Source organism: Saccharopolyspora erythraea NRRL 2338, assembly GCF_000062885.1.
GTDB lineage: Bacteria > Actinomycetota > Actinomycetes > Mycobacteriales > Pseudonocardiaceae > Saccharopolyspora_D > Saccharopolyspora_D erythraea.
In genome coordinates this window covers 286267-399673 of record NC_009142.1, presented here as the reverse complement: position 1 = coordinate 399673, position 113407 = coordinate 286267, and the positions used below count along the sequence as shown (strand labels likewise).

Below are 113407 nucleotides of genomic sequence, written 5' to 3'. Positions count from 1 at the left end.
GGCGGCCGGGCAGAACGACCTGACCGTGGTGCTGACCAACGCCGCGTGGAACGAGGCCAACGCGTCGCAGCGCGACCTGGTGCGCGCATTGCAGCGAAGCGGTAAACCGGTGGTGGCGGTCGCGGTCCGCGACCCCTACGACGCCGCCCACGTGGACGAGGTCCCGACCTGGCTGACGACCTACTCGGACAAGGCGGTGGCGATGGAGTCGCTGGCCAGGACGCTGTTCGGGGAGATCGCGCCGGTCGGCAAGCTGCCGGTCCCGGTGCCCGACCCGACCAGGCCGGGAACCGACCGCTACCCGTTCGGGCACGGTCTGAGCTGGTAACCCCACCAACCACGAGAGGCCCGCGAGACATGGATCGCCGCAGCTTCCTCACCACCTCCGCGCTGTCGGCGTCGATGCTCGGGCTCACCACCGGCGCCGCCTGCGCCGCGCCACCGACCCCGGCGCCGAACCGCTCCGGGGTGCTGACCGGCGCCGACGTGCTGGCCGCCGAGAACTGGCGGCCGATCACCGGCCGCCGCATCGGCGTGGTGACCAACCCGACCGGCGTGCTGGGCTCGATGCAGCACGTCGTCGACGCCATGCACGCCGGCGGTGACGTCGACGTCGTCGCGGTGTTCGGCCCCGAGCACGGCTTCCGCGGCACGTCGCAGGCCGGCGGGTCAGAGGGCGACTACGCCGACCCCCGCACCGGCCTGCCGGTGTACGACGCCTACGGCGCCGACGCCGACAAGCTGGCCGGGATGTTCCGCAAGGCCGGGGTCGAGCAGGTGGTGTTCGACATCGCCGACGTCGGGGTGCGCTTCTACACCTACATCTGGTCGATGTACATCGCGATGCAGGCCGCCGCGAAGGTCGGGGCGTCGTTCCTGGTCCTGGACCGGCCGAACCCGATCGGCGGCACGCAGGTCGCCGGTCCGCAGCTCGACCCGCGCTTCGCCTCTGGCGTCGGGCTCCTGCCGATCGTGCTCCAGCACGGCATGACCGTCGGCGAGCTGGCCAGGATGTTCGCCAGGGAGCACCTGCCCGGAACGCCGGAGCCCGAGGTCGTGAAGGTGCAGCGCTGGCACGGCCGCAGTCCCGGAACCGGGCTGCCGTGGATTCCGCCGAGCCCGAACATGCCGACTCCGGACACGGCCATGGTCTACCCCGGCACCGGCCTGTTCGAGGGCACGACGTGGTCCGAGGGTCGCGGCACGACGCGGCCGTTCGAGATCATCGGGGCTCCCGGCGTGGACTGGCGGTGGGCCGACGAGCTCAACGCCGCGGGCATCCCGGGCGTGCGGTTCCGCGAGACCTACTTCGTGCCGACGTTCTCCAAGCACACCGGGGTGACGTGCGGAGGTGTGCAGATCTACCGCGACGGCGAGATCGACTCGATCCTCGTCGCCGTGACCATGATCGTCACCGCCAGGAAGCTCTACCCGTTCGCCTGGCGCGAGGACGGGATGATCGACAAGTTGTTCGGATCCGACCGGTTGCGCACGATGGTGGACGCGGGTGCGGACGTGCGCGAGATCGTCGGGTCGTGGCAGGACGAGCTGGCGGAGTTCCGCCGCCGGCGCGAGGCTTATCTCCTCTACAGCTGAGGTGGCGGATGGGGAAGACGGTACTGGCGATCGCGGTGTTGTCGGTCGCCGCGCTGACCGCGGGCTCGGCTTCGGCTTCCCCGGTGGGTGGTGGTCGCTTCGACCGGCCGTGGGAGGGGTTCGCCCCGGCGAGCACCGAGCTGCGCGACGGCGACCCCTCCGACGCGGGCCTGCGGTCCAAGCCCATCGACCAGGCGGTCGGCCAGATCGAGGCGTGGACCGAGACCGTGCCCGGGCGGGAGCACCCGATGTACGCGGGCGCGGTCGGCCTGGTGGTGCACAACGGTGTCGTGGTGAGCCGCTCGGAGGCCGGGTACGAGGTGCGCTACGCCGACGGGCAGGGCACCGAGCTGCCGGCCGACCAGTGGGAACCGGTGGACCGCGACACGATCTTCGACGTCGCCTCGATCTCGAAGCTGTTCACCTCCATCGCGGTGTTGCAGCAGGTGGAGGCGGGGGCGGTCGACCTGGACTCGCCGGTGGCCCGGTACCTGCCGGAGTTCGGCGCCAACGGCAAGCAGACGATCACCGTCCGCCAGCTGCTCACCCACACCTCGGGCCTGCCCGCCGAGGTCAAGCTGTGGACGCTGCCGCCCCAGGACCGCATTCCGACGGTCATGGCGCTCCAGCCCAAGAGCCCGCCCGGGACCGCCTACACCTACTCCGACCCGAACATGATCACGCTCGGCGTGCTGGTCGAGCGGGTCACCGGTGACCGGCTGGACGAGGTGGTGGCCGAGGGCATCACCGAACCGCTCGGCATGCGCGACACCGGGTACAACCCGGATCGCGGCGAGCTGCGCCGGATCGCCGCGACCGAGTTCCAGGCAGATCCGCCGCGCGGGATGGTGCGCGGCCAGGCGCACGACGAGAACGCGTGGTCGCTCGGCGGCGTCGCCGGTCAGGCCGGGGTGTTCTCCACCGCCGACGACCTGGCGATCCTCGGGCAGACCCTGCTCAACGGGGGCGCCTACGCCGGTGAGCGCATCCTCGGCGAGCACAGCGTCGAGCAGATGCTCACCAACTTCAACAGCGCGTTCCCCGGCAACTCGCACGGCCTCGGCTTCGAGCTGGACCAGCGCTGGTACATGGCCGGGCTCAGCGGCCCGCACACCGCCGGGCACACCGGCTACACCGGGACGTCGCTGGTGATCGACCCCGCTTCGCGCTCGATCGTCGTCCTGCTGACCAACCGGGTGCACCCGTCGCGGTCCTGGGGCTCCAACAACCCGGCCCGCCAGGCGCTCGCGCAGGGGCTCGCCGAGGCCATGTCGGTCCGCCCGGTCCGGGGGTCGAAGTCGTGGTTCGCCCCGCCGCAGGGCCCGGCGACGCTGACGACCGACTCGCTGGGCTCGGTCACCGGGGCGGCCCAGGTGACCTTCGACGCGTTCGTCGACACCCAGATGGACGGCGACGGCGTGGACGCGCTGGCGGTCGAGGCCAGCGGCGACGAGGGCGCGACGTGGCAGCCGGTGCCGCTCACCGCCACCGGCCCGGGAGCGCCCGAGGGCCCGCAGCAGTCGCTGGCGGGGGCCGGCCACCGGTCGTGGTGGCGGGTGCAGGGCTCGGTGCCGGAGTCGTCCAAGCCGCTGCGGCTGCGCTGGCGCTACGCGCCGGACGACCAGTACGTCGGGCGCGGGGTCAACATCGACGGCATCTCGGTGGCCGACCGCGCCGGTGTGCTGCTCGACGGCGAACGCGACGACGAGCGGCTGACGCCCGAGGGCTGGTTCCAGACGCCGCGCTAGACCGTCGGGGGCCCGCGAGATGATGTCGGTGCCACCACGACGGAAATGAGGTGTCCGATGCCGACCCTAGTGCGCGCAGTCGCCGACGACCGCGACGGTCTGATCGCGTTCCTGGAAGAGCAACGCGCGTCGCTGCGCCGTGCCGTGCACGGTCTCGACGACGAGCAGGCTGCCGCCCGTCCGGTGCCGAGCAGCGAACTGTGCCTGGGCGGCCTGGTCAAGCACGTCGCCAACGCCGAGCGCAACTGGGTGGACGTCGTCGCCGGCCGCCCCTCCCCCGCGCGGGACTGGAGCAGCGAGTTCGGCATGGCCCCGGAGGAGACGCTGGCCGACCTGCTGACCAGGTACCGGAAGATCTCCGACGAGACCGCGGCCGTGTTCGCCGGTATCTCCGACCTGGACCGGCCGCTGGACATCGGCCCGCTCAGCGCCCTGATCCCCTCGGGTACCGAGCGGACTCCGCGCTGGGTGCTCTCGCACCTGATCCAGGAGACCGCGCGGCACGCCGGGCACGCCGACATCCTGCGCGAAGCGCTGGACGGCTCGACGGCGGCGGACCTGCTTCAGGCGACCGGTACGCCGTTGTTCGGCTGAGCCAGCGCCGTCGGGTAACGGCGGCGTTGACGCGCCGGACGTCCGGACCTCGGCGACCAGTGGCCCGCCTGGTGCGGGCGCAGGCTGGCGGCTGGCGACCGGCGCGCCCGTCTCGTCGAGGTACTGCGGCAGGGCCTCCCAGTCGTCGGCGGTGCTCCGCGTCGAACGTGACCTTCGTCGTCGACCGGCTGGAGGAGTTCGGACTGGCCGACCGCCGCCCGCACCCCCCGCGAGGGCGACCGCCGGACCAACGACTCCATCCTGCGCAAAGCACTGCGAGCCCGTTGAATCGTTGGCGACAGGCCGCGCCGACGAGGAGGAGACGACATGGCCGTGATCCCGCAGGACCGCGAGGACATCCTCAACAAGCGGGCGTTCGCCCACGTGGCCACGATCGGGCCGCGCGGCGAACCGCAGTCCAGTCCGGTGTGGATCGGGTGGGACGGCACCCACATCAAGTTCAGCCAGACCAAGACCCGGCAGAAGTACCGCAACCTGCAGCGGGACGCCCGGATCTCGATGTCCTTGCACGACCCCGACCAGCCCTACCGCTACCTGGAGGTGCGCGGTGAGGTCGTCCGGGTCGAGGACGACCAGGACGACGCGTTCATCAACAGCATGGCCAAGAAGTACCTCGGCGAGGACACCTACCCCTGGGCCCGGCCCGGCGAGGAGCGCATCGTCCTCTACGTCGAGCCGCGGCACTGCACCAAGCAGTGACGTGACGCGCCGCGCCGCCCCGGCCGGTGAGCTGGGGCGGCACCGACGCCGTCAGAAGGTCCAGCGGGTCTGGCTGTACTCGCCCTTGCGGAACCCGAACGCCGTCGTCGGCGCCACCTCGAACACCAGCACCTCACCGCCGGTCGGGTGCCGGAACGCGCCGTCGCGCCCGTCGAAGTGCCATTCGGCGCCGTACTTCGACTCGTACGCGTCGGCGAGGCGGCGCAGCCGGGCGTCGTCGACGACTCGCACCGCGTCGCCTTCGACGACGACGTCGAGCCCTTCCCAAAGGGAGTTGCGGCCAGTGGTGAGCACGCAGTGGGCGTTGCGCTCCAGGTTGCGCGCCTTGCGCTCCTCCGGACCGGTGCAGAAGTGCAGCGCGGCGTCCAGCCACACCGCCAGCAGCGGCGTGACGTGCGGACGGCCGTCGGGCCGCACCGTCGACAACCAGTACACCTCCGCGTCCTCCAGGACCTGGCGTGCTCGCGCCCAACTCGTCGGCGCAGCCCCCTCGACGCTGTAGCGGGTGTCGAGCCGGGCCGCGGGTTCTTCTACCGCCATCGCCGTCTCCTCTGGCATGCTTGTTAAAAGCAAGCTTGCTCTTCTTAATTGCAACCAACAAGGGGGAGCAGTGGATCCCGCACCCTTCCGCACCGACGTGAGCCTGCACCGCAACGGCACCGGGCGCCCGACGCTGCGCTTCGAACGCCACTACCGCCACCCGAAGGAGCAGGTGTGGCGGGCGCTCACCGAGGAAGCCGAGCTCGCCGCCTGGTTCCCCTGCGCCGCGCGCATCGACGCGACGCCGGGTGGCACCGCGACGTTCACCTTCCCGGGTGCCCCGCCCCAGTCCGGCGAGGTGCTGGCGGCGGAGCCGCCGCGCTCGCTGGACTTCACCTGGCACGGCGAAACGCTGCGGTGGCGGCTGGCCGACGCTCCGGGCGGATGCCTGCTGCGGCTGGACATCGAGAACCAGGACCCCGCCCACGCCGCCCAGTCGGCCGCCGGGTACGACCTGTGCCTCGACCAGCTCGCCACGCTGCTCGACGCGGGGTCGGTCCGGCGCGTCGAGATGCCCCCGCCGCGGGAAATCGTCCAGCACTACGCGGACGCGTTCTCCGTGCCGGATGCCTGATTCGACTGCACCGCAACGGATTCGGGCGATAGGCTGACGGAGTCATGACGACTGATCATGACAACCGCACGGCGCCTTTCCGCGCCGACGATCCCGCCCAGCACGCCGCGGCCTACGTCGCGGCTTTCAACAGCGGCGACCGCGAAGCACTCGACCAGGTCTACGAGGACGCGGCGGTGCTCGTGCCGGTGCCGGGCCATCCCGTGACCGGCGCGGAACGGGCTGCCGCCGCCGAACACCTGCTCGGGCTCGGACTGCCCATCCAGGCCGCGCCCCGGCACGTCTACGTGGCGGGCGACATCGCCCTGCTCATCGTCGACTGGTCGATCCGCGGCACCGCGCCGGACGGCACCGAGGTCGACATGGCGGGCACCGCCACCGACGTCGCCCGCAGGGGCGCGGACGGCCGGTGGCGCTACGTCATCGACAACCCGCACGGCACCGCGTGGCGGACGTTCGCGAGGTCGGCGATCCCGGAGCCGGAAGGCTCCTTCAGTTGCTCTCCGGGCTGGGGAGGTGGGGGCCGAGGTAGCCGATGTGGACCTCGCCGGTCGGGCCGCGGGTGTCGTCGAAGTAGTGCAGCCGCGGGGCGACCCCACCGCCCCGGTCGATCTTGACGTGGGCGCCGAAGAACTCCCAGCCCGAGCGGTGGACCTCCGGCGGGACCGCGAAGGTGCGGGCGTTGCGGAAGCGCGGCGTGTTGGCCACCATTTCGCTCTCGCCGGAGGCCACCAGGCTCGGGCTGATCCCGCGCGTCCCCCCGAACTCCCGCACGTAGTAGGAGAACCCGCGCAGGCAGGGTTCGCCGCCGTCGGCCGCGCGGCGGCGCAGGGCGTAGGCGGAGAGCAGTTCGAGCACGTCCCAGGTGCGGCGCCGCCACAGCGCCGACCGCAGGTGGCCGTCCAGCTCGACCGCCACCGCGGTCTGCGGCCCGAGCCGCAGCCCGGCGAGCTCCCGCTCCGCCGCCGCCAGCAGCTCGCCGAAGCCGGTGAAGCTCGGCGCGCTCCGCGCCGCCCGCGCTCCACCGCCGTCCGGCTCCGCCGGCTCGGCGCCGCGCGCCGCCCCGCCTCCGGCGGCGGCCCGCGCCCTGGACCGCTGCGCGACGACTTCGTCGTCGACGCGGTCCAGCTCCTCGGCGTAGAGCTCCGCTTCGAGTTCCGCCTCGCGCGCTTCGCGCCACGCCGCCGCGACCGAGCCCGTCCGCAGCGCGGCCTCCGCGCTGTCGCGCTCCTGCCGCAGCCGCAGCGTGAGTTCGGCCAGCCGCCGCCTCGACCGCCGGGCGAGCGCGACCTGGGCGGTCAGGGCGTCCAGGGTGGCGCGGCGGCGGGCCACCGACTCGGCGGCGCTGTCGGCCTCATCCCGGGCCGTCCTGGCCTGTTCGGTGACGGCGTCGAGGCGTCTGCGCAGGATGCGCTTGCCGCTGTCGTCGGGGGCCGGGAGCCAGCGAACGTCGCCGCCGCGCGTGGCGGGCACGATCCGCACGTCGTTCATGGGGTCGTCCAGCAGCGCCGACCACTCCCGCGCGGTGGCGCGGATCTTGCCGCCACCGCGCCACGAGCTCACCCGGATCACGGTGTCGACGATCCGCCGCCACACGCCCGGGCGGTCGAGCCGGGACACTTCGACCGTGATGTCCTCCTCGTGGCCGGCCCACCACGGCGGCACGTAGAGGCGCACAGCGCGGTGCGGGATGCGCCGGTCGGCGGGCACCAGGTCGTTGACGCGCTCGCGGACCGCGTCGTCCACCGGCAGCAGCCCGCACATGCCCCTGGTCGCGTTGCGGAAGCGCCGCATCTCCTGGCTCGGCCGGGCGCCCGGTTCGTCGTGGTAGACCAGCACGGGCGAGTCGCGCATGTCGCGGCTGAAGGTGTGTTCGAGGAACCCGACCTCCCGCAGGCCGAACAGCGGGTTCTGCTGGGTGAGCGAGTAGGCCGAGCTCGGGTCCTTCAGGCCGTGGTCGAGCAGGCCCATGCGTTCGACCGGGTTGCGCTGGTCGCGGATCGACCACGGGCGCCTGGCCTCGGCGTGGACCCAGAAGGTGACCTCGCCGTCGTCGGTGGCGCTCTCCCGCACGCCGACCATCGCCCGCACGGCCGACGAGCCGTGGCCCCAGGACATCCGCCAGCGGCGGCCTGAGCCCTCGCGGCCGCCGTCGATGAGCCGGAGCGCACCGGACTCGTGCAGCGCGACGAGCGTCCGCTCGTGTTCGAGCAGCGACGCCGAGGCGTGGCCCGCGGCGCAGAAGGACGTCGGCGGGAGCGGTTCGGGAGTCACAGCGCGGGCCCCACGTACCCGACGTGCACGACGTCGCCGTCCCGGCGGTAGTGCAGCACGTGGTGTCCACTGTGGTCGAGCAGCACGTGGTGGGCGAAGGGCCGCCAGTCGCCGTCGGCGGTCCGGAAGGTCAGCGCGGCGCCGGGGTCGGCCGTGGTGCCCAGCCGCAGCGGGGACACACCCGCATCGCGCAGGTGCCGCGCGACGTCGCCCCCGGCGGAGCCGAGCAGGTGCAGCACCCGGCGGCAGCGCCGGCGGCGGGCGTCGTCGAGGCGCTCGACCTCGTCTTCGACACCGGGCGCGAGCACCACGGTCGCGACGGGTGGAGCGGCGGCGACCCGGCGGGCAGGCTGCTCGTCGAGGTCACCCCGGACAACGTCTCCGGTGTCGTGACCAGAACTTTCGGCGTGGTCGCCGAGAGCCTCGGCTGAGGCGTCGGCCCCGTCGGCCGGGCGGTGCAGGTCCGCGAGCATTTCCTCGCGCCGGTGCAGTTCCGCCGAGCGGGCTCGCACTAGTCGTTGCGCGGCCTTGGTGCGGCGCAGCGCCGCGCCAAGCGACGTCCCGTCGAGCTCCGCCCGTGCAGCGTCGCGCTCCGCACGCAGACGCAGCACGCCGCGCGCCAACGCCGTGCGCGAACGCGTGAGCGCACGCAACTCCTCCCGATGCCGTTCGATGTCGCTCTCCAGTTCGGCGAGGGCGCTTTCGCGGCGAGTCCGCGCGCTGCGCAGCTCCGCGACGCTGTCACCGACGCCCTGGATGCGCTGGCGCAGCTGCGCCTTGTCGGCGCCGTCCCGGACCGCGTACCAGCGCGCGCCACCGCTGCCGGAGGGGGCGGCCACCCGCTCGTCGTTCCACGCGCCCTCGAACAACGCACGCCACCACTCGTCGTCCACTGGCATCGGTCCGTCCGGACGCCAGCGGGCCGCGCGCAATGCCGCGTCGGCCAGCGCCCGCCACGCCGCGTCGTCGTCGATCTCGTCGGCAGGCACGCAGATGTCCGGCTGGTGCGGCTCCCACCAGCTCGGGAGGACCAGCCGGGCGCCGCGTTCGGGAATCCGGCGCTCGGCGGGCAGTTCCGCGGCGAGCCTGCGGGCGGCGTCGTCGTCGAGGCCGACCATGCCGACCGCGCCGAGCGTCGCGCCGCGGAAGGTGCGCGCCCGGTGGGCGCCGGCCTCGCGGCCGTGGCGGAACAGCACCGGCATCCGGGTGGCGCGGTCGCGGATGACCGCCAGCGGCTGCTCCAGCGCGTCCTCGCCGCTGAACATCGACGATCCGGTGGCGGCCAGCGCGTTCGCGGGGTCGACGAGCACCTGCTGCCCGAGTCCGGGGCGGATCAACGGCGACGGCGCGTCCCACCCCCAGCCGAGCTCGCAGTGCGCGCCGAACCAGACCTTCGCCGCGTCGTCGTGGCCTGGGATGTCGATGGTGGCGAGGACGGCGTGGACGGTCGCGCCGTCGCGCGGCCAGCTCATCCGCCAGCGCCGCAGCGGCGGCCCCGCGCCGCCCAGCTCACCGCGGTCGTGCAGGCGCAGCGCGCCCGCCTCGTGCTGCTGGAGCAGGAACTCCTCGTGCTCCAGCACCCGCTTCGGGGACCAGCCCGCGGCGCAGAACAGCTCCGGCGGCACCGGTGCCGGCTCGCGCTCGGTGCTCGCCTCCCCCGTCGGACTCATCATTTCGAGCGTAGCCGCAGAAGTGTGCAACCCTGGTATGGCTGCGCACCGTCTTCGACGAGGGTTGAGACGCAGCCGTTACCATCGCCCGATGGAAGCGCATTGACCTGCACATATACCGGTTAGTAAGTTTCCCACATGGTCACCGACGACACCCTTCCCGAGTCCGGCGAAGCCAGCCCGCTGATCCGGATCCGCTCGCTGCTCCCCGGCCTGGCCCGCGCCGAGCAGCGGGTGGCCAACATCGTGCTGGCCGACCCGGCGTCGGTCGCCCGCCGCAGCATCACCGAGGTGGCCGAAGCCGCGGGCACCAGTGAGACCACGGTCACCCGCTTCTGCAAGGCAATCGGGGTGGGCGGCTACCCCGACCTGCGCATCGCGCTGGCCGCCGACACCGCCCGCACCTCCAGCCGCGACCGCGACCTCGGCAGCGACATCGGGCCGGAGGACGACGTCCGCAAGATCATCGAGAAGGTGTCCTACGCCGACGCCAAGGCCGTCGAGGAGACCGCCGACCAGCTCGACGCCGAGACGCTGCGCAGCCTCGTCGACGCCGTCGCCCGGGCGCGGCGCATCGACGTCTACGGCGTGGGCGCCAGCGCCTTCGTCGCGCTGGACCTCCAGCAGAAGCTGCACCGCATCGGGCTGACCTGCTTCGCGTGGTCGGACACCCACAACGCGCTGACCTCGGCGGCCGTGCTGCGCGAGGGCGACGTCGCGATCGGCATCTCGCACACCGGTGCGACCACCGAGACCGTCGAGGCGCTGCAGGAGGCCGGCAAGCGCGGTGCCACCACGGCCGCGCTGACCAACTTCGCCCGCTCGCCCATCACGGAGGTGGCCGACCACGTGCTGACCACCGCCGTGCGGGAGACGACCTACCGCTCCGGCGCGATGGCCAGCCGGATCGGGCAGCTCACCGTGATCGACTGCCTGTTCATCGGGGTCGCCCAGCGCCACCTCGACCAGACCAAGGCAGCGCTGGAAGCCACCTACGAAGCGGTCGGCGCACATCGCCTCGGCGCCCGCCCTGACCGTCGCCGGCAGAAGGAGGATGGTCGATGAGGGACACCGAGCGCGCGGTGCGGGTCGAATCCCCGACCGAACGGTCCAACCCCAGGACCAAGGACATCGACCTGCTGCCCACGCTCGACATCCTGCACCTGCTGAACTCCGAGGACCGCACCGTCCCGGCGGCCGTGGGCCGGGCGCTGCCGGAGCTGGCGCGCGCCGTCGACATGGCCGTCAGCGCGCTGCGCGGCGGCGGGCGCGTGCACTACGTCGGCGCGGGCACCTCCGGGCGGCTGGCGGTCCTCGACGCCGCCGAGCTCATCCCCACCTTCAACGTGCCGCCGAACTGGTTCGTCGCGCACCAGGCAGGCGGTGCCGGCGCGTTCCAGCGGGCAGTAGAGAACGCCGAGGACAACGCCGACGCGGGCGCCGCGACGATCGAGGCCGAGGCCACCGGCGCCGACTTCGTGCTCGGCCTGGCGGCCTCGGGCCGCACCCCGTTCGTCATGGGCGCGCTCGACGCGGCGCGGCGGATGGGCGCGGGCACCGGTCTGGTCTCGGCCAACCCCGAGTCCGCAGCGAGCTCCCCGGCCGAGGTGGTGATCGCCGTCGACACCGGCCCGGAACCGATCACCGGCTCGACCAGGATGAAGGCGGGCACCGCGCAGAAGCTGGTGCTCACGTCGTTCTCGACCTCGGTGATGATCCGGCTCGGCCGCACCTACTCCAACCTGATGGTGAGCATGCTCGCCACGAACGCGAAGCTGCGCGGGCGCACGATCAGCATCCTGCGGGAGGCCACCAACGCCCCGGAAGCCGACTGCGAGGCGGCGCTGACCGCCGCCGACGGCGACCTCAAGACCGCGCTGGTGCACCTGCTGACGGGGGTCGACGTCGAGCGCGCCTCGGCCGCGCTCGCGGTCTCCGACGGTCACGTGCGCGAGGCGATGAGGTCGCTCAACGCGTGAAAACCGGGCTCGCGGGCCGGGCAGGCGGTGGATGATGTCCGGGTGAGCCACACCTTCGTGCTCGTGCACGGTTCCAACTGCAACTCGTTCACCTGGGCCCCGATGCAGCGGGAGCTGGCCCTGCTCGGACATCGCAGCCTCGCCGTCGACCTGCCCGGCCACGGCTTCGCGGCGGGCTGGCACCCGTCCTACCAGGCACCGCAGGATCCGGCCGCGCTGGCGAGCGCACCGTCGGGGCAGGCGGGCCGGACTGTGGCCGAGTGCGTCGAGCACGTAGTCGAGGTCGTGCGCCGGGCGGCGGCGCACGGGCCGGTGACGCTGGTCGGGCACAGCCGCGGCGGACTGACGCTCACCGGCGTCGGCAACGCCGTCCCGGAACTCGTCGACCGGCTCGTCTACGTCTCGGCCTGGTGCTGCGTGGACAGCACGGTGGCCGAGTACGTGGCGTCGCCGGAGAACGCCGACAGCGTCCTCGGCGAAGCCGCGGGCGTGATGGTCGGCGACATCGCCGCGCTCGGCGCCATCCGGATGAACTGGCGCACCGCGGACGCGGGGCTCCTGGCTACGCTGAAGACGGCGATGCTCGCCGACGGCACCGACGAGGAGTTCCTGGCTTTTCTCAACACCCTGGAACCCGACGAGTCCCTCGACGCGGGCGGCATCGGCGTCCAGGCCGACGCCGCGACCTGGGGCCGGGTCCCGCGCAGCTACGTCAGGCTCACCCGGGACCGGTCGCTCCCGGTCGCGCTCCAGGACCGCTTCATCGCCGAAGCCGACGCGCTGACCCCCGGCAACCCGTTCGACGTGCACTCGGTCGAGGGCAGCCACGTCGGGTTCCTCGTGCACCCGCAGGAGGTGGCGGGCATCCTCGCCGAGCTCGCGGCGTAGGCGCGGGGCCGGGTCTCCCTCGGTCCGGAACCTACTTGTGGGCCTTCCGGGTGATTCGCGTGAAAGTTTCACAAAAGCGCTCCCGGGCGGCGCGGGCACGCTTGTAACCTCGCCGGGCGGTGATCAACAGGGGGTCGATCACCGCTGGTCGCGGCGGCCGTGACGGCCATTGTGGACATCGGTTCGCGTCGCGCCGACAGGGGGTTTTCGTTCACATCCGGGGGGAAGTGTGTCCGAGCGATGGCGCCTGCCACCGCTGTGGTTCGAACTGTGCTGGGAGGTCGGCGGATTCGGCGACCGCCCGATCCCGGTCGGCGGCTCCACCGACGAGTGGACGCCGCAGGAGCGGGTGGTGCTCCGGCAGCGTGCGCTGGCCGGGATGCGCGCCGCCGGTCTGCTGTCGGGGGACGTGCTGGCGCCCGCCCTGGCACAGGCACTCGCGCAGATCGCCAGGCCGTGCCTGTGGATCGACGGCGCGTGGCTGCCCGTCGCGGGCAGTCCGCCCGCCAGGCTGCTGTCGGTCGTCGCGGGCAGCGGAACGGTCCTGCTGGTGAGCGGCGGGGCCGACGCGCAGGATGTCGACATCTCCGTGCACCCGCGCACGTCGATCTCTGCCGCCGCGGCGCGGGGCATCCCGCAGGCGCCGCCAGGACTGCGCGCGTTCGTGTCCGTCCCGGCGAGCGCTTTCGAGCCGTGGGAGGAGGACTCGGAGAGCGTTGGTGGTGGTCCAGGCGATGCCGGCGGTGGCGGTCCCGGCTCGGAGCCGACGCTGCGGGAGATGATCGACGCGCCGCACTTCCGCGAGGGCCGGTTCACCGCGAACCTGCGCGCCCGCAGCGGCCGAACGCACCGCTCGCAGCCGCTCAACTGGTTCGACGCCTTCCAGCCCGACGGCCGCTACCGCCTGCGGCACGGACTCGGCCGCCGCAACGAACTCGGGCTCACACCGCTGAGCCCGGCCGACATCACCCACGCCCTCGACCGGCGCATCGCCGCCGTCGTCCGGGCGGGCGGCTAGACATCCCTAGACCGCCGCCCGGACGGGCAGGTCGTAGGTGCGCCGGACGCTGGTGCCGAGGGTGCCGATGTCGGCGCCGTAGACGTGCAGGGAGATGGCCTTGGTGGTGCAGGCGTTGCGCACCAGGTGGATGTCGCCGGGCGGGGCGAAGCCGCAGACGTCGCCCGCGGGGTTGGTCACCTGCTGGGTCGGCACCAGCGAGCTGCCGTCGTGCACGGTGAAGCGCTGCTCGTGCTCGACGCCCTCGTAGACGCCGGTGACGCACCAGGCGACGTGGTCGTGCACCGGGGTCCGCTGGCCGGGGAGCCAGACCAGCGCGACGACGGAGAACGATCCGTCGGGTTCGACGTGCAGGACGTGCTGCGTGTAGCTGCCGGGGTCGCCGGTGCGCTGGTCCTCGCGCAGCAGGTCCGGCACCGCGAGGAACGGCCGCAGTGCCTCGGCGACCAGTTCCGCCGTCCGCTCCGCGCGCTCCTCGCGCCGGACGACGTCGCGGATGGCCTGCACCAGGTGGATCTGCTGCGGAGTCATGGGCACAACCGTGCCCAGCAGCGGCAGGAGCGTCGACCACCGGAATGTTGGCCACCCCCAACGCCCCGGTTATGGCTCACACGCCGGTCATGGCTCGCGTCGCATCTGCTCTCCCACGCGGCGGAAGGTCTCCAGCATCAGCGCCGTCGCCGGGATGCGGCGGTGGTCGCGCAGCACGTAGGCCGAGATGCTGCGGTGGTGCACGCGCCGTACCCGCCGCCCGACGATCCGCGGGTGCTTCAGGAACGACAGCACGAGCCGCGGCATCAGCGCGATCCCCGTCCCCGCCGCGACCAGGCTCTGCACGGCCAGGTTGTCGTCGGTGGTGAAGGCGATGTCGGGTTCGAAACCCGCCGCCGCGCACGCCCGCACGAAGTGGTCGCGGCAGCGCGGGCAGCCCGCGATCCAGCGCTCGCCGCGCAGCTCGGCCAGGTCCAGCGACCGGCGCCGCGACAGCCGGTGCCCGGTGGGCAGCACCGCGACCACCGGGTCCTCCAGCACCTCGATGCCGATGACGTCGTCGCAGGGCCGTTCGCCGAAACCCGGGTAGGTGAAGGCCAGCGCGATGTCGCACTCGCCGCGCCGCAGGGTCTCCAGTGAACCCGGCGGCTCGTCCTCGACCAGCCGGATCCGCAGCCCGGGGTGCGCGCGGGTGGCCGACGCGGTGGCGGCGGGCACGATCGTCGCGCTGGCGCTGGGGAACGCGCAGATCCGGATCGTCCCGGCGCGCAGGTCGGCGATGGCCGAGATCTGGTTCTGCGCCGCCGCCAGGTCGGCCGTCACCGACTCGGCGTGGCGCGCCAGGACCTCGCCCGCCTCCGTCAGCCGCATCGCGCGGCCGACGCGGACGAACAGCGGCGTGCCGACGCAGCGTTCCAGCGCCCGCATCTGCCTGCTCACCGCCGGCTGGCTGTAGCCGAGACTGCGGGCGGCGGCCGAGTAGGAACCGGTCGCCACGACCTCGTGGAACATCCTGATGTAGCGCGGATCGACCATCCCGGAAATCTCCCACGGAAACGCGTTCACACGTCTCTGTGAAGATTCCCAGCGGCCGCTAGGCCAAGGTAAGCAGCAGGTGCGGGCGGGACCACGTGATGCTGCCGCGCGGCGGCACCTCGCCCACGCGGCGGGCGCCACGCGCGCGGTAGAACTCCTCCGCGGGTGGGTGCGAGACGATGTGGACGGCGCGGAGGCCGCGCCGGACCGCCTGCGCGCGCATGTCTTCGAACAGCAGCCTTCCCAGGCCGCGGCCCTGCTGGTCGTCGCCGACGAAGAGGTAGTCGAGCTCGCCCTCGCCGGGCTCTCCGCGACCGGGCGTCAGCATCGCGTAGAAGCCGCGCGCCGCGCCGTCGCCGCCCCTGGCCACCCGAACCAGGTTGGCGTCGAGGTAGTCCGTCGTGATCGTGTCACCGACGACCATCGCCTGGTACTCGCCCGCGTATGCGGCGCTGGCGCGCACCAGGGCGGTGAGCTGGCCGGCGTCGTCGTGGCGGGCGTCGTCCACGACGACGGGTGCTTCGTCGCGAGGCAGTTCGGTCATGCCCGCCAGTCAACCTCACGGGTCCGTCACCACGCGCCGGCCGTGGTCGCGCCGAACGAGGCTACCTCGCGGGAGCGCGGATCAGAGCAGGTCGAGCAGGGCGTGCAACGCCGGGTTGTCGTTGGCCCGCCGCCACATCAGGTGCAGCTCGACGGGTTCCGGGTCGGGAAGGTCGACCTCCCGGAACTCCACGCCCTCCACCCGCAGGCGCGCGGCGGTCGAAGGCACCAGCGCGATCCCCAGCCCGACCTGCACCAGGGCGAGGACCGTGTGGACCTGGCTGACGTGCTGGACGTAGTGCGGGCGCACCCCGGCCGCGCGGAAGACGCTGATGAGCAGGTCGTAGAAGTAGGTGGCGTCGGTCGGCGAGTAGGTCACCACGTCCGCGCCGTCGAGCCGGGCGAGCTCCAGCGGTCCCTCGCCGCGGGCGAGCGGATGCTCCTGCGGCACGGCGGCCAGCAGCGGCTCGGAGCGGATCCGCCGCGACTGGATTCCCGGTCCCGCGGCCGTCGGCCGGGCCAGCCCGAGGTCCAGGGCGCCCGAGGAGAGCTGCTCCACCTGGTCGCGGGTGACCAGTTCCCGCAGCACGACGTCGACGTGCGGCAGCCGGTCGCGGGCCGTGCCGAGCAGGCCGCCGAGCACGCCGTAGGCGGAGGTGGCGGTGAAGCCGATCCGCACGATGCCGGCCTGGCCGCTGTTGGTGCGCCGCACCGAGAGCGTCGCGTTCTCGGCCTCGTGCAGCAGCCGCCGGGCGTCGGCCAGGAACGCCCGTCCGGCCGGGGTGAGGCGGACCGCGCGGCCCGCGCGGTCGAACAGCCGGACCTTGAGCTCCTTCTCCAGTTGCTGGATCTGGCGGCTCAGCGGCGGCTGGGTCATCCGGAGGCGCTGCGCGGCACGGCCGAAGTGCAGTTCTTCGGCGACCGCGACGAATCCGGCGAGCTGGTTCAACGTGAACATCGATGCCGTTCGGGTATCAGTGCATGCCTTATCGGAGTTGGACGCGCATTGAAGACCAACCCTAGTGTCGTTCGCAACCGGCGCCAGTGACCAGCACCACGTGGCCGCGATCCGGCCACCTCGCCCCGGCCCTCAAGCTTCGAAAGAGTGACCGATGACGTTCACCCCCGCGAGACCCGACGCGCTGTCCAGCGCGATCGGCAAGATCTTCCGGCGGGTCGTCCCGCTGTTCGTCGTCATGCTGGTCTGCAACCAGCTCAACCGCTCCAACATCGGCTACGCCGAGACCTACCTGGAGGCCGACGTCGGCATCGGCGCCACGGCCTACGGCTTCGGCGCCGGCCTGTTCTTCATCGCCTACGCGCTGTTCGAGCTGCCCAGCAACGTGATGATGGAGAAGTTCGGCGCCCGCGTCTGGCTCACCAGGATCATGGTGAGCTGGGGCCTGGTGTCGGCCGCGATGGCCTTCGTCAACAGCCCCGAGATGTTCTACGTCCTGCGCTTCCTGCTCGGCGCCGCCGAAGCCGGGTTCTTCCCGGCGGTGATCTTCTACTTCACCCGCTGGCTGCCCGACTCCCACCGCGGCCGGGCGACCGCGCTGTTCGTCGCCGGTTCGTCCATCGCCGCGGCGATCTCCGGACCGCTGTCGGGCCCGCTGCTGTCGATGCACGGGTTCCTCGGCGTGCGGGGCTGGCAGTGGCTGTTCGGCCTGGAGGGCGCGCTTTCGGTGGTGGTGGGCGTCGTCGCCTACTTCTTCCTGGACTCGAAGATCCGCGACGCGAAGTGGCTGACCGAGGACGAGAAGACCGCGCTGATCTCGCGCATCGACGAGGAGGACGCCGCCAAGACGGCCGAAACCCGGGGCGGGTCGCGTTGGCGGCTGCTGCTCGACGGCAAGCTGCTGCTGTTCTGCTGGATCTACTTCGCCATCCAGCTCTCCATCTACGCCAACACCTTCTGGCTGCCGTCGATCGTCCGGCGCATCGAGGGCACGAACGACATCACCGTGGGCCTGCTGTCGTCGCTGCCGTGGATCTGCGCGGTGGTCGCGATGTACGTGTCCGGGCGCGCCGGGGACCGCGCGGGCGACCGCCGCCCGCTGCTGGTCGCCGCCCTGATCACCGCCGCCGTGGGGACCTGGCTGGCCGCGGTCGTCTCGCCGTGGCCCGCGCTGGCCTTCCTGTGCGTGGCCGCGATGGGCTTCAAGAGCGCCAGCCCGCTGTTCTGGTCGATCCCGCAGCGCAGCCTGAGCCCGGTGGTCGTGGCCCCCGCCATCGCGGTGATCAACTCGCTGGGCAACCTGGGCGGGTTCGTCGCCCCGTTCGGGTTCGGCTTCGTCAAGGAGCAGACCGGCGAGGTCACCTACGGCCTGTACGCCCTGGCGCTGGCCTCCCTGCTGGCCGCCGCCTCGGTGCTGCTGATCCGGCAGCGGCGGGCCGGCACCCCTGTCGCCGGCGAAACCGCCGGGCAGCGCGATGAACCCCGAGCAAGCGCGATGAACGAGGAGAATCACCGCTGATGTCCAGCTATCCGCCCCACGAGGTCGCCCAGCGGCTGGCCTCCGGGCTGCTGTCCTTCCCGGTCACCCACTTCCGGGCCGACCTGACCTTCGACGAACCCGCCTACCGCGAGCACATCGGGTGGCTCGGCCAGTTCGGCGCGGCCGGGCTGTTCGCGGCCGGGGGCACCGGCGAGTTCTTCTCGCTCACCCCGGCCGAGGTCGAGACCGTCGTGTCCGCCGCCGTGCGGGAGGTGCCCGACGGGCTCCCGGTGATCGCTCCCGCCGGGTACGGCACCGCGATGGCCGTCGAGCTGGCGCGGGCCGCCGAGCGCGCCGGAGCGCACGGCATCCTGCTGCTGCCGCCGTACCTGACCGAGGCCGACCAGGAGGGGCTGGCCGCGCACGTCCGCGCGGTGTGCGCGGCGACCGGGCTCGGCGTGATCCTCTACAGCCGCGCCAACGCGGTCTACACCGAGACCACCGTCGCGCGGCTGGCCGAGGACTGCCCGAACCTCGTCGGGTTCAAGGACGGCGTGGGCGACATCGAGCGCATGACGCGGCTGTACGCGCGGCTGGGCGACCGGCTCACCTACGTCGGCGGCCTGCCCACCGCGGAGACCTTCGCCCTGCCCTACCTGGAGCTGGGCGTGACCACCTACTCCTCGGCGATGTTCAACTTCGTCCCGCGGTTCGCGCTGGACTTCTACGACGCGGTGCGCCGCCGCGACCACGCCGAGGTGCGCCGGCGGCTGAACGACTTCGTGCTGCCCTACTGCGACATCCGCAACCGGCGCGCCGGGTACGCGGTGAGCATCGTCAAGGCCGGGATGAAGGTCATCGGCCGTCCGGCCGGGCCGGTCCGCAGCCCGCTGACCGACCTGGACGATGCGGAGCTCGCCATGCTCGCCGACCTCGTCAAGTCGATGCCGGCCACCGGGGAGGCGTGAGATGCCCACCGGGAACATGATCATCGCGGGTACGCCGGTCTTCGGCGGCGGCAAGCGGGTGCGTGCCGTGGACCCGAGCACCGGCGCCGAGCTGGAGCCGGAGTTCGGGCACGGCGGCGCGGCGGAGGTCGAGCAGGCCTGCGCGGCGGCGCACGAGGCGTTCGCCGTCTACCGCGAGACCGGCGGCGAGCAGCGGGCGCGGCTGCTGGAGGCCATCGCCGACGGGATCGAGGCGATCGGCCCGGCGCTGGTCGACCGGGCGCACGCCGAGACCGGGCTGCCGACGGCCCGGCTGACCGGCGAGCGGGCGCGCACCACCGGGCAGTTGCGGCTGTTCGCCGAGGTCGCGCGGGAAGGCAGCTGGGCGGGCGCGCGCATCGACCCGGCGCTGCCGGACCGCACTCCCCTGCCGCGCGCGGACATCCGGCAGCGCAAGGTCGCGCTCGGACCGGTCGCGGTGTTCGGGTCGAGCAACTTCCCGCTGGCGTTCTCGGTCGCAGGCGGCGACACCGCCTCCGCGCTGGCTGCCGGATGCCCGGTGGTGGTCAAGGCGCACGACGCGCATCCCGGCACCTCCGAAATGGTCGGGCGGGCCGTCGCCCAGGCCGTCGCCGCCTGCGGCCTTCCCGCCGGGACCTTCTCGCTGCTCTTCGGCTCCGGACCCGGACTGGGCACGGCACTGGTGACCGATCCCCGCATCCAGGCGGTCGGCTTCACCGGCTCGCGCTCCGGCGGGCTCGCGCTGGCCGCCGCCGCGGCGGCCAGGCCGAGGCCGATCCCGGTGCACGCGGAGATGAGCAGCGTCAACCCGGTCTTCCTGCTCCCGGGGGCGCTGGCCGAGCGCGCGGGGCAGCTCGGCGCGGAGTTCGCCGGCTCGCTGACGCTGGGATCGGGGCAGTTCTGCACCAACCCGGGCCTGGTCATCGCCGTCGACGGACCCGGCCTCGACGCCTTCCTGGAATCCGCCGCCGAAGCCGTGGCGCGGACCGAACCGACGACGATGCTCACGCCAGGCATCGCGAGCGCCTACGACGAGGGCGTTTCCGCGCTGGCGGCGCAGGAGCCGGTGTCCGTGCTGGCCCGCGGTCGCGAGTCCGCTCAGCCCAACGGCTGCCGTGCGGCGCTGCTGTCGACCAGCGCCAAGAGCTTCCTCGACAGCGATGCCCTCCAGCAGGAGGTCTTCGGGTCGTGCTCCCTGGTGGTCCGGTGCGCCGACGTCGCGCAGGTGCTCGCGGTGGCCGAAGCGCTGGAGGGACAGCTCACGGCCACCGTGCACGCGACCGAGCAGGACCACGAGCAGGTCGCCGACCTGCTGCCCGTCCTGGAGCAGCGCGCGGGACGCATCCTGTTCAACGGCTGGCCGACCGGCGTCGAGGTCGGCCACGCGATGGTCCACGGCGGGCCGTTCCCGTCCACATCGGACTCCCGGACCACGTCGGTGGGCACGCTGGCCATCGAGCGGTTCCTGCGTCCGGTCGCCTACCAGGACGTTCCTCCGGCGCTGCTGCCGCGCGCGGTCGCCGACGGCAACCCGGACGGCATCTGGCGCCGCGTCGACGGCGAGCTCGGCAAGCACTGACCCCACCCGGAGGAACGCCAGCATGAACACCACGACCACCCAGCAGAGCCCGGTGGTGACCGGCATGCGCGTGGTGCCCGTCGCCGGGCGGGACAGCATGTTGCTCAACCTCAGCGGAGCGCACGCCCCGCACTTCACCCGCAACCTGCTGATCCTCACCGACTCGGCGGGCAACACCGGCGTCGGCGAGGTACCCGGTGGCGAGGGCATCCGCGCCACCCTCACCGACGCCACCGACCTGGTGGTGGGCGCACCCATCGCCCGCTACCACTCGGTGCTGACCCACGTGCACCGGCGCTTCGCCGACCGCGACTCCGGCGGCCGGGGCGCGCAGACCTTCGACCTGCGCGTCGCGGTCCACGCGGTCACCGCGGTCGAGGCCGCCATGCTCGACCTGCTCGGCAAGCACCTCGGCGTGCCGGTGGCCGAACTGCTCGGCGACGGGCAGCAGCGCGAGTCGGTGCCGGTGCTCGGGTACCTGTTCTTCGTCGGCGACCGCAACCGCACCGACCTCGGCTACCGCTCGGGCGCCGAGGAGTCCGACGACTGGCTGCGGCTGCGCGACGAGGAGGCGCTCACGTCCGATGCCGTCGTGCGGCTGGCCGAGGCCGCGCAGGCGCGCTACGGCTTCCACGACTTCAAGCTCAAGGGCGGGGTGCTGCCGGGCCGGGAGGAGGCCGAGGTCGTCACCGCGCTCGCCGAGCGGTTCCCGGAAGCGCGGATCACCCTCGACCCCAACGGCGGCTGGCTGCTGTCCGACGCGATCGAGCTGGGCCGCGACCTGTACGGGGTGCTCGCCTACGCCGAGGACCCGTGCGGACCGGAGGGCGGCTACTCCGGGCGCGAGACGATGGCGGAGTTCAGGCGGGCGACCGGGCTGCCCACGGCGACGAACATGATCGCCACCGACTGGCGCCAGCTCGGACACGCCGTGCGCACCGACGCCGTCGACATCCCGCTGGCCGACCCGCACTTCTGGACGATGGGCGGCTCGGTGCGCGTGGCCCAGCTCTGCGACGCGTGGGGGCTGACCTGGGGCTCGCACTCCAACAACCACTTCGACGTGTCGCTGGCGATGTTCACCCACGTCGCCGCCGCGGCGCCGGGCGACATCACCGCGATCGACACGCACTGGATCTGGCAGGACGGGCAGCGGCTGACCCGCGAGCCGTTCCGGATCAGCGACGGGCGCATCGAGGTGCCCACCGCTCCCGGGCTCGGGGTGGAGCTGGACATGGAGCAGGTGGAGGCCGCGCACGCGCTCTACCTCACCGAGGGGCTCGGCACGCGCGACGACGCCGTCGCGATGCGCTACCTCGTGCCGGGCTGGACCTTCGACAGCAAGCGCCCGGCTCTCGACCGTCCCTGAGGGGCGGCCCGGCGCGCCGGCAGCGGACGCCGGGGTGGCGCCTGACGCGAGCCGTCCGGGCGTCGGGGGCGCGTGCGAGCATCCGAGCATGACCCGCACCGCCCCCGACCTCGACCACCTGCGCAGCCTGCGCCAGGCCAAGGACCTCATGGACCGGGACTGGGCGCGGCCGCTGGACGTGGACGCCGTGGCGGCCCGAGCCGGGTACTCCCGCAACCACTTCGTGCGGTCGTTCCGCGCCGCCTACGGGCAGACACCGGGCCGCTACCTCAGCGGTCGCCGCATCGAGCGCGCCCAGGACCTGCTGCGCAACGCGAACCTGACCGTCACCGAGATCTGCTTCCTGGTCGGTTTCAGCAGCCTCGGCAGCTTCTGCACCCGCTTCAAGGAGCAGGTCGGCATCACCCCCGCGGAGTTCCGCAGGGCCAGCCCGCCCGCGGCCGTCCCAGGCTGCTTCGCGCTGATGCACGCGGGCGGGTTCAACCCGCGGCGCAAGCCGGTGATTTCGGAGAAGCCCGGGACCGGTGCGCGCGCCTAGCGTTGCGGGCACCGACCACCGAACAAGGAGCAGCGCATGATCACCGGACTGTCGATCGCCACGGTGTGGGTCCTCGACCAGGAGTCCGCCAAGCGGTTCTACACCGAGAAGCTCGGCTTCGAGCTGCGCACCGACAGCGCGATGGGCGACTTCCGCTGGGTCACGGTCGGGGCCGAGGACCAGCCCGGCCTCGAGATCACCCTCATGGAAGCGGCGGCGCCGTCGCTGGACCCCGAGTCCGCCGAGCAGGTCAGGTCGCTGCTGGCCAAGGGAGTGCTCGGCGCCGGGGTGCTGTCCACCGACGACTGCCACGCGACCTACCGCGAGCTGTCGGCCCGGGGAGTGGAGTTCGTGCAGGAACCGACCAACCGCCCGTACGGCATCGAAGCGCTGCTGCGCGACGACTCGGGCAACTGGTTCAGCCTGACCCAGCGCCACGAGGAGATGGACCCCACCGCCGAGTGGGACCCGTGCGTCGAAGGCGGTTCGCGCAACTGAGCCCCGCTCAGCCCGCCGGGTGCAGCAGCTGTTCGGCGACGCGGCGGTACGCGTCGTCGAACAGGTCCCAGAAGGCCGGGACGTCGAGCTCGGTGGCCACGTCGGCGTTGGGCGCGCCGCCGAAGTCGGTCACCGTCATGCCCGCGGTGAACGTGCCGTGCACCTCGACGTCCACTCGCGCGGGGGCGGTGCGGACCAGCGCCGGATTCGCCACGTAGGCGACCGCGCAGGCGTCGTGGATCGCCGGGCCGCGGCCGTGCGAACCGTCGTGCTCGCCGTAGAAGTCCAGGCACGGCGTGAGCAGCTCGGCCTCCAGCCTGCCCAGCCCGGCGAACCGGCTGCGCACCTGCGCGGTCGCCCGCGCCTGGTGGGTGAGGTCGAGGCCGATCATCACGGTCCGCCACGCTCCGCCGAAGACCACCGCGGCGGCTTCCGGGTCGGCGTGGACGTTGAACTCGGCGGCGGGGGTGGTGTTGCCGCGGGTGTAGGAACCGCCCATGATCACGAACTCGGCGGCCCACTCGGCGATCCGCGGCTCCTTGCGCAGCGCCAGCGCGATGTTGGTCAGCGGCCCGACCGCGGCCAGGCTGATCTCGCCCGGTGCGGCGGCCAGCGTGTCGATGATGAAGTCCGCCGCGTGCGCGTCGACCAGCGCCGAACGCGCCTCCGGCAGCACGGCGCCGCCGAGCCCGGTAGCGCCGTGCACGTCGGCGGCGGTCTTCGGCTCGCGCACCAGCGGCCGGCCCGCGCCGCGGGCCACCTGCACGTCCATGCCGTAGAAGTCCACCAGCCGCAGGGCGTTGTCCGTCGTGTGCTCCAGCTCCACGTTGCCGCCGACGGTGGTGAGCCCGACCAGCTCCAGGTCCGGGATGCCGTGCGCCAGGCCGATGGCCAGCGCGTCGTCGATTCCGGGGTCGCAGTCGAGCAGGAGCTTCTTGGTCACGTCGTTCCTCGTTCGTTCGCCGGCGGTGGGCCGGCGTGTGTTGCTTCACGTTCCGGCGGTGGTTGAGCGCTGGAACCCTTGCATCCGACCTTCGTCGGTCGGATGGCGCGAAGCGCCATTCAAGACGCCATCAGGCGTCTTGAACAGCATCCGCGATGGACTTGGCCTCTCGCGCGCCCGCTTCGAGGGCGCGGCAGCAGTAGTGGAGCCATTCGCCGACGCCCTCGGGGTCGCCGTTGGCGAAGCCGTCCGCCGCCGCCGAGTAATCGCCCTGCCTGCGGAAGTACGCCACCTCCGGCACCACGAGGCCCTTCGGGTCCAGGCCGCTGCCGATCACGGTGAGCCGCGCCGCGGCCCGCGCGATCACGCCGTCGGCGAGGCCGAAGGGCGACAGCGCGAGCAGCTCGCCGTGCACGACGGCGGCCAGCACCGGACCGGGGATCACGCCCTGGGACTTGCCGCTGGAGTCGGCGACGATCCGGGCGAGCAGGTCCAGGCGCTCGGACACCTCGCGATCAGCACGGGGACGGCCCAGCGACTCCTTGTCCTCGACGAGATCGGCCGCGGCGAGCACGTGCAGACGGGCCAGCGCCTGCAGCGGGGCCCGCTGCCACGTCGGCAGCAGCGGCCCCATGCCCTCGGCGATGCGCAGAGCACCCGCCAGCAGGGGGTCGCTCACCTCACCCGTTTCGGGAATTTCGGTCGCTCCGCCTGCGACGGCCGCGCTCGCCCGCGCGGCTCGCACCGACGCCTCGGCGGCCGTCGTGGGCCAGCCGCGCCGGTTCGCCGGGTGCCGGTGCACCTCGTCGATCGCCGCGCGAGCAGAGGTCACCGCCTCGGCGACGCCGTCAAGCTCCAGCAACGGGAGCAGCGATTCCTGGGCGTTCACGCTTAGAAACGCTACCGGGCGGGTATCAACCCACCGCATGGGCCGACCAGGACATGTGCCAAAGTGACCGCTCAGGCGCGCAGGGTAGTGCGTCGAATCCGCACAGTGAACAACAAATTGGTCTAAACCAAGCGGGCCTCCCCCTGTTGGAGCGCCCAGGATCGCATTACGGTTCACACAGCACATGCGCCCCATCAGCCAGGGAGGTTCCCCGCAATGAGCGAGCCCGACGGGCAGAGCAACACCTTGGACAACCTGCTCACCGAGAGCAGGACATTCCCGCCGTCCGGGGAGTTCGCCGCCCAAGCCAATGCGACGTCGGAGCTCTACGCCCAGGCCGACGCCGACCGTGAGGCGTTCTGGGCCGACCAGGCCCGCCACCTGCACTGGGACACCGAGTGGGAGCAGGTGCTGGACTGGTCCGGCGCCCCGTTCGCCAAGTGGTTCGTCGGCGGCAAACTCAACGTCGCCTACAACTGCGTGGACCGCCACGTCGAGGCCGGCAACGGCGACCGGGTGGCCATCCACTGGGAGGGCGAACCGGGCGATTCCCGCGCCATCACCTACGCCGAGCTGGCACGCGAGGTCTCCCGCACCGCCAACGCGCTGGCCTCGCTCGGGGTCGGCGCGGGCGACCGGGTCGCGATCTACCTGCCGATGCTGCCCGAGGCGGTCTACTCGATGCTGGCCTGCGCCCGGCTGGGCGCGCTGCACAGCGTGGTGTTCGGCGGGTTCTCCTCCGAAGCGCTGCGCACCCGCATCAACGACGCCCAGGCCAAGGTCGTCATCACCGCCGACGGCCAGTACCGCCGCGGCAAGGCCATGCCGCTCAAGACCAACGTCGACGAGGCCGTGGCCGCCACCCCCAGCGTCGAACACGTCCTGGTCGTCCAACGCACCAAGACCGACGTGGAATGGAACGACGGCCGCGACCAGTGGTGGCACGACGTCGTCGAGGGCCGGCCCGCATCCCACACCCCGGAGTTCTTCGACTCCGAGCACCCGCTGTTCATCCTCTACACCTCCGGCACCACCGGACGCCCCAAGGGCATCCTGCACACCTCCGGGGGCTATCTCACCCAGGCCGCCTACACCCACCGCACCGTGTTCGACCTCAAACCCGAAACCGACGTGTACTGGTGCACCGCCGACATCGGCTGGGTCACCGGCCACACCTACATCGTCTACGGGCCGCTGGCCAACGGCGCCACCCAGGTCATCTACGAAGGCACCCCCAACACCCCGCACGAAGGCCGCCACTGGGACATCGTCCAGAAATACGGCGTCACGCTCTACTACACCGCGCCGACCACCATCCGCACCTTCATGAAATGGGGCGCGGAGATCCCCGCCCGCTACGACCTGTCCACCCTGCGGGTGCTGGGCTCGGTCGGGGAACCGATCAACCCCGAGGCCTGGATGTGGTACCGCGAACACATCGGCGGCAACCGCGCCCCCATCGTCGACACCTGGTGGCAGACCGAAACCGGCGCGATCATGATCTCGCCGCTGCCCGGGGTCACCGCCACCAAACCCGGCTCCGCCCAGGTCCCGCTGCCCGGCATCGCCGCCAAGGTCGTCGACGAGTCCGGCGAACAGGTCGGCCACGGCGGCGGCGGACTGCTGGTGCTCGACCAGCCCTGGCCCGCGATGCTGCGCGGCATCTGGGGCGACGACGACCGCTACCGCGAAACCTACTGGTCGAAGTTCGCCGACAAGGGCTACTACTTCGCCGGCGACGGCGCCAAATACGACGACGACGGCGACATCTGGCTGCTCGGCCGGGTCGACGACGTCATGAACGTCTCCGGCCACCGCATCTCCACCACCGAGGTCGAATCCGCCCTGGTCTCCCACCCCACCGTGGCCGAGGCCGCCGTGGTCGGCGCCAGCGACCCCACCACCGGCCAGGGCATCGTCGCCTTCGTCATCCTGCGCGGCGGCGCCGACGACCAGGCCTCCGGCGAAGCCGCGATCAAGGCCCTACGCGACCACGTCGCCCACGAAATCGGCCCCATCGCCAAACCCCGCCAGATCATGGTCGTGCCCGAACTGCCCAAAACCCGCTCCGGCAAGATCATGCGACGGCTCCTGCGCGACGTCGCCGAAAACCGCGAAATCGGCGACGTCTCCACCCTCGCCGACTCCTCCGTGATGGACCTCATCTCCGCCGGCCTGGGCAAGTCGACCGAGGACTGAGTTCTCCTGCGAAAGGGCGCCCTCCCAGCATCCGGGACGGCGCCCTTTTCGTTTCCGCAGGCCCGCTACCTGCGAAGACGAGCTTGAAGATCGTTTGCGGCTTCAAGAATCTGTTAGGGTCGTTGCGGGTGTGCCGGGAAGTCTGGTCGGCGAACAGTTCGTGCTGTCCGCCCCCAGGAGGCCCCCGGTGTCGAAGTCCGCCCGCAACCGCACCCGCAGGAACCCCGACGGGCAACAAGGGTCGGCCCGCTCCTTCGACTTCGCCGAGTACCTGCGCACCGAGACCGTCGGCGGCATGGTGCTGCTCGCCGCCGCCGCCCTCGCGCTGGTGCTGGCGAACTCACCGGCGGAGGAGCTCTACCGCACCGTGCGCGACTTCACAGTCGGCCCGCACTTCCTGCACCTGGACCTCACCATCGGCGAGTGGGCCAAGGACGGCCTGCTCGCGATCTTCTTCTTCGTCGCCGGGCTGGAGCTCAAGCGCGAGCTGGTCGTCGGTGAGCTGGCCGACCGCAAGACCGCGACCCTGCCGGTGGTCGCCGCGCTGGGCGGCATGGTCGTGCCCGCCGTGCTGGCGTTCGCCATCGGCCACGGCGCTCCGGGCGCGCACGCGGCGTGGGCGATCCCGGTCGCCACCGACATCGCCTTCGCGCTCGGCGTGCTGTCGCTGACCGGGTCGTGGATGCCCACCGCCGCGCGGGTGTTCCTGCTCAGCCTCGCCGTGGTGGACGACCTCGGCGCCATCGTCGTGATCGCGGTGCTGTTCACCTCCGGCCTCAGCGTGCTGGCGCTGCTCGCCGCGGCGGCGCTCTGCGCCGTCTACTGGTACGCGCAGAAGCGCCGGATCACCACGCCGTTCCTCTACGTCCCGCTGGCCGTCGCGACGTGGATCGCCGTGCACAGCAGCGGCATCCACGCCACCATCGCCGGGGTCGCGCTGGGCCTGCTGACCCGGGTGCGCCGCGACCTGCACGAGACCGCCTCACCGGCGATGCGGCTGGAGCACCGGCTCCAGCCGTGGTCGGCCGGGCTGATCGTGCCGGTGTTCGCGCTGTTCGCCGCAGGTGTCCCGGTCGACGGGGAGGCGCTGGTCGCGATGACCCACGACCGGGTGGCCATCGCCGTGGTCGTCGGGCTCGTGGTCGGCAAGCTCGTCGGCATCTTCGGCAGCTCCTACCTGGCGGTGAAGATCGGCATCGGGGCCAAGCCCCGCGGGCTGAGGTGGCGCGACCTCAGCGCGCTGGCCATGCTCGGCGGCGTCGGCTTCACCGTGAGCCTGCTCATCGCCGAGCTGTCGCTGGAGGGAGCCGCCGCCGAGCGGGCCAAGGCCGCGGTGCTGATCGCCTCCGCGCTGGCCTCGCTGCTCGCGGCCGTGATGCTGCTGCGCAGGGGCCGCAAGGTGCGCAACGGCGACGCCTCGGCCTGACGGGCCGCCGGCGCCGATGTCACTCACGGGTAACACACCGCGAGTCGATCGGTACCCGCCTGATCGAGCGTGGCACGATGAGGTACGTGAACAGCGCCGAGAAGAACCCCAATGGCAGCCGTGACGGTGCGGGCTGGTCGGCCGTCACCTCCATCCCGCTGTCCGAGGAGGGCACCGGGCCCGACAACGGCCAGTCCATCGGTGCGCTGGTCCGCGACGCCACGACGCATCTGTCCACGCTGGTCCGCTCCGAGATGGAGCTGGCCAAGGCCGAGCTCGCCGGCGAGGTGAAGAAGGGCGTCAAGGGCAGCGTCTACTTCATCCTCGCGCTGAGCGTCCTCGGCTTCAGCATGTTCTTCCTGTTCTTCACCCTCGCCGAGGGCCTCGCCCAGCTCGGCCTGTGGCGGTGGGCGGCCTTCGGCATCGTGTTCCTGTTCATGCTGCTGGTGGCGGGCGTCTTCGCGCTGCTCGGCTACCGGCGGGTGCGCAAGATCCGGGCACCGAAGCGGACCATCGAGAGCCTGAAGGACACCGCGCAGATCACCCGCCGCCACGGCGAGGACAAGGCCGTGGAGAAGACCTCCGCCTGACGGCGGTGATCGCGGATTTCGCGGACCGCGGGCGCGATCAGCCGGTGCAGTCCCCGGTCGAGACCGGGGTGTGCAGGCTCGGGGCGGACGCCACCTCGTCGGCGACCTCGTCGGCGGTGAGCACGAACCCGGTCTCCGGGTCGTCCACGGCCGCGCCGAACACGACACCCACCACGTCGCCCCGCGGGTCGATCAGCGGACCGCCCGAGTTGCCGCTCTGCACCTTGCCCCGCAACGTGTACACCTCGCGGACCACGGTGGTCGAGTCGTAGATGTCCGGCCCGCGCAGCCGGATGCGCTCGCGGATGCGGCCCGGTGACGCCGTGTACGGGCCGTCCAGCGGGTAGCCGAGCGCGATCACGCTGTCGCCCGGGTGGGCGTCCTGCTTGAACGACATCGCGTCGGCGTCGAGGGCCGGCACCGACAGCACGGCCAGATCGGTGTTCGGGTCGAACAGCACGACCTCGGCGTCGAACTCGCCCCGGCCGATCTCGATCGCGACCTTGTCGGTGCCGGCGACGACGTGCGCGTTGGTCATCACCCGGTGCGGGGCGATGACGAACCCGGTGCCCTCCAGCGCCCGCGCGCACGAAACCGCGCGCCCGCGCACCTTCACCACGCTGGTACGCGCGTCGCGCACGGCCTCGCTGGAGGCCAGGGCGGGGTCCGGCGGGTCGATCGCGGCGACCGGCGTCTCCGAGAACGGCTCCAGCGCCTCCGGGAAACCGCTCATGCCGAGCATCTCGCGCAGCTCCGACGGCAGCTGCTTGGCCGCGTCGGGCATCACCGAGTCCACCGTGCGCAGCACCGTCGACCTGGTGACCGCGGAGGCCAGGCCGGGCAGCGCCGACGCCGACGTGAACGGCAGCGCCACCAGCCAGGCGACCACGAACACCGCCACGCACTGCAGCACCGCGCCGAGCACGTTGTCGACGCCGGTCAGCTTGCTCGAGGTGATCCGGTCGCGCAGCTCGCGCCCCGCCCACATGCCGAAGGTCTCGCCGAAGGCGACCAGCAGCACCACGATGCCCACGCCGAAGGCGATCCGGGCAGACGGGCTGTCCAGCCGCTCCAGCAGCAGCGGCGCGAGCTTGAGCCCGACGACCGCACCGGCGATGACACCGAGGAACGAGAACAGGGCGGTGATCAACCCGCTGCGCGCACCCGACGCCGCGGCCAGCAGCGCCAGCAGCACGACGAGCAGATCGACCCAGTTCACCCGTTCACCTCATTCCTGCCGGAGATGCTGTCCGATCATGGCAGCCAGCACCACCCCGCAAGCCTCGCATCCGCCCTGCCGGTGGGCGCCGCCACCGGCTCAGTGCGTGCCGAAGCCCACGTCGTCGGCCTCCTCCGCGGCCCTCCAGGCAGCCCCCAGTTCACGCACGTCGTCGCGGTTCCAGCCGCGCGCCCAGCCGGCCAGGTCGAGCACCCCGGCCAGCAGCCCGCCGGTGAATCCCCACACCAGCATCCCCGGGACCAGGAACGCCGGCCCGAGCTGCCGCTCGGCGTAGCGGACCCGGATGCGGTTGGCCGGGTCGGTCAGCCAGGAGACGGGCACCCGCGCCACCGCGGCGGTCTCGGCCGGGTCCACCGGCGCGACCGGCGACGGCGTCCGCCAGTGCGCCAGGACCGGGGTCACCCGGAAACCGCTGTGCGCGACGTGCAGCTCCGGCAGCACCGCGACCGGCCGCACGCCGCCGGCCAGGACCCCCACCTCCTCGGTGGCCTCCCGCAGCGCCGCGCCGACCGGGCCGTCGTCGCCGGGGTCGACGGCGCCGCCCGGGAACGCGACCTGGCCCGGGTGGGAGTTCAGGTTGTCGGCGCGGCGCAGCAGGAGCACGTCCGGTCCGGTCTCGGCCTCGCCCTCGCCGAAGAGCACCAGCACGGCCGCCGGGCGGGCGTCGGCGGGCGGGTCGGTGCGCGGCCAGCCGAGGCGCCCGCCGTCGAGGTCGGCGGTGCGCTTGACCAGCGTCCGCAGCCACTCGGGCACGTCGTCGGGGTCCACCAGCGGCCCTACTCCCGGTCCGGTCATCCGGCACCTCCCGCGGTGCGCTGGACCGCGGTGCGCACCTCGTCGGCCGACTCGAACGCCACCGGCGGGTCCACCCGGCGGACCTCACCGGACGCGGTGACGACGTAACTCATGGGCAGCACGGCGGGCACGTTGAGCGCCGCCCGGATGCGGTTGTCGGGATCGTGCACGTTCGGATAGCGCACACCGAGCTCTCGGAGCAGGGCGAGGCCGTCGTCCTCGTCGCTCTGCACCTGCACTCCCACGACGGGCACGGCGCCGGGCCGGCGCGAGTACTCCTGGAGCGCGGGCAGCTCGGTCCGGCACGGCTGGCACCACGTGGCCCAGACGTTCACCAGCGTGGTGCGGCCGCCGACCATGGCGGCGAGGTCGGCGGGCCTGCCGTCGGCGAGGCAGGTGCCGGTCGCGCCGGGCGGACCCGTCGGCGGGCCGGAGGGGCAGGGCTCCAGGGCCGCCGAGGCGCGCAGCGCCGGGTCGGCGCCCCGCTGCGCCGCGACCGGCGCCGGGGCGGGCGCTCCCGGCTCGGCGGGCTGCTCCGCGCCGCGCGGCCACAGCGCGACGATGCCGAGCACCGCGAGCACCACGACCACGATGGTCCAGCGGATCTCGTTCCGGTACTCCCGCAGACCGCTCACGCGTGCGGCTCCGTCTCGGCCACCTTCTCGATGGTCCGCTCCGGGATCTCGTCGACTATCCCGGCCAACGCGAGCAGGTGGGGCGCCTCGTGCCCGCGGACCAGCTTCGCGGCCACCAGGTGGTCGGTCGGGCCGTCGCCGTAGGAGGGGCAGTCGGCGGCCAGCAGGCAGGCCCCGCACGCGGGCTTGCGGGCGTGGCAGACGCGGCGCCCGTGGAAGATCACGTAGTGCGACAGCATGGTCCATTCCTTGCGCGGAATGAGCTCGCCGATCGCGTGTTCGACCTTGACCGGGTCCTCCTCGGCGGTCCACTTCCAGCGCCGGACCAGCCTGCCGAAGTGGGTGTCGACCGTGATGCCGGGCACGTCGAAGGCGTTGCCGAGGATCACGTTGGCCGTCTTGCGGCCGATGCCGGGGAGCTTGACCAGCTCGTCCAGGCGGGCCGGGACCTCGCCGCCGTGGCGTTCCACCAGCTGGGCGCCCAGTCCCATCAGCGAGGAGGCCTTGTTCCGGTAGAAGCCGGTCGAGCGGATCATCTCCTCCAGCTCGGCGCGGTCGGCGCCGGCGTAGGACTCGGCCGTCGGATAGCGCTTGAACAGGGCCGGAGTGACCTCGTTGACCCGCTTGTCGGTGCACTGTGCGGACAGGATGGTGGCCACCGCCAGCTCCAGCGGGGTGTTGAAGTCCAGCTCGCAGTGGGCCTCGGGATAGGCTTCGGCCAGTGCGCGGAGCATCCGGCGGGCACGCCGGACGAGTCCCAGCCGGGTCTCCCCCGACCGGGCCTTGGCGGCCTTCTTGACAGCGGCGTCACGGGGCTTGTTCCGAGCTTGGTCCGGCACCCCACCAGAGTACGGATGCCACCCAAGCGGAGGGTGCTCGCATGGCCTCGCGCGCGCAGAACATACCCCCGGTTACATCCGCCCCGAAGGCATGAGCGAGGATTTCATCATCATGACTGCCTGGTTCGTGATCGTAGTACCGCTTGTGATCATGTTCTTCACGCTCTTCATGGAGCGCGTGGAGGCACGGCTCCGCCACGTCGCGGTACAGGAGAACGAGGTGGAGGAGCTGCTGGAGAACGCCCGGCCGGACGAGGTCCGGGCGCTGTTCCGGCAGGGAATTGGACGTGCGCTGGAGCTGTTCCAGCTACGCAGGGTGGGACGCGCCGGTAAGCTGCGGACTCGCCGTTCCCGCGACCAGTCTTAGACTTACTGGTAGTGATCGGCGGCACACCGGACCGGTCGCGTGCGGGTCCGGTTCGCAAGACAGCCGCCGCGTCTCAACATGGAGGGACGAGGTGGACGAGACTCTGGCCCGGGCCGGTATCTTCCAAGGCGTTGAGCCGGCCGCGGCGGAAGCACTGACCCAATCGTTGGAACCGTCTGAGTTCCCGCGAGGACACGTGATCTTCGCCGAGGGCGAGCCGGGCGACCGGCTTTACATCATCCAATCCGGCAAGGTCAAGCTCGGACGCAAGTCCCCGGACGGCAGGGAGAACCTGCTGGCGATCATGGGGCCGTCGGACATGTTCGGCGAGCTGTCCATCTTCGACCCGGGGCCGAGGACGTCGACCGCGACCACCGTGACCGAGGTCCGGGCGCTGACCATGGACCGCACGGCGCTGCGGCAGTGGATCGGCACCCGTCCCGAGATCGCGGAGCAGTTGCTGCGGGTCGTGGCCCGGCGGCTGCGCCGGACCAACGGCATGCTGGCCGACCTGATCTTCACCGACGTGCCTGGCCGCGTCGCCAAGGCGCTGCTGCAGCTCGCGCAGCGCTTCGGCAGCCAGGAGGCGGGCCTGCTGCGGGTCACCCACGACCTGACGCAGGAGGAGATCGCCCAGTACGTCGGCGCCTCGCGGGAGACCGTGAACAAGGCGCTGGCGGACTTCGCCCACCGCGGCTGGCTGCGGCTGGAGGGCAAGAGCGTGCTGATCCTCGATCCGGAGCGGCTGGCCCGACGCGCCCGCTGACGGCTCGACGGCCTTTTCGCCGTCGGCCGCGACGCGCGCCGATCGACGGGCCCGGGGCGGACCCCGGGCTCTTCAGTCGGCGCGCGTCTTTGCGTGCACGGGAAGCCGGCGCGTGGAGTGTCCGGGGCCCGCGTGGGTGACAGCCGCAGGTGTCGGCTGAGGGGTCGTGGCCGGGCAGCCGACGACCTGCGCGCCGGGAGGCGGCCTGGCCTGGGCACCGGGCAGGCGGCCTGCGCGCCGGGACGCGCGCCTGGATGCCGGGACGCGCGCCTGGATGCCGGGCGCTGCGTGCCCGCCACTGGGTCGTTCAGCGCGCGGCACCGCCCCGGGTACGTGCTGGCGTTGGCTCGTGGGGCGCGAGCGCCGTCTGAGGCTCACGAGATGCTCGACGGACCGTGAGAATGCGACCTGAGGAGCTGGGTCGGCGAGGTCGGCCTGCTCTGCACCCCGGACGGGCAGAGCGCCGGGTGCGCCCAGGACGGGGCGTGCGAACGGGCTGACCCAGACGTGCGAGAGGGCTGGGCGCCACCCCCGACGTGACGTTCCAGCCCTCTCGCTGCGCGTGGTTAATCCCCCGACGACCAACCACGCTCCCCCGTCCTCCGATGCGTCGGCCCCGAACCTGGCACCGAAGGAAGTCTGTTGTGGGCGGTTCCCGCCGCCCCTTCGCTCAAAGGAAGTCGCGGCAGGCCCGCAGGTGGCTCGGCTCATCCGGACCGCATGCTCGCGGGTCGAGTAATCCGTTGCCCTGGTACGAGTGTGCATGCAATCGGCCGTTCGCGCCTCGGGTAGAAAGTCCCGTCCTGCTGTCCGGTGAGCCGCGTTACCCCGAAAAGAGTTGGTACGTCAGTACCATTCTTCGGATACTGGTGTGGTGTCCAACTCCGTCTCCCTGCGTGACTACCGTGCCGCGCTGACCGCCCCCGGGGCCGTCACCCCGGTGCTGACGTCCCTGCTCGCCCGCCTGCCGATCGCCATGGTCGGTCTCTCGCTGATGCTCTACGTGCAGCGCGAGACCGGCAGCTTCGCCGCCGCCGGGCTGGTGTCGGCCGGGGCGCTGGTCGGCGTGGCCTGCGGTTCGGTCGTCCAGGGCCGGGTGATGGACCGCATCGGGCCGACGCTGCCCCTATACGTCATGTCCGGCGTGTTCGCCGCCCTGGTGGCCGCTGAGATCGCCGTCATCGAGGCGCACGCCCCGGTCGCGGTCCTGGTGGCGCTGGCCTTCGCCGTCGGCATCTCCGAGCCGATGACCGGCCCCGCCTCGCGTGCGCTGTGGAACGTGCTGCTGCCGCCCGGACCCGCCCGGGACGCCGCGTTCTCGTACGAGGCCATCAGCATGGAGGTCTTCTTCATCCTCGGCCCCGGCCTGGCCGGGCTGCTGGTCGCGATGCCGTGGCCGGGCACCGGCGTGGTGGCCGGAGCGGCGTGCATGATCGTCGGCAGCGTCGGGTTCGCGTCGACGCGGGCGGCGCGGTCGCAGCGGCCGGAACGGCCAGAACGGACCGGCCGCGGCAGGAGCAACATGCTCGGCGCGCTGGCGAGCCCGGGCATGCGCACCGTCGCCCTGGCCGCGCTCGGCTTCGGCGCCCTTATCGGGTTCATCGAGGTCGGCGTGCCGGCCGCCGCGGAGCTGGCCGGACACCCGACGGCGGGCGGGCTGCTGCTGAGCCTGCTTTCGGTCAGCTCGGTGCTGGTCGGCGTGCTGTACGGGATGCGGCCGTGGCCGCGGGCGATGCACCTGCGGCTGCCCGCGCTGCTGTTCGGCTTCGCCGCGCTGATCACGCTGCTGGCCGTGCCGACCACGCTGTGGGGCCTGGCGCTGGCGCTGCTGCTTGCGGGCAGCCTGATCACCCCGCAGTCCACGGCGCACTCGGTGTCGCTGGAGATCGCCGCACCGGCGGGAACCGCTACCGAGGCGTTCGGCTGGGTGGTCACCTCGGTGACCCTGGGCGCGGCCTTCGGCCAGTCGGTGAGCGGGCAGATCGTGGAGACCGCCGGGCCGCCCGCAGCCTTCCTGGCGGCCAGCGCCGTCGGCGCGCTCGCCGCGCTCGTGCTCTGGCTGCGCCGCGGCACCCTGCGGCCGGAGCCCGCGGCCGCATCGCCCCAGCTCGCCGGCGTCTGAGCACTGGGCGGCGGCTCCGGACCGAGCCGCCGCCCAACCGCGCCGAACGCCTCGGCTGGAGCGCGACGACCGCGCCCCGTTCAGGCGTCGACTTCAGCCTCCGGTGAATCTGCTCGGTGAAGTTCGTACTCACGATCGCACCGGCGGTCTCGGCTTCCTTGTCCGCGCCGCTGTCGGGAAGGAGGAGCCGGGCGAATTCGACGGTGACGCCCGGGGCGGGCCGGAACCGTCGCACGGATCGTCTCCCCGTCGTGGTAGACCGACGATTCGACGAGCCCCCCGCCATTCCATCCAGGTCTGCCTTGACGGCGTCGATCACGATCCGGCTCGCGGTCCGCACGTGGTCGGGAATCTCGTGTCCACTCACCTTGGTCACCCTTCGATGGGCCACGAACGCGGTGTCGACCTGGCCGCCGGGTGGCCGTCTCGCGGGCGGAGGGGTGTCGGTGCGGGCCGCTAGCTTGCGCGCCATGGATCTCGACGTCACCGCGCCCACGCGGGCGCTGGCCGCGGCCGCGGCCGACCTGGTGCGGCTGCTGCCCGGCAGGCTGCTCGACCCGGTGCTCGCCGGGATGGTCCTCACCGCCACGCCCCAGGGCCTGGAGCTGGCCGGCACCGACCGCGAGCGCGGCATCCGGCTGAGCCGCCGGGCCCGGACCCACGCCGAGGGCCGGATCCTGGTCCCGGCCCGGCCGCTCGCCGAGACGCTGCGCAACCTCGACTCCGTCGAGGTCCGCCTCGTCGTCGAGGGCGCGAAGCTGGCGCTTCGCACGCGGAACGCGCGCTTCGCGCTGCCGCTGCTCGACCTCGCCGCGCACCCCGGCGTCCGCGCGGCTCCGCCGCGCGCCGGGGCGCTGGACGCCGCGCTGCTGCCCGCGGTCGCGGTCGTCGCTGCCGCGACCTCCCGCGACGACGCGCTCCCGGTGTTCACCGGCGTGCACGTCAAGCAGCGCGGTGAGCGCCTGGTCCTGGCCGGGACCGACCGGTTCCGGATGGCGGTGGCGACGCTGCCGTGGCGTCCCGGCACCGACGACCTGGACGTGCTGGTGCCGTCCGGCCTGCTCACCGAGGTCGCGAAGCAGGCGTCGGGTGACGAGGTGATGCTGCGTGCCGACGCCGACCGGGTCGGGTTGAGCTGGGCGGACGCGGAGGTGTCGACGACGCTGCTCGACGCGCCGTTCCCGGACGAGTCGCGCCACCTGCTCCCGGAGGTCGACTGCGCGGTCGAGGTCCGGGCCGACGAGGTGGCCGGTGCCGTGCGGCGGGTGTCGCCGTACGCGGGTGCGCACGGAGCCGTGGTGCTCGACGTCGGGGACGCCGAGGTCCGGGTGCGGGCCGCGGACCCGCAGTTCGGGGACGCGCAGGAGGCGGTGAAGGCGACGGTCACCGGCGACCGCTTCAGCCCCGCCTTCCAGCCCCGCTACCTCGCCGACGCGTTGCAGGCGTTCGCGGGCCGGACGGTCCGGATGGGGCTGCGGTCCGGGCTGCGCAGGTCGACGGTGATCAGCGACGTGGACGCGCCCGAGGCGGACCTGCGCTACGTGCTGATGCCCAAGCGGATCTAGCGGAGACCTCGCGCTTATTCGTGGCTCCACTCGTCCGCGGCACCTAGGCTTCCAGTCGTGGCCAGGATCGCAGACCTGATCTACTACCCGATCAAGGGCTGTGCCGGGACTCCGCTGCTCGACGCGGTCATGACGCCGGCGGGCCTTGCGCACGACCGCAGCTTCATGGTGGTCGACGAGCAGGGCGTCTTCCGCACCCAGCGCCGGCATCCGCGGCTGGCGCTGGTCCGCCCGGACCTCAGCCCCGACGGGGAGCGGCTGACCCTGCGCAGCCCCGGCGTCGAAGCGGTTTCCACCGCCGTCGACGCCGCAGGCCCCCGCCGGGACGTGAACCTGTTCGGAGCCGCGTACAAGGGCATCGACCAGGGCGACGTTGTCGCCGAGTGGCTCTCCGAGGTCGTTGCCGCGCCGTGCCGTCTGGTGCGCGTGCCGCCCGAGCACGACCGGGTCACCGACGGCGAGGTGCCCGGCACCTCCGGCTATGCCGACAGCTCAGCGGTGCACGTCCTCTCGCTGGCGTCGCTCGACCAGCTCAACGAGCGGCTGGTAGAGCGGGGCGCACCGGCGCACCCGATGAGCCGCTTCCGCCCCAACATCGTCGTCACGGGCTGGGAGCCGCACACCGAGGACCTCGTCCGGCGGGTCACCATCGGCGGCAGCGAACTGGGCTACACCAAGCTCGCCGTCCGCTGCGCGGTGACGACGGTCGACCAGGACTCGGGTCGCAGGAGCGGGCCGGAGCCGCTGCGCACGCTCGCCGGCTACCGGCGCGCCGAAGGCGGCATCGTGTTCGGTGCGAAGTTCGCGGTGCTGGAGACGGGCAAGCTCTCGGTCGGGGACGAGGTGGTCGTGACGGCTAGGGCCGAACGCATCAGGTGAATCGGCGTTTCACGCCGATGGCCCTTGCGGGCCACTTGAAGCCCCATCGGGGGCTTCAAGTTCACGCAGGTAAGTGAGCTGGGCCTGGACGCTCCACTCCGCCGCGGGCCACACCGCCGGGTCGACGTCGGCGTAAACGATCTCCACGACCCCGCGGGCCGTGATGTCGGGGCCGTGTTCGCGCAGGACGGTGCGGATCTGGCCGAGCCGCTGGCCGCGGTGCGCCAGGTAGGCCCGGCTGACCGCCCTGATGTCGGGCAGCTCGGGGCCGTGGCCTGGCAGCACCCTGGTGCCCTCCGGCAGGTCGCCGAGCAGGCGTAGCGACTCCAGGTACGAGCCGAGGTGACCGTCGGGGTGCGCCACGACCGTCGTGCCCTTGCCCAGCACGGTGTCCCCGGTGAACACCGCCGGTTCGGCGGGGTCGTCGACGGTGAAGCACACCGAGTCGGCGGTGTGCCCCGGCGTGGCCAGGACGCGCAGCCGCACGCCGGAGGCTTCGACCGTCTCCCCGTCGGTGAGCGGTTCGGCGCCGGCGCACAGCGCCGGGTCCAGCGCCCGGACCGGGGCGCCGGTCAGCCCCGCGAAGTCCCGGGCGCCCGCGGTGTGGTCCGGGTGGTGGTGGGTCAGCAGGACCACCGACACCGGGCGCTCGGCGGCCAGGGCGAGGTGGTCGCGGTCGGCCGGGCCGGGGTCGATGACGATGCGGTCCGCCGAGTCCGGCGACCCGACCAGCCAGGTGTTGGTGCCGTCGAGGGTCATCACGTCCGGGTTGCGCGCCAGCAGCACTGACGCGTACGCGGTCACCGGACGGACCGCGCCGTATGCGGGATGCTCCATCACTGCCCTTCCCCGTCGTGGCCCGGCTCGCCCGGCATCAGCACGTGCCACCTGCCGTCGCGGCGGGCCAGCTTCGGCACCACCTTCGTCAGGACGCGCTCGGTCGACAGCGCCTCGGCAACGCTGCCGCATTCGGCGATCTCGGTCAACGTGACCCACGTCGGGGGCAGCAGCCCGCACCGGCCCTGCCGCCAGTCGTCGAGCGCGGCCCGCGGGGTCCGCCAGTACGCGTCGGACGCCTCGGAGGTCGCGGCGTCGGCGCGCTGGCCTTCCGGCAGCGCCGCGACGAAGAACCTGGTGTCGTAGCGGCGCGGCTCGGCCTCCGGCGTGACCCAGTTCGACCACGGCCGCAGCAGGTCCGAGCGCAGCACCAGGCCCGCCCCGGCGAGGAACCCGGCCAGCGAGAGCTCCCGCGACACCAGCGCCGCTCGCACGTCGGCGAAGGCGGCGGTGTCGCTGACGACGGTGCCCGGGTCGGCGCCCGCCAGGAGCACACCGGACTCCTCGAACGTCTCGCGCACGGCCGCGCACACCAGCGCGCGGGCCAGCTCCTCGGTGCACCCGAGCTGCCTGGCCCACCACTGCGGGGAGGGACCGTTCCACGCCACCGAGGTGTCGGCGTCGCGGGGGTCGACCCCGCCACCCGGGAACACCGTCATGCCTCCCGCGAACGGCATGCCCTTCACCCGGCGCTGGAGGAAGACCTCCGGTCCGGCGGTTCCGTCACGCAGCAGCAGGACGGTCGCGGCGTCCTTCGGCGTGACGGGCGGGTCGGGCGGGGACTCCGGCACGAACCCCTCGGGCAGCGCCAGCTCGTCGGGAAGTTGCACCATGCCGGTCACCCTAAGCCGGGACGACGCCGAAAACCGCGATCCGGGCCCCGAGATCACGGCGTCGCCGCAGGTACCCCCGTCCGCAGGGCCGCCGTTGCGGCGAAGGCACGATGTCGGCATGAGCGAAACGCTGCGGGTCGGAGTGGTCGGAGCAGGTCCGTGGGCCGGCCGGGTGCACGCGCCGGGGCTGGAGGCGCACCCGGGCACGCGGTTGGCGGCGGTGTGGTCGAGGCGCCGGGAGGCGGCCGAGGAGCTGGCGGGGTCGCGCGACGTCCTGGTCGCGACCGGGTTCGACGAACTGCTCGCGTCGGTCGACGCGGTCGCGTTCGCCGTGCCGCCCGACGTGCAGGCCAAGCTGGCTCCGGTGGCGGCCCGCGCGGGCAAGCACCTGATCCTGGAGAAGCCGCTGGCGACCGACCTGGCGGGCGCGCAGGCGGTGGCCGACGCGGCACAGGAGAGCGGGGTCGCCGCGGTCATGATGCTGACCCGCCGGTTCGCGCCGGAGGTGCGGTCGTGGCTGGCGGGGCTCGACGGCGTCCGGGGCGGCGCGGGGCGCTGGCTGGCCGGGGCGCTGCTCTCGGGCGACTACGCCGCCTCGCGGTGGCGGCAGGAGGAAGGCGCGCTGGTCGACGCGGGACCGCACGCGATCGACCTGCTCGACGCCGCGCTCGGGCGCATCGAGCAGGTGCACTACGCCAGCCGCGACGCCGCCAACGACCTGTGGCACGTGGTCTTCGGCCACGAGGGCGGTGCCACCAGCACGCTCACGCTGTCGCTGCGCGTCCCGGTCCAGCCCGCGCTGGTGGACATCAGCGTCTACGGCGAGAACGGCCACACGCAGCTCTCCGGTCGACGGACCGCCGCCCAGGACTGCTACGCGGTGCTGCTGGACGAGTTCCTGGAGCTGGTCCGCGAAGGGAAGACCGAGCACGTCTGCGACGTGCGGCGCGGCCTGCACCTCCAGCGCGTGCTGGCCGACGTGCAGGCGGCCGTGTAGGGCGGCGGCTGCCCCTCGCGCGGTGCGAGGGGCAGCCGCCGGGTCCGGTCAGGGACGCTGCTTGTTGTAGCTCTGGTTGCTCACCGGAGAGGGGTGGGCGCCGATCGGCGGGAAGCCGCCGGTGCCGCCCGGCATGGTCGAGTTCCAGCTCTCCGGCTGCCGCTGGCCCTGGCCGCCCTGGGCCGGACCGGAGCGGTCCTGCTCGCGCTGGGCCAGTTCCTCGTGCAGCTTGCGCAGCAGGTTGCGCTCCCGGTCGGTGAGCTTGGCGTCGACCGCGGCGGGGACCCGCATGTTGCCCTGGCTGTCGGCCTTGCCCTGGTTCTCGGGGGCGTTCTGGTGCTGCTGCGGCGCGGGCTCGGCCGGTGCCGCGGCCTGCTGAGCGGGCTCGGCCGGTGCCGCGACCTGCGCCGGAGCGGGCTCGGAGACCGCCGGGGGCGTCACGGGCTCCGGCTCGGGCTGCGGCTCGGGAGCCGGGCGCTCGACGGGTCGTTCCACGGGGCGCTCGGCCCTGGGCGCGGGTGCTGGTTCGGCCGGTAAGTCATGCCCTCCGGCGGGCTCACCACCGGAGCTGACGCGCGGGGCGCGGGCGCGGCTCATGCCGTTCTGCTGCGCGATCGCGGCAGGCGGCATGTCCAGGTGCACCCGGTGCGCGGCGGCCAGCGCGTTGCGGTGGTACTCCGGCAGGTCGGAACCGCTGCTGAACACCTCGACCGAACAGCCGACGCCGGCCCTGCGCAGCGCCTCCAGCAGCTGGTAGCCCGCCGCCGCGACCGAGCCGTCCGACCCGACCTCGGCCAGCAGCACCCGCCTCGGAACCGCGCCGTAGGTGACGCCGGCCGGGGTGACCCGCCAGGAGCACCACAGCGCGCGGACCCCCGCGAGCCGGGAGGTCACCGGGGCGAGCGCGGCGACGACCTCGTCGTCGGACTGGTCCTGGTCGCTGAAGCGGTGCCCCTCGTCCGGGACCGTGTCGAGCACGTGCAGCCGGTCGGCGAGCCGCTGCTGCGAGCGGGCCTCGTCGAGCACCCGGCGCAGCTGGTACTGCTCGGTCGAGGTCACCGGGATCCGCCCGGCCACCAGGCAGCCGGCCAGGAACTCGGCCGCCGCGTCGAGCTGCCCGGTGCCGAGCAGTTCCCGGGCCGAGTTGACCGCGTCGTCGTCCACACGTCCGGTCATGGCGAGCAGGAGGTTGTGCAACCGGTCAACCGGACCGGCGCCCTCAGCCACGTCCACGTCTGCCTCCTAGATGAAGCCTTGCTTTGGACCTTTGCGACCGCTCGGCCGCCCCGGTGGGCGGGGACGCCGAGTCAGCCACGGTGACCTGCGAGTTCGTCCGCCCCTTCGCAGACCAGGGCGGACTCGGCGAGTGCGGCGCGGTGGTAGGCGGTGGGCTCGACGTCGGGCGGCAGGACCTCGACGCAGGGCTCCGGCTCGCCGAGCGCCCGCAGGATCCGCTGGATCTCGCTGGTGAGGCCGACGACGTCGGCCGACGCGGTCACCAGCAGCACCCGCTTGAGGGGCAGGCCGTCACCGCGCCGCCACGAGCTGCGCACCTCTCGGACGCCCTGCCTGCCGCGCAGCGTGGCGCCGAGGACGAGGATCGCCGGGTCGCCGCTGTCGTCGGTGTGCGAGGTCGCGACGAAGGTGTGGGCGGGCCTGGTCTGCTTGGCCGGGAGGATGGCGTTGACCAGCGCGGGGTCGGCGCCGAGGGGGAACAGCGCGTCGCGCAGCAGGCGGAAGTCGCCGTCGCCGAGCGGAATCCGTTCGCGCACGAGCGTGCCCGGCAGCATCCGCGCCAGGACGTCGGCGGCTCCCCCGGCGAGCCAGTCGCGGTAGCGCCAGAGGTGCCGGTCGGGCAGCCGACCGGCGAGTCGAAGCAGCAATTCGTGGCACAGAAGGTCGGTTTCTCGCACCGCCACGTCAGCCCCTCCCAGGCTCTGTACTTCTCCGGCGCGGTCGCCCGCCACCGCCGTCACGGCTCCCGATTGCTGGACCGTTCGGGTGAACTATGCCCCGCTCAGACCGTACGGATACCCACAGGAACCGATACCCCCATTCGTTGGACACTCACTCAGGTCCATCCGAAATGAAGCTGACCGCAGCGTACTTGCACAGATCCGCGACCGCGGGGCCTGTCGGAAATCTCGGCGGCCCGCGAGCGGCGAAGATCGACTGCAGGTCCGGCCGCGGAACGCAGAACGCGGCGCCACCCAGGAGGAATCCGGAGGTGGCACCGCGCCCGTGCGATGTCGGTTCACTCGACCTCGACGATCAACTCCACTTCGACCGGTGCACCGATCGGCAGCTCGGCCACGCCGACCGCCGAGCGCGCGTGCTGCCCGGCCTCGCCGAAGATCTCGCCGAGCAGCTCCGACGCACCGTTGACCACGCCCGGCTGCCCGGTGAAACCCTCCGCCGAAGCTACGAATCCCACGACCTTGACGACCCGGACGACCGAGTCGATCCCGACCAGCGCGTCGACCGCGGCCAGCGCGTTGAGCGCGCAGGTGCGGGCGTGCTGCTTGGCCTCGTCGGCGCTGATCTCCGCGCCGACCTTGCCCGCGGCCGCGAGCTTGCCCTCGACGATCGGCACCTGCCCGGAGGTGTAGACGTACGAGCCGGTGCGCACCGCGGGAACGTACGCCGCGACCGGCGCCGCGACCCCGGGGAGCTGGATGCCGGCCTCTGCCAGTCGATCAGTCCAGCGTCCCATCTCAGTCGCCCTTCGGCCGCTTCATGTAGGCCACCATCTGCTCGCCGGTCGGCCCGGGCAGGACGGCGACGAGCTCCCACCCGTCCTCGCCCCACTGGTCGAGGATCTGCTTGGTCGCGTGGCTCAACAGCGGCACGGTGGAGTACTCCCACTTAGTCATGCCGATCAGCGTAGATGCCGGGCGGCAACCCGCCACCGACCCGGCCGATCGTGCCGCGGCGCCCCAACGGCAGGCGCCGGCGCGCTAGCTTCGACACCCGTGGAGACGTGGCGGATCGTGGCGACGGCGCTGATCACGGCGGTCGGCGGCTTCATGGTCCTCGGGATCATGAGCACCGTCCGGGCCCGGCGCGACCGCGCCCCCGGCGAGGTCGGCAGGGTGGCCCTGCACGGCGGCCTGGTGGTCGTGGTCCTCGCGGCGCTGGCCGCGACGGTGCTGCCGCCCGCGGTGTGCTGGGGTCTGGTCGCCGCGGGGGTGCTGATCACGGTGGGCGTGATGATCACCGGCTGAGCGGCGGCACCCACGTTCGGCAGACATGCCGGCCGCCGCGGACCTACGCTGATCGTGTGACCGACTGGGACGGGGAACTCAATCACGCCCGGCTGCACGTGGTCAGCGGCAAGGGCGGTACCGGCAAGACGACGGTCGCCGCGGCGCTGGCGCTGGCGCTGGCCACCGGAGGTCGCAAGGTGCTGCTGGTCGAGGTCGAGGGCAGGCAGGGCATCGCCCAGCTCTTCGACACCGCGCCGCTGCCCTACTCCGAGGAGTCGATCGCCGCCGCGCCCGGGGGCGGCGAGCTGCGGGCGCTGGCCATCGACGCCGAACCGGCTCTGCTGGAGTACCTGTCGATGTTCTACAACCTCGGCTTCGCGGGGCGGACGCTGCGCAAGATGGGCGCCATCGAGTTCGCCACCACGCTCGCGCCGGGCCTCCGGGACGTGCTGTTCACCGGCAAGATCAAGGAGTGCGTCGGCCGCACCGACGAGCGCGGCCGCTACGTCTACGACCACGTCGTGGTCGACGCCCCGCCGACCGGGCGGGTGGTCAAGTTCCTCGACGTCACCAGGGCGATGGCGGACCTGGCCAAGGTCGGCCCGATCCGCGGCCACAGCGACGGCGTCGTGCGGCTGCTGCACTCCAGCGACACGGTCGTCCACCTGGTCACGCTGCTGGAGGACCTGCCGGTGCGGGAGACGCTGGAGGCCGTGGCCGAGCTCGACGCCGCCGACCTGCGCCCGGGTGCGGTGCTGTTCAACCGGGTCCGCCCCGGTCGGCTGCCCGCCCGCTCGGCGACCGCGGCGGCGGCCGGACGGGTCGACACCGGGCGGCTGCGCGGCGGGCTGGAGTCCGCGGGGCTCCGGGCGGACGACGAGCTGGTCGGCGCGCTCGCGCACCAGGCCGTCGAGCACGCGATCCGCGCGCAGGAAGAGCAGGCCGCGCGGGAACAGGTGTCCGAGCTCGACCTGCCGTCGGTGTCGCTGCCCGACCTCATCGCGGGCATCGACGTCGCCGAGCTCTACGAGCTGGCCGAGCTGCTCAACGATCACGGCGTCGGGAGCCCGCAATGAACCAACCGCACCGGCCGGACCCGGTCGACGTCGACGCCCTGCTGGACGACCCCGCTACCAAGGTGGTGGTGTGCTGCGGCTCCGGCGGCGTCGGCAAGACCACCACCGCGGCGGCGCTGGCGGTGCGCGCGGCCGAACGCGGCCGCAAGACCGTGGTGCTCACCATCGACCCGGCGCGCAGGCTCGCCCAGGCGCTGGGCCTGCGGGAGCTCGGCAACCAGCCCAAGCAGGTGGTGCTGGAGGGCTTCGAACCGGCGGGCGACCTGAACGCGATGATGCTGGACATGCGCCGCACCTTCGACGACATGGTGCGCGCCCACGCCGGTCCGGAGCGCACCGAGCAGATCCTGAGCAACCCCTTCTACCAGACGATCTCCACCTCGTTCTCCGGCACGCAGGAGTACATGGCGATGGAGAAGCTGGGGCAGCTCGCCGCGTCGGGCACCTGGGACCTCATCGTCGTGGACACCCCGCCGAGCCGATCCGCCCTGGACTTCCTGGACGCGCCGCAGCGGCTGTCGACGGTGCTGGACGGGCGGCTGATCAAGATGCTGTCGAGCCCGGCCCGCGCCGGCGGCAAGGGCCTGCGCCGGATCGCGGCGGCGAGCTTCGGGATGTTCTCCAAGGCCGTCTCCACGATCATCGGCGGCCAGCTCCTCAACGACGCCGCCGCGTTCGTGCAGGCGTTCGAGTCGACCTTCGGCGGTTTCCGCGAGCGCGCCGACTCCACCTACCGGCTGCTGCGCTCGCCGGGAACGGCCTTCCTGGTGATCGCCGCCCCGGAACCGGACGCGCTGCGGGAGGCCGCCTACTTCGTCGAGCGGCTCGCCGGCGACGGCATGCCGCTGGCCGGGCTGATCGCCAACCGCACCCATCCCGTGGTCGCCGACCTGCCCGGGCCGCGAGCGGTTTCCGCGGCCGAGGAGCTGGAGACCGCCGGGGCCTCGCCGCTGGCCGCTGCCGTGCTGCGGATCCACGCCGACCGGGTCGCGGTCGCCGAGCGGGAGAAGCGGATGCTCGCCAGGTTCACCCGGGCCCACCCGGAGGTCCCGCTGGCCGGCGTGCCCGCGCTGCCGTCGGACGTGCACGACCTGGAAGGGCTGCGTGAAATCGGCAGGTTGCTGGCCGGTGGATAACGGGTGGAGAAATGGAGAACCGCGCGGACGGACTGCTCCATCCGCGCGGTCACCCCAATGGAGCCTTGACCGGAAAACCGTGAATAACGGTAAATACCGGTCTTCCGCGGTGAGCGGTCAGCTCACCTGGTACTCCTCGAAATCGGCGTAGTTCTGGCGGGCCGCCTCGAGCAATTCCCGCCAGTTGCGGACGTCGGGACGCCTGCGCAGCAGCGCGCGCCGCTCCCGCTCGGTCATTCCGCCCCAGACCCCGAACTCGATCTTGTTGTCGAGCGCCTCACCCAGGCACTCCGTGCGGACCGGGCACCCGAAGCAGACCATGCGCGCCTTGCGCTGCTCGGCGCCCCGTACGAACAACTGGTCCGGATTCTCGTCTCGGCAAGCTGCCCGAATCCGCCAGTCCCCCTGCTCGAACATAGAGTTCCCCCAGCTCCTCACTGGATCGTCGGCGACCGTATTTCGTCCGGAGCCCCCCGGCACCGGATGTCGGGGCCCGCGCGGAGCGCGTGCCACAACAGTGCTGTCGCTGGACGTGGACGAACTGTAGAGCCCGGCGGTTCCACAACCAATCAATGGTTGTCGCTCCGTTATCTTTGAAACTCATCACATCGGGCGGATATCCCGCGTGACGCTGAGTCACGACCTGACCCCGCCTTACGCTGAGCGGGTGCGAGTCCGGGATGGCGTGCTGAAGCTTTTCGGCCTGTGTGTGCTGGCCGGCGTGCTTGTGGCCGGCCTGATGTTTCCGGTGGCGGGATCACTCGGAGTGGTCTCGAACCGCGCGAGCGACGCTGTCAACAACATCTCCGCGGAGCTCATGAGCCAGGATCCGCCCCTGGTGACCACGGTCACAGACCGGGCGGGAACCCCCATCGCCTACCTCTTCGACCAGAACCGCACCCCCGCGGCGCCCGACGAGATCGCCGACACGATGAAGGCGGCGATCATCGCGATCGAGGACCGCCGGTTCTACGACCACCGCGGCGTGGACTGGGCGGGCACCGTGCGGGCGGCGCTGACAAACCAGATGTCCGGCGAGATCGCCCAGGGCGGTTCGACGCTGACCCAGCAGTACGTGAAGAACTACCAGGTCCACGTGGTCGCCGCGGGCGACCCGGTCAAGCAGGCCAAGGCCATCGAGCAGACCCCCGCGCGCAAGCTGCGCGAGATCCGCATCGCCCTGCAGCTCGAGCGCCGGCTCGGCAAGGAGCAGTTGCTTGCCCGCTACCTCAACGTGGTGCCCTTCGGGAACCAGGCCTACGGCGTGGCCGCGGCGGCCCGCACGTACTTCAACACCACGCCGGACCAGCTGACGATCGCACAGGCGGCGCTGCTCGCGGGCATGGTCAACAGCCCGAGCGCGCTGAACCCGGAGAACAACCCCGCCGAGGCGCTGGGCCGCCGCAACCTGGTGATCGACGCGATGCTGGCGCAGCACCGCATCACCCCGGAGGCCGCAGAGGAGGCGCGCACCTCGCCACTCGGGCTGGCCCGGCCGCTGAGGGGCATCCCCAACGGCTGCATCGGCGCCGGGCCGTCCGACGGGTTCTTCTGCCAGTACGTGATCGACTACCTCGGCCGCTCCGGTTTCACCGAGGACCAGCTCAAGCGCGGCGGCTACACCATCCGCACCACGCTCGACCACAAGGCGACCGCGGCGGCGAAGGCGGCCGCCGAGCGCCACGTGCCGAAGAAGACCAAGGGCATCGCCAACGTCATGAGCGTGGTGGAGCCGGGCAAGGAGAAACACCGGGTGCGGGCACTGGTCGCCAACCGCGACTTCGGCCTCGACGGCACCAAGGGCGAGACCGCGTACGCGCTGCCCAGCGGCATCGCCAAGTTCGGCGCCGGGTCGGTGTACAAGGTCTTCACCGCCGCGGCGGCGCTGGAACGCGGCATGGGCATCCAGACCGTCATCCCCTCGCCGCCGAACTACACCTCGCGGGTCTACAAGAACGGCACCGCGCCCTACACCGTCGGCAACGCCGAAGGCGTGACGCCGGGCCCGCGCACCCTGCAGAAGGCGCTGGCGACCTCGCCGAACACCGCGTTCGTCGCGTTGCAGGAGCGGGTCGGGCTGTCCGAGACCGTCGACATGGCGGCCCGGCTCGGCATGCGCCAGACCCTGCTGGCCGCCGACAAGGCGGGCGACCCGGTGCCCGAGGGCGGCACGGTGCAGACCCAGGGCGAGTGGATGAAGCAGGCCAACATCGGCGCGTTCACCCTCGGCTTCGCCCCGACCAGCCCGCTGGAGCTGAGCAACGTGGCGGCCACCATCATCAGCGGCGGCACCTGGTGCCCGCCGACGCCGATCGAGCAGATCCTGGACCGCCACGGCAACCCGGTCTCCATCACCGAGGACTCCTGCGAGCAGGCCGTCGACGAGGCGCTGGCCAACGCGCTGGCGGTCGGCATGAGCATGGACGACAAGCCCGGCGGTACCGCCGCGGCGGCTGCCAGCGGCGCGGGGTGGACGCGGCCGATGCTCGGCAAGACCGGGACCACCGAGGCCCACCAGTCGGCCAGCTTCCTGGGTGCGACACCGCAGTTCGCGGGGGCGGTGCTGACCTTCAGCGACGGCACCTCGCCGCAGGGCATCTGCGACAGCACGCCGCCCACCCTGTGCGGGGCCAACGGCGGCAACATCTACGGCGGCAAGGTGCCCGCGCGCACCTGGTACGACGCGATGAACGGCGTGCACGAGGGGCTGCCCGTCGTCCCGCTGCCGCCGACGACCAAGCGCTACGAGACCGGCGGCAGCGAGGCGCAGGTGCCCAACGTCGTCGGGCACACCGCGCAGCGGGCGACCGAGATCCTGCAGAAGGCGGGTTACCGGGTGCAGGAGAAGTCGGTCAACAGCCAGCGCAGGCAGGGCACCGTGACCAGCCAGACGCCGCGCGGATTCGCCCTGCCGGGCGAGCTGGTGACGATCGCGATCAGCACCGGATACGTGCCTCCGCCCTCGGTGGTGACACCGCCGCCGCTGCCGACTCCCGGCCGGGGAGAGCCCGGGCGGTCGGGGGAGCCTGGCTTCCCCGAGCAGCCGGGGCAACCGGGGCAGCCAGGCGAGCAGTGGCTACCGGGCCTGCCCGGTCTGCCCGGAGGACGACAAGGCGAGCCCGGACTACCGGGATAGCCGGGCGTACCGCCGGCGCCGCCCGATCGCGAGCGGCCGGGTCGTGGACCGCACCGGTCCACCGCCCGGCCGCTTCTGCGTACCGGGCCGCTGAGCGGGGCATTTACACTCGGCGAACGTGACGAGCATGCAAACGAGCACACGGCGGGCGCGGTCCCGGTACCGGCTGCTGGACGTCCGGGCGACCGAGCGGATCACTCCCCGGATGGTGCGCGTCACCCTCGGCGGCGAGGAGCTGGCCGACTTCGTCAGCAGCGGCAGCGACCAGCGCATCAAGCTCTGCCTGCCCCAGCCGGGGCAGCCGACACCGCTGGGACGCGACCGCGCCGAGGTCTTCGCGCTGCCCAGGGAGCAGCAGCCCAAGCAGCGCACCTACACCGTGCGCTGGTTCAGCGCGCAGCGGCTGGAGCTCGCGATCGACTTCGTCGTGCACGACCACGACGGCCCCGGCAGCACGTGGGCGTCGCGGGTGCGGCCGGGCGAGCAGATCGTGGCGGTCGGGCCCAGCCCGTCCTACGAGCCGAACCCGGAGGCCGACCGGCTGGTGCTCGCCGGGGACGAGACGGCGCTGCCCGCCATGGCCGCGATCCTGGAGGAGCTGCCCGCGGAGGCGAAGGTCCGGGTGTTCGCCGAGGTGGCCGACGCCGCTGAGCGCCAGGACATCGCCTCGGCCGCCGACGTGGAGTGGACCTGGCTGCACCGCGACGGGGTCCCGGCGGGCGAGAGCGACCTGCTCGTGGAGGCGGTCCGCTCCGCCGACCTCGGCCCGGTGCCGTACGTGTGGGTCGGTGCGGAAGCCGACGCGGTGCAGGCCCTGCGCGAGCACTGCCAGCGCACCCTCGGCCTGGACCGCCGTCGGGTGTACGCCCTGGCCTACTGGCGCCGCGGCGGCGCCGCGACCTCGTAGCCTGGGCCCCACACCTGGCCGCGAACGCCGGGCGGCCCTGGGGACACCCGGCGTCGAGCGGTGAGTCAGCCCGCGAGGGCGGACTTCACCAGCGGGGCGACGCGCCCGCCCTCGGCACGGCCCGCGACCTTGGCGTTGACCGCCTTCATCACCTGGCCCATCTGCTTCATGCCCGGCTTCTCGCCGAGCTCGGCGGTCAGCTCGGCCACGGTGTCCTGCACGAGCTGCGCGAGCTCGGCGTCGTCGAGCTGTTTGGGCAGGTAGCGGCGCAGGATCTCGCCCTCTGCGCGCTCGGCGGCGGCCTGCTCGTCCCGGCCCGCCGCGGCGAAGGCCTCGGCCGACTCGTCGCGCTTCTTGGCCTCCTTGCCCAGGACGCGCAGCACCTCCTCGTCGGTGAGCTCCCGCGCCTGCTTGCCGGAGACCTCCTCGACGTTGACGGCGGCCAGCGCCATCCGCAGGACACCGGTGACGGTGTTGTCGCGTTCCTTCATGGCGGCGGTCAGGTCCGCCCGCAGTTTGCTCTTGAGCTCGGCCATGCCCCGATTATCCCGATCGCGGCGATGTGTTTTCCCGGCGAGCCCGCACATTCGCCGACGGCCGGTTCGCCGTAGGGTTGGCAGGGTGAACACGCTGGGAAGGATCCTGCTGACCGGCGGCGCGCTGGGCGCCGCGACCTTCGGCTACGCGGCCGGGATCGAACGGCGGCACTGGACGCTGCGCCACGTCACGCTCCCGGTGCTGGCAGAGGGCGCGCCGCGGCTGCGGGTGCTGCACGTTTCCGATCTGCACATGATGCCCAACCAGCACTCGAAGCAGCGCTGGGTGGCCGCGCTGGACGAGCTCGAACCCGACCTGGTCGTCAACACCGGCGACAACCTGGCCCACCCGCAGGCGGTGCCCGCCGCGCTGCGCGCGCTCGGGCCGCTGCTGGACCGGCCGGGTGTGTTCGTCTTCGGCAGCAACGACTACTACGGCCCGAAGCCGAAGAACTGGGCCCGCTACCTGATGCCCTCGGCGAAGCAGAAGCGCATCCACGGTGTGCCGCTGCCGTGGCGGGACCTGCGCGCGGCGATGACCGAGCGCGGCTGGGTCGACGTGACCCACCAGCGGCACGGGCTCGACGTCGCGGGTCTGCGGCTGCACGTGGCCGGGCTGGACGACCCGCACCTGCACCGCGACAAGTACTCCAAGATCGCGGGTGAGGTGCCGTCGGACACCCACCTCAACCTCGGCGTGACCCACTCGCCGGAGCCGCGCGTGCTCGACGCGTTCGCCGACGACGGCTACGACCTGGTGCTCGCCGGCCACACCCACGGCGGCCAGCTGCGGCTGCCCGGCTACGGCGCCCTGGTGACCAACTGCGAGCTGGACCGCTCGCGGGCGCGCGGCGCCTCGACGTGGGGCGAGCACATGCGGCTGCACGTCTCGGCGGGCCTGGGCACCTCGCCCTACGCGCCGGTGCGGTTCGCCTGCCCGCCGGAGGCGACGCTGCTGACGCTGGTCCCCCGTTCGCAGGAAGTGGGCGCGACCAGCATGAACACCTTGGGAGGGGCCCCCTTCGGAGCGGGTTCGAACGTCCGCTAGACTTTGCTCCGGCGGTCGGACAGGTACCCGATAAGTCCTCCGCCGGAGATCGGGGTGTGGCGCAGCTTGGGAGCGCGCTTCGTTCGGGTCGAAGAGGTCGTGGGTTCAAATCCCGCCACCCCGACAATCGATTGGCCTCGGCCGGATTCGTCCGGCCGAGGCCAATCGGCTTTTCGGGGCCCTGTGCTTCGAGGGATACGTCCCCTACGGCTTGCCGGCGCTGACCTGCAACGGTGAGCGCGTGATCGCCGGACAGGCGCTGATCCTCCCCGCCCGACGCGGACTGACCAACTGGCGCGCTCACGGCCACAGTTCCCTTCCTCGGGATTGGGGGCAGAGCCCCTCCAAGGCCCTCCGGCTCCCGAGAACCCGTGCGGAACTCGCAAGCGCTTTTCACCACGATCTGGGGCACGATGAGGCCATGACCGACGTGCAGGAACGGCTCGAACTCCGCGACCGGATGTACGGCGAGAACGACCTCAGCAAGCTGGAGCTGTTCGCCGGCGGCTACCTCAACTTCGGCTACTGGCGCGACATCGACGCCCGCGGCGGCCTGACCGTCGAGCACCGGGTGGCCAGCCAGGAGGCGATGTACCGGCTCGCCGCCGACGCCCTCGGGATTCGCGACGGGGACCGCGTGCTGGACGTCGGCTGCGGGCGGGGCAAGGGCACCGCGCTGGTCGCCGAGGAGTACCCGGTGCGCGAGATCTACGGCACGGACCTGCTGGAGGTGCAGGTCGACCGGGCCAAGAACGCCAACGCGGCGGCCATCGCGGCGATGCCCGGCAGGCTGCACTACGTCGCCGGAGCGGCGTCACGGCTCCCGCTTCCCGAACGTTCGATGCACAGGGTCTTCTCGGTCGAGGCCGCGCAGCACTTCGAGGACATCCCGGGCTTCGCCGCCGAGGCGCACCGCGTGCTGGCACCGTCGGGCGTGCTGGCGGTGGCGACGTTCTTCGCGACCGCGGCCGGCCGGGGACCGGCGCTGGCCGAGCGGCTGGACACCTTCGCCTCCGGCGTCGACCTGGCCACCGGGGTGGAGGAGTTCCGGGGGACGCTCGCGGCGGCCGGTTTCGCCGGCGTCACCTCCGAGAGCATCGGCGAGCACGTCTTCCCCGGCCTCGACCGCTGGCTCGCCCGCACCGCCTACGCAAGCACCTGGGCGCGTGAATGGCTCGGCTGCTACCGCGACGGACTCGTGGACTATTACCTGATCACCGCCACCCGAGCGGGTTGATATCACCCGACCGTGGCATTAAACGCCCACTCCTCCGGCTGACGGCCCATATCGGGCAGGATCGCAGGGGTGAGCACCTACCCAGCCGCCAAAGTCCCGGAAAAGCTCTTCGAAGACCCCGCCGCCGAGCAGCGCTGGCGAGCCCGGTTCAGCGCGCCGCGGGTGTCGCTGCCCGACTGGGCGCGCGACGCTCCGCAGCGCAGCCTGTACGTGTCGAACGTCAGCGGGACCTGGGAAATCTACGCGTGGGACCGCGAACGCGAAACCCACCGCCAGGTCACAGACCGCCCGAACGGAACCTTCCACGGCACGCTGTCGGCCGACGGCGAGCACATCTGGTGGTTCAACGACACCGACGGCGACGAGTTCGGCAGCTGGGTGGTGCAGCCGTTCGGCTCGGACTCGCACGAGCCCGCCCTGCCCGGCACCCACCCCGGCTACCCGTCCGGGCTGGAGCTGGGCGCGAAGGTGCGCGGCCTGGCCATGTCCACCGACGACGGGGTGACCGTCTGGATCGCCCGCGACGGCGGTGTGCCGGAGGTGATCTACCAGCACGAGCAGGACGGCGGGCTCTCCGCGCTGTCGTGGGACGAGACCGTGCTGGTCATCTCGCACTCCGAGCACGGCGACAGCCGCCACCCCGCGCTGCGGGTGCTGCGCGTCGACGGCTCGGAGGTCGCCGAGAAGTGGGACGGCCCGGGCAAGGGCCTGGAGGCGCTGGACTTCGCGCCGGTCACCGGTGACCAGCGGCTGCTGGTGCTGCACGAGCGCCGCGGCCGCGAGGAGCTGCTGATCTGGGACGTCGAGTCCGACACCGAAACCGAGATCACCCTCGACCTGCCCGGCGAGGTGTCGGCCGACTGGTACCCGGACGGCAGCGCGCTGCTGATCGCGCACACCCACCACGCGCGCACGACCATGCACCGCTACGACATCGCCTCCGGCACGCTCACCGACCTTCCCACCCCGGCCGGGACGGTCGGCGGAGCGGCGGTGCGCCCGGACGGTTCGGTGGAGTACTCGTGGTCGTCGGCGGCGACGCCGTCCCTGGTGCGGTCGCTGTCGGCGGGCGGCGAGGACCGCGTGCTGCTGTCGCCGCCGGGCGAGCGCGCACCGGGGTCGCAGCCGGTGGCCGACGTGTTCGTCGAGGTGCCCTACGGGCCGAACGACACCGTCCACGCGCTGGTCTCGCGGCCGGAGGGCGACGGGCCGGTGCCGACCGTCTTCAACCTGCACGGCGGTCCGCACGCGGCCGACGAGGACCGGTTCTCCGCCTACCGGGCGGCCTGGCTGGACGCGGGCTTCGCCGTCGTGGAGATCAACTACCGGGGGTCCACCGGCTACGGCTCGGCCTGGCGGGACGCCATCGAGGGCCGTCCGGGGCTGACGGAGCTGGAGGACGTCGCGCGGGTCCAGGACTGGGCGATCCGGGAGGGCCTGACCACGCCGGAGCTCAGCGTCGTCGCGGGCGCGTCGTGGGGCGGCTACCTGACGCTGCTGGCGATGGGCACCCAGCCGGAGCGCTGGGCGGGCGGCGTGGCCGGGGTGCCGGTCGCAGACTACGTCTCGGCCTACGCCGACGAGATGGAACCGCTGCGCGCCTACGACCGCGCCCTGTTCGGGGGTTCGCCGGACGACGTCCCGGACACCTACCGCGACTGCTCGCCGATCACCTACGTCGACCAGGTCCGCGCGCCGATCCTGGTCCTGGCCGGCGACAACGACCCGCGCTGCCCCATCCAGCAGATCCTCAACTACCTGGACCGCCTGGCCGCCCGCGACGTCCCCTTCGAGTTCTACCGCTACGACGCGGGCCACGGCTCCCTGGTCATCGCCGAAACCCTCCGCCAGGTATCAGCCGAGATCGCCTTCGCGCGGAATGTGGTCGGAAGGCCCTGATGGGCCTTCCGACGGTGCGAAGCACCATCCGCGCTCCGCGCGGATGACAGAGTCGACACCCCGACAGCGGTGGCGCCCTGAGCCCCAGGGCGCCCCACCGCTGCCTGCGCAGCCGCTCTGCGGCTCTCCTGTGCGGCCGTCCTTCTGCACAAGCGCATCCGTCCTTCGGACGGATGGTGCTTCGCACCATTGAAAGCCCCATCGGGGGCTTTCAACCCACCGGGGCTTTCAAGTCACAACTTCTCCGCCCGGACGACGTCGAGGTTGTGGAACGTCGGTTCGCCGTCGCACAGCTCCCGCATCCTGCGGGAGAGCGCCTCGGTTTCCGGTAGCGCGGAGTTGCGCATCGCCTCGTCGTAGGACGGGAACTCGACGAATTCGTAGTAGCTGTTGGGCTGTTCGTGGTCGGCGGTGAGCACGGCGCGGCTCGCCGTCCGCTTGCCGCCGGTCGCGTTCTCCCACTCGTCGATCAGCTGGTTCACCTCGTCCCGCTTGGTGGTGCGGAACTCGATGAGCTGCACGAAGTGCATCCCGTCCCCGGCCGGGGCGCCGGCTCCGGTCCCCGCCGCGGCCGCGGCCGGGGCCTCGTCCTCGAGGAGGCGGCGGATGTCGTCGCGCAGCTCGGGCGTGTCGTCGTGGCCGTGCACCGAGATCGCGTGCTCCGCGGCGGCCCGCACGACCTCGTCCTCCTCACCGCTGATGGTCAGCGTGCAGTTCATCTCGCTCGGGTAGTTGCGGCAGTCGGCCACTTTCCTGGTCATGATCACTCCTGTTCCCCGCTGAGCCACCTCAGCTCGCGCTGGTATTGCGGGTCCGGATGGGACGCGACGCCCGCGACCAGCGGTGCCCGCAGGTGGGCGGACGGCCAGAACCACTCGGCTCGGCACAGCACGAGCCCGGCGCGGTGCATGCCCTGCAGCACCTCGTGGTTGAAGTGGCACCGTCCGCTGCCGCGCATGATCTCGTCGGCCCGGTCCTGGGCGTTCCCGACGATGCCGCTCGCCCTGGTGTGCTCGAGGAACACCAGGTGCCCGTTCGGCCTGAGCACGCGCCCGACCTCCGCGATCGTCTGCTCCGGTTTCGCCGCCCGGCACAGCGAGAACCGCAGCACCACCACGTCGAAGGAGTTCTGCGGGAAGCGGAGCGTGTCGAGTTCGCCGTCCTCGACCTCCGCTCCGGGGAGCCGCATGGACTTCGCGCGCTCGCACGCCGGTCCGGTCGCTCCGGCCAGCGCCAGCAGGCAGACGTTGCGGTAGTCGGTCAGGTCGTCGAGGTCGTGCGCGCCGATGTCGAGCACGCGGCCGCTCGCGATCCTGCGCACCTGTGCGCGCAGACATCGCTGCGCGTCCTCCGGAACCGTGATGCCATCGCGCCGGTAGTGGCAGACGAGTGTGGTTCCGCGGGTGGTGCTCGACGTCATTTCTCAAGCTTCGGCGGCCGGGCGGGGCGGTCCAAAGGGACTTCCGGCCCATGTTGGGCCGATCGGCGGACGGTACTCCCGACCCAGGAGCCGATACTCGTATTTGCGTGAATTCGCGCGAAACAGCGAGGTTTCAATCAACTCTGCGAAAGGACGGGGCATGGCTCGTTTCAGTCGCCGAGGTTTTCTGGGAGCGGTCGCGCTGGGGAGCGCGGCGACCATGGGCGGGACCAACCGGGTGCTCGCCCAGGCCGGCAAGCCCGCCGGGTTGACCGTGCGCGGCAACGAGTTCCTGCTCGACGGCGAGCCGTTCCGCATCATCGCCGGCGAGATGCACTACTTCCGCACCCATCCCGACCAGTGGCGCAACCGGCTGGACCGGATGCGGGCGCTGGGGCTGAACTCCGTCGACACCTACGTCGCGTGGAACTTCCACGAGCCGCGGCGCGGGGAGGTCGACTTCACCGGCTGGCGGGACGTCGTCCGGTTCGTCGAGACGGCGGCGGAGGCCGGGCTCAAGGTGATCATCCGCCCCGGCCCGTACATCTGCGCGGAGTGGGACTTCGGCGGGCTTCCCGCGTGGCTGCTGGAGTCCGGGAACCCGCCGCTGCGGTGCAGCGACCCCGCCTACACCGAGCTGACGCTGCGGTGGTTCGACGAGCTGCTGCCGCGCCTCGCACCGTTGCAGGCGACCCGGGGCGGCCCGGTGCTGGCGTTCCAGGTGGAGAACGAGTACGGCAGCTACGGCAACGACCAGACGCACCTGGAGCAGCTCAGGGCGGGCATGCTGGAGCGCGGCATCGACAGCCTGCTGTTCTGCTCCAACGGCCCTTCGGACTACATGCTGCGCGGCGGGAACCTGCCGGACACGCTCGCGACGGTCAACTTCGCCGGTGATCCGACGGCCCCGTTCGAGGCGCTGCGCGAGTACCAGCCGGAGGGACCGCTGTGGTGCACCGAGTTCTGGGACGGCTGGTTCGACCACTGGGGCGAGGAGCACCACACGACCGATCCGGTCGAGACCGCGGGCCACGTCGACCGGATGCTGGCGGCCGGCGCGTCGGTGTCGCTCTACATGGCGGTCGGCGGCACGAACTTCGGCTGGTGGGCCGGTGCCAACTACGACACCTCCAAGGACCAGTACCAGCCGACGATCACCAGCTACGACTACGACTCCCCGATCGGCGAGGCAGGCGAGCTGACCGAGAAGTTCCAGCGGATCCGCGAGGCCATCGCCAGGCACGCGCCGGTTCCCGAGCCGCCGCTGCCCGCGCCGCCGCCTCGGCTGCGGCCGCAGACCGCGCGGCCGGAGGCGACTACCGGACTGCTGGAGTCGCTCGACGTCCTCAGCTCGCCGGTGCGCAGCGCGACTCCGGCGCACATGGAGAAGTTCGGCCAGCCCTACGGCCTGATCCACTACCGCACCACGGTCCAGGGGCCGCGCCAGACGGCCGGACTGCGGGTGTCCGGCCTCGCCGACCGCGCGCTCGTATTCAGTGACGGCAAGTACCTCGGCGCGCTGGACCGCAACACCCCGGACCTGACGATCGACGTCGCCGTGCCCGGCCGGACCGGGCGGCTGGACCTGCTCGTAGACACCGGCGGGCGGGTCAACTTCGGGCACCAGCTCAGCGACCCGAAGGGCATCACCGACCGGGTGCTGCTCGGCATGCAGGCCCTGCACGGCTGGGAGATCCGGCCGCTGCCGCTGGAGGACCTGTCCGGGCTGCGGTTCGGCGGTGGGACGTCGGCCGGGCCGGTGTTCCACCGCGCGCGGATGTCGATCGCCGAACCTGCGGACGGGTTCCTGGCGCTTCCCGGCTGGGAGAAGGGGATGGTCTGGCTCAACGGCTTCCTGCTCGGCCGGTACTGGTCGGTCGGACCGCAGGTCACCCTCTACGCGCCGAGTCCGCTGTGGAAGCAGGGCGAGAACGAGATCGTGGTGCTGGAGATGCACGAGGCCGGGCAGGACATCGAACTGCGCTCCGAGCCCGACCTCGGCTAGCCGCTCACGCACCCGCCCTGGCCAGGGTCTCCGGGTCGTCCTCGGCCAGGGACCTGCTGCGCGCTTCCCCGAAGTGCGGGTTGGCCGGACACCGAACCGGTTAGGCTCCGCCGGTGATCAACGTCTTGGCCGGAGTCGTCGGCGCGCTGCTGGGTTTCTCAGGTGCCCTGCTCGGAGCCTGGATCAAGAGCAGGGGCGAGCACCGGAAGTGGCTGCGCGAACAGAAGCTGGCCGGTGCTGCCGAAATGGTCAGCGCGGGTACCAACATCTACGAGTTCCGCAGCGGCAGCAAGGCCTGGCTCGAGTCGTTCGAACCGAGCGAGCTGCGCGAGTGGCAGTCCCAGTTGCAGAAGGGCCGCGCGGCCATCCACCTGCTCTGCACCCGGGAGACCCGCGATCGTGCGGACGCCTTCGTGAGGTCGTGCTGGCACGCCAAAGACGACAAGGAAAACTTGGCCGAGGCCGTCCAGGCACTGCGCGCGTTCACCGCCTCGCTCCGCAAGGAAGTCGGCAGCGACTGATCCCCGGGGCCGAAGCGACTCCTAGAGGTCGAGGTCGTAACGGGCCTCGGTCAGGTCGTGCCCCCACTGCCGGACCGGATTCCGTTCCGTGCGGCGGAATCCGGCTTCGGTGTAGAGCCGGGCGGCGGCGTCCAGGCCGTCCACCGTCCAGAGCTTGACGTGCGCGTACCCTCGGCCTCGCGCGTGGTCGAGCAGGGTGCGCAGCAGCTCGCGCCCGAGACCCGTGCCGCGCGCCGACGGCGCGACCAGGAACCAGCGGAGCTGCGCCACGCCGCCGCCTTCGCCGGTGAGCGCGACCGTGCCGACCGGGTCGTCGCCGCGCTCGGCGACCCAGAGCACCCCCGGTTCCGCCCCGGTGTCGCGGGCGTCGCCCAGTGCCGCCGCGAACGCCGCGAGGCCGCGTGCGACGTGCGCCTCGAAGCGCTCGTCGAACCCGTACTCGCGCGCGTAGAGCCGACCGTGCATGGCCAGCACGGTGCCCAGGTCTCCCGGCCGCGGGCCGGTGCGGATCTCGATGCCGCCCATGCGCCCTCCTGAAACAGTCGTTTCAGTACGATATCCGGATGACCCGCACCGACGAAAGCCGCCGTCGCCGAGAACTGCTGTCCAAGCTGCTGGAGTACTCGGCCGACCACGGCCTCTCCGAGGTGTCGCTGCGCCCGCTGGCCGCAGCCGTCGGGTCGAGCCCGCGCATGCTGCTGTACTTCTTCGGCTCCAAGGAGGGCCTCGTCCGCGAGGTGCACCGGCACGCCCGCGAGGCCCAGCTCGCCCTCCTGGCCGACGCGCTCGGCGACAGGCTCGCGACCGGCTCCCGCGCCGACGCGCTCCGCGCGCTGTGGGAGTGGCTGAGCGATCCCGCGCACCACAACGTCGTGCGGTTCTTCTTCGAGAGCTACGCCCGCTCCCTCCACGCACGCGAGGACGCCTGGGAGGGCTTCGGCGAGGCCAGCGTCCGGGAATGGCTGCCGCACATCCGGCGGGCCCTCGGGTCGTCGGACGCGGAGGCGACGCTCGTGCTGGCCGCGCTACGCGGCCTGATGCTCGACCTGCTCGCCACCGGCGACACCGAACGGGTGCGCGCGGGCTTCGAGTCACTGGTCGCCGGACTGCCGGTCGAGCCGGCGTAGTCGCGCGCGCTGGCCGGTCCGGCTTGGCCGTCAGGCCCTCGACCGGCCCGGCTTGTCGCCCCAGCGCTCGGCCGGCCCGCCTCCCTGGCCGCCCTCGGCCGGTCCTGCCCAGCCGTCATGTCATCGACCGCCCCGTTCCTGCGTGTCCACAGTCACGCGTTCGAGGCACTGCCTTGACTCGTTCAGGTTCTTATCTTGACTCATTCCAATCTATCCGTGGCATACTGGCGTCGCCATGAACCCGGAACTCTCGACGACATCGACCGCGGCGCGGGGGACGAGCGGAAACGCCGTCTGCCGCCGGTGCGGCCGGGCCGCGGGCGCCGACCGCGTCCCCGGCCCCGCGCCGTGCATGAGTCCGCCGGCCGCCGCTGTCCACGCGGCCGGCGAGGCGGAAGTCGCGTTCTGGGGGCTCTGTCCCGACTGCGAGGCTTCCGCGCCGGAGCCGACCGCCCCGCAACCCACCACCAGGAGGAAACGCCCGTGAGTTCGGCACGTTTCACCACGACCAACGCCGGTATCCCGGTCGGAAGCGACGACCACTCGCTGTCGGCCGGCGCCAACGGTCCGCTCCTGCTCCAGGACCACTACCTGATCGAGAAGAACGCGCAGTTCAACCGCGAGCGGGTGCCCGAGCGCGTGGTGCACGCCAAGGGTGGCGGCGCCTTCGGCTTCTTCGAGGTCACCGAGGACGTCAGCCAGTTCACCAAGGCCGCCGTGTTCCAGCCGGGCACCCGGACCGAGGCCCTGATCCGGTTCTCCTCCGTCGCGGGCGAGCTGGGCTCCCCCGACACCTGGCGCGACCCGCGAGGCACCGCGATCAAGTTCTACACCTCCGAGGGCAACTACGACCTCGTCGGCAACAACACCCCGGTGTTCTTCATCCGCGACGCGATCAAGTTCCCGGACTTCATCCGCTCGCAGAAGCGCCGCGCCGACAACCACCTGCGCGACCACGACATGCAGTGGGACTTCTGGACCAACTGCCCGGAGTCGGCGCACCAGGTGACCTGGCTGATGGGCGACCGCGGCATCCCGAAGACCTGGCGCCACATGAACCTCTACGGTTCGCACACCTTCATGTGGCAGAACGCCGGCGGCGAGAAGTTCTGGGTCAAGTACCACTTCAAGACCGAGCAGGGCCACGACTTCCTGACCCAGGCCGAGGCCGACCAGCTCGCGGGCACCGACGCCGACCACCACATCCGCGACCTGTGGAACACCATCAAGGCGGGCGAGAACCCCGAGTGGACGCTGTACGTGCAGGTCATGCCGTACGCCGACGCCGCGGACTACCGGTTCAACCCGTTCGACCTGACCAAGGTGTGGCCGCACGGCGACTACCCGCTGATCAAGGTCGGCCGGTTCGTGCTGAACCGCAACCCGGAGAACTACTTCGCCCAGATCGAGCAGGCCGCGTTCGAGCCGTCGAACCTGGTGCCGGGCATCGGCCCGTCGCCGGACAAGATGCTGCAGGGCAGGCTGTTCTCCTACCCGGACGCGCACCGCTACCGCATCGGCACCAACTACGCGGAGCTGCCGGTCAACCGCCCGGTCTCGGAGGTCAACAGCTACTCCAAGGACGGCGCGATGCGGTTCAGCAACACCCAGGACCCGGTGTACGCGCCGAACTCCTACGGCGGCCCGCACGCCGACACCGAGCGCTTCGCCGACGACGTGGCCGCGGCCGGCATCGAGCAGGAGATCCTGCGCACCGCGTACACGCTGCGCTCCGAGGACGACGACTTCGGGCAGCCGGGCACCATGGTGCGCAACGTCTTCAGCGACGAGGAGCGCGCCCGCTTCGTCGACAACGTGGCGGGGCACCTCAACGGCGGCGTGAGCGCGCCGGTGCTGGAGCGCGCCCTGGCATACTGGCGCAACGTCGACAAGGCCACCGGCGACCGGATCGCCGAGAAGGTCCAGGCCGCCGGCTGACGTCACGGACGCAGGCGGCCTGCCGCTGACTGCGGCAACCCACCACACACCGTGCGGCCCGGGAACTCGGTTCCCGGGCCGCACGGCCGTTCAGGCACCCGTCAGCGGTCGAACCGCCCGGCCTTCACGGCGCCGACGAACGCCGACCACTGCGCCCTGCTGGCCGTGAAGTACCCGGCGTCCCGGTCCTTGCTGTCCCGCACCGCCGCCCCGGCGGCCGACCCCCCGACCTCGACGCAGTTGCCGTTCGGCTGACTACGACTCGACTTCCGCCAGTTCTCAGGCTTCATGGCGCAACTCCTTCAGGATCTCCGTAATGCGTTCGGTGGTTTGGGCGGGACTCAACGCAACTCGGCGGATGTTATCCACGGCACACTGGTATGCCTGCACGTCATCGGCATCGGGCACGAACGCCCCAGAACTGAAGTGTTCGAAGTGGACGACCGAAGGCGCGTCCGGGAAGTCGTACAGGACGAACGGACCGGCGAGACCCGGGTGCCATCCGATGCGCGGCTGCACGACCTGGACCGTCACGTTGTCGTGCAACCCGAGGTCGAGCAGGTATCGCAGCTGCTCCTCCATCACCTCGGGCTCGCCGATCCTGTCGCGCAGGGCGTCTTCTCCGATCAGAGCCAGGAACCGCACGGGATCTCTGCGCGTCAGCACCTCGCGCCGCGCGATGCGGAGCATGACCCTCTGCTCGACATCGGCCGTCGCCAGACCACTCGCCTTCGAGATCGTCCTGGCGTAGTCGGCGGTCTGCAGCAGTCCAGGCAGGCCCATCGGCGCCCACTCGGCGATCGAGGAGGCCGCGCGTTCGCACTCGACCGCTCCGGCGAGCTGCTGCGGAATCCCGGGCATGCCGACGGTGAGCCAGTTCGGTTCGCTTGCGTGGCGGGCGAGTTCGACGACCCGCTGCTTCTCGTCGCCGGTGATCCCGGCCGCGGTGAGCAGCGACGCGACGTCTTCCGGTGTTGGAACGCGGCGGCCCGTTTCCCAGTGCGAGACCGTGCCGTGGCTGAGTCCCAGCCGTTTGCTCAGCTCTCTGCCGCTGACTCCAGAGCGTTCCCGGATCGAACGGATGGCGGCCGAAAGTGCTCGCGCTCGTGGCGTCACACCGCTGGTGTCTACAGGCACGAGACAAATCGTAGCCGCGCTGACCTGCGTTTTAGTTCGCCCGATCGTGGAATTGATCAGTTGTCTACTAGACGTGCAAGCTGTCTACAGCAACTGATCGACCGGCCGATTCAAACGCCCGACTACGGGCCGACCGTACTGGCGGTGGCAATGCTTCCCTTCCACTGGGTTCCCTGCGATGGCGCGCGGCATGCGAGCCGGGACACCCGCCCCGCCGGTGGTTATCCCACCGGTACGGAGGTGAAGACGTTGTGCGGCCGGGAATTGGCGGCCGACAACTCGCAACACGCCTGGTTCTGGGGGACCTGCCCCGACTGCAACCGCGAAGCGCACCGCCTGGCCGCATCCCGCCAGGAAGCCCAGTCGCGCGTGCAGAAGTGCGGGCGCCGCAAGTAGATCCAGGCGGAGATCCACCCCTCCAGACCCGGCTCGGCGTCGCTGACCCCCGACCAGGGGCGTCGAGCCGCGCGGCCGGTCGGCGTCCCCCTCCCCAAGCGCCGGCCGGCCGCATCCAGACCTCCGCGACGGATCAGTGAGTGCCACCGGCACAGCGGATTCACCCGCACCGAAACCGTGATCTCGCTGCCGGACGGACGGAACGCGGGCCCGTCCCGACGCCCGGCGTGCGGTCCGGCCCACGTACGGGCCCGACGGCCGAGCACTCCCGCACCACGGCTTCCCCACTGCCTGATACAATCAGGGCGACCGTCCAGGACGATCGCCCTGTACACTTATTCAAACCTGGAGGAGCGTTGTGAGTTCTCCAGCAGCGGCTCGCGGACACCAGGTGCGGCAGCGACTGCTGACCGCAGCGGCCGAGCTCATCCCCGAACGCGGTTGGACCGCGGTGAGCACGAGAGTCCTGGCCGAACGCGCCGGGGTGACGCCGAGCGTGGTCCACTACCACTTCCCGTCCCTGCCTGCGCTGCTGAACGAGGCCGTGGTCGGCCTCATGCGCCAGATGCTCGCCGACGTGGACGCCTTCCTGAGCGCGGCGGCCACCCCTGCCGACGCGGTCGACGCGATGCTCGAGTCGGTCGACCGCTACACGGGGGCAGACCCGATGTCACTGCTGTTCGTCGAGGCATGTCTGGCGGCCACCCGGGACGAGCAACTCCGCGGGGAGATCGGCGCCGTCGTCGAGGAGTTCCGTCAGCGCGTCGGCCGGTGGCTGGGCGAGCACGGTGTCTCCGCCCCCGCCGAGACCGCCGCTGCCCTGATAGCCGTCGTCGACGGGCTGCTGCTGCATCGAGGACTCGGCGTGGGTCCGGACACCGGTTCGGCCGCGAGGGTTCTGCGCCGGCTCGTCGCCTGAACGCCGCATAGGAGGTCCGCATGAAGGTGATCGTCGTCGGTGCCGGCATGGCCGGCCTGAGCCTGGCGAACCGGGTGTCAACGCTCGGCGGCGAGGTCGTGCTGCTGGAGCGGGCAACCGGCCCTCGCGCGCAGGGGTACATGATGGACTTCTTCGGCCCCGGCTACGACGCGATCGAGGCCATGGGGCTGCTGCCCGCGGTCGAGGACGTCGCCTACCACATCGCGGAGGCGACCTTCGTCGACGAGCACGGCCGACGCCGCGCTGGGGTGCGACCACGGCAGTTCGCGAACGGCCCCCTGCTCAACCTCATGCGCCCGGACCTGGAGCGCGTCCTGCGCGAGCACCTGCCCCCGGAGGTCGACCTGCGATTCGGCACCGGACCGACCGCCGTGACTGACCACAACGACGGGGTCCGCGTCACGCTCGCCGACGGGACGCGACTGGATGCCGACATGCTCGTCGGCGCCGATGGCATCCACTCGACGGTGCGACACCTGGTGTTCGGCCGCGAGGCGGAGTTCCTGCGCTACCTCGGGTTCCACACCGCGGCCTTCTGCTTCGACGCTCCGGAGGTCGAGGCGATCGTGCGGGACCGGGCCTGCCTCACCGACACGGTTGGCCGGCAGATGGGCTTCTACTCGCTGCGCGACGGTCGCGTGGCGGCCTTCGGGGTGCACCGCACTGCCGATCCAACGCTGCCGGAGGATCTCCGAACGGCCGTACGAGACGCCTTCGCGGGGCTGGGCTGGGTGGCGCCCAGAGCGCTCGACCGATGCCCCCCGCCATCGGAGATCTACTACGACCAGGTCGCCCAGATCGAGATGCCCCGTTGGAGCAGAGGAAGGGTCGTGCTGGTCGGAGACGCCTGCTATGCCGTGTCGCTGCTCGCAGGACAAGGTGCGTCCCTAAGCATCGCGGGCGCGTACCTGCTGGCCGATCGACTGGCCCACGCCCGGACCATCGAGCAGGCCGTGGCCGAGTACGAGCAGTTGTGGCGCCCTGTGGTGCGGGAGAAGCAGCAGGTGGGTCGCACCGGCGCTCGATGGTTCCTCCCCGAGTCGCGATGGCAGCTCCGGTTCCGGCGAGCGGTGCTGCGGCTGGCGCGGCTACCCGTGCTCGACCGCTACCTGGCCGCGCTCCTGGCGGGCAAGTCCAGCGCCCTCGTCAGGAACCTGCGGCAAGGCGGCGGCCCGTCCGAGCTGACCGGTGGGCGCCAAGCTACGCCCAGGTGAAGTCCGCGGCGCCCTGCGAACCGGACAGCGGCTGACTGCCCAGCTCGTGCAGCGTGGTCAGGTCTGCCCTCTCCGGCGATCAGGCTGTGGACTCCATGCCCGTGATGGCCATCATTCGCTCGGGTTCTTCAACGGCACGTCGCGAAGAGCACCGGCAGGCCTGCCCGTTCCGATTCGCCGCGTCAGCCTCGCATCTGCGATGCGATGAGCCGTTCGCAGCTGCGGACGACCGTCTGCACCGCTTCGCGGTGCGCGCGGTCGTGCAGGGGGTTCACCGCCTGTTCGCGCCAGCGCGCGAGGGTTGCCGCCGCTTCGTCGGCGAGGTCGGCCTCCATGGCGTTATCGTCGCCGCCCAGTCTGCTGCGCGCGTCGTGGCCGTAGGCGCCGAGCATGCGGTGGGCTTCGGACTGCAGCGAACGCGGGAAACGCACCTGCCCCGACGCGAGCGAGGACAGCAACCGCAGTTCGTCCCACTCGTGCGCGGCGTTGACCATCAGGTGTTCGAACTCGCCGAGCAGCCGCTGGACGCCGGGGCGCGGGTTCGCGCGCAGCACCATGTCGACGGCCAGCAGGATGGAGCGCGCCCGCAGGGCGTCCTGGCGTTCCACGAACTGCAGGTGCACCGCCTCCTGCAGGTCGTTGAGCCTGCTGTCCTCCAGCAGCGCCGTGCGCAGCCCCTTGAGGTCGGTGACGCTGCCGTCGCGCAGGCACGTCATCGCGCGGGCGATGCCGTAGCGGCCGAAGCGCTCCAGCAGCTTCGCCCGCACCGCCGCCGGGACCGACTCGGGCACGGTGCTGTTGGCGAACCGGTCGGCCGACAGCAGCAGCGCCTCCAGGTCGGACTGCGACAGCCGGGCGAGGCCGACGAACGAGGCGAACTCCTCCGCCGTCATCGTCGACGCCGCCTGCCCGAGGAGCCCCACGACGGGGATCACGTGCTGCGAGAAGGACCGCACGGTCGGGTCGTCGCGGTAGCGCTGCGCGATGCGCTCCGCGGCGTCCAGCGCGTCGACACCGCCGCTACCGGTCTCGTCGGCGCGGGAGAACGCGATGATCGTGTTGATCGGCGCGTAGCGGGCGATCTGCAGCTCGTGCACCGACTGCAGGAACTGCAGGTCCGTCTGGTGCGGATGCCTGGTCAGGTACAGCACCGCGTCGGCTTCGGACAGGATCTGCGCCAGCGCGGAGCGGCCGGTCTCCTGCACCGCCGACGACGCCACGCCAGGCGTCTCGATCAGCGTGATCGCCTGCAAACCCGGCGACGGCGACTCGATCACCAGCCGCGCCACCTCGTCGGGCCGCCACCGCTGCAGGTCGCGGATGGTGCCGGTGTCCAGCGACGGCACCGGGACGTTCTGCACGGCGCCGCTCGGGGTGTGCACGAGCACCTTCGGCTCGGGTCCGTACTGGTAGAAGGTGCTGACCTGGGTCCGCTCCTCGGCGTCGGTGGGCGCCAGCTCCTCCCCGACCAGTGCGTTGATCAGCGTCGACTTGCCGGACTTGACGCGGCCGCTGACGGCGATGCGCAGCGGCTGGTCGAGCCGCTCCATCCGGCCGCGCAGCCAGGTGGACGTCCGCGTGTCGTCGCGGTAGAAGGTCATCGCGCGCACCATGAGTGCGCGGGCGTGCTCGAGCAGTCGTTCGCTCATGCGGCGGTGATCCGGTTCTGGGTCAGCAGGCTGGCGCGCTGGCGCAGCACGGCCAGCTCCTCCAGTTTCTTCTTGATCTCACGCGCGCGCCGGTCGCGGTCGACGGCGCTGCGCTCGGCGGAGCGCTTGATGTTCTGGATCTCCCGGCTGACCTCCATCTGCGCTTCCTCGGTGAGCTGGGAGAAGTGCTCGTGCAGCCTGCGGTGCACGCTGCGGATCGCGTCCTTGGCCTCCTTGTTCACCTGGAAGACCACGTGCTCGACGTAGCGCTGCACCGACGCCCTGGCCTCGGTCTGGCGGCGCCGCAGCCGGGAGTCCTTCTCCTCCTTGAGGCTCTTGCTGCCCAGCAGAAGACCCGCCGAGATCGACACCACGTTCATCAGCGGAAGACCCGCCATGGTGGTGATCAGACCGAACATCAGCACACCGCCGTAGGAGCCGCGCAGACTGGTCAGCACCTGGTCCAGCCCCGGGTAGTCGGAGCTCTTGGGCTCCTTCGGCTTCGGCACCGCGTCGAACGGGTCGGGCGGGCGGATCCGCTCGACGTCGGGAAGCGAGTCGCCGTACTCGCGGCGCAGCTCGTCGGCGACCTGCTCGGCGAGCCGCTCGCGGCGCATGTCCAGCCACTCGAAGCTCTGCACGATCGCGTCCGTCAGCCGCTCGGTGAGCCAGTCGATGAACTCGTCCCAGACCTCCTTCGGGTCTGCCTCGTCGAAGGTCTCGTTGACCTGGTGCATCACCGCCCAGGTGCGTTCGCGGAAGTCGAACTCGATGTCGGCGAACAGTTCGGAGATGCCGTCCGAGAGCGTCTTCTGCCAGCGGCTCGCCATCCGGCGCAGGTCCTCGGCGCGCCGCTGCGCCGTCTCCAGCTCGACCAGCGTCTCGGCGGCGGTGCGCGGGTTCTGCGCGGCGAGCTCGGCCTTCAGCGACGTGGTGAGCTGGTTGATCACCTCGGCGAGGTTGTGGGCGACCAGCCTGCGGGTGAGCTGGGCGTGCTTGCCCGCCATCTCGTTGCGCAGGTACTCCAGCAGCGCCGGGAAACCGGACTCCGCGTTGAGCTGGCCGTCCTTGGTCTGCATCGCGCGCATCCGCACGACCGACGACACCGGGAAGATCTTGGTGGTGACACCCGCGTTGGCCAGGTGCTTGCGGTTGACCTCCATGACCCGGCGCCAGTGCGGGGTGACGTCGATCTTGGGCTGCACCACGGCGACGTTCGGGCACAGCGCCGTGACCTGCTTGAGGAAGGCCAGCTCGCTGGTGGTCAGCTCCTGGGTGGCGTCGGAGACCATCAGCAGCGCGTCGGCCTCGGCGGCGACCGCCAGCGTCGTGGTCGTCAGGGTGGAGGACACGCTGCCCACGCCGGGGGTGTCCATCAGCACCAGGCCGTCCTCCAGCACCGCTCGCGGCAGGCCGACCTCGCCGCGGGTCAGCGGGCGACCGAGCTCGACGGCGCGGCCGAGGTTCTCGCGGATGCGCTCGATCGGCACGGGGTGGCGTTCCAGCGCGGCCGGGCCGCGGGCCGGCTCGTGCTCGACGAGCATCGCGGTCGGTTCGTCGGAGTGGCGCACCAGCGTCGGCACGACGGTGGTGACGTCCTCTCCGGAGGCGCACACCGGGGCGTTGACGATCGCGTTGACCAGCTCGCTCTTGCCCTGCTTGGACTCGCCGACGATCAGCACGAGCTGCGCGGGGTCGAGCACCCGCGTGCGGATCTGCCGCAGGCGGCCGTGCAGGTCCGCGCGCTGCTGCTCGGCGCACTCGGCAGTAGCGCGATCGATCAGTTCAACCAGCGCCGTCTCGATCACGGCGGTTATTGTGGCGTGCCGAGCCGAGAAGAGAAACCCGAACGGGTGAAGTCGTACCGCGACACCGATGTGTTACACGCGCGGGCGCCGACAAATCTGCCGCTGAGCAGCACGGGAAACGCGTGGGCGGCGGCACACGGGATTCGGTCACACGTTCCCGGCAGGCGGAATGCCGGGCCCGCGTGAATTCGCAGACCCGGCATTCCCGGCATTCAAGCCTGGATTCAGAGCAGGCCGTCCAGCGGCAGGGCCGAGGTGGCCTCGCCCGCGATCTGCTCGACGGCGCCACCGGCGACCGGGCCGACGACCGGCAGGTCGCTCGGGGCCGGCAGGTGCGAGGTGACGTCGTTGACCGGCAGGTTCGAGGTGACGTCCTCGACCGGCAGGTGCGAGGTCACGTCGTCGACCGGCAGGGAGGAGGTCACGCCACCGACGGTGTCGGTCACGCCGCCCACGGTGTCGGCCACGTCGTCGACCGGCAGGGCGCCCGCGACGTCGTCGACCGGCAGCTCACCGGCGACGTCGCCCACGACCGGCAGCGCGGCCGGGTCGGAGATCGCCGGGGCCACGTCACCGACGACCGGCAGGCCACCGGTCACGCCGCCGGCCAGGTCGGTCACGCCACCGACGGTGCCGGCCACGTCGCCCACGGCGGGCAGCTCACCGGAGCCGGCGGCACCGGCCACGTCACCCACGACCGGCAGGCCACCGGCCACGCCACCCACGGTGCCGGCCACGTCACCCACGACCGGCAGCTCACCGGAGCCGGCGGCACCGGCCACGTCACCCACGACCGGCAGGCCACCGGCCACGCCACCCACGGTGCCCGCGACGTCGCCCACGACCGGCAGGTCGCCCGCGACACCGGTCACGTTGCCCGCGACGTCGGTCACGTCGCCACCGGTCAGGTCGCCCGCGACACCGGTCACGTCGCCCACGACGTTGGTGACCTCGTTGACCGGCTGGATGTTGACGTCGCCACCGATGAGCGCGGAGCCCGCACCGGCGACCAGGTCGCCACCGACGTCGACGCTGTTGTCGACGGTGTTGGTGACCTGCGAGACCGAGCCGTAGGCCACGTCGCCGACGGTGCCGACCACGGTGTTGGCGGTGTCGCCCACGACGTCACCCACGACGTTGCCGACAGCGGCGATGTTGCCGATGTTGTTGTCGCTCGCGATGTGGTGAACGCTGATCAGGTTGTGCGAGTCGTTCTGCTCGATGTCGACGTTGACGTCGCCACCCTTGGCCTCGGGCGCGGGCATCAGCTTGTCGACGTCGCCGCCCTGGGAGAAGTCGGGGGCCTGCGGGGAGGAGTTGTGCAGCATGGTGAGTTCTTCCTGCTCGAGTGGGTGTACGGGATGCAGTTGGTTGATCGCGACGTGCTGGGTGCTCGCAGCGAACTTCTCGACGCTGCTCTGGAGTGAGCGGTCGTACTCCTGCACGACCTCGACCGGCGCGTAGTCGAGCACCAGGGAGGCGGCTTGCAGCACGTCCGTCGCGGTCATGCCCCCGAGTCCTGCCTGATCCAGCGTGGCGTGCGGATCGGCGTCGAAGGCCGACCTGGCCGCCGGGTCGCTGACCAGCCTGGTCAGGAACTCGTGCAGCGTCGGTTGGTCGGCTCCGGATTGCGTCCCGGGACTGGAAGCGAAGGTTTCGGCACGACCTTCCGGCTGAGAGTGCGGCATGTCGTTCTCCTCAGCGGATCGGTTGCGGACGACCGAGTGAGGTCCTGCTTCTCCCTCACTGCCGTTGATCACGCTATGGCCCCCGGCACCCCCGGGCCATCGGGTCAGACGCCTAGTTAGTCGGGACACTATTAGGGGATCGGCCTAGTGACCCGTTAGGGGATCGATGGCAGCATTCGGTACCGCTCCGTAACTGGGCGCGCGTTAAATTGTGTCCACCCCGGACCACACCGGCTCGCCTGAGCCGGACGGCCGAAGGGAGACAGCCGAAGGGAATGCATGCCGTACGTCCTTGGGATCCATCTCGGTGCCACCGCGACCTCGGCCGCGATCGCGCGGCGAGAGGGCGGGCGGTGGGCCGCGGCGGCCCCGGTTCCGCTGGGCAGCGGTAGCGCGGGCGTCCCGACTGTGCTCTGCCGGGCGCAGGACGGCTCGTACCTGGCAGGCGAGCAGGCGCAGCGCCAGGAGCTCACCCACCACCAGTGGGTGGCCCGCGGCTTCACCCGTCGGGTGGGCGAGGACGCGCCGCTGCTGGTCGGCAACGACTTCGTCCAGCCGCACGCACTTGCCGCGACCATGATCGAGTGGGTGGCCGACGCCGTCGCGCACCGCCAGGGCCATCCCCCCGAGCACATCGCCGTCGCCCACAGCGCGAACTGGGGACCGCACCGGACCCACGTCGTGCACCAGGCGCTGGCCCAGCTCGGCATCAGCGACGTGACGCTGCTGCCCGAGCCGGTGGCGGTGGCCATGGACTACGCGAGCAAGCAGCGCGTCGACGACGGAGGCGCTATCGCCGTCGGCAACATCGGCGGCACCGGCTTCGACGCGACCGTGCTGCGCAGGCGCACCCCCGGCTTCGAGGTCGTCGGGCCGCCGCTGGACTCCCCCCACCCGGGCGGCCAGGACCTCGACGACGCGCTCTTCGAGCACATCCGCGCCGAGCTGGGCGGCCTCGCCGGGCTCGACGTCACCGACTTCAACGTCCGCGCCACGCTCGCGCAGCTGCGCGGCGACTGCGTCCACGCCCGGGAGACGCTGTCGTTCCACCCAGGGGCGACGCTGCGCATCCACCTGCCGAAGGTCAACACCGACTTCGCGGTCTCGCGCTCGCGCTTCGAGAAGCTGGCCAGGACGCACCTGGAGCGGGTGCCCGAACTGGTCCTGCAGGCGGTGCAGTCGGCCAACCTCACCCCGGGCGAGCTCGACGCGGTCGTCCTCGCCGGCGGCGTCGCGCGAACGCCGCTGCTGAAGCAGCTCGTCCAGGAGCGGCTGGAGCGCCAACCGCTGGTCGACGGCGCACCCGAGCTGGTCGCGGCGTGCGGCGCGGCCGTCTCCGCCGTGAAGGCGGTGTCGACCGAGGGCGACCAGGCCGCGTCGATGGCCGAGACCAGCGTGCTGATGCGGATCGAGGCTCCCGACGACGACCCGAACCTGCTCGACCCGCTCGACGACGACGTCGCCGAAAGCCCCCGCCCGCCGGTGGAGGTGGAGCCGATGCACATCGAGCCCCCGGACGAGAAGCGGCAGCGGCTCTTCAAGATCCTCAAGTTGACATTGGCCGCGCTGCTGGTCATCGCGGGGTTGATCATGACCTTCTACGGCACGCCGAGCACCGGCGGCCTGCTCGGCGGCGCGGGCGGCCCCGCACCCCAGCAACAGCAGCGGTAGACCCGCGGCCCGCCGGGCGAGCACCGACAACTGCAAGTACGAGAAGCAGAACCCGAGGTAGCCGTTCAACGCCGATCGGCCACCAGCTACAACAGAACCGGCACTACTGGTGAGTAGACAGCCGGACCCCGCCAAGCGGTTGCACGATCGACTGGTACGGCATTCGAGAAGGAACGCGCTTGAACCACCCGACGAACCCGCAGGCCGCGTCGGCGGCCGGGGTGCACGCAGCAGGGCTGCGGGCTGCCATCGCGGCCGAGCCCGCCGCTCCGGTGGTCGCTGGGATCCAGGGCGCCGGCGGATACGGCAAGAGCGCGCTGCTGTCCCAGCTCGCCGGGATCTACCAGGCCGCGGGCATCCCCGTGTCGTCGTCACCGGACGCGTCGCGGGACGGGGCGCACCTCGTCGACGACGCGCACCTGCTCGACGAGACCTCGCTGTACGCGCTGCGCGCGATCGCCGAGAAGCCCGGAGCCCGGGTCGTCGTCGCCTACCGCCCGGGACCGCGCTCGCACGCGCTCTCCGAGCTGATCGCCACCCTCGGGGCGCCGGTGCTGCTGACCGGCCTCGGCCGCGACGAGGTCGCGCGCGGGCTCCCCGGGCCGGCGTCGCGGGAGTGGATCGACTGGCTGATCGAGCAGACCGGCGGCGTGCCGCGGTTCGTCGGACGCGTCACCGGCACGATCGACCCCTCGCAGCTCGGGGACAGGACGCTGCCCCGGCTCGCGCTGGAGCAGTTCCGCCACGACTTCGACCAGCTCGGCGAGCACGCGCGGGCGTGCGTGACGGCGATGTCGGTCGGCGCCGCCCCGCACCCGGAGGTGCTCGCCTCGGTCCTCGAGCTCGACCCGGGCCACGTCGCGGGAGCGCTGGCGTCGGTGCGCTCGGGCGGCCTGGTGGACGACCACGACATGCCGTGGCCGATCGTGCGGGCCGCCGCCCAGCTGCTGACCCCGCTGGAGGTGCGGCTCGGCATCGTGCGGCGGCTGGTCGACGCGCAGCTCGCGCACGGCGGACCAGTGCTGCCGCTGGTCCGCCCGCTGCTCGGCGCCCGGGTGGCGCTGCTGCCCGAGGCGACGCTCTCGGCCGCCTTCGAGAAGGGCGGCGACGAGGCGCTGGCCGAGGCTCCCGAGCTGGCGGGCCGCCTGTTCGACGCGGCGGTCTCGGCGGGCGTCCCGGAGTCGCGGGTCGCGGCCCGCCGCGCCCGGGCCGCCGCCGCCGCGGGGCGGCTGGACGAGGCGCTGCGGCTGGCCGACCGGGTGATCGTCGACCCCGCCGTCCCCGACCGCGCACTGGGCGTGCAGGTCGCGGCGAGCGTGCTGGCCCACCGCGGGCTGCTCGCGCAGTCCGCCGACCTGTGCGCGTGGTCCGTCGACAACCTGCGCTGGTCCGGCGACACCGCCTACGCCGCGGTCGGCCTGGTCGGCACCGGACGGCTGCGCGAAGCCGACGAGCTGCTGAGCTCGCGGCGCGAGTCCGGCCCTCCCACCTCGCTCTCCGGCGCGGCGGCGAAACTCGCCGGCGGCGTTCGCGAGTCGGTCACCGGTGCGGCGACCAGCGCGCTTTCCACGCTGGTCAGAGCCGCCGCGCTGGCCGACCCGGTCGGGCCGGGGGTGATGCTGCCCGACAGCCCGGCGGCCATCGCCGCCACCGTCGCGCTGCACTGCGGCGAGCTCGACGTCGCCGAGTCGTCGCTGGCCAAGGCCGTCGAGTCGGGCAGCGGCGGACCGCTGCTGGAGGTGCGGCACCGGCTGCTCGCCGCGTGGGTGCCGTTGATGCGCGGCGACACGGTGACCGCGCGGCAGGCGCTGGGCTCGGTGCCTTCCGAGCTCGCCGCCCGCGACCGGCTGCTCGCCACCGCCCTGCACGCCGGGATCGCCGGGCGCGACAACGACATGACCGCTCTCACTGCGATCCGCGGCCAGGCGCGGCAGGCCGCCGCCGAGCACTCTCCGGATCTGTTCTGCCTGCTGCCGCTGGGCGAACTCGTGGTCGCGACCGCCCGCCTGCACGACCAGGACTGGCTGACCCCGTACCTGCACGAGGCACAGGCGCTGCTGAGCGCGCTCGGCAACCCGCCGCTGTGGACGTCGATGCTGACCTGGAAGTGCCTGCAGGCGGCGGTGGTCGTGGAGGACATGGACTCCGCCGCCCGGCACGCCGCCGACCTGGGCGAGACCGCCCACCACAACCCGATGTCGGCGGCCATGGCCGAGGCCGCGCGGATGTGGCTGCGCGTGCTGGACGGGCAGGTCGACCAGGACGAGGCCGAACGCGCCGCCCGCGGCCTGCACGCGGCGGGCCTGACCTGGGACGGGGCCCGGCTCGCCGGTCAGGCCGCGATCCGCACCACCGACCGCAAGGCCATGCTCTCGCTGCTGGAGTGCGCCCGCGCGCTGCAGGGCAAGCAGCCCCGGCCGCGGGCGATGTCGGCCAACGCGGGCGAGGGCGAGCTGCTCAGCGACCGCGAACGCGAGGTCGCGCAGCTCGTGCTGGCCGGGCTCACCTACAAGCAGGTGGGCAAGCGGCTGTTCATCTCGGCCAAGACCGTCGAGCACCACATCGGCCGCATCCGCCAGCGCCTCGGCTGCCAGAGCCGGGAGGAGCTGCTCGACCGGCTCCGGGAGCTGGTCGGCTCGGAGGCGTAGCGCCGGCCGACGCACGCGCGGTTGATCGCTGCGGCTGCGCGGCGGCACCGCGCCCATTCGCGCGAGACTGGGAGCACCGCCGACCCGGGAGGGACCGTGACCGACGACGACCTGCGGCACCTGCGCCGCGCGATCGAGCTGAGCGCGCGGGCGCGCGAAAGCGGCGACGAGCCCTTCGGATCGCTGCTGGTCGGCCCCGACGGCGCGGTGCTCGCCGAGGACGTCAACACCGTGCGCACCGACCGGGACATCAGCGCGCACCCCGAGCTGAAGCTCGCCGTGTGGGCCGCGCGGCACCTCGACCCCGCCACGTCCGCCGCGACCACGATGTACACCAGCTGCGAGAACTGCGCGATGTGCTCAGCGGCGATGGTGTCGTCCGGCGTCGGCCGGCTGGTCTTCGCGCTGGACGGCAGGCGGCTGGCGTCCTTCCGCGGCGAGCAGCGCCCCGGGCTGGACCTGCCCGCCGCCGACGTGTTCGCCAGGGCGTCGCGCACCATCGCGGTCGAGGGACCGCTGCTGGCCGAGGAGGCCCTGGTTCCGCACGAGGGCTTCTGGTCACACGCGCAGGGATAGCCCGGCAGCTCAGGCCCGCAGCGGCGCCACAGGAGCCCCGCAGCGGCGCCACAGGTCAGAGCCGCAGCGGCGCCACAGCCCAGTCCCGAGCGGCGCAGGTCAGACGCGCGGACTAGCGCTGCTGGTCGACGCGCAGGGCCAGCGCGGCGCGCAGTGTGCCGGCGATCTCGAACATGGCCTCGCCGAAGCGTCCGCCGGCGCGCCGCAGGCTGGCGAAGCCGTGGATGAGGTCGTCGAAGCAGCGCTCGATCACCGGGACGCCATCCTCCGCCAGGCGCTCGGCGTAGGCGCGGCCCTCGTCACGCAGCGGGTCGAAGCCCGCGGTGACCACGTAGGCCGGCGACAGCCCGGTCAGGTCTTCGGCCAGCAGCACCGACAGCCGGTCGTCCCCGCGCTCGCCGACGTCGGGCGCGTAGTGGTCCATGAACCAGTCCATGTCGCGGTCGGTGAGCAGGAAGCCCTCGCCGAACAGCTCGCGGGAGCGGCGGCGCTTGGTCGCGTCGACCGCCGGGTAGAGCAGCAGTTGCAGGCTCGGCTTGGGCAGGCCGGAACGGGCCGCGTGGTAGGCGACCACCGCCGCCAGGTTGCCGCCCGCGCTGTCGCCGCCGACCGCGATCGCCTCCGGCGAGCTGCCCAGCGCGGCCGCGTTGTCCACCGCGTAGCGGTAGGCGGCGAGCGCGTCGTCGAACGCCGCCGGGAAGCGGCTCTCCGGGGCGAGCCGGTACTCCACCGACAGCACCCTGATGCCGGCGTGCTTGGCCAGGAAGCGGCACATGTCGTCGTGGCTTTCCAGGTCGCCGATGACGAACCCGCCGCCGTGGTAGAAGACCAGCAGCTCACCGGGTTCGGTCAGCTGGAGCGGCCGGTACAGCCGGGCGGCCAGTTCGCCGGTGGCGCCCGGGACCCTGCGTTCGCCGACCGACACGCCGCTGACAGGCGCCTTCGGCAGCAGGTGGGTCGACTGCAGCATCGCCGCCCGCGCGAGCTCGACGGTCGGCGCCGAGAGGTTCCGGTGGCCGCTGAGGTGCTGCAGCTTGAGCAGCAGCTGCGCGTCGAGGGCGAGCTCGCCGCCGTCGATGCGGATCGGTGGGCCCGCGATGGCCCGGCGTACCGGGCTGGGCAACGCGAGGGCGGTGCGCAGCGCGAGCGCCTGCGCCTGGAGCGCTACTCGTTCGATGGCCTTCGGCATGGACGAACCTTCCCGGGCTAGGACAGTCGGAAAGGAGGTTACCCGCAAGTAGCGTGGCGCGCGGCACTGCCGCCGCGCGGTTCCCGGGCTCGCCCGGCCAGTGGTTTTGAAGACCTTCGCTGGAGGTCGTAGCTTGACTTCCTCCCCCGTCAGAGGCGGGGGGTTCCAACCCTCGCGGGTTGGGTTTCCTGCTTCGTCGCCGACCGCGCGCGAGCAAGCTCGCCCCGTCTCACATCAGCTCCACAGGCAGCAACCGCTAGACCAGCGGCCAGGATGTTCTTCGCCGCGTTGTGGTCCCGATCGTGCCGGGTGCGGCAATTCGGGCACGTCCATGCCCGGACGGAAAGCTTCAGGTGCCCCAGGAGGTGACCGCAGTACGAGCACGTCTTGGACGACGGGTACCAGCGGTCCACGACCACGAGGGTCTTGCCCGCTCGTTCGGTCTTGTACTCCAGTTGGCGGCGGAACTCGCCCCATCCGCAGTCGGAGATCACGCGGGCGAGGCGCTTGTTGCCGACCATGTTCTTGACCGCGAGGTCTTCGACCGCGATCACATCCGCGCTGCGCACGAGCCGGGTGGAGGTGCGGTGCAGGAAGTCCTGACGCGTGTTGTGCACCTTGCGGTGCGCACGAGCCACCCGCTGTTTGGCTTTGCGCCGGTTCACCGAACCGCGCTGCTTGCGCGCCATCATCCGCTGATACCGGGCCAGGTTGCGGGCCTTGCGCTCCAGATGACGGGGGTTTGCGATCCGCTCACCGTCTGAGGTGACGGCGAAGTCCTTCACTCCGAGGTCAACGCCCACGGTGTGCCCGGTCTCCGGTTCGGGTACCGGGTCGTCGGTGTCGACGGCGAAGGTGACGTACCAGCGGCCGTCCGGTTCGCGGGAGATGATGACCATCGTCGGATTGAGCGTGGTGATGTCGATGTCGGGCCAGGACCACACGAACTCCAGCGGAGTGGTGGTCTTGGCCAGGTACAGATTTCCGTCGCGCATGCGGAATGCGCTGCGGGTGTAGTGCGCCGACTGCCGCCCGTTGCGAGACTTGAAGCGCGGGTAGCGCGAGCGCCCGGCGAAGAAGTTCGCGAACGCGGTGTGTTGGTGCCGCAAGGTCTGCTGCAACGGCACGCTCGACACCTCGGACAAGAACGCCAGTTCCTCGGTGCGCTTCCACCTCGTCAGTGCAGCGTCGGTCTCCTTGTACGACAGCCGCTTTCCTTCGGCGTGGTAGCGACGGTGGCGTTCAGCGAGAGTCTTGTTCCAGACCAGGCGGACACACCCGAACGTACGGCTCAGCATGGCCGCCTGTTCGCGGTCCGGGTAAGCCCGGCACTTGTACGCCCTCCGCACACTGATCATTTTACACAGGAGTGTTCCTTGTGTAAGACGCCTCGAGAGTGACGCTTTCCTCCCCGCCCTGCCGGACAGGGCATACGCGTTACCTTTCACGCGTGACCGGCGTCCCTGCGGGCGGACGCGCCGGGGACGCTGATGGAAGGATTTCGTGCATGACGTTGACCGTGGTGGGTATCGGCGGGTCGGTGCGGCCCGACTCGCAGTCCGAACGCGCGATGCGGGCGGCCCTGGCCGGGGCCCGCGACGCCGGCGCCAAGGTCCGCGCGATCACCGGCAGCGACCTCGCCCTGCCCTTCTACGACCCGCAGGTGCCCGAGCGCACCGAGAACGCGATCGAGCTCGTCGAGGCACTGCGCACCGCCGACGGCGTGGTCATCTCCTCCCCCGGCTACCACGGCACCATCTCGGGCCTGATCAAGAACGCCCTCGACTACGTGGAGGACCTGCGCGGCGACGAGCGGGTCTACCTGGACGGGCGCGCGGTCGGCTGCATCGGCGTCGCCTACGGCTGGCAGGCCACCGTCACGACGTTGCAGGCGCTGCGCTCGGTGGTGCACTCGCTGCGCGGCTGGCCCACCCCGCTCGGCGCGGCGGTGAACTCGGCGGAGACCCAGCTCGGCCCGGAGGGCGAGAGCGAGGACGAGAAAGTCACCCGGACGCTGCGCACGATCGGGCAGCAGGTGGTGGATTTCGCGAACAGCCGCAGGTGAACTTCGGGCGCAGGTGGGTAACCCGTGGGGAGACTGACTGCCAACCACGGAGCTCGCTACGGAGGTATCCGCCCCATGGCCACGAAGACGGCTGCCAAGGCGCCGATCACCAGCGCACTCAACGACTCCGACCGCGACGTCACCGGCAAGGCCCTGCAGGGCACCCTGCTCGACCTCATCGACCTGCACCTGGTCGCCAAGCAGGCGCACTGGAACGTCGTGGGCAAGTTCTTCCGGGACGTGCACCTGCAGCTCGACGAGCTGATCGACACCGCTCGGGCGTTCGCCGACGACGTCGCCGAACGGGCGTCGGCCATCGGCGTCTCTCCGGACGGCCGGTCGAGCACGGTCGCGTCCGGTTCCGGAATGCCGAAGTTCGACGCCGGCTGGAAGAACGACCGCGAGGTGATCGAGTACATCGTCTCGGCGCTTTCGGAGCTGATCAGCCGGGTGCGCATGCGCATCGACGAGACGGACAAGACCGACCTGGTCACCCAGGACCTGCTGCTGAGCATCGCCAGCGAGCTGGAGAAGTCGCACTGGATGTGGCAGGCGCAGCTCGCCTGAAGCCCCAGTCGGGGCTTCAAGCGGCCCGCTAGGGCCCACCGCGCGAAGCGCGGATTCGCATCGCCTGCGTCGTCAGCGACCGTCCTCGGCGGTCGCCGACGGCGTGTGCCCGGAGTCAGGCCCGTTTGATCAGTGTGTCCAGGTCGAGTGTCAGCTCGAAGGGGTGTGCGGTCTTGAACATCCCGCCGCCGCAGAAGTCCACCTCGTAGACCTCGCCGATCAGGCGGCTCGCGGTCAGCTTCACGACGTCGTCGGTCTCCAGCACCCAGTAACCCTGGATGCCCGCCGCCGCGTACTCATAGCGCTTGGTCACCTGGTCCATCTGCCGGGAGCCCGGGGAGATGACCTCGACCGCGACGGCCACGTCTGCTGCTTGCAACCGGTTCGGGTTCTTGTCGATCAACTCCGTGGGCGCGATCAGCACATCCGGAATGCGCACAGTCGGTGGCCACTTGTGCTTGAGGACCACCTCGACGTCGGGCACCGCCTCCCATTCGGCAGGTAGCTGCGCGACGAGAACGGAACCCAGCGCCCGTACGACGCGCTGGTGCAGCGTGGCGGCTTTCGGGGTCACGAGGAGGACACCTTCCTGGAGCTCGTACCTGCGCGAGTTGTCCTCCGGAAGCTGGTCGAACTCCTCCAGGGTCAGCAGGTGACCGGGCCAGGACATCGTGGACATGCCTCCAATATCGCCACGCTCGGCGACGATCTCCACAGGATGGGTACACAAACGCACGTTCGACTGGCACCCAGGGTCTGCCTCAACGATAAGCGGAGCACCACCCCTCGACCAGGACAACAGCGTCACTCCTCCAGCTGCGCCTCCATGGCCTCCGCGAAGCGGGTGAGGGCGTCGACCACGCGCCGGCGATCCGCGCCCAGGCCCGCGAGCAGCTTGCCGTGGGCCTCCAGCTCACGCGGGAACAGGTCGTCGATGACCTCCTCCCCCTCCGGCGTCATGCGGATCAGGGCCGCGCGCCGGTCGGCGGGGTTGGCCGCGCGGGTGATCAGCCCGCGCTTCTCCAGCTTCGCCAGGGTCTTGCTGATGCCCGCCCGCGACATGCCCAGGCGGGCGGCGAGGCGGGCCGCGGTGACCGGTTCATCGGCGTGCCGGAGCGGGACCAGGAGCTCCACCTCCGCGCTCGTCAGCGCGGCACCGTCGTAAAGGTCCTCGACGGCCCGGTCGAGCAGCACCCGCACCCGCTTGACCAGCGCGACCACCTCCATCGGCGAGGTGTCCAACCCCGGGTTGCGCTCGCGCCAGAGCTCCACGGTCCGCGCCTGCAGCGGAAGCATGCCCACCCACTTTGTTAACCAGCGAACTACCTGTTACCTTTCCGAGCCTAGATCACGCCGCGGCCGCCGGGAAAGCGGTCGGCACAGCCTGGGGAGGAAGAGATGGACGCGACCCGGTACGACGCCGTGGTGGTCGGGGGTGGCGCGGCGGGCCTGTCGGCCGCGACGCTGCTGGCCCGTTCCCGCCGGCGGGTCGTGGTGGTCGACGCGGGAGAACCGCGCAACGCCCCGTCCGCGCACCTGCACAACTTCCTGTCCCGCGACGGGATGGCCCCGGCGGAGCTGCTCGCCGCCGGACGGCGGGAGCTGGCCGGGTACGGCGGCGAGGTGGTCGAGGCACTGGCGACGAGCATCGAGCGCGCGGAGCACGGCTTCGCCGTGCGGCTCGCCTCCGGCGCGGAGCTGACCACGCGCGGGGTGCTGGTCGCCACCGGGCTGCGGGACGAGTTGCCCGACATCCCCGGCCTGCGCGACCGCTGGGGCGACACCGTGCTGCACTGCCCCTACTGCCACGGCCACGAGGTGCGCGACCAGCCCCTCGGGGTGCTGGGCGGCGACAACCGCCCGTTCACCGTGCACCAGGCCGCGCTGGTGCGGCTGTGGTCGGACGACGTGGCGTTCTTCCCGAACCGGATCGCGCTCGAAGCCGGGGAACGCGAGCGGCTGACCGCCTGGGGCGTCCGCATCGTCGACGGCGAGGTGGCGCGGCTCTCGTCGGGCGACGGGCTGACCGTCGAGCTGGCCGACGGCCGTCAGGTGCGCAGGCAGGCGGTGTTCGCGGGCCCGCGCTTCGTGCCGAACGACCGGCTGCTCACCGGCCTCGGCTGCGAGGTCGGCGACAACGGCTGGGTGGCCACCGACGCCTCGGGCCGCACGAGCGTCGCCGGGGTGTGGGCGGCGGGCAACGTCGTGGACTCCCCGGCGCAGCTCATCAGCGCCGCGGGCGCCGGCTCGACCGCCGCCATCGCGCTCAACCACCACCTGCTCGCCCAGGACGTCGAACGCGCCGCCACCGCGCTGTCCCGGGCCTGAGAGCGTCGCCTTGCGTTGTGGTGCGGAGTCCGAAGACCGCCCCCTGAAAAGCCCGGAGGCGTCCTCACCCCGTCGGGGATGAGGACGCCTCCGGCTTGTGAAACCCGCCCACGCTCCGCGTGGGAGGCCGGTCCTACTCGCCGCCCGCCGCGAGGGTCTCGGCGATCTCGTAGGTGTTCAGCGCGGCCCCCTTGCGGAGGTTGTCACCGCAGACGAAGAAGTCCAGCGTGTTCGGGAAGTCCAGCGCCTGCCGCACCCGGCCCACGTAGGTCGGGTCGCCGCCGACGACCGCCGCCGGGGTCGGGAACACGCCGTTGTCCGGGTCGTCCTGCAGGACGATCGACGGCTGCGAGCCGAAGACCTTGTGCGCCTGGTCGACGGTGACCTCCCGCTCGAAGGTGGCGTGCACCGCCAGCGAGTGGGTGGTCAGCACCGGAACCCGCACGCAGGTGGCCGAGACCTTCAGGTCCGGGATGCCCAGGATCTTGCGGGACTCGTTGCGGACCTTGAGCTCCTCGGAGGTCCACCCGTCGTCCTTGCGGGAACCCGCCCACGGCACCACGTTCATCGCCAGCGGCGCCTTGAACGGGGTCTCCTCCGGCAGCCCGGCCGCCGACAGCGCCTCCGCGACGTCACCGCCGCGCACGCCGACCTGCTTGCCCGCCACCGCCGAGACCTCGGCGTAGAGGCGGTCCACGCCTTCCTGCCCGGCGCCGGAGGCGGCCTGGTAGGAGGCGACGACCAGCTCGCGCAGGCCGAACTCGCGGTGCAGCGCACCGAGCGCGGCCATCATCGACAGGGTCGTGCAGTTCGGGTTGGCGATGATGCCCTTGGGCCGCTCGTGCACCTTCGCGGCGTTGACCTCGGGCACCACCAGCGGCACGTCGGGGTCCAGCCGGAACGCGCCGGAGTTGTCGACCGCGATGGCACCGCGCTCGGCGGCCACCGGGGCCCACTGCGCCGAGACCTCGTCCGGCACGTCGAACAGGGCGATGTCCACCCCGTCGAACGCCTCCGGCGCAAGTGCGACGACGGTCCGCTCCTCACCGCGCACGGTGATCTTCTTGCCCGCCGAGCGCGGCGAGGCGATCAGCCGGATCTCACCCCACGGCACCGAGGGCCGGTTGTTGATGATGTCGATCATGACGGTGCCGACCGCGCCGGTGGCACCCACGATCGCAACGGTCGGGCGCGCGTTCTGCTCGGCCATCAGCGACCACTCCCCGCGTAGACGACGGCTTCCTCGTCGCCACCGAGCTCGAACGCCGCGTGCAGCGCCGCGACGGCGTCCTCGAGCTGGGTGTCGCGGATCAGCACCGAGATCCGGATCTCCGAGGTGTTGATGATCTCGATGTTCACGCCGGCGTGCGACAGCGCCTCGCAGAAGGTCGCCGTGACGCCGGGGTGCGAGCGCATGCCCGCGCCGACCAGCGAGACCTTGCCGACGTGGTCGTCGTAGACCACCTGGTCGAAGCCGAGCTCGTCCTTGATCTTCTCCAGCTCGGTCACCGCCAGCGCGCCGTTGCTACGCGCCACGGTGAAGGTGATGTCGGTGCGGCCCGACGCGGTGCCGGAGACGTTCTGCAGCACCATGTCGATGTCGATCTCGGCATCGGCGATCACGCGGAAGATCCGCCCCGCGATACCCGGGTTGTCCGGCACACCGCGCACGGTGACCTTGGCCTCCGACCGGTCGTGCGCGACGCCGGTGATCATCGCCTGTTCCACGGAAAGGTCCTCCACACTGCCGGAAACGATCGTTCCGGACTTGGGTGAGTACGAAGAGCGGACGTGCAGGGGCACGCCGTAGCGGCGGGCGTATTCGACGGCGCGCAGGTGCAGCACCTTCGCACCGGTCGCCGCCATCTCGAGCATCTCCTCGTAGGTGATGCGGTCCAGGTGCTTGGCATCGGAGACGATGCGCGGGTCCGCGGTGTAGACGCCGTCGACGTCGGTGTAGATCTCGCACACGTCGGCGTTCATCGCGGCGGCCACCGCGACCGCCGTGGTGTCCGAGCCGCCGCGGCCGAGCGTCGTGATGTCCTTGGTGTCCTGGGCGACGCCCTGGAAACCGGCGACCAGCACGACCTGGCCCTGCTTCAGGGCCTCCTGCACCCGGCCGGGCGTGACGTCGATGATGCGGGCGTTCTGGTGGGCGGAAGTGGTGATCACACCGGCCTGGGAGCCCGAGAACGAGCGGGCCTCGGCGCCGAGGGCCTCGATGGCCATCGCGACCAGGGCGTTGGAGATGCGCTCACCGGCGGTGAGCAGCATGTCGAGCTCGCGCTCCGGCGGGGCCGGGTTGACCTGCTGGGCGAGGTCGAGCAGCTCGTCAGTGGTATCTCCCATCGCGGAGCACACGACGACCACGTCATTGCCCGCCTTGCGGGTCTCGACGATGCGCTCTGCGACCCGTTTGATGCGATCGGCACTCTCGAGTGAAGAACCGCCGTACTTCTGGACGACGAGCGCCACGTGAAAAAACCTCCTCGGGCCGTGCCTCGCAAGGCTGCGGTCGCCCCGGGTGCGGGTTGTCCCCGCACTGACGCCGGATGGACGAAGAGCGCCGCCGAAACCGGCCGTGACCGGTGCCGGAGGTACCCCGCGACCCGTGGAGAGCAGCTCGGCCCGAACGGCCGAAGCGGCCTCTACCAGGTCGCTCCGCTGCCGGTACAGCCTACCGAATCGTTACCGCCCCGCCCTACTCCGGCAACGTGGGACTAGCCTGGGAGGCCGTTTTGTCGACAAGTTCGGAGGCGCGCGGTGCCCACCTCTCCGGGAGCCTTGGACCCGCAGCGGTGCAACACCGCGGAGACAGTCCGCAACCAGCAGAAACGTCCCGGTGACCACCGGCTGGCCGCGGTCCGGGAGGCGCTGCGCGAACACCGCCGCGGACTGCTCCTGGTGGCCCCGGGTGTGGTTTACCTCGCAATCCGTTTCTTCGGCCTGCTGGTGCTGGCGTGGCTGTCGGCGGCCAATGACGAATCTCTCTCCGACAACCTCGGCGCCTGGGACGGCGAGTGGTACCTGGAGATCGCCGAGCACGACTACGGCGGGGTCGACCCGGGCATGGTCGACGGGTTCGGCAACCGCTACCCGGAGACACCGCTGGCGTTCTTCCCCGGCTACCCGCTGCTGGTGCGGCTGTTCGGCCTGCTCCCGGGCGTGAGCGCGCTCGGCGCGGCGATCACGGTGAGCCTGCTGTGCGGCGTGGTGGCCGCCTACGGCCTGGCCCGGCTCGGGAAGCGGATCGGCGGTTCGGAGGGGACCGGGCTGCTGCTGGTGGTGCTGTTCGCGGCGGCGCCGATGTCGGTCGTGCTGTCCATGGCGTACTCGGAGGCGCTGTTCTGCGCGCTGTCCATCTGGGCGCTGATCGGTGTCGTCGAGCGCAAGTGGCTGCTGGCCGGCCTGTGCTGCGCGGCGGCCGGGCTGGTGCGGCCGACCGCGGCCGCGCTGATCGCGGTGGTCGGGCTGGCGGCGCTGATCGCCATCGTCCGGCGGCGGGAGCTGTGGCGGCCGCTGCTGGCGATGCTGCTGGCGCCGATCGGCATGCTCGCCTACGTGGGCTGGGTCGGCTTGCAGACCGGCAAGCTCGGCGGCTACTTCGAGCTCCAGCAGCGCGGCTGGTCGTCGGCCTTCGACGGCGGCGTGCGGACCACGGAGTTCGTCGTCGAGACGCTGACCGCCGACAAGTCGGTGCTGGAGACCTTCACCGCCTGGATAGTGCTGGCCGCGCTGGTGCTGTTCGTGCTGTGCCTGCGCTACCGGATGCCGTGGCCGCTGGTGCTGTTCGCCGCGGCGGTGCTGGTGCTCGACCTCGGCTCGGACGGGCTGATGTACTCCAAGGTCCGGCTGATGCTGCCGGCGTTCCCGCTGCTGGTACCGGTGGCCATCGGACTGGCCAACCGGCGGACGACGACGGCGGTCTGCACGGCGGTGCTGCTGGTCTGCTTCGGGTCCTGGTTCGGGGCCTACTCTCTGACCGCATGGCCCTACGCGATGTGACATCGGGAGGCGCTCGATGACCGCTGACGAACGCGCGCACGCCCGCACCGGCGAGCCCGCGAGCCCCATCGCTGCCGAGGGGGCGGCCAAGCCCGCGGACTCCTCGGTCCCCCTGCACCCGCTGATCGCCGAGCGCTGGAGCCCGCGGGCGCTGGACCCGGCGGTCGAGCTGACCGACGAGCAGTTCACCGCCCTGTTCGAGGCCGCGCGCTGGGCCCCCTCGTGGGGCAACACGCAGCCGGCGCGCTACATCGCGGGCAGGCGGGGCGAGGACACCTTCGACCGCATCCACGCCACGCTCTCGCGCGGCAACCGGGGCTGGACCGAACCCGCGGCGGCGCTGGCCATCGGCGTGGCGCGGGTGGTCGGCGACGAGGGCGAGCCGATGCCCTACGGCGAGTACGGCCTGGGGCTGGCCAGCCAGAACCTGGTGCTGCAGGCCGTGGCGGAGGGGCTGGTCGCGCACCAGATGGCCGGTTTCGACCGCGACGCGGCGCGAGCGGAGTTCGCGATCCCGGGCGACTTCGAGCCGATGGTGGCCATCGCGGTCGGCGGCTACGGCTCGCCCGCGGAGCTGCCGGAACGGCTGCAGGCCAAGGAGGCCGCGCCGCGCGCCCGCAAGCCGCTGTCCGAGCTGGTGTTCACCGACACCTGGGGCAAGGCGCTCTTCTGATCCCGTGCACCGGGAGTGTCGATCACACCCCCGGCTCTGCCTGGTGGCCGAGCCGCGATCATGCCGAACGGGCCAGTCAAGCGGCTCCGAACGCACCATGAATTCATTTGAGTCTTGAACCAAGATGGTGAAATGGATACTTACCGTAGGGTAATGGAGTAATACTTCACTCGTGTGGACGAGCACGCGACCTGCCGCGACGGCACTCGACAGTGCCGATGCCCTCGCGGGTCTGCGCGTGCGCTACGAGCTGCCGCCGGGGCTGATCCGGCTCGACGGCAACAGCGGCGGCGCGGCTCCGAGCAGGACCAGCGCCCGGCTCCGCAAGTTCGCCGAACACCGCTGGATGGAGAGCTGCGCACGCCGCTTCGCCCCGGACTGGGAGCTTGAGGCGCGCACGTGCGCCGCGAAGCTGGCCCGCCTCATCGGGGCCGGCGAGTGCGAGCTGACCGTGGCCGAGACGACGTCGGTCAACCTGTTCAAGGCGCTGGTGGCGGCCTCCCGGCTGCGCCCGGAGCACTCCGCGCTGGCCGTCGGCCGCGACTGCTTCGCCAGCGACCACTACCTCGCCCGCTCCGCGGCCGCCTACACCGGCACCGAGTTGCTGCTCTTCGACGACCTGGCGGAGCTGCCGTTCGACCGGGTGGCGGTGGTGGCGCTGTCGCACACCGACGTCCGCTCCGGCGCGGTGCGCGACCCGGTGGCCACGACGGCCGCCCTGCACGAGCAGGGCGTGCTGGTGCTCTGGGAGCTCAGCGAGTCGGCCGGTGCGCTCGACGTCGACCTGCACGCCTGGAACGCCGACCTCGCCGTCGGCTGCGGCCACCGCTACCTCGGCGGCGGCCCCGGCGCCCCGGCCTACTGGTTCGTCGCCGAACGCCACCAGCGGGAGCTGGGCGGGCGCGACCGCGGCTGCGACGGCGTGCTCAGCCAGGCGGCATCGGGCTTCAGCGGCGCGCCGTCGACGCTGGCGCTGTCGGAGCTGCGCCACGGCCTGTCGATGCTGGACGGGGTGTCCGGCGCCGAGCTGGAGGCCAAGACGGGCGGGCTGGTCTCGCTGTTCGTCGACCGGCTGCTGCGCGCGCCCGGTGTCGAGATCGTGCCGCCCAGACGCGGCAGGCGGCGCGGTCCGCAGGTGAGCCTGCGCCACCCGCGTGCCCAGCTCGTCGTGGCCGAGCTGTTCGCCAGGGGCGTCGTGGTCGACTTCGTCGACCCGGACCTGCTGCGCTTCAGCTTCGCGCCGTCGTGGCTGCGCTACATCGACGTTTGGGAGGCCGCCGAGGTCGTCCGCGAGGTGTTGGAGCAGCTCGACCGCGAGAGCTGAGGCCCCGGTGCGGGTCACCGGTGCAGGTCGGCCAGGAACTCCGAGATGGCGGGCGCGACCGCCGCGGCGAGGTCGTCGGCCGTGCGGAGGCCGGCGGAGAACGCCGTCGGCACCAGCCTCGCCCGGGGCATGACCTCGACCAGCCTTGCCGCGAGCGCGGTCGGGTGGCGCTCGTCGATCCCGGGGAAGACCAGCGTCGGCGCGGTGACCGCGGAGACCTCCTCCACGGTGCGGAACGACCGGTCGCGTCCGATCGCCGCGGCGGCCGCGACGCTCGCTGGGTCCGAGCGCGGTATGGCGTCCCGGACCAGCTCGCCGATGACCGGTGCGAGCGCGGGCAGGATCGGCTCCCAGGCCGCGCCTCGATCCCCTCGGTCCGCACGCGCTCGGCGAAGGCGTCCATGAAGGCGGTCTCGGCGCGTTTCGCCTCGTCGTCCTCGATGTCCTCGACGCTGATGAGGACGGTGCCCGCAACCCTGTCCGCGTGGGCGGCAGCGGTCCTCATGGCGACGGTCGCGCCGAGACCGGTGCCGCCGACCACCGCGCGGTCGACGCCGATGTGGTCGAGCAGGTCGACCACGTCGTCGGCGTACCTGGCCCAGGTGTGCCTGGCGGGGTCGGCGCAGACCGACCGGCCGTAACCGCGCACGTCGGGCACGACCACCGCGTTGCGGTCGGCGAGGAGGCGGGCGAGCGGCAGCAGGCTGCGGTGGTCCGGTCCTCCGCCGTGGAGCAGGACGACCGCGGGCCCGGTACCGACGGCGGTCGCGTGCAGGAGCACTCCGTCGTCGGCGCGGTAGCTGAACTCGCCCAATCCGCGCCCCTGGCTCAGCGGGCGATCAGTCGCAGGATGCGGACCGCGATGGAGGTCGCGACCAGCCAGAACAGCGCCGCGATGCCGTAGTTGAGCAGGATCGCCAGCTGCGGGTCCTGCGGCACGAACAGGTCGGAGAAGCCCAGCGCCAGCGGCTGCGCCCAGTCCGCGACGAACCGCGCGATGCTGTTGTCCGGGTTCGCGCCGCCGAGCGTCAGCACCACGTGCAGCGCGAGCAGAGCCGCCGCCAGCGTGCCGATCCACCGGACGACCGCGATCAGCGCGCCCGCCACCCGGACGCGCGCACGCGCGGCGTCGAACGACCGGTGCCTGCGCCGACGACCGCCACCGACCTCGTGGGTGCCGGCCGCGGAATCACTCTCGGACATGCCCGGAGTGTTGCACGCCGCACCTACCCGTCGGTAGCCCCGCGCGCGGGCGGTCCGCCGCCTCAGAGGCCGCCTTTTGCCTGTGAAGCGGCGTAGCCGCTTGGCCCACCCACGCAACCGGCACCGCCGCGGGTTCTCAGGCGTCCTCTGGCGAGGACAGCTTTTTCGCGGCGTATGCGTGATACGTGAGAAAAAGATCCCGCAGCCAGAGGACGCCTGAGGTTCCGCCACCGACACCGCCCCCGCAGGCGAGTTCAAAGACAGGCGCTCAGCCGAACACGCGGGCCAGGAGGCCGGTGACCAGCACCCAGAACACCGCCGCGAGCCCGAAGTCGGCCATCACCTGCAGGACCTCGTCGCCCGCGTCGACCATGCCCGGGAAGAACAGCGCGAGCGGCTCCGCGGCCTGCCGCACCGAACCGGCGAGCCCGTTCTCCGTCGGGAACCCCGTCAGGACGAAGACGATGTGCAGCACCAGCATCGCGGCGATCACGAAACCGGCGCCGTTGATCAGCGTCGCGACACCGGACCGACCTCTCTTGGCAGCCATGATCCCAGTCTGCCCGGTCACACCCGCGTGCTGAACACCGCAGCTCGCGGCGGTCCGGTGCCCACCATCTGGGACGACGGCTTGCACACCGGCCCACGGTTGCGGTTAGCCTGGGTCCGTGGCACGCGTTCTCCTGCTTCGCCGCCGCGACGGGGTCTGATCAGACCGGCCCCTCGTCGCGGGGTATGAACGCGCCGGTCGGCAACCGATGGAGCCCCGGTATCCGCAGAACCCCGCGGCAGCGAACAGAGCAGGAGTTTTCCCCGCGATGAGCATTCCCCCTGAACCTCAGACCCCGATCTCCAACCGCGTCCGCAAGCCCTCGCGCCCGGCGCCGGCCGACCAGCAGCCCTGGAACCCGCAGCTCGGCAGCTCGATGCCGTTCCACCGCTACCGCCCGTTCCACGAGCTGGTCGAGGACGTCTCGCTGCCCGACCGCACCTGGCCGGACAACCGGATCACCCGCGCCCCGCTGTGGTGCGCGGTCGACCTGCGCGACGGCAACCAGGCGCTGATCGACCCGATGTCGCCCGCCCGCAAGCGGCGGATGTTCGACCTGCTGGTCCGGATGGGCTTCAAGGAGATCGAGGTCGGCTTCCCGGCGGCCAGCCAGACCGACTTCGACTTCGTCCGCGAGATCATCGAGGACGGCGCGGTACCCGACGACGTGCGCATCCAGGTGCTCACCCAGTGCCGCCCGGAGCTGATCGAGCGCACCTTCGCCTCGCTGGAGGGCGCGGCGAAGGCGGTCGTGCACATCTACAACTCCACCTCGATCCTCCAGCGCCGCGTGGTGTTCCGCGAGGAGCGCGAGGGCATCAAGAAGATCGCCACCATGGGCGCGGAGATGGCCCTGGAGTTCGCGGGCAAGTACCCCGACACCGACTTCCGCTTCCAGTACTCGCCGGAGTCCTACACCGGCACCGAGCTGTCGTACGCGGCCGAGGTCTGCGACGCGGTCACCGAGATCTGGCAGCCGACGCCCGAGCGGCCGGTCATCCTGAACCTGCCCGCCACCGTCGAGATGGCGACCCCCAACGTCTACGCCGACTCGATCGAGTGGATGCACCGCAACCTGTCCCGCCGCGACTCGGTGCTGCTGTCGCTGCACCCGCACAACGACCGCGGTACCGGTATCGCCGCCGCGGAGCTGGGCTACCAGGCGGGCGCGGACCGCATCGAGGGCTGCCTGTTCGGCAACGGCGAGCGCACCGGCAACGTCGACCTGGTCGCGCTGGGCATGAACCTGTTCAGCCAGGGCATCGACCCGCAGATCGACTTCTCCGACCTGGACTACATCAAGCGCACCGTCGAGCACTGCAACCAGCTGCCGGTGCACGAGCGGCACCCGTGGGGCGGCGAGCTGGTCTACACGGCGTTCTCCGGCAGCCACCAGGACGCCATCAACAAGGGCCTGAACGCGCTGCGCGAGGAGGCCGCCAAGGCGGGCGCCGAGGTCGACGCGCACCCGTGGGAGGTCCCGTACCTGCCGATCGACCCGAAGGACGTCGGCCGCAGCTACGAGGCCGTGATCCGGGTGAACTCGCAGTCCGGCAAGGGCGGCGTCGCCTACATCATGAAGACCGAGCACCAGCTCGACCTGCCCCGCAAGATGCAGATCGAGTTCTCCAAGCTGGTGCAGGCGCGTACCGACTCCGAGGGCGGCGAGGTCACGCCGGACCAGATGTGGGCGGTTTTCTCCGACGAGTACCTGGGGGCGCGTACGCCGCTGGAGCTGGTGCGCCAGCGCCTCGACGGCGAGGCGGGCGACGAGACGATCACCGCGACGGTGGTCGTGGACGGCGACGAGCGCGAGATCACCGGCAGCGGCAACGGCCCGATCGCGGCGTTCGTCGACGCGCTGAGCACGGTCGGCTTCGACGTGCGGGTCATGGACTACAGCGAGCACGCCCTGACCGCCGGTGACGACGCCCTCGCCGCGGCCTACCTGGAGTGCGCGGTCGGCGACGACGTCCTGTGGGGCGTGGCCATCGACAGCTCGACGGTGAAGGCTTCGCTGCACGCCATCGTCTCGGCGGTCAACCGCGCCGGCCGCTGACCGCACCCGGCATTGAGACCGAACGGCCGGTCGCCCGTCCAGCTCGGACGGCGCGACCGGCCGTTTTCGCGTCAGGGCAGTCAAGTCAGCGTTCGGCATCCGGGCAGGCAGCGCTTGATGGCCGGGGACGCAGTCGTCGGCTTCCGAGGCCGGAGCCCGTGGGCGGCTCGATGGGCTTTGGGCGACCAGGGGCGGGCCTCTCTTGCTAGGCCTTCTCCGTCCCGCTGAGAGCCTCCGCGGCCTCTTCCGGGGATGCGGCGTCCGCGGCGCCGTCGGCCTCTGCGGCCTCCTCGGCTTCGACGGCGCGCTCGGTGCGGTGGCGGACGTAGAGCGTGATCGCCACGCCGATCAGGACGGTGATGAGCAGCGCGACCCACGAGAACCGCTTGATCCAGTGCTCGGCGACCACGCCGAACAGGTACGCGACGGTGGTGACGGTGCCCGCCCACGCGATGCCGCCGGTGGCGTTGGCCAGCAGGAACTTGCGGTACTGCATGCCGAGGATGCCCGCCAGCGGTCCGGCGAGGATGCGCAGGAGCGCGACGAACCGGCCGCCGAAGACGGCCCACGCGCCCCAGCGGTCGAACGCGCGCTCGGCGGCGGCGATCCGCTTCGGGCCGAAGTGCTTGGGCATGCGGCGGCCGAGGCGGGTCAGCAGCCCCCGCCCGTACTTCTTGCCGACCGCGTAGCCGACCGAGTCGCCGATGATCGCGCCGGTGGCGGCGATGCAGCCGAGCAGGACCGGGTTCACCATCCCCTGCGACGCGGCGACGCTGGCGGAGACGAGCAGGATCTCGCCGGGGAGCGGGATGCCCACGCTCTCCAGCCCGATGATCAGCCCGACCGCCAGGTAGATCGCGACGGGCGGGATCGACTCCAGCCACTCAATCATGCATTTTGCCCGTTTCGCCCAATTGATACCGATTCCGCGCCGTCGCCCGGTCGGCGGACAGCGAACTGCCGCCAGGGTACGGATGCCAAACCCGATCCCACCGTGCGTCCGGCCACTCCGCCTCGGCCGATCGGCCATTTCGTGCGCGCGCTCGCACGAATGTGACACTGCTCACTCGGCCTTGCGCGGATCTTCCACGCCGACGGTTCGTCCGGTTTTTCCGCGCCACCACCGGAAATTCGCGCGCGCCGGCCCCCGAATTACGGAACTGAACCGTCCGACTCGACGAACTCACTCGACCAAAGATGGTAGTGCCGGCTCCTCCGCCACCTTCACACTTCAGGGCACGTCGCGATGTGCGGCATGCAGATTCAGCGACGCCCCTGGGGATACGGGTAACGGGGGAGCGGCCGGAGCAGGTTTCGGGGACCGTCGGGGTCCGGTCGCTTTCCCACCCGCGATCCGCGTCGAGCGGCCCTCGAGACGGGCAGCACCTCCGATCCGCGGCGAGCAGCAGCACACGAGATCCGGCGAGCGGCTCTCGAACCGCGGCGAGTCAAGTCAGCCGTTCCGGTATTGCCGCAGCGCACCGCGCGTGCCGGTTTTGGGTGTCTCATCCGCGCTACGCCACGCTTCCGCCTCCTCCGCGCCGTGAAGCGCACCTCCACCCGTTAGGTGTAGTCAGCTTGAACGCGGTGCCGTCCGCACGGTTCAGTCAATCCCCGAGACGCTGCACGGATCGACCCGCTGGAGTGGAGATGTGGCCCACCGAGGACCCGATGGAACAGCTCCGTTGGCGGATACCGTGCACCAACCCCGCAGCCGAGAATCGCAGGGTGACCGTCCTGGTCATGGGTGACCGGGTGGCCGTGGTGGTGCCGCCGGCCCAGATCCTGGTCTTCGAACCGGACGAGGCCGACGACCTCGCCGCACTCCTGGACAACGCGGCTGAACTCGCGGGGGAGGAATCGGCGTGGGCTTCATCGACACCGATCTGAGCTTCGACCCGAAGGACCCCTACTTCCCCGCGCCCGGCACCTACGGCGTCGAGTGGGGCGTCCAGGTGTTCACCGAGGACAACGGCTACGCCATCCACGCGGGCTGCGCCTACGTCCACGAGACCGACCGCGTCACCGTGCACAGCGACCGCTTCGCGCTGTTCGGGCAGCAGACCACCGTCGACGCGGGCGTCGTCGACGCCGAGGTCGTCAACCGCGATGGCGTGCTGGAGTGGTCGATCAAGGTCCGCCACACCGAGGCCGTGAAGGCCGTGAAGCTGATGCTGCGCGGTCTGCCGCCGGAGCAGCTCCGCGCCGGGTGGTGGACGCCGAACACCGGCCGCGGCTGGGCGCACGGCGTCAACGGCCACCGCATCCAGCTCGAGTACCCCGGGCCGGACATGGCGACGGCGTGGCTGGCGGTGGGCGACGAGGCCGAGTGCTCGACGCTGAGCATCCGCGACCCGCGGGTGCGGCGGCAGATCGTGCACGTGCGGCACCCGCAGTACTCGCCGCTGCCCATCGTCGAGGTCGTGCACGTGACCTCGGCCGACGACCGCTCGCAGACCTACCGCGTGCCGCCGGTCCGGCTGCGGGTCCGGGCCAGCAGCGCCGTCGCCGACCAGGACCTCGACGACCACCTGGCGTTCGCGGAGAAGGCGCACGGCCTGCGGCCGTGGGAGACCCGGCCCGACGTCCCGGACTGGATGCGCCGCGTCGCGCTGGTCGTGACCCTGCACGGCCAGCACTGGACCGGCTACGTGTTCAACACGTTCCCGCAGATGGAAGAGGCTCTGCGGTTCGTCACCCAGCACATCGAGGGCCACCGGGTGCTGGCGTACCTGCCCGGCTGGGAAGGCCGCTACTACTACGCGTATCCGCAGTACCGGCCCGGTCCCGACCTCGGCGGCGACGAGGGATTCGCGGCGCTGGCCGGCACCGCGCGGGAGCTGGGCGTGCGGCTGATGCCGATGTTCGGCGGACACGGCGCGAACGTGAAGCAGTACCCGAAGTGGGAAGACGCGGTGCTGCGCAACGACACCAACCGCTACGTCGAGCTGCTCAACCGCCCGGACTGGGACACCGACCGCGTCGGCGAGGGCAACCAGGTCTTCCTCAACCCCGGCGAACCCGGTTTCCGCGCGCACCTCGTGGAGTCGATCTCGGCGATGGTGCGCGAGTTCGGTGTCGACGCGGCGTTCCTGGACACCCTCGGCTACTGGTTCAACGACCCGCGCTACGACGTCATGGACGGCTGCCGCCTGCTCAGGGCCGAGCTCCTCCAGCGCCACCCCGACCTGCTGCTCGCGGTGGAGGGCTGGTGGGACGCGCTGTCGGCGCTGTTCCCGCTCGGCCAGCACTGGTTCGGCACCGACCGCGACATCCGCAAGCCGCGCGTGCTCACCCGCTACGCGCGCACGACTGGGCACCTGGCGGAAGGAACGCCGGGGCCGGGCAGCACCGGCGTGCACGAGAAGGGATTCGTGCCCCGGCCGCCGGACACATCGCGCGAGGGCCACATCCCGGTCCTCGGCATCGTCGACGACACGCTGCCGACCCACGCCGAGGAGGTCGCGGCGATCTGCCGCTGGGCCAGGGACAACGGACCGCGTTAGCGAAGGACCCGGCTGGACTGCGACGTCAGAAGTCCCAGACGGTGGCGGGGCGTCCCAACCGCTCGTACTCGGCCACGCAGTCCTCGCACTGCCGCGTGACGGATTTCGTCTTCGGCACGTCCGGCCACGGCGTCGATGTCGGCAGCTTGAAGCGGCGAGCGCACAGCACGAGAACCTCGGACCCGGCGGGCAGCGCACCCGGCCGGGTCGTCGTGCCGTGACGGACGTCCTCGCCCACGGGGACGATCCAGAACACGACGTCGGAGCGGTACGCGGTCGGGAGGACGGTGCCGCACCGGGCGCTGCCTTCATCGGCGAACATCGCAACCTCCATGCCGTTCTGCGCGTGTTACAACAATTTTCGGGCTCTCGGTAACACTGCAAAACTCCCCATCCGCGTGATCCACTGGACACGAATGCCCAGCTAGGATCGCTTCATGGGTGGAAACACCGGAAGAACTCCAAAAGCTCGCGCTCTCGGCGCGGAACTGCGAGAACTCCGGCAGTCGCACGGAATCAGCCAACGTGAACTGGCCAGGCTGGTAACGATCTCCAATGCGTCGATGTCACGCTACGAAACCGGCGACCGGATCCCTACACCGGAAGACGTAGCGAGCATCGTCACCGCGCTCGGAGAAGGCGGGGAACTGCGGGAGAAGCTCATCGAGATGGCCCGCGACGCCGCGCAGCCGAACTGGCTCTCCACCGGGGCGGCGGGCGGGCACAACGAGCTGACGACACTCATCGAGTTCGAACGCACCGCAACGCACATCGCTGAAGTCGCTCCCATGATCGTGCCCGGCCTGCTGCAAACCAGCGACTACGCGCGGGCGATCATGGCCGATCTTCCTGCTGCCGAGATGGAACCGTTCGTGACTCTGCGAGTGGGACGCCGGGATGTGCTTACCCGGCGACGACCGGTTGATTTCGAAGCCTTCATCGCCGAGCACGTGCTCCGGATGCCGATCGGCGGCCATGAGGTCATGGCCGACCAGTTGTCGCACTTGCTCAAGTTCGCTGAGCTGCCGAACGTGTCGGTCCGGGTCCTCCCGACGACCTTGCAGCGATGGAGCTTGGTGTTGGAGGGCGCGTTCATCTTGTTCCGGTTCCCCAAAGCGGCGCCGATCGTCAACCTGCAGCACTACAGGTCGAGCGCCTTCTTGTACGACACCGCAGACGTGAAAGATTATGTCGATGCGGTTGACGCCCTCCGGGAAGCGGCACTGAGCCCAGCCGCCTCGGCGGAACTCATCGCCTCGTGCGTCGAGGAAATGGAGGACATCGAATGATCGACACGCCCACGGGGTGGCGCAAGTCCAGCCGATCCGGCCAGAAGTCCGCGTGCGTCGAGGTCGGCCGGGCGGCTGACGGCGCCGCCGTCCGCGACACCAAGGACCGGGCCGCCGGGTACTTCACCACCACCGCCCCGCAGTGGTCGGCCTTCATCACCGGCATCAAGGCGGGGCGCTTCGACCGCTGAGCCGAGCGCGGCTTGGTCGCGATTTGCTGACAGGTGCGGACCGGGGCCGCTGGGCCGCACCCGGCTGGGCTAGCGTCCGACCCCATGTCGAGGGTTTTGCTGGTGGAGGACGACAACGCGCTGGCCGAGGCCCTGGCACTGGCGCTGGGCGGCCTCGGCCACGACGTGCGGGTCGCGGCGTCCGGCGAGCAGGCGCTGGGGCTGATGTCCGACGACGCGGCGACCGACGTGGTGCTGCTCGACGTCATGCTGCCCGGCATCGACGGTTTCGAGGTCTGCCGCCGCATCCGCGCGGCGAGCACGGTGCCGCTGATCCTGCTTACCGCCCGCGGCGACCCGGTCGACGTGGTCGTCGGCCTGGAGCACGGCGCCGACGACTACGTGGTCAAGCCCACCGAACCGCGCGTGCTCGACGCCAGGATGAAAGCCGTGCTGCGCCGGTCGGCGCCCTCCCCGGCCGGTTCCCGGCCCGGCATGCGCTTCGGCTCGCTGGAGATCGACCCGCTGGCGATGACCGTCACCCGCAACGGCGAGGAGCTCCAGCTCACCGCCACCGAACTGCGCCTGCTGCTGGAGTTCGCCGACCACCCCGGGCAGGTGCTCAGCAGGCAGGTGCTGCTCAAACAGGTCTGGGACTACGGCTACGTCGGTGACTCCCGCATGGTCGACGCCGCGGTGGCCAGGCTCCGCGCGAAGATCGAGGAGGACCCCGCGCACCCCGTCCTGCTGCGCACCGTGCGAGGTCTCGGCTACCGGTGGGAGCGGCCGTGAGGCGTCCGCGCCTCGGGCTGCGGATGCGGATCGTCGTCGCCCTCATGGTGGTCACCACCACGGCGACGGTCGCGATGGCGTTCGCGGCGTACCGGCTGCAGGCCACGGGCACGACCGACCGGTTCAACGCGGCCGCCAGCGCCGGGTTCCTGTCGGACCTCAGCCAGGCGCAGGCCAGGTACCGCACCGCCGCCGAGCCGAAGGACCGGATCAAGACGGTCGCCGACTACATGATCGGACGCAAGGGCCTGCACTGGTCGGTCGTCGACTTCATGCCCAGCGCCAACGGGCCGGCGCCGGGACCGGTGTGGCTGCTGGAAGGACCCGACTACTACTACGGTCCGCAGCTCAGGCCGGAGCACGTGGACGCGTCGTCGTTGCGGTTCGAGGGTTTCCCCGAGCCGGCGTTCGTCGCCACCACCACGCCGTGGGTGAACCGCACCGCCGGTCTGGTGGCCAGGGCCCGCACCGGTGGCACGACCACCGAGACGGTGCCGGTCGAGGGCGGTGGGCAGCTGCTGGCCTTCGCTTCGCGGGTCGGTCCCGACCTGGTTCTCGTGGAGTTCTACGACATGCAGCCGCTGCACTCCGAGCTGTCGCAGCTGCGCAACGCGCTCGCGGTGGTGGCGCTCGGGGTTTCGGCGCTCGGCGTGGTGCTGGCGCTGCTGGCGGCGGCGAGCGTCCAGCGGCCGGTCCGCAAGGTCGCCGCCGCCGCGCACCGGATCGGCGAGGGCGCTTTCGACACCCGGCTCCCGGTTCGCGGCAAGGACGAGATCGCCGAGCTCACCAGCGCGTTCAACACGATGGCGCAGCGGCTCGGCGACTCGATCGAGGAGCTGCGGGTCAAGGACCGCCAGCAGCAGCGGTTCGTCGCCGACGTCGCCCACGACCTGCGCACCCCGACCGCCTCGCTGGTCGCGGCGGCCGACAGCCTGGAGCACCCGGACCCGGAGTCGCGTTCCCGGGCGGTCGCGCTGGTCTCCACGCAGGCCCGCCGGCTGGCGAGGCTGGTGGACGATCTGCTGGAGATCTCCCGCTTCGACTCCGGCGCCGCCGAGCTGCGGCCGGAGGGCGTCGACCTGCGGGAGCTGGTGCGCGAGGCGATCGAGCTGGTCACGTGCGATGCCGACGTGCGGCTGGACGCCACGGCGGACACCACGCTCGTCGGCGACCCGCGCAGGCTGCACACGATCGTCTGCAACCTGCTGGCCAACGCCGTGCACCACGGTGCGGAGCCGGTCACCGTTGCGATCGACGGCACCGATCCCGGGCAGGTCGTCCTGCGCGTCGCGGACTCGGGTCCGGGCGTGCCGGAGGAGTTGACGCGGATCCTGTTCGACCGCTTCGTTCGGGGCGACCGGGCGCGCAGCGCGACCGACGGCAGCGGCCTGGGCATGGCAATCGCCCAGCAGAACGCCCTCGTGCACGGTGGGCGGATCACCGTGCACAACGACGGCGGTGCCGTCTTCACCCTCACCCTGCCGCGCGGCGACCGGTCGGCCACCGGATCGGACGCGCCCGGCCCGTCAACCGCGTAGCACCCGACTACCCCGTCACGCTCGCCGCTTCGGCCAGCAGGGCGTCGAAGACCGCCCGGACCGCGGGCCGTTCCGACGCGCCCCGGCGGGAGACCGCCTCCACGTTGCGGCCCGCGCGCACGCCCGCGAGCGGGCGCAGCACCAGGCGCGGATCGTCGACCGTGTACCTCGGCAGCAGCGCCACGCCGAACCCGTCGGCGACCAGCGCCTCGATCACGCGGAAGTCGTTGATGCGCTGCACGACCTTGGGTCGTGTGCCGGTGCGCACCGCCAGCGAGCGCAGGACGTCGTCGACCGGGAACCCGATGTCCACGCTCACCCAAGGCTCGCCTGCCAGCTCCGTCAGCTCGACGCGATCCCGGCTCGCGAGCGGGTGGCCGCGAGGGAGGGCGACGTCGAGGGGCTCGCGCAGCAGCGGCGTGATCTCCATCCGCTCGCTGTCGAACGGCTGCGCCTGGTCGTCGCGGTGGGCCACCACGATGTCGAAGTCGGCGACCAGCGCCTGCACCTCCGGCGGGGTCATGTCGACGTCCCGGCACTCCAGCGAGACCTCGCGGATCGCCGACATCCGACGCAGCAGTCCGGGCAGCAACAGCAGCGCGCCGGAGGGGAACAGGGCCACGCGCACCGTCCCGCGCGGCGTGGAGCGGTAGGTGTTCAGCTCGGCCTCGGCGCGGTCGAGCACCGCGAGCACCTCGTCGGCCCGGGCCGCCAGCGCCCGGCCCGCGTCGGTGAGCCGGAGACCTCGCCCGGCCGGTTCGGTGAGGGTGACGCCGACCTCGGCCTGCAACGCGCGGAGCTGCTGCGACACCGCCGACGGTGTGTAGGCCAGCGCCTTCGCGACCGCGGTGACGGTGCCCCGGTCGGCGAGCTCGCGCAGCAGTCTCAGCCTCCGAACATCCATGAAGGAATACTACAGCGATATTGCAGATTATATCGCTTGTGCTTCATAGTGAGCGGCGCTCACCATCGAGTGCGTGACTGCCAGAGACCGGTTGTTGGCCCTGTTCGTCGTCCTGCTGTGGGGCGTCAACTTCATCGCTATCGACTTCGGCCTTCAGCACTTCCCGCCGCTGTTCTTCGGCGGACTGCGCTTCGCGCTGATCGCCCTGCCCACGATCCTGTTCGTGCCGCGGCCGAAGGTGCGGTGGCAGTGGCTGGTCGGCTACGGCCTCGGCTTCGGGACGCTGCAGTTCGCGTTCCTCTTCGTCGCGATCGAGGTCGGGATGCCGACGGGACTGGCGTCGCTGGTGCTCCAGGCTTCCGCGCCGTTCACCGTGATCCTCGGCGCGCTGCTGCTGCGAGAGCGGCTGAACGCGTTGCAGGGTCTGGGAATCGCGATCGCGGTGCTCGGCATGGTCGCGATCGGCTGGAACCGGGCGCAGGACGCCGCGCTGCTGCCGGTCGTGCTGACCCTGCTCGGCGCGCTGGGCTGGGCGTTCGGAAACCTGTGCAACCGCAAGGCGAACCCGCAGAACCCGCTGCACCTGGCGCTGTGGATGTCGGTCGTGCCGCCGCTGCCGATGTTCGCGCTGTCGGCGTTCGTCGAGGGCCCGGTGGTGGGCTGGCAGGCGGTCTGGACGTCGTTCACCACGCAGACCGGCCTCTACGCGCTGTGCGGGCTCGCCTACATCATCGTCTTCGCCACGGTGATCGGCTCGGGGGTCTGGACGGCGCTCATGGGTCGCAACCCGGCCAGCTCCGTCGCGCCGTTCACCCTGCTGGTGCCGGTCGTCGGGTTCACCTCGGCATGGCTGGTGCTGAACGAGCAGCCAGACCCGTTCGAGCTGGTCGCGGGCGCCGTCGTGGTGGGCGGGGTGCTGCTCGGCAGCATCCGGCGCGGCAAGCCCGTCGAGCTCCCGGAACCGGAACCGGTGCTCACGCCGGCGAGGTGACGACGGCGGGCGGTGTGCGAAACCGCCTGCTCGCCGCTACTTCGACTGCCAGTAGCCCGGTCCAGGGGTGTCGAAGGTGTGCTTGCGGGTCTTGGCGTTCCACGACCAGCGGCCGACCTTCAGACCCCACGAGGAAAGGCCGCGCTGGGTGACGTGCAGCACCAGCGGGCCGATCCGGAAGCTCTTGCGCAGCTTGAAACCCATGACCCCATCGTGTCGACCGATCGCCGAGCGGCGCAACCACCCGACATCGGAGAAGGCGCTCCTCAGCCGAGCGCCTCGGTGGTCGAGGCCGGCGAGGTGGAGCCGACGGCGATGCCACCGAAGTCGTCCGGCGCGACCGCCTCGGCCTCGACGTCGTGCTTGGCGATAGCGCCGCTGCGGATCTCCTCGGCGTAGTGGCAGGCCACCCGGTGACCGGGGGAGATCTCGCGCAGCACCGGGCGTTCGGTGTCGCAGCGAGTCTGCTGCTTCCACGGGCAGCGGGTGTGGAAGCGGCACCCCGTCGGCGGCGCGGCCGGCGAGGGCAGGTCACCGGAGAGCAGGATCTGCTCCCGCTGGTCCTCCACGACCGGGTCCGGCACCGGGACCGCCGACAGCAGCGCGCGCGTGTAGGGGTGCAGGGGCTCGGTGTAGAGGTCGTCGGACTCCGACTCCTCCACGATCCCGCCCAGGTACATCACCCCGATCCGGTCGGCGATGTGGCGGACGACCGCGAGGTCGTGCGCGATCACCAGGTAGGTCAGGCCGAACTCGTCCTGCAGGTCCTCCAGCAGGTTGAGCACCTGCGCCTGCACCGAGACGTCGAGCGCCGACACCGGCTCGTCGGCGACCAGCAGGTCGGGGCCGACCGCCAGCGCGCGTGCGATGCCGATGCGCTGGCGCTGCCCGCCGGAGAACTCGTGCGGGTACTTGCGCAGCGACGTCGACGGCAGCCCCACCGCGCTGAGCAGCTCGCGCAGGCGCTTCGCCGTGGACTCGCGGCCCTTGTCCAGACCGTGCGCGCGTATCCCCTCGACCAGCAGCGACTCCACCGACTGCCGCGGGTCGAGCGAGGCGAGCGGGTCCTGGAACACCATCTGCATGCGACGGCGCATACGGCGCAGCCGTTCGCCCTTCATCGCCGACAGGTCGGTGCCGTCGAAGACCACCCGGCCGCCGGTCGGCTTCTCCAGGCGCAGCAGCGCGCGCCCGAGCGTCGACTTGCCGCAGCCCGACTCGCCGACCAGGCCGTATGTCTCGCCCTTGCGGACGCGCAGCGACACCCCGTCGACGGCGTAGACGTAGCCGACCGTGCGGTCGAGCACCACCCCGCGCTTGATCGGGAAGTGCACCGCGAGGTCGTCGACCTCCACCAGGAGCTGCTCGGTCATGCCCTCTCCCCCGAGGTCGTCGTGGTCGCCGTGCTCGCGGAAAAGCCCCTCACGAGACCTCCTGCGTCTTGCGGGACACCCGCACCCGGTCGGCCCCGCGAGCAGTAGAACAAGCGTTGCTCACGAGACCTCCATGGAAGACGATTCCCGCACCGGGTTGTGGCAGCGCAGCAAGCGCGCCCCCACGTCCACACTGACCTCCGGGGTCTGCTGCTGGCAGACCTCCAGCGCGTTCGGGCAGCGGGGGCAGAACGCGCAACCCGCGTCCCACGGGATGTTGTCGCTGATCGAGCCCCTGATCGGGGTGAGCTTCTGCCCCCTGGTCGCGTCGAGCCGGGGGATCGACGACAGCAGGCCCGCCGTGTACGGGTGCCGGGGCCGGGCGAACAGCTCGTGGCGGGCCGCACGCTCCACGACCCGGCCCGCGTAGAGCACGTTCACCTCGTCGCAGAGCCCGGCGACCACGCCCAGGTCGTGGGTGATCATGATCAGCGCGGTGTCGGTCTCGGCGACCAGCTTGGTCAGCAGGTTCAGGATCTGCGCCTGGATGGTGACGTCCAGGGCGGTCGTCGGCTCGTCGGCGATCAGCAGCCGCGGCCGGCACGCCAGCGCCATCGCGATCAGCGCCCGCTGCCGCATGCCGCCGGAGAGCTGGTGCGGGTACTCCCGCAGCCTCCGGCGCGGGTCCGGGATGCCGACCTTGGCCAGCAGCTCCTCGGCCTCCGGCATGGCCTTCTTGCGGGGCAGACCGCGATGCCGCTCGATGACCTCGGCCACCTGCACGCCGATGGAGACCACCGGGTTCAGCGAGGTCAGCGGGTCCTGGAACACCATGCTCAGGTCCCGGCCGCGCCGCTTGTCCAGCTCCTGGCGGGACAGGCCGAGCAGCTCGGTGCCGTCGAAGGTGATCGAGCCCGAGACCTCCGCGCCGCGCGGCGGGAGCAGTCCCATGATCGCGAGCGAGGTGACCGACTTGCCGCACCCGGACTCGCCGACCAGGCCGACGGTGCGCCCGGGTTCGACGTCGAAGGAGATCCCGTCCACGGCGGTCACCGGCGGCTCGCCCTTGCGGGCGAAGACCACCGAGAGGTCGCGGACTTCCAGCAGCGCCATGTTCGTCCTCGAGGTCCTCAGCGTCGTCTCTTCGGGTCCAGCGCGTCCCGCAGCGACTCACCGACCAGGGTGAAGCCCAGCGCGACCAGGATGATGCAGCCCGCGGGCCAGAACGCGAGCTGCGGGTGCGAGTCGATGACGGTCTGCGCGCCGCCGAGCATCTGGCCCCACTCCGGGATCGAGTCGTCGGCGGCACCGAGTCCGAGGAACGACAGCGCGGCGGCGTCGATGATCGCGACCGCCAGCACCAGCGTGGCCTGCACGACGACCGGGCCGAGCGCGTTGGGCAGCATGTGCCGGAACACGATCGCGGTCTCCCGCACGCCCAGCGCCCGAGCCGCCAGCACGTGGTCGCTCGCGCGCTGCGCCAGCATCGTGCCGCGCAGCAGGCGTCCGAAGATCGGCACCTGCACGATGGCCACCGCCAGGATCACGGTGAACTGCGTCTGGCTGGCGAACAGCGCCCCGATCGAGACGGCCAGCAGCAGCGACGGCACCGAAAGCATCACGTCGACGATCCGCATGACCACCGAGTCGACCCAGCCGCCGAACGCGCCCGCCGTGACACCGAGGACCAGACCGCCGCCGAGGCCGATCACCGTGGCCAGCACCGCGACCAGCAGCGTCTGCTGCGAACCGAGCAGCAGCCGGGAGAACAGGTCGCGGCCGTACTGGTCGCCGCCGAGCGGGAACCCGTCCTGCGGCGGCGGGATCGTGTTGGTCGCGCGGGAGACCTGGTGCTCCAGGACCCGCAGCGCCGGGTCGTGCGGCGCCAGCCAGGGCGCGGTGACGGCCAGCACCACGAAGATGCCGATGATCGCCGCGCCGACCAGGAAGACCGGGCTGCGCCGCAGCCGCCGCCACGCCGACGCGGCGAGGCTCACCCCGGAGTCGGCCGTGCTCTCGGCGAGCTCGTCGATTCGCGCCTTGCGCGTGTTCAGCACCACGTCCGCCCCCTCACCGCGTCCGCAGCCGCGGGTCGATCATCGCGTACGAGAGGTCGACGATCAGGTTGACCAGCACGTACACCATCGCCGCGGACAGGATCACGACCTGCAGCACGGGGAAGTCCTTGCGCTGGAAGCCGACCGCGACCGCCTGCCCGATGCCGGGGATGTTGAACACCCGCTCGGTCAGCACCGCGCCCGCCAGCAGCGCGCCGGTCTGCAGGCCGACCGTGGTGACCACCGGCAGCATCGCGTTGTGCAGGATGTGCCTGGTCCTGATCACCATCGCGCTCAGGCCCTTCGCCCGCGCCGTGCGCACGTAGTCGTCGTCCATCACGTCGAGCACCGCGGCCCTGGTGATCCGGAAGATCACCGCGAACGGGATGGTCGACAGCGCGATCGCGGGCAGGACCAGGTGCACGAAGGCGTTCCACGCCGCGTCCCACTCCCGGGTCAGCAACCCGTCGAGGATGTAGAAGCCGGTCACCCGCGTCGCGTCCATCCCGGTGTCCTGGCGGCCCGAGGCGGGCAGCATGCCGAGCTCGACGGCGAAGACGAACTTCAGCAGGAACGCCAGGAAGAACACCGGAACCGCGACGCCCACCAGCGACCACGTGATGCTCAGGTTGTCCAGCCAGCTCCCCCGGCGCCGGGCCGCCAGGTAGCCGAGCGGGATGCCGACCGCGACCGCCAGCAGCAGCGCCAGGATCGACAGCTCCAGCGTCGCCGGGAAGCGCACCAGGAAGACCTCCAGCGCGGGCGCACCGCGCTGGACACCGGTGGAGGTGCCGAAGTCGCCGGTGACGGCGCGCTCCAGGAACTTCCAGTACTGCACGAAGATGGGCTGGTCCAGGCCGAGCTGCGCCTCGAGCTTCGCGCGGGACTCGGGCGTCGCCCGGTCGCCCAGCAGCGCCGACACCGGGCCGCCGGGCAGCGCCCGCAGCCAGGCGAACAGCAGGACGGACAGCACAGCGACGACCAGCACGAGCTGCGCCAGCCGTCGAACCGTATAGCGGAGCACTAGTCCCCCAAGGTCGGTCCGTGCGCGACGTGCGCGCCGCGCCCCCGTCCAGGCCGGTGGCGCTGCCGGTCACAACCGGCAGCGCCACGACCGGAGCCGGGTCGGCGCAACGCCGTCACGTCACTCGGAGAGGCTCACCGTCGCGAACTCTTCGTCCGTCAGCGGCGAGGGGACCAGGCCCTTCACCCGCTCGTTGAGCACGAGCGCGGGCGGCGAGTGCGACAGCGGGACCGCGGGCAGGTACTCGGCCAGCAGCTTGCGGTTGATCTGCTGGTACATCGCCTGCCGCTTGCCCTCGTCGGGCTCGCTGTCGGCGGCGCGCAGCTCGGCGGCGAGCTGCTCGCCCCACGGTGCGCCCGCGGTGTAGAAGCGGTTCGTCGGCGTGCCGAAGAACGTGCCGATGTAGTTGTCCGGCGTGTTGTAGTCGCCGGTCCAGCCGAGCAGGAAGATGTCGGCGCGGGCGTTGTCGACGTCGTCGATGTAGCCGCCGTTCCACGGCTTGCTGACCGGGTTCACCGTGATGCCCACGGCGCGCAGGTCCTCGGCCAGCGCGTTGTAGATGCCCTGGGGGTCCGGCATGTAGGGCCGGGTGACCTCGGTCGGCCAGTAGAAGTTGACCGTCAGGTTCTGCTGCCCTGCCTCGGCGAGCAGCTGCTTGGCCTTCTCCGGGTCGTGCGGGTACTTCTGCACGTCCGGGGCGTATCCCTCGACGGTGTCCGGGTAGAACTGGGTGGCCACCTCGGCGCCCTCGGGCATGTTGGCCTTGACCAGGTTGTCGCGGTCCAGCGCGTAGGCGATGGCCTGGCGCACCCGCAGGTCGTTCAGCGCCGGGTTGTTCTTCTGGGTGAAGCCCAGGTACATGATGTTGAACGGGTCGCGCACCAGCACGTTGTGCCCGGCGTCGCGCAGCGCCTGCAGGTCGGCGGCGTTGGGGAAGTCGTAGCCGTCGATGCTGCCGGCTTCCAGCTCCTGCTTGCGCGAGGTCTCGTCGGGGATGATCCGGAAGATCAGCTCGCCGATCTTGGCCTTCTCGCCCCAGTACTGGTCGTTGCGGGCCAGCTTGATGGTCTGGTTGCCCTCGTCGTAGCCGCTGAACTTGAACGGCCCGGTGCCCGTCGGGTGCGCCTTGGCGTACTCGGGGTAGGAGAAGCTGTCGCCCTGGGCCTGGACGTTGTTGGCCTGGTACTGCTCCATCGCGGCCGGCGACTGCATGCTGAACGACGGAAGACCGAGCAGGTCCGGAAACTTCGACGTCGCGCGCGTCAGGTGGATCACCGCGGTCGCCGGGTCCGGCGAATCGCAGGAGGAGTACAGCGACGGCGTCTGGCCGTCGGCGAACCCACCGAAGTTCTCGATCCAGTAGTACGAGAGCGCCTGGTTCTGGCCCGCGCCGGTCTGGTGGTACCAGCGCTCGAAGTTCTTGCAGACGGCCTCGGCGTTGAAGTCGGTGCCGTCGTGGAACTTCACGCCCTCGTTGAGCTTGAACGTCCACGTCTTGCCGTCCGGTGTGGACTCCCAGCTCTTGGCCAGCTCCGGTTCGACCTCGGCGGTGCCCGGTTCGAAGCCGACCAGGCCCTCCATGATCTGCCGGGTGACGCGGAAGGTCTCGCCGTCGGATGCGTAGAAGGGGTCGAACAGGTCCGGGGCGCCCGCAGCACCGAAGGTCAGGGTGCCGCCTTCGCCGCCGGCGTTCTCGCCTCGCTGCGAAGTGGCGCAGGCCGCAAGCGTGACCGCCATGGTGCAGGCGATCCCCGCGGTCGCGACGCGCCGCCGCAATGTCCGGTGCGGCGTCGACGGAGCTTTACTCATCAAAGCACCTCGGTGTGTCTCAGGTCTCAGAGTGACGTGAGACTAACCTGGCATTTCGCGCACGGGGAGGCCTTGAGGTTACGATCCAGCTACTTAGGGCGACCTAAGGGGATCGCCGTTTTTCCCAGTGTTGCCAACGTTTTCGGCGCTCAGCGGCGTTGGCGGGACAACGGTGAAGATCGTTGGCGGAGGATGTCGGCGCGGTGCTTCGCGCCGTCCTCGGCGAACCAGCGGCGCTCGAACTCCTGCCAACGGAGCAGGTGCGGACGACTCCATTCGCCGTCGCGGGCGACCGCGCGCTCCAGCCGCAGAGCGGGATCGCCGACCTCGACCCAGATGGCGAGCGACAGCCGGTCGGCCACCGCGCGCCGGGCGGACGAAACGCCCTCGACCACCAGGACGTCGGGCACCTCGACGTCGACCCACGCACCGAGGACCGGCTCCCCGCCGGGCCATTCGGTGCGCTGGTAGCGGCCGGGCTCGCCGCGCCGCAACGGATCGAGAACGCCCTCGGCCAGGCGCGGCCACCACCCGACCGGCTCGTCCCAGGTGGCGAAGTCATCGGTCGGCACCAGCGCGGTGCGCAGGCCGTCCGCGCGCAGCGCGGCCACCAGGCCGCGGGCGAACACCGACTTGCCGGACCCGGAGGGTCCGTCGACGGCGACCAGCCGCACCGCGCCGAGACGCGGCGCGGCGGCGCGAACCAGGGCAGCGGTGTCGGAAGCCCCCGATGGGGCTTCCGATGGCGCCTCGCGCCGTCCGGCCGAAGGCCGGACGCCCTGTTCAGAGCGAGGATGTGCGGACTGATGCATCAGAAAGGAAGCACTCCAGAAGGACAGCCCGTCACCGGCCATTCGGCCGAGTTGGTACGGGCCGTCCCCATCACACTTTCGCCACCGGAGTCCTGCATCCGTCCTTCGGCCGGATGGCGCGGAGCGCCATCCGAAGCGCCATCTGGCGCTTCGGACCCGTCCTTCGGCCGGATGGCGCTGGCGCGCCATTTGAAGCGCCATCTGGCGCTTCAAACAGCCCGACGCCCGGACAGGGCACGGCCCAGGGTCAGTTCGTCGGCGAACTCGAGGTCGCCGCCCATGGGGAGGCCGGAGGCCAGGCGGGTGACGTTGAGGCCCGGGAAGTCGCGGAGCATGCGGACCAGGTAGGTGGCCGTGGCCTCGCCCTCCGTGTTGGGGTCGGTCGCGATGATCACCTCGGTGATCTCGTCGCGGCCGATCCTGGTCAGCAGCTCGCGCACCCGGAGCTGGTCGGGTCCCACCCCGGAGAGCGGGTCGAGCGCACCGCCGAGCACGTGGTAGCGGCCGCGGAACTCCCTGGTCCGCTCGACCGCCAGCACGTCCTTGGGCTCCTCCACGACACAGACCACCGCCGGGTCGCGCCGGGCGTCGCGGCAGATGCGGCACGTCGGCTCCTCGGAGACGTTGCCGCAGATGTCGCAGAAGACCACGCCCTCCTTCACCTTCTGCAGGACCTCCTGCAGCCGGGTGACGTCCGCGGGCTCGGCCGCGAGGAGGTGGAAGGCGATCCGCTGCGCGCTCTTGGGACCGATGCCCGGCAGCCTGCCGAGCTCGTCGATCAAGTCCTGGACGGGACCCTCGTACACGTGCCGCTCACAGTCCCGGCAGGCCGAGCCCGCCCAGCCCCTGCCCGCCGCCGAGCGCGCCGGTCACCGGGCCCATCTTCTCCTGCTGCAGCTCCTGGGCGGCCCGGTTGGCGTCGCGCACCGCCGCCACCACCAGGTCGGAGAGGGTGTCGGTGTCGTCGGGGTCGACCGCCTTCGGGTCGATCGCGACCGACTTGAGCTCACCGGAACCGCTGACCACCGCGGTCACCAGGCCACCGCCCGCGCTGCCGCTGACCTCGGCCTCGGCGAGCTCCTGCTGCGCGGTCATCAGCTGCTGCTGCATCTTCTGCGCCTGTTCCATGATCTGCTGCATGTTCGGCTGGCCACCTGGTTGCACCGCTGGTCCTCCTAGTCACCGCTGTGTACCCCACCCAGCCTAGACGTGTCCGCGCCGCCCGGGAGCGGGGCGTGGAAGGCCCGCACGGCCGCTGGGACCGCCGCGCCGGCCGTGAAATGGTGGCGGCATGAGGCTGGACATCGTGCGGTTGCTCGGGTGCACAAGCCGGCGGGCCTTCGACGTCGACGACAGCGGCCGGGTGCTGGCCGGGTCCGACGAGTCGGGCTCGGTGCAGCTCGCCGAGATCGCCGGCGGCGAGGTCAGCGCCCTCACCGCGCTGCCCGGGGCGGTCAGCGGCCGCTACCTGCCGGGCGAGCGCGCGGTGGTCGTGCAGCACGACACCGACGGCGACGAGCGCAGCCAGCTCTCCCTCCTCACCCTGGACGTGCCCCGGACCGGGCCCGCGACCATGCGCGACCTGCGGCCGCTGGTCCACGACTCCCGCTACGTGCACCGGCTGCTCGACGTGCTGCCCGGCCGGGTCGTCTACGCGACCAACCGCCGCAACGGCGTGGACTTCGACGTCGTGGTACGCAGCGCCACCTCCGGCGCGGAAGAGGTGGTCTACGACCGCGGCGGGATGGTGCTGGAGGCGGCGTCCTCACCGGACGGCCGCTACCTCGCGGTGACCGTGCCCGCCGAGAAGCCGCTGTCGGACCAGATCATCCTCGTCGACACCATGCCGGTCACCGCCGACGAGGAGGTCACCGAGCTCACCGACGCGGACGCGCACGCCCGGCACACCGGGGTCCGCTGGCTGCCCGACGCCTCCGCGCTCGTCGTCACCACCAACCTCGACCGCGACCGGACCGGCGTGGCCCGCATCGACCCGCGGACCGGCGAGCGGCGCTGGCTGGTGACCTCCGACGAGCACGACCTCACCGGCTGGCTCGCCCCGGACGGCTCGACGCTGCTGGTGCAGGCCAACGTCGAGGGCGCAGCCCGGCTCGCGCTGCACGATGCGGCCACCGGTGCCGTGCGCCGGGACGTCCGGTTACCCGGCGACGGCTGGTGCACCTACCCGCTGCCGGCGCCGGTCTGGTCGCCGAACTCCCGCTTCGCGGCGCTGTCGTACAGCTCCACCGCGACCCCCGGAGACGCGCTGCTGCTGGACTCCGGCGGCGAGGTCCGCGCCCTGACCGACTCGGCCGCCCAGCTCGGTTCCGCGCGTCCGGTGCCGCCGACCGCCCACCGAGTGCCGACGCCGGACGGCGAGCAGGTGCCCTGCTTCGTCTACGCGCCGGAGAACCCGCCGCCGGACGTCGCGGGCTCGTCGGTCCTGTTCGTCCACGGCGGGCCGGAAGCCCAGTCCGTGCAGGCGTTCAACCCGATCGTGCAAGCGCTGGTCGACCAGGGCCACACCGTGCTGGTGCCCAACGTGCGCGGCTCCACCGGCTACGGAAAGCGCTGGTACTCCGCCGACGACGTGCGCAGGCGGCTGTCCGCTGTGGACGACCTCGCTGCCCTGCACGACTGGCTGCCCTCGCTCGGGCTCGACCCGTCCCGGGCGGCGCTCTGGGGCGGCTCCTACGGCGGCTACATGGTTCTGGCCGGACTGGCTTTCCAGCCAGAGCGGTGGGCGGCGGGCGTGGACATCGTCGGGATCTCGTCGCTGCTGACGTTCCTGGAGAACACCGCCGCCTACCGGCGGGCGCACCGCGAGCGCGAGTACGGGTCGCTGCGCGACGACGCCGACTTCCTGCGGGAGGCATCGCCCCTGACCCGAGCGGACGCGATCTCGGCGCCGCTGTTCGTGCTGCACGGCGCCAACGACCCCCGGGTCCCGCTGTCGGAGGCCGAGCAGCTCGCGCAGGCCGTGCGGGCGAAGGGAATCGAGTGCGAGCTGCTGGTCTACGCCGACGAGGGCCACGGCCTTGCCAAGCGGGTCAACCGCCTCGACGCCTACCCGCGCGCGCTCGCCTTCCTGCTGCGCCACCTCCGCCGGTAGCCGCCCGCGCCCGCCGGTCAGGCGGTTGCGGCGTCGGCGCGTGTCTGGTCGATCAGCTCGTCCAGGCCGCGGCGGGACTCGACGAGGTCGTCGATCAGCGCCGTCAGGCGGTCGCGCTCCACGCACTGGTCGTCGATGACCTCGGTGACCGGCCTGGACCGCTCGCAACGGGCCCGGCCCCGGCCGATCGATAGTCCGGGCCCAACTGTCGATGGGCCGGTCCCCAGCCATCGATAGGCCAGCCCCAACCGTCAACAGGCCCGACCCGAGCCGTCGTTCGGCCTTGGCTCAGTCGTCGATGCGGCGGGCGCCGAGCTCGCTGGCGAACAGCTCGACGGCGGCTTCCTCCGGATCGGGCCGCGAGGCCATCACCTCGTCGGCCGGGGTCGAGTCGGCCATCATGGCCTCCTCGTCCTCCTCCTCATCGACCGGCGGAGGAGGCGGCGGGGCCTGGCGGGCGGGCCGCGACGGCGGGACGTAGTCCTCCGGCGGGGGCTCCTCGTCCGGCGGCTCGGGCGGCGGCGGGATGTCGTCGGCCGGCGCCCGGCGACCGTTGCCGGCCTGCCTGCCCTGCGACGCGTTGCGCTGCGCCTGCGAGTTCTCCGGCTTGCCGCCCTGCCCCTGCTGGGGGTTCGGCTTGTTCGCCGACCAGTCCGCCGACGGCTTGCGCTGCGGGGCTTCCTCGGCCGGGCGCTGCGGGGCCTGGCGGGGCGGCTGGGCGGGCCGGCTCGGCGCGGCCGGCGGCGCTGCCCCGGCCTCGACGCAGCGGATCTCCCACTCGCCGCCGAGGACCGCGCGCAGCGCGTCCTTGACGAAGTCCAGCCTCCGCTGCTGCGCGAACTGCTTGACCAGGCCCGACGTCGGCATCGACAGCACCAGCGTGCCGCTCTGGATGTCCTGCACGGTGGCGTTGAGCAGCAGCGCCTGCGTCGGCCGGTTGCGCTCGGCGACCGCCCGCAGCACCTCGGTCCACAGCCTCCGCACGTCGGCGGTGTCCCGCCCCGCGTGCGCTCCCGCGCTCGCCCCGGCCTGCGCGGCCTGCTGCTCCGCCGCGGGCCGCTGCTGCGCAGCGGCATCCCGCGCCGCCGCGTCCGGCGCGCCGGGGCGCGCCTGCGGCGCCCGCTGCGCGGGCCGCCCCGGCGGCTCCGCCGCCGCGGGGCGCTCCGGCTGCGCCGGAGCCGGAGCTTCCGCGCCGGCGGGCCGGGCCGACGCCTCCGGCGTCGGTTGCCCGGCGGGAGACTGCTGCCCGGCCGCGGCCGAAGGGCCGGGCTGTGCGGCCGAAGGGCCGGGCTGCCCGCCCGGAGACCCTGGCTGCGCGTCCGAAGCCGCCTGCCTGCCGGCCTGGGAAGGCTGTTCACCCTGACCAACCCGGGAGTCCTGACCAGCTCGGGAGTCCTGACCGGCCTGAGACCCCTGACCGGCCTGGCCGTCCTGAGCGCCCTGGCCGGCCTGGGTCGGCTGCTCCGCTGCCTGCGCCGCACGCTCGTGCGGACGCTGGAAGACCCGCCGCGGTCGTCCCCCGGCGTCCTGGTCCGCGGGCTGGCCGGCGGGCGCTTCGGCCGCGCCGCCCTCCGGCGCTATGGTCATCCGGCGCTCGACCCGCTCGAGCCGTTGCAGCAGCGCGACCTCGGAGTCCGACACCGTCGGCAGCATCATCCGGGCGCAGAGCAGCTCGAGCAGCAGCCGGGGCGCGGTGGCACCGCGCATGTCGGCCAGGCCGGTGTGCACGATCTCGGCGAAGCGCGACAGGGTCGCCGCTCCGAGCTGCTCGGCCTGCTGCTGCATCTTGGTCAGCTCGTCGCCCGACGCCTGGATGAGCCCGCGCTGGTCGGCGTCGGGGACCGCGTTCAGCAGCACCAGGTCGCGCAACCGGTCGAGCAGGTCGGAGGCGAAGCGGCGCGGGTCGTGCCCGGCCTCCACCAGCCGGTCCACGGTGCCGTAGACCGCCGCGCCGTCGGCGGCGGCCATCGCGTCGACCATGTCGTCGATCAGCGCGACGTCGGTGACCCCGAGCAGCGCGACGGCGCGCTCGTAGGTGACGCCCTCCTCGCCCGCGCCGGCCAGCAGCTGGTCCAGGACGCTGAGGGTGTCGCGCGCGGAGCCTCCGCCCGCGCGCAGCACCAGCGGGTACACGGCGGGCTCGA

The 113407-nt window shown here is 71.8% G+C and carries 109 protein-coding genes, 1 tRNA gene and 1 pseudogene (2 of these 111 running past the window's edge); 60 read left to right on the top strand and 51 right to left on the bottom strand.

Annotated features, from left to right (window positions below; genetic code table 11):
* The 5 genes from SACE_RS01780 to SACE_RS01760 all read left to right on the top strand — a co-directional run.
* Positions 1-328 carry the 3' portion of a glycoside hydrolase family 3 protein gene (locus SACE_RS01780; RefSeq protein ID WP_009946484.1) on the top strand. The gene continues 1406 nt to the left of window position 1, outside the view, so 328 of the gene's 1734 nt are visible here — the last part of the coding sequence; the start codon falls outside the window, past its left edge; the stop codon is at positions 326-328.
* 29 nt (positions 329-357) lie between these two features.
* A complete protein-coding gene (locus tag SACE_RS01775; RefSeq protein ID WP_009946486.1) occupies positions 358-1596 on the top strand; it encodes an exo-beta-N-acetylmuramidase NamZ family protein in 1239 nt (412 codons plus the stop codon).
* Between the two features lie 8 nt (positions 1597-1604).
* Positions 1605-3344: a serine hydrolase domain-containing protein gene (locus tag SACE_RS01770; RefSeq protein ID WP_009946488.1), complete on the top strand. Its 1740-nt coding sequence runs from the start codon at positions 1605-1607 to the stop codon at positions 3342-3344.
* 57 nt (positions 3345-3401) lie between these two features.
* Positions 3402-3938, top strand: coding sequence for a DinB family protein (locus tag SACE_RS01765; RefSeq protein WP_011873031.1), 537 nt, complete (start codon positions 3402-3404; stop codon positions 3936-3938).
* Between the two features lie 327 nt (positions 3939-4265).
* Positions 4266-4658 (top strand): PPOX class F420-dependent oxidoreductase, encoded by a 393-nt coding sequence (locus tag SACE_RS01760; RefSeq protein WP_009946491.1) that lies wholly within the window; start codon positions 4266-4268, stop codon positions 4656-4658.
* A 51-nt stretch (positions 4659-4709) separates the two neighbouring features.
* Here the strand turns inward: SACE_RS01760 and SACE_RS01755 are convergent, their stop codons facing one another.
* On the bottom strand, positions 4710-5219 hold the full coding sequence (locus SACE_RS01755; protein ID WP_009946492.1) for a pyridoxamine 5'-phosphate oxidase family protein: 510 nt from the start codon (positions 5217-5219) through the stop codon (positions 4710-4712).
* A 70-nt stretch (positions 5220-5289) separates the two neighbouring features.
* Between SACE_RS01755 and SACE_RS01750 the strand changes: the two genes are divergently transcribed.
* Together SACE_RS01750 and SACE_RS35985 are read left to right on the top strand one after the other, a co-directional pair.
* Positions 5290-5793 (top strand): SRPBCC family protein, encoded by a 504-nt coding sequence (locus SACE_RS01750; RefSeq protein ID WP_009946493.1) that lies wholly within the window; start codon positions 5290-5292, stop codon positions 5791-5793.
* 44 nt (positions 5794-5837) lie between these two features.
* On the top strand, positions 5838-6410 hold the full coding sequence (locus SACE_RS35985; RefSeq protein ID WP_009946494.1) for a YybH family protein: 573 nt from the start codon (positions 5838-5840) through the stop codon (positions 6408-6410).
* A 1653-nt stretch (positions 6411-8063) separates the two neighbouring features.
* On the opposite strand, the gene SACE_RS01735 is transcribed toward SACE_RS35985, so the two are convergent.
* The gene (locus SACE_RS01735) at positions 8064-9737 is read right to left on the bottom strand and encodes a coiled-coil domain-containing protein (RefSeq protein WP_037305937.1); all 1674 of its coding nucleotides are present in this window, start codon (positions 9735-9737) and stop codon (positions 8064-8066) included.
* A gap of 138 nt (positions 9738-9875) precedes the next feature.
* Here SACE_RS01735 and SACE_RS01730 point away from each other — a divergent pair, with 138 nt between their 5' ends.
* The 4 genes from SACE_RS01730 (at position 9876) to SACE_RS01715 (ending at position 13622) form a co-directional block, all read left to right on the top strand.
* Complete coding sequence (locus SACE_RS01730; RefSeq protein WP_009946498.1) at positions 9876-10802, top strand: MurR/RpiR family transcriptional regulator; 927 nt, start codon at positions 9876-9878, stop codon at positions 10800-10802.
* A complete protein-coding gene (gene murQ, locus SACE_RS01725; RefSeq protein ID WP_009946499.1) occupies positions 10799-11716 on the top strand; it encodes an N-acetylmuramic acid 6-phosphate etherase in 918 nt (305 codons plus the stop codon). Before SACE_RS01730 ends, murQ begins: the two co-directional genes overlap by 4 nt.
* A gap of 42 nt (positions 11717-11758) precedes the next feature.
* Positions 11759-12604 (top strand): alpha/beta fold hydrolase, encoded by an 846-nt coding sequence (locus SACE_RS01720; protein WP_009946500.1) that lies wholly within the window; start codon positions 11759-11761, stop codon positions 12602-12604.
* A 229-nt stretch (positions 12605-12833) separates the two neighbouring features.
* On the top strand, positions 12834-13622 hold the full coding sequence (locus tag SACE_RS01715) for an ESX secretion-associated protein EspG (RefSeq protein ID WP_009946501.1): 789 nt from the start codon (positions 12834-12836) through the stop codon (positions 13620-13622).
* 6 nt (positions 13623-13628) lie between these two features.
* Here SACE_RS01715 and SACE_RS01710 read toward each other — a convergent pair whose 3' ends face one another.
* The 4 genes from SACE_RS01710 to SACE_RS01695 form a co-directional block, all read right to left on the bottom strand.
* On the bottom strand, positions 13629-14153 hold the full coding sequence (locus SACE_RS01710; protein ID WP_009946502.1) for a cysteine dioxygenase family protein: 525 nt from the start codon (positions 14151-14153) through the stop codon (positions 13629-13631).
* Between the two features lie 87 nt (positions 14154-14240).
* Positions 14241-15149 (bottom strand): LysR family transcriptional regulator, encoded by a 909-nt coding sequence (locus SACE_RS01705; protein ID WP_009946504.1) that lies wholly within the window; start codon positions 15147-15149, stop codon positions 14241-14243.
* A gap of 58 nt (positions 15150-15207) precedes the next feature.
* Positions 15208-15693, bottom strand: coding sequence for a GNAT family N-acetyltransferase (locus SACE_RS01700; protein WP_009946505.1), 486 nt, complete (start codon positions 15691-15693; stop codon positions 15208-15210).
* Between the two features lie 81 nt (positions 15694-15774).
* Positions 15775-16650: a LysR substrate-binding domain-containing protein gene (locus tag SACE_RS01695; protein ID WP_011873027.1), complete on the bottom strand. Its 876-nt coding sequence runs from the start codon at positions 16648-16650 to the stop codon at positions 15775-15777.
* A gap of 154 nt (positions 16651-16804) precedes the next feature.
* On the opposite strand from SACE_RS01695, the gene SACE_RS01690 reads away from it, so the two are divergent.
* The 6 genes from SACE_RS01690 to SACE_RS01665 all read left to right on the top strand — a co-directional run bounded on the left by SACE_RS01690 (position 16805) and on the right by SACE_RS01665 (position 23082).
* Entirely contained in the window at positions 16805-18169 is a 1365-nt protein-coding gene (locus SACE_RS01690) for an MFS transporter (protein WP_009946508.1), read from the top strand.
* Positions 18169-19098 (top strand): 5-dehydro-4-deoxyglucarate dehydratase, encoded by a 930-nt coding sequence (gene kdgD, locus SACE_RS01685; RefSeq protein WP_009946509.1) that lies wholly within the window; start codon positions 18169-18171, stop codon positions 19096-19098. The genes SACE_RS01690 and kdgD overlap by 1 nt, the downstream gene beginning before the upstream one ends.
* Before the next feature lies 1 nt (position 19099).
* Positions 19100-20677 carry an aldehyde dehydrogenase (NADP(+)) gene (locus SACE_RS01680; protein ID WP_009946510.1) on the top strand — a complete coding sequence of 526 codons (1578 nt, stop codon included), beginning with the start codon at positions 19100-19102 and terminating at the stop codon, positions 20675-20677.
* Positions 20678-20699: 22 nt separating this feature from the next.
* Positions 20700-22046, top strand: a complete 1347-nt coding sequence (gudD, locus tag SACE_RS01675; RefSeq protein WP_011873026.1) for a glucarate dehydratase — start codon at positions 20700-20702, stop codon at positions 22044-22046.
* Between the two features lie 88 nt (positions 22047-22134).
* Entirely contained in the window at positions 22135-22584 is a 450-nt protein-coding gene (locus SACE_RS01670) for a helix-turn-helix transcriptional regulator (protein WP_009946511.1), read from the top strand.
* A gap of 36 nt (positions 22585-22620) precedes the next feature.
* The gene (locus SACE_RS01665) at positions 22621-23082 is read left to right on the top strand and encodes a VOC family protein (RefSeq protein WP_009946512.1); all 462 of its coding nucleotides are present in this window, start codon (positions 22621-22623) and stop codon (positions 23080-23082) included.
* A 7-nt stretch (positions 23083-23089) separates the two neighbouring features.
* Here SACE_RS01665 and SACE_RS01660 read toward each other — a convergent pair whose 3' ends face one another.
* Together SACE_RS01660 and SACE_RS01655 are read right to left on the bottom strand one after the other, a co-directional pair.
* Complete coding sequence (locus SACE_RS01660) at positions 23090-24025, bottom strand: nucleoside hydrolase (RefSeq protein WP_009946513.1); 936 nt, start codon at positions 24023-24025, stop codon at positions 23090-23092.
* A 130-nt stretch (positions 24026-24155) separates the two neighbouring features.
* The gene (locus SACE_RS01655; RefSeq protein ID WP_197537721.1) at positions 24156-24953 is read right to left on the bottom strand and encodes a Fic family protein; all 798 of its coding nucleotides are present in this window, start codon (positions 24951-24953) and stop codon (positions 24156-24158) included.
* 177 nt (positions 24954-25130) lie between these two features.
* On the opposite strand from SACE_RS01655, the gene acs reads away from it, so the two are divergent.
* The 3 genes from acs (at position 25131) to SACE_RS01640 (ending at position 29129) form a co-directional block, all read left to right on the top strand.
* Positions 25131-27113, top strand: a complete 1983-nt coding sequence (acs, locus tag SACE_RS01650) for an acetate--CoA ligase (protein ID WP_011873025.1) — start codon at positions 25131-25133, stop codon at positions 27111-27113.
* A 187-nt stretch (positions 27114-27300) separates the two neighbouring features.
* The gene (nhaA, locus tag SACE_RS01645) at positions 27301-28539 is read left to right on the top strand and encodes a Na+/H+ antiporter NhaA (protein WP_009951522.1); all 1239 of its coding nucleotides are present in this window, start codon (positions 27301-27303) and stop codon (positions 28537-28539) included.
* 77 nt (positions 28540-28616) lie between these two features.
* On the top strand, positions 28617-29129 hold the full coding sequence (locus tag SACE_RS01640) for a phage holin family protein (protein ID WP_011873024.1): 513 nt from the start codon (positions 28617-28619) through the stop codon (positions 29127-29129).
* 37 nt (positions 29130-29166) lie between these two features.
* Here SACE_RS01640 and SACE_RS01635 read toward each other — a convergent pair whose 3' ends face one another.
* The 4 genes from SACE_RS01635 to nth all read right to left on the bottom strand — a co-directional run bounded on the left by SACE_RS01635 (position 29167) and on the right by nth (position 32638).
* Positions 29167-30348, bottom strand: coding sequence for a MarP family serine protease (locus SACE_RS01635; protein WP_009951525.1), 1182 nt, complete (start codon positions 30346-30348; stop codon positions 29167-29169).
* Positions 30349-30447: 99 nt separating this feature from the next.
* Positions 30448-31164, bottom strand: a complete 717-nt coding sequence (locus tag SACE_RS01630; protein ID WP_009951526.1) for an NUDIX hydrolase — start codon at positions 31162-31164, stop codon at positions 30448-30450.
* Positions 31161-31799, bottom strand: a complete 639-nt coding sequence (locus tag SACE_RS01625) for a TlpA family protein disulfide reductase (protein WP_011873022.1) — start codon at positions 31797-31799, stop codon at positions 31161-31163. Before SACE_RS01625 ends, SACE_RS01630 begins: the two co-directional genes overlap by 4 nt.
* Positions 31796-32638, bottom strand: a complete 843-nt coding sequence (gene nth, locus SACE_RS01620; protein ID WP_085982014.1) for an endonuclease III — start codon at positions 32636-32638, stop codon at positions 31796-31798. Before nth ends, SACE_RS01625 begins: the two co-directional genes overlap by 4 nt.
* Positions 32639-32750: 112 nt before the next feature.
* On the opposite strand from nth, the gene SACE_RS01615 reads away from it, so the two are divergent.
* From SACE_RS01615 to SACE_RS01595, 5 genes are all read left to right on the top strand, one after another.
* Positions 32751-33005 carry a hypothetical protein gene (locus tag SACE_RS01615; protein ID WP_029621632.1) on the top strand — a complete coding sequence of 85 codons (255 nt, stop codon included), beginning with the start codon at positions 32751-32753 and terminating at the stop codon, positions 33003-33005.
* A 91-nt stretch (positions 33006-33096) separates the two neighbouring features.
* Positions 33097-33771 carry a Crp/Fnr family transcriptional regulator gene (locus tag SACE_RS01610; RefSeq protein WP_009946915.1) on the top strand — a complete coding sequence of 225 codons (675 nt, stop codon included), beginning with the start codon at positions 33097-33099 and terminating at the stop codon, positions 33769-33771.
* An 874-nt stretch (positions 33772-34645) separates the two neighbouring features.
* Complete coding sequence (locus tag SACE_RS01605; protein WP_143538048.1) at positions 34646-35893, top strand: MFS transporter; 1248 nt, start codon at positions 34646-34648, stop codon at positions 35891-35893.
* A gap of 470 nt (positions 35894-36363) precedes the next feature.
* Positions 36364-37458, top strand: a complete 1095-nt coding sequence (gene dnaN, locus SACE_RS01600) for a DNA polymerase III subunit beta (protein WP_009946918.1) — start codon at positions 36364-36366, stop codon at positions 37456-37458.
* Positions 37459-37515: 57 nt separating this feature from the next.
* Positions 37516-38337: an MOSC domain-containing protein gene (locus SACE_RS01595; protein ID WP_009946919.1), complete on the top strand. Its 822-nt coding sequence runs from the start codon at positions 37516-37518 to the stop codon at positions 38335-38337.
* Positions 38338-38346: 9 nt separating this feature from the next.
* Here SACE_RS01595 and SACE_RS01590 read toward each other — a convergent pair whose 3' ends face one another.
* Both SACE_RS01590 and SACE_RS01585 read right to left on the bottom strand, forming a co-directional pair.
* Positions 38347-39174, bottom strand: a complete 828-nt coding sequence (locus tag SACE_RS01590) for an MBL fold metallo-hydrolase (protein ID WP_009946920.1) — start codon at positions 39172-39174, stop codon at positions 38347-38349.
* Positions 39174-40007, bottom strand: coding sequence for an NUDIX hydrolase (locus SACE_RS01585; RefSeq protein WP_031334314.1), 834 nt, complete (start codon positions 40005-40007; stop codon positions 39174-39176). The genes SACE_RS01590 and SACE_RS01585 overlap by 1 nt, the downstream gene beginning before the upstream one ends.
* 118 nt (positions 40008-40125) lie before the next feature.
* Here SACE_RS01585 and SACE_RS01580 point away from each other — a divergent pair, with 118 nt between their 5' ends.
* The gene (locus SACE_RS01580) at positions 40126-41004 is read left to right on the top strand and encodes a Gfo/Idh/MocA family protein (protein ID WP_009946922.1); all 879 of its coding nucleotides are present in this window, start codon (positions 40126-40128) and stop codon (positions 41002-41004) included.
* Between the two features lie 48 nt (positions 41005-41052).
* Here SACE_RS01580 and SACE_RS01575 read toward each other — a convergent pair whose 3' ends face one another.
* From SACE_RS01575 to SACE_RS37070, 4 genes are all read right to left on the bottom strand, one after another.
* Positions 41053-42237, bottom strand: coding sequence for a hypothetical protein (locus SACE_RS01575; RefSeq protein WP_009946923.1), 1185 nt, complete (start codon positions 42235-42237; stop codon positions 41053-41055).
* A 74-nt stretch (positions 42238-42311) separates the two neighbouring features.
* Positions 42312-42923: a hypothetical protein gene (locus tag SACE_RS01570; protein ID WP_009946925.1), complete on the bottom strand. Its 612-nt coding sequence runs from the start codon at positions 42921-42923 to the stop codon at positions 42312-42314.
* 335 nt (positions 42924-43258) lie between these two features.
* On the bottom strand, positions 43259-43717 hold the full coding sequence (locus SACE_RS01565; protein ID WP_009946926.1) for a RidA family protein: 459 nt from the start codon (positions 43715-43717) through the stop codon (positions 43259-43261).
* A gap of 1 nt (position 43718) precedes the next feature.
* Positions 43719-43883, bottom strand: coding sequence for a Sp36 family protein (locus SACE_RS37070; protein WP_085982015.1), 165 nt, complete (start codon positions 43881-43883; stop codon positions 43719-43721).
* 93 nt (positions 43884-43976) lie between these two features.
* Here SACE_RS37070 and SACE_RS01560 point away from each other — a divergent pair, with 93 nt between their 5' ends.
* Genes SACE_RS01560 through bagB form a run of 3 tightly spaced genes read left to right on the top strand, consistent with a single transcriptional unit; the run spans position 43977 to position 46422 of the window.
* Complete coding sequence (locus SACE_RS01560; protein WP_011873014.1) at positions 43977-44228, top strand: hypothetical protein; 252 nt, start codon at positions 43977-43979, stop codon at positions 44226-44228.
* A gap of 56 nt (positions 44229-44284) precedes the next feature.
* Entirely contained in the window at positions 44285-45286 is a 1002-nt protein-coding gene (bagA, locus tag SACE_RS01555; RefSeq protein WP_009946930.1) for an ATPase BagA, read from the top strand.
* Complete coding sequence (gene bagB / locus SACE_RS01550) at positions 45283-46422, top strand: ATPase BagB (protein ID WP_009946931.1); 1140 nt, start codon at positions 45283-45285, stop codon at positions 46420-46422. Before bagA ends, bagB begins: the two co-directional genes overlap by 4 nt.
* Before the next feature lie 117 nt (positions 46423-46539).
* On the opposite strand, the gene SACE_RS01545 is transcribed toward bagB, so the two are convergent.
* The gene (locus SACE_RS01545; protein WP_029621633.1) at positions 46540-46839 is read right to left on the bottom strand and encodes a WhiB family transcriptional regulator; all 300 of its coding nucleotides are present in this window, start codon (positions 46837-46839) and stop codon (positions 46540-46542) included.
* A 250-nt stretch (positions 46840-47089) separates the two neighbouring features.
* Between SACE_RS01545 and SACE_RS01540 the strand changes: the two genes are divergently transcribed.
* Complete coding sequence (locus SACE_RS01540; protein WP_044547745.1) at positions 47090-49558, top strand: transglycosylase domain-containing protein; 2469 nt, start codon at positions 47090-47092, stop codon at positions 49556-49558.
* A 127-nt stretch (positions 49559-49685) separates the two neighbouring features.
* The gene (locus SACE_RS01535) at positions 49686-50465 is read left to right on the top strand and encodes a siderophore-interacting protein (protein ID WP_009946936.1); all 780 of its coding nucleotides are present in this window, start codon (positions 49686-49688) and stop codon (positions 50463-50465) included.
* Positions 50466-50530: 65 nt separating this feature from the next.
* Here the strand turns inward: SACE_RS01535 and SACE_RS01530 are convergent, their stop codons facing one another.
* Positions 50531-51001, bottom strand: a complete 471-nt coding sequence (locus SACE_RS01530; RefSeq protein WP_009946937.1) for a GatB/YqeY domain-containing protein — start codon at positions 50999-51001, stop codon at positions 50531-50533.
* Between the two features lie 85 nt (positions 51002-51086).
* Here SACE_RS01530 and SACE_RS01525 point away from each other — a divergent pair, with 85 nt between their 5' ends.
* The 4 genes from SACE_RS01525 to SACE_RS01510 all read left to right on the top strand — a co-directional run bounded on the left by SACE_RS01525 (position 51087) and on the right by SACE_RS01510 (position 55185).
* On the top strand, positions 51087-52049 hold the full coding sequence (locus tag SACE_RS01525; RefSeq protein WP_009946938.1) for a metallophosphoesterase: 963 nt from the start codon (positions 51087-51089) through the stop codon (positions 52047-52049).
* Between the two features lie 50 nt (positions 52050-52099).
* Positions 52100-52173, top strand: a tRNA-Pro gene (locus SACE_RS01520).
* A gap of 297 nt (positions 52174-52470) precedes the next feature.
* Positions 52471-53286: a class I SAM-dependent methyltransferase gene (locus tag SACE_RS01515; protein ID WP_009946939.1), complete on the top strand. Its 816-nt coding sequence runs from the start codon at positions 52471-52473 to the stop codon at positions 53284-53286.
* A 69-nt stretch (positions 53287-53355) separates the two neighbouring features.
* Positions 53356-55185 (top strand): prolyl oligopeptidase family serine peptidase, encoded by a 1830-nt coding sequence (locus SACE_RS01510; protein WP_009946940.1) that lies wholly within the window; start codon positions 53356-53358, stop codon positions 55183-55185.
* Positions 55186-55418: 233 nt separating this feature from the next.
* Here the strand turns inward: SACE_RS01510 and SACE_RS01505 are convergent, their stop codons facing one another.
* Both SACE_RS01505 and SACE_RS01500 read right to left on the bottom strand, forming a co-directional pair.
* A complete protein-coding gene (locus tag SACE_RS01505) occupies positions 55419-55946 on the bottom strand; it encodes a DUF1059 domain-containing protein (RefSeq protein ID WP_011873011.1) in 528 nt (175 codons plus the stop codon).
* Positions 55947-55948: 2 nt separating this feature from the next.
* Entirely contained in the window at positions 55949-56605 is a 657-nt protein-coding gene (locus tag SACE_RS01500; RefSeq protein ID WP_009946942.1) for a class I SAM-dependent methyltransferase, read from the bottom strand.
* Positions 56606-56765: 160 nt separating this feature from the next.
* Here SACE_RS01500 and SACE_RS01495 point away from each other — a divergent pair, with 160 nt between their 5' ends.
* Together SACE_RS01495 and SACE_RS01490 are read left to right on the top strand one after the other, a co-directional pair.
* The gene (locus tag SACE_RS01495) at positions 56766-58610 is read left to right on the top strand and encodes a glycoside hydrolase family 35 protein (RefSeq protein ID WP_029621635.1); all 1845 of its coding nucleotides are present in this window, start codon (positions 56766-56768) and stop codon (positions 58608-58610) included.
* 113 nt (positions 58611-58723) lie between these two features.
* The gene (locus SACE_RS01490) at positions 58724-59131 is read left to right on the top strand and encodes a hypothetical protein (RefSeq protein WP_009946944.1); all 408 of its coding nucleotides are present in this window, start codon (positions 58724-58726) and stop codon (positions 59129-59131) included.
* 21 nt (positions 59132-59152) lie between these two features.
* Here the strand turns inward: SACE_RS01490 and SACE_RS01485 are convergent, their stop codons facing one another.
* Positions 59153-59656, bottom strand: a complete 504-nt coding sequence (locus tag SACE_RS01485) for a GNAT family N-acetyltransferase (RefSeq protein ID WP_009946945.1) — start codon at positions 59654-59656, stop codon at positions 59153-59155.
* Positions 59657-59694: 38 nt separating this feature from the next.
* On the opposite strand from SACE_RS01485, the gene SACE_RS01480 reads away from it, so the two are divergent.
* Positions 59695-60258: a TetR/AcrR family transcriptional regulator gene (locus SACE_RS01480; RefSeq protein WP_009946947.1), complete on the top strand. Its 564-nt coding sequence runs from the start codon at positions 59695-59697 to the stop codon at positions 60256-60258.
* 483 nt (positions 60259-60741) lie between these two features.
* Positions 60742-62196, top strand: coding sequence for a catalase (locus tag SACE_RS01475; protein WP_009946948.1), 1455 nt, complete (start codon positions 60742-60744; stop codon positions 62194-62196).
* Between the two features lie 101 nt (positions 62197-62297).
* Here SACE_RS01475 and SACE_RS01470 read toward each other — a convergent pair whose 3' ends face one another.
* The gene (locus SACE_RS01470; protein WP_009946949.1) at positions 62298-62486 is read right to left on the bottom strand and encodes a DUF397 domain-containing protein; all 189 of its coding nucleotides are present in this window, start codon (positions 62484-62486) and stop codon (positions 62298-62300) included.
* A complete protein-coding gene (locus SACE_RS01465; RefSeq protein WP_011873009.1) occupies positions 62476-63333 on the bottom strand; it encodes a helix-turn-helix domain-containing protein in 858 nt (285 codons plus the stop codon). Before SACE_RS01465 ends, SACE_RS01470 begins: the two co-directional genes overlap by 11 nt.
* A gap of 150 nt (positions 63334-63483) precedes the next feature.
* Between SACE_RS01465 and SACE_RS37325 the strand changes: the two genes are divergently transcribed.
* The 3 genes from SACE_RS37325 to SACE_RS01455 all read left to right on the top strand — a co-directional run bounded on the left by SACE_RS37325 (position 63484) and on the right by SACE_RS01455 (position 65883).
* Positions 63484-63729: an HC3 family zinc finger protein gene (locus tag SACE_RS37325; protein ID WP_143538276.1), complete on the top strand. Its 246-nt coding sequence runs from the start codon at positions 63484-63486 to the stop codon at positions 63727-63729.
* A 391-nt stretch (positions 63730-64120) separates the two neighbouring features.
* Positions 64121-64648 (top strand): TetR/AcrR family transcriptional regulator, encoded by a 528-nt coding sequence (locus tag SACE_RS01460; protein ID WP_009946952.1) that lies wholly within the window; start codon positions 64121-64123, stop codon positions 64646-64648.
* 20 nt (positions 64649-64668) lie between these two features.
* Entirely contained in the window at positions 64669-65883 is a 1215-nt protein-coding gene (locus SACE_RS01455) for an FAD-dependent monooxygenase (RefSeq protein ID WP_009946953.1), read from the top strand.
* A 182-nt stretch (positions 65884-66065) separates the two neighbouring features.
* Here SACE_RS01455 and SACE_RS01450 read toward each other — a convergent pair whose 3' ends face one another.
* The 3 genes from SACE_RS01450 to SACE_RS01440 all read right to left on the bottom strand — a co-directional run bounded on the left by SACE_RS01450 (position 66066) and on the right by SACE_RS01440 (position 71028).
* The gene (locus tag SACE_RS01450; RefSeq protein WP_009946954.1) at positions 66066-67532 is read right to left on the bottom strand and encodes a dynamin family protein; all 1467 of its coding nucleotides are present in this window, start codon (positions 67530-67532) and stop codon (positions 66066-66068) included.
* A complete protein-coding gene (locus SACE_RS01445; RefSeq protein WP_009946956.1) occupies positions 67529-69340 on the bottom strand; it encodes a dynamin family protein in 1812 nt (603 codons plus the stop codon). Before SACE_RS01445 ends, SACE_RS01450 begins: the two co-directional genes overlap by 4 nt.
* Positions 69341-69564: 224 nt before the next feature.
* Positions 69565-71028: an IniB N-terminal domain-containing protein gene (locus SACE_RS01440; protein ID WP_009946957.1), complete on the bottom strand. Its 1464-nt coding sequence runs from the start codon at positions 71026-71028 to the stop codon at positions 69565-69567.
* A gap of 279 nt (positions 71029-71307) precedes the next feature.
* On the opposite strand from SACE_RS01440, the gene SACE_RS01435 reads away from it, so the two are divergent.
* From SACE_RS01435 to SACE_RS01425, 3 genes are all read left to right on the top strand, one after another.
* Positions 71308-72699: an Hsp70 family protein gene (locus SACE_RS01435; protein ID WP_009946958.1), complete on the top strand. Its 1392-nt coding sequence runs from the start codon at positions 71308-71310 to the stop codon at positions 72697-72699.
* A gap of 179 nt (positions 72700-72878) precedes the next feature.
* Positions 72879-75347 (top strand): LuxR C-terminal-related transcriptional regulator, encoded by a 2469-nt coding sequence (locus SACE_RS39650; RefSeq protein ID WP_009946959.1) that lies wholly within the window; start codon positions 72879-72881, stop codon positions 75345-75347.
* A gap of 96 nt (positions 75348-75443) precedes the next feature.
* Positions 75444-75923 (top strand): nucleoside deaminase, encoded by a 480-nt coding sequence (locus SACE_RS01425; RefSeq protein WP_009946960.1) that lies wholly within the window; start codon positions 75444-75446, stop codon positions 75921-75923.
* A gap of 112 nt (positions 75924-76035) precedes the next feature.
* On the opposite strand, the gene SACE_RS01420 is transcribed toward SACE_RS01425, so the two are convergent.
* Positions 76036-77112, bottom strand: coding sequence for an alpha/beta hydrolase (locus SACE_RS01420; protein ID WP_009946961.1), 1077 nt, complete (start codon positions 77110-77112; stop codon positions 76036-76038).
* 149 nt (positions 77113-77261) lie between these two features.
* The gene (locus SACE_RS01415; protein WP_231849903.1) at positions 77262-78560 is read right to left on the bottom strand and encodes an RNA-guided endonuclease InsQ/TnpB family protein; all 1299 of its coding nucleotides are present in this window, start codon (positions 78558-78560) and stop codon (positions 77262-77264) included.
* Positions 78561-78619: 59 nt separating this feature from the next.
* Here SACE_RS01415 and SACE_RS01410 point away from each other — a divergent pair, with 59 nt between their 5' ends.
* Positions 78620-79177, top strand: coding sequence for an NADPH-dependent FMN reductase (locus tag SACE_RS01410; protein ID WP_009946963.1), 558 nt, complete (start codon positions 78620-78622; stop codon positions 79175-79177).
* 75 nt (positions 79178-79252) lie between these two features.
* Positions 79253-79744: a Dps family protein gene (locus SACE_RS01405; RefSeq protein WP_009946964.1), complete on the top strand. Its 492-nt coding sequence runs from the start codon at positions 79253-79255 to the stop codon at positions 79742-79744.
* 115 nt (positions 79745-79859) lie between these two features.
* On the opposite strand, the gene SACE_RS01400 is transcribed toward SACE_RS01405, so the two are convergent.
* Positions 79860-80423, bottom strand: a complete 564-nt coding sequence (locus SACE_RS01400; RefSeq protein WP_009946966.1) for a Uma2 family endonuclease — start codon at positions 80421-80423, stop codon at positions 79860-79862.
* Between the two features lie 125 nt (positions 80424-80548).
* On the bottom strand, positions 80549-81040 hold the full coding sequence (locus SACE_RS01395) for a MarR family winged helix-turn-helix transcriptional regulator (protein WP_009946967.1): 492 nt from the start codon (positions 81038-81040) through the stop codon (positions 80549-80551).
* Between the two features lie 102 nt (positions 81041-81142).
* Here SACE_RS01395 and SACE_RS01390 point away from each other — a divergent pair, with 102 nt between their 5' ends.
* Positions 81143-82072 carry an NAD(P)/FAD-dependent oxidoreductase gene (locus SACE_RS01390; RefSeq protein ID WP_009946969.1) on the top strand — a complete coding sequence of 310 codons (930 nt, stop codon included), beginning with the start codon at positions 81143-81145 and terminating at the stop codon, positions 82070-82072.
* A gap of 133 nt (positions 82073-82205) precedes the next feature.
* Here SACE_RS01390 and SACE_RS01385 read toward each other — a convergent pair whose 3' ends face one another.
* Together SACE_RS01385 and SACE_RS01380 are read right to left on the bottom strand one after the other, a co-directional pair.
* Positions 82206-83282, bottom strand: coding sequence for an aspartate-semialdehyde dehydrogenase (locus SACE_RS01385; protein WP_009946970.1), 1077 nt, complete (start codon positions 83280-83282; stop codon positions 82206-82208).
* Positions 83282-84547 carry an aspartate kinase gene (locus tag SACE_RS01380; protein WP_009946971.1) on the bottom strand — a complete coding sequence of 422 codons (1266 nt, stop codon included), beginning with the start codon at positions 84545-84547 and terminating at the stop codon, positions 83282-83284. Before SACE_RS01380 ends, SACE_RS01385 begins: the two co-directional genes overlap by 1 nt.
* A 288-nt stretch (positions 84548-84835) precedes the next feature.
* Here SACE_RS01380 and SACE_RS01375 point away from each other — a divergent pair, with 288 nt between their 5' ends.
* The 3 genes from SACE_RS01375 to SACE_RS01365 all read left to right on the top strand — a co-directional run bounded on the left by SACE_RS01375 (position 84836) and on the right by SACE_RS01365 (position 88074).
* Positions 84836-86077 (top strand): mannosyltransferase family protein, encoded by a 1242-nt coding sequence (locus SACE_RS01375; protein WP_231849902.1) that lies wholly within the window; start codon positions 84836-84838, stop codon positions 86075-86077.
* Between the two features lie 16 nt (positions 86078-86093).
* Positions 86094-86750 (top strand): nitroreductase family protein, encoded by a 657-nt coding sequence (locus SACE_RS01370; protein WP_009946973.1) that lies wholly within the window; start codon positions 86094-86096, stop codon positions 86748-86750.
* 172 nt (positions 86751-86922) lie between these two features.
* Positions 86923-88074 carry an aminotransferase class V-fold PLP-dependent enzyme gene (locus tag SACE_RS01365; RefSeq protein ID WP_011873004.1) on the top strand — a complete coding sequence of 384 codons (1152 nt, stop codon included), beginning with the start codon at positions 86923-86925 and terminating at the stop codon, positions 88072-88074.
* Between the two features lie 14 nt (positions 88075-88088).
* Here the strand turns inward: SACE_RS01365 and SACE_RS38965 are convergent, their stop codons facing one another.
* From SACE_RS38965 to SACE_RS01350, 4 genes and pseudogenes are all read right to left on the bottom strand, one after another.
* Positions 88089-88301: a hypothetical protein gene (locus tag SACE_RS38965; RefSeq protein WP_011873003.1), complete on the bottom strand. Its 213-nt coding sequence runs from the start codon at positions 88299-88301 to the stop codon at positions 88089-88091.
* Positions 88302-88486: 185 nt separating this feature from the next.
* Positions 88487-88855 (bottom strand): annotated as a pseudogene (locus tag SACE_RS40030) (alpha/beta fold hydrolase); the annotation flags it as partial.
* Between the two features lie 47 nt (positions 88856-88902).
* Positions 88903-89277 carry a hypothetical protein gene (locus SACE_RS01355; protein ID WP_009946978.1) on the bottom strand — a complete coding sequence of 125 codons (375 nt, stop codon included), beginning with the start codon at positions 89275-89277 and terminating at the stop codon, positions 88903-88905.
* 268 nt (positions 89278-89545) lie between these two features.
* Positions 89546-89827 (bottom strand): hypothetical protein, encoded by a 282-nt coding sequence (locus tag SACE_RS01350; protein WP_011873001.1) that lies wholly within the window; start codon positions 89825-89827, stop codon positions 89546-89548.
* A 268-nt stretch (positions 89828-90095) separates the two neighbouring features.
* On the opposite strand from SACE_RS01350, the gene leuA reads away from it, so the two are divergent.
* Positions 90096-91886 carry a 2-isopropylmalate synthase gene (leuA, locus tag SACE_RS01345; RefSeq protein ID WP_011873000.1) on the top strand — a complete coding sequence of 597 codons (1791 nt, stop codon included), beginning with the start codon at positions 90096-90098 and terminating at the stop codon, positions 91884-91886.
* Between the two features lie 205 nt (positions 91887-92091).
* Here leuA and SACE_RS01340 read toward each other — a convergent pair whose 3' ends face one another.
* Complete coding sequence (locus SACE_RS01340) at positions 92092-92778, bottom strand: DedA family protein (protein ID WP_009946981.1); 687 nt, start codon at positions 92776-92778, stop codon at positions 92092-92094.
* 836 nt (positions 92779-93614) lie between these two features.
* Between SACE_RS01340 and SACE_RS01335 the strand changes: the two genes are divergently transcribed.
* Together SACE_RS01335 and SACE_RS01330 are read left to right on the top strand one after the other, a co-directional pair.
* On the top strand, positions 93615-93776 hold the full coding sequence (locus tag SACE_RS01335) for a hypothetical protein (protein ID WP_011872999.1): 162 nt from the start codon (positions 93615-93617) through the stop codon (positions 93774-93776).
* Positions 93752-95392: an alpha-amylase family protein gene (locus SACE_RS01330; RefSeq protein WP_009946983.1), complete on the top strand. Its 1641-nt coding sequence runs from the start codon at positions 93752-93754 to the stop codon at positions 95390-95392. The genes SACE_RS01335 and SACE_RS01330 overlap by 25 nt, the downstream gene beginning before the upstream one ends.
* A 25-nt stretch (positions 95393-95417) precedes the next feature.
* Here the strand turns inward: SACE_RS01330 and SACE_RS01325 are convergent, their stop codons facing one another.
* Positions 95418-95714: a hypothetical protein gene (locus tag SACE_RS01325; RefSeq protein ID WP_009946984.1), complete on the bottom strand. Its 297-nt coding sequence runs from the start codon at positions 95712-95714 to the stop codon at positions 95418-95420.
* 115 nt (positions 95715-95829) lie between these two features.
* Between SACE_RS01325 and SACE_RS01320 the strand changes: the two genes are divergently transcribed.
* From SACE_RS01320 to SACE_RS01305, 4 genes are all read left to right on the top strand, one after another.
* Positions 95830-96681 (top strand): helix-turn-helix domain-containing protein, encoded by an 852-nt coding sequence (locus tag SACE_RS01320; protein ID WP_011872998.1) that lies wholly within the window; start codon positions 95830-95832, stop codon positions 96679-96681.
* On the top strand, positions 96678-96872 hold the full coding sequence (locus SACE_RS01315) for a DUF397 domain-containing protein (protein ID WP_009946986.1): 195 nt from the start codon (positions 96678-96680) through the stop codon (positions 96870-96872). Before SACE_RS01320 ends, SACE_RS01315 begins: the two co-directional genes overlap by 4 nt.
* Before the next feature lie 84 nt (positions 96873-96956).
* Positions 96957-97643 (top strand): response regulator transcription factor, encoded by a 687-nt coding sequence (locus SACE_RS01310; RefSeq protein ID WP_029621641.1) that lies wholly within the window; start codon positions 96957-96959, stop codon positions 97641-97643.
* Complete coding sequence (locus tag SACE_RS01305; RefSeq protein WP_037302777.1) at positions 97640-99181, top strand: HAMP domain-containing sensor histidine kinase; 1542 nt, start codon at positions 97640-97642, stop codon at positions 99179-99181. The genes SACE_RS01310 and SACE_RS01305 overlap by 4 nt, the downstream gene beginning before the upstream one ends.
* A 7-nt stretch (positions 99182-99188) precedes the next feature.
* Here SACE_RS01305 and SACE_RS01300 read toward each other — a convergent pair whose 3' ends face one another.
* On the bottom strand, positions 99189-100085 hold the full coding sequence (locus SACE_RS01300; protein ID WP_009946989.1) for a LysR family transcriptional regulator: 897 nt from the start codon (positions 100083-100085) through the stop codon (positions 99189-99191).
* A 73-nt stretch (positions 100086-100158) separates the two neighbouring features.
* Between SACE_RS01300 and SACE_RS01295 the strand changes: the two genes are divergently transcribed.
* Complete coding sequence (locus tag SACE_RS01295; RefSeq protein WP_029621642.1) at positions 100159-101076, top strand: EamA family transporter; 918 nt, start codon at positions 100159-100161, stop codon at positions 101074-101076.
* Positions 101077-101112: 36 nt separating this feature from the next.
* Here the strand turns inward: SACE_RS01295 and SACE_RS35980 are convergent, their stop codons facing one another.
* The 9 genes from SACE_RS35980 to SACE_RS01255 form a co-directional block, all read right to left on the bottom strand.
* Positions 101113-101280 (bottom strand): DUF4236 domain-containing protein, encoded by a 168-nt coding sequence (locus tag SACE_RS35980; protein ID WP_009946992.1) that lies wholly within the window; start codon positions 101278-101280, stop codon positions 101113-101115.
* Positions 101281-101342: 62 nt separating this feature from the next.
* Positions 101343-102449 (bottom strand): ABC transporter ATP-binding protein, encoded by a 1107-nt coding sequence (locus SACE_RS01290; protein ID WP_009946993.1) that lies wholly within the window; start codon positions 102447-102449, stop codon positions 101343-101345.
* A 120-nt stretch (positions 102450-102569) separates the two neighbouring features.
* Positions 102570-103562 carry an ABC transporter ATP-binding protein gene (locus tag SACE_RS01285; RefSeq protein WP_009946994.1) on the bottom strand — a complete coding sequence of 331 codons (993 nt, stop codon included), beginning with the start codon at positions 103560-103562 and terminating at the stop codon, positions 102570-102572.
* Between the two features lie 17 nt (positions 103563-103579).
* On the bottom strand, positions 103580-104509 hold the full coding sequence (locus SACE_RS01280; protein WP_009946995.1) for an ABC transporter permease: 930 nt from the start codon (positions 104507-104509) through the stop codon (positions 103580-103582).
* A gap of 10 nt (positions 104510-104519) precedes the next feature.
* A complete protein-coding gene (locus tag SACE_RS01275; protein ID WP_009946996.1) occupies positions 104520-105530 on the bottom strand; it encodes an ABC transporter permease in 1011 nt (336 codons plus the stop codon).
* A gap of 120 nt (positions 105531-105650) precedes the next feature.
* The gene (locus SACE_RS01270) at positions 105651-107339 is read right to left on the bottom strand and encodes an ABC transporter substrate-binding protein (RefSeq protein WP_044547085.1); all 1689 of its coding nucleotides are present in this window, start codon (positions 107337-107339) and stop codon (positions 105651-105653) included.
* 149 nt (positions 107340-107488) lie between these two features.
* The gene (locus SACE_RS01265; RefSeq protein ID WP_009946998.1) at positions 107489-108013 is read right to left on the bottom strand and encodes a uridine kinase family protein; all 525 of its coding nucleotides are present in this window, start codon (positions 108011-108013) and stop codon (positions 107489-107491) included.
* Between the two features lie 347 nt (positions 108014-108360).
* Positions 108361-108957, bottom strand: a complete 597-nt coding sequence (recR, locus tag SACE_RS01260) for a recombination mediator RecR (protein WP_009947000.1) — start codon at positions 108955-108957, stop codon at positions 108361-108363.
* Positions 108958-108964: 7 nt separating this feature from the next.
* Positions 108965-109291, bottom strand: coding sequence for a YbaB/EbfC family nucleoid-associated protein (locus tag SACE_RS01255; RefSeq protein WP_009947001.1), 327 nt, complete (start codon positions 109289-109291; stop codon positions 108965-108967).
* A gap of 151 nt (positions 109292-109442) precedes the next feature.
* Between SACE_RS01255 and SACE_RS01250 the strand changes: the two genes are divergently transcribed.
* The gene (locus SACE_RS01250; protein WP_009947002.1) at positions 109443-111263 is read left to right on the top strand and encodes a S9 family peptidase; all 1821 of its coding nucleotides are present in this window, start codon (positions 109443-109445) and stop codon (positions 111261-111263) included.
* 288 nt (positions 111264-111551) lie between these two features.
* On the opposite strand, the gene SACE_RS01245 is transcribed toward SACE_RS01250, so the two are convergent.
* Positions 111552-113407, bottom strand: partial view of a DNA polymerase III subunit gamma and tau gene (locus tag SACE_RS01245; RefSeq protein ID WP_011872987.1) — the 3' portion only. Its footprint extends 595 nt past the window's final position; the window shows 1856 of its 2451 coding nt (coding positions 596-2451); its start codon lies beyond the right edge, outside the window — the gene reads right to left on this strand; it ends in the stop codon at positions 111552-111554.

Coding starts and splice junctions, on each gene's coding strand:
- SACE_RS01700 (WP_009946505.1), bottom strand. CDS start 15,693: ATGACCGAACTGCCTCGCGACGAAGCACCCGTCGTCGTGGACGACGCC.
- SACE_RS01410 (WP_009946963.1), top strand. CDS start 78,620: ATGACGTTGACCGTGGTGGGTATCGGCGGGTCGGTGCGGCCCGACTCG.
- SACE_RS01255 (WP_009947001.1), bottom strand. CDS start 109,291: ATGCAGCAGATCATGGAACAGGCGCAGAAGATGCAGCAGCAGCTGATG.
- SACE_RS01285 (WP_009946994.1), bottom strand. CDS start 103,562: ATGGCGCTGCTGGAAGTCCGCGACCTCTCGGTGGTCTTCGCCCGCAAG.
- SACE_RS01250 (WP_009947002.1), top strand. CDS start 109,443: ATGAGGCTGGACATCGTGCGGTTGCTCGGGTGCACAAGCCGGCGGGCC.
- SACE_RS01500 (WP_009946942.1), bottom strand. CDS start 56,605: ATGACGTCGAGCACCACCCGCGGAACCACACTCGTCTGCCACTACCGG.
- SACE_RS01340 (WP_009946981.1), bottom strand. CDS start 92,778: ATGATTGAGTGGCTGGAGTCGATCCCGCCCGTCGCGATCTACCTGGCG.
- SACE_RS01405 (WP_009946964.1), top strand. CDS start 79,253: ATGGCCACGAAGACGGCTGCCAAGGCGCCGATCACCAGCGCACTCAAC.
- SACE_RS01755 (WP_009946492.1), bottom strand. CDS start 5,219: ATGGCGGTAGAAGAACCCGCGGCCCGGCTCGACACCCGCTACAGCGTC.
- dnaN (WP_009946918.1), top strand. CDS start 36,364: ATGGATCTCGACGTCACCGCGCCCACGCGGGCGCTGGCCGCGGCCGCG.
- SACE_RS01630 (WP_009951526.1), bottom strand. CDS start 31,164: ATGACCGGACCGGGAGTAGGGCCGCTGGTGGACCCCGACGACGTGCCC.
- SACE_RS01565 (WP_009946926.1), bottom strand. CDS start 43,717: ATGGGACGCTGGACTGATCGACTGGCAGAGGCCGGCATCCAGCTCCCC.
- SACE_RS01470 (WP_009946949.1), bottom strand. CDS start 62,486: ATGAAGCCTGAGAACTGGCGGAAGTCGAGTCGTAGTCAGCCGAACGGC.
- SACE_RS01695 (WP_011873027.1), bottom strand. CDS start 16,650: ATGTTCACGTTGAACCAGCTCGCCGGATTCGTCGCGGTCGCCGAAGAA.
- SACE_RS01545 (WP_029621633.1), bottom strand. CDS start 46,839: ATGTTCGAGCAGGGGGACTGGCGGATTCGGGCAGCTTGCCGAGACGAG.
- SACE_RS37325 (WP_143538276.1), top strand. CDS start 63,484: ATGCTTCCCTTCCACTGGGTTCCCTGCGATGGCGCGCGGCATGCGAGC.
- SACE_RS01385 (WP_009946970.1), bottom strand. CDS start 83,282: ATGGCCGAGCAGAACGCGCGCCCGACCGTTGCGATCGTGGGTGCCACC.
- SACE_RS01760 (WP_009946491.1), top strand. CDS start 4,266: ATGGCCGTGATCCCGCAGGACCGCGAGGACATCCTCAACAAGCGGGCG.
- SACE_RS01485 (WP_009946945.1), bottom strand. CDS start 59,656: ATGGGCGGCATCGAGATCCGCACCGGCCCGCGGCCGGGAGACCTGGGC.
- SACE_RS01480 (WP_009946947.1), top strand. CDS start 59,695: ATGACCCGCACCGACGAAAGCCGCCGTCGCCGAGAACTGCTGTCCAAG.
- leuA (WP_011873000.1), top strand. CDS start 90,096: ATGAGCATTCCCCCTGAACCTCAGACCCCGATCTCCAACCGCGTCCGC.
- SACE_RS01580 (WP_009946922.1), top strand. CDS start 40,126: ATGAGCGAAACGCTGCGGGTCGGAGTGGTCGGAGCAGGTCCGTGGGCC.
- SACE_RS01400 (WP_009946966.1), bottom strand. CDS start 80,423: ATGTCCACGATGTCCTGGCCCGGTCACCTGCTGACCCTGGAGGAGTTC.
- SACE_RS01350 (WP_011873001.1), bottom strand. CDS start 89,827: ATGGCTGCCAAGAGAGGTCGGTCCGGTGTCGCGACGCTGATCAACGGC.
- SACE_RS01590 (WP_009946920.1), bottom strand. CDS start 39,174: ATGGAGCATCCCGCATACGGCGCGGTCCGTCCGGTGACCGCGTACGCG.
- SACE_RS01355 (WP_009946978.1), bottom strand. CDS start 89,277: ATGTCCGAGAGTGATTCCGCGGCCGGCACCCACGAGGTCGGTGGCGGT.
- SACE_RS01455 (WP_009946953.1), top strand. CDS start 64,669: ATGAAGGTGATCGTCGTCGGTGCCGGCATGGCCGGCCTGAGCCTGGCG.
- SACE_RS01705 (WP_009946504.1), bottom strand. CDS start 15,149: ATGGTCGATCCGCGCTACATCAGGATGTTCCACGAGGTCGTGGCGACC.
- SACE_RS01515 (WP_009946939.1), top strand. CDS start 52,471: ATGACCGACGTGCAGGAACGGCTCGAACTCCGCGACCGGATGTACGGC.
- SACE_RS01730 (WP_009946498.1), top strand. CDS start 9,876: ATGGTCACCGACGACACCCTTCCCGAGTCCGGCGAAGCCAGCCCGCTG.
- SACE_RS01680 (WP_009946510.1), top strand. CDS start 19,100: ATGCCCACCGGGAACATGATCATCGCGGGTACGCCGGTCTTCGGCGGC.
- SACE_RS01535 (WP_009946936.1), top strand. CDS start 49,686: ATGCAAACGAGCACACGGCGGGCGCGGTCCCGGTACCGGCTGCTGGAC.
- SACE_RS01775 (WP_009946486.1), top strand. CDS start 358: ATGGATCGCCGCAGCTTCCTCACCACCTCCGCGCTGTCGGCGTCGATG.
- murQ (WP_009946499.1), top strand. CDS start 10,799: ATGAGGGACACCGAGCGCGCGGTGCGGGTCGAATCCCCGACCGAACGG.
- SACE_RS01315 (WP_009946986.1), top strand. CDS start 96,678: ATGATCGACACGCCCACGGGGTGGCGCAAGTCCAGCCGATCCGGCCAG.
- SACE_RS01770 (WP_009946488.1), top strand. CDS start 1,605: ATGGGGAAGACGGTACTGGCGATCGCGGTGTTGTCGGTCGCCGCGCTG.
- SACE_RS01765 (WP_011873031.1), top strand. CDS start 3,402: ATGCCGACCCTAGTGCGCGCAGTCGCCGACGACCGCGACGGTCTGATC.
- SACE_RS01320 (WP_011872998.1), top strand. CDS start 95,830: ATGGGTGGAAACACCGGAAGAACTCCAAAAGCTCGCGCTCTCGGCGCG.
- acs (WP_011873025.1), top strand. CDS start 25,131: ATGAGCGAGCCCGACGGGCAGAGCAACACCTTGGACAACCTGCTCACC.
- SACE_RS01435 (WP_009946958.1), top strand. CDS start 71,308: ATGCCGTACGTCCTTGGGATCCATCTCGGTGCCACCGCGACCTCGGCC.
- gudD (WP_011873026.1), top strand. CDS start 20,700: ATGAACACCACGACCACCCAGCAGAGCCCGGTGGTGACCGGCATGCGC.
- SACE_RS01300 (WP_009946989.1), bottom strand. CDS start 100,085: ATGGATGTTCGGAGGCTGAGACTGCTGCGCGAGCTCGCCGACCGGGGC.
- SACE_RS01735 (WP_037305937.1), bottom strand. CDS start 9,737: ATGAGTCCGACGGGGGAGGCGAGCACCGAGCGCGAGCCGGCACCGGTG.
- kdgD (WP_009946509.1), top strand. CDS start 18,169: ATGTCCAGCTATCCGCCCCACGAGGTCGCCCAGCGGCTGGCCTCCGGG.
- SACE_RS01450 (WP_009946954.1), bottom strand. CDS start 67,532: ATGAGCGAACGACTGCTCGAGCACGCCCGCGCACTCATGGTGCGCGCG.
- SACE_RS01495 (WP_029621635.1), top strand. CDS start 56,766: ATGGCTCGTTTCAGTCGCCGAGGTTTTCTGGGAGCGGTCGCGCTGGGG.
- SACE_RS01690 (WP_009946508.1), top strand. CDS start 16,805: ATGACGTTCACCCCCGCGAGACCCGACGCGCTGTCCAGCGCGATCGGC.
- bagB (WP_009946931.1), top strand. CDS start 45,283: ATGAACCAACCGCACCGGCCGGACCCGGTCGACGTCGACGCCCTGCTG.
- SACE_RS01710 (WP_009946502.1), bottom strand. CDS start 14,153: ATGACTCCGCAGCAGATCCACCTGGTGCAGGCCATCCGCGACGTCGTC.
- SACE_RS01655 (WP_197537721.1), bottom strand. CDS start 24,953: ATGCGGTGGGTTGATACCCGCCCGGTAGCGTTTCTAAGCGTGAACGCC.
- SACE_RS01390 (WP_009946969.1), top strand. CDS start 81,143: ATGGACGCGACCCGGTACGACGCCGTGGTGGTCGGGGGTGGCGCGGCG.
- SACE_RS01640 (WP_011873024.1), top strand. CDS start 28,617: ATGAGGTACGTGAACAGCGCCGAGAAGAACCCCAATGGCAGCCGTGAC.
- SACE_RS01585 (WP_031334314.1), bottom strand. CDS start 40,007: ATGGTGCAACTTCCCGACGAGCTGGCGCTGCCCGAGGGGTTCGTGCCG.
- SACE_RS01505 (WP_011873011.1), bottom strand. CDS start 55,946: ATGACCAGGAAAGTGGCCGACTGCCGCAACTACCCGAGCGAGATGAAC.
- SACE_RS01665 (WP_009946512.1), top strand. CDS start 22,621: ATGATCACCGGACTGTCGATCGCCACGGTGTGGGTCCTCGACCAGGAG.
- SACE_RS35985 (WP_009946494.1), top strand. CDS start 5,838: ATGACGACTGATCATGACAACCGCACGGCGCCTTTCCGCGCCGACGAT.
- SACE_RS01615 (WP_029621632.1), top strand. CDS start 32,751: ATGACTGCCTGGTTCGTGATCGTAGTACCGCTTGTGATCATGTTCTTC.
- SACE_RS01370 (WP_009946973.1), top strand. CDS start 86,094: ATGACCGCTGACGAACGCGCGCACGCCCGCACCGGCGAGCCCGCGAGC.
- SACE_RS01325 (WP_009946984.1), bottom strand. CDS start 95,714: ATGTTCGCCGATGAAGGCAGCGCCCGGTGCGGCACCGTCCTCCCGACC.
- SACE_RS01310 (WP_029621641.1), top strand. CDS start 96,957: ATGTCGAGGGTTTTGCTGGTGGAGGACGACAACGCGCTGGCCGAGGCC.
- SACE_RS01270 (WP_044547085.1), bottom strand. CDS start 107,339: ATGAGTAAAGCTCCGTCGACGCCGCACCGGACATTGCGGCGGCGCGTC.
- SACE_RS01670 (WP_009946511.1), top strand. CDS start 22,135: ATGACCCGCACCGCCCCCGACCTCGACCACCTGCGCAGCCTGCGCCAG.
- SACE_RS01530 (WP_009946937.1), bottom strand. CDS start 51,001: ATGGCCGAGCTCAAGAGCAAACTGCGGGCGGACCTGACCGCCGCCATG.
- SACE_RS01395 (WP_009946967.1), bottom strand. CDS start 81,040: ATGCTTCCGCTGCAGGCGCGGACCGTGGAGCTCTGGCGCGAGCGCAAC.
- SACE_RS01290 (WP_009946993.1), bottom strand. CDS start 102,449: ATGACCGAGCAGCTCCTGGTGGAGGTCGACGACCTCGCGGTGCACTTC.
- SACE_RS01420 (WP_009946961.1), bottom strand. CDS start 77,112: ATGCCGAAGGCCATCGAACGAGTAGCGCTCCAGGCGCAGGCGCTCGCG.
- SACE_RS35980 (WP_009946992.1), bottom strand. CDS start 101,280: ATGGGTTTCAAGCTGCGCAAGAGCTTCCGGATCGGCCCGCTGGTGCTG.
- SACE_RS01440 (WP_009946957.1), bottom strand. CDS start 71,028: ATGCCGCACTCTCAGCCGGAAGGTCGTGCCGAAACCTTCGCTTCCAGT.